This window comes from Novosphingobium taihuense (genome assembly GCF_007830315.1).
Taxonomy (GTDB): domain Bacteria; phylum Pseudomonadota; class Alphaproteobacteria; order Sphingomonadales; family Sphingomonadaceae; genus Novosphingobium; species Novosphingobium taihuense.
The window spans coordinates 790,263-905,250 of record NZ_VLKJ01000001.1 but is presented as its reverse complement, the minus strand read 5'-3'; the positions used below and the strand labels follow the sequence as shown (position 1 = coordinate 905,250).

The 114,988-nt window shown below is 62.6% G+C and carries 102 protein-coding genes and 1 tRNA gene (2 of these 103 only partly in view); 64 read left to right on the top strand and 39 right to left on the bottom strand.

The genetic code is table 11. The annotated features are described in order from the left end of the window. Positions 1–76, top strand: partial view of a Crp/Fnr family transcriptional regulator gene (locus tag IQ25_RS04315; RefSeq protein ID WP_158637663.1) — the end only. The gene continues 593 nt to the left of window position 1, outside the view; the window shows 76 of its 669 coding nt (coding positions 594–669); its start codon lies off the left edge, out of view; it ends in the stop codon at positions 74–76. Between the two features lie 60 nt (positions 77–136). Then, entirely contained in the window at positions 137–859 is a 723-nt protein-coding gene (mtgA, locus tag IQ25_RS04310; RefSeq protein WP_144902649.1) for a monofunctional biosynthetic peptidoglycan transglycosylase, read from the top strand. A 555-nt stretch (positions 860–1,414) separates the two neighbouring features. Here the strand turns inward: mtgA and IQ25_RS04300 are convergent. The 3 genes from IQ25_RS04300 to IQ25_RS04290 all read right to left on the bottom strand — a co-directional run bounded on the left by IQ25_RS04300 (position 1,415) and on the right by IQ25_RS04290 (position 6,004). Next, positions 1,415–3,985, bottom strand: a complete 2,571-nt coding sequence (locus IQ25_RS04300; RefSeq protein ID WP_246415379.1) for a TonB-dependent receptor — start codon at positions 3,983–3,985, stop codon at positions 1,415–1,417. 359 nt (positions 3,986–4,344) lie between these two features. Next, a complete protein-coding gene (locus IQ25_RS04295; protein WP_144902639.1) occupies positions 4,345–5,139 on the bottom strand; it encodes a metallophosphoesterase family protein in 795 nt (264 codons plus the stop codon). A 106-nt stretch (positions 5,140–5,245) separates the two neighbouring features. Continuing rightward, positions 5,246–6,004, bottom strand: a complete 759-nt coding sequence (locus tag IQ25_RS04290) for an SIMPL domain-containing protein (protein WP_144902636.1) — start codon at positions 6,002–6,004, stop codon at positions 5,246–5,248. Between the two features lie 81 nt (positions 6,005–6,085). Between IQ25_RS04290 and IQ25_RS04285 the strand changes: the two genes are divergently transcribed. Beyond that, the gene (locus tag IQ25_RS04285; RefSeq protein ID WP_144902633.1) at positions 6,086–6,523 is read left to right on the top strand and encodes a VOC family protein; all 438 of its coding nucleotides are present in this window, start codon (positions 6,086–6,088) and stop codon (positions 6,521–6,523) included. A gap of 423 nt (positions 6,524–6,946) precedes the next feature. Continuing rightward, on the top strand, positions 6,947–9,709 hold the full coding sequence (locus IQ25_RS04280; RefSeq protein ID WP_144902632.1) for a TonB-dependent receptor: 2,763 nt from the start codon (positions 6,947–6,949) through the stop codon (positions 9,707–9,709). A gap of 224 nt (positions 9,710–9,933) precedes the next feature. Here IQ25_RS04280 and IQ25_RS04275 read toward each other — a convergent pair whose 3' ends face one another. From IQ25_RS04275 to peaA, 8 genes are read right to left on the bottom strand one after another with little or no spacing between them, the layout of a single operon-like run. Further along, positions 9,934–11,961, bottom strand: coding sequence for a tetratricopeptide repeat-containing sulfotransferase family protein (locus tag IQ25_RS04275; protein WP_144902629.1), 2,028 nt, complete (start codon positions 11,959–11,961; stop codon positions 9,934–9,936). 9 nt (positions 11,962–11,970) lie between these two features. Next, positions 11,971–12,654: a subtilisin-like serine protease QhpE gene (gene qhpE, locus IQ25_RS04270; RefSeq protein WP_144902626.1), complete on the bottom strand. Its 684-nt coding sequence runs from the start codon at positions 12,652–12,654 to the stop codon at positions 11,971–11,973. After that, a complete protein-coding gene (locus IQ25_RS04265; RefSeq protein WP_144902624.1) occupies positions 12,647–14,344 on the bottom strand; it encodes an ABC transporter ATP-binding protein in 1,698 nt (565 codons plus the stop codon). The genes qhpE and IQ25_RS04265 overlap by 8 nt, the downstream gene beginning before the upstream one ends. Further along, a complete protein-coding gene (locus tag IQ25_RS04260; RefSeq protein ID WP_144902622.1) occupies positions 14,341–15,378 on the bottom strand; it encodes a hypothetical protein in 1,038 nt (345 codons plus the stop codon). The genes IQ25_RS04265 and IQ25_RS04260 overlap by 4 nt, the downstream gene beginning before the upstream one ends. Further along, a complete protein-coding gene (locus IQ25_RS04255; protein ID WP_144902620.1) occupies positions 15,375–16,463 on the bottom strand; it encodes a YncE family protein in 1,089 nt (362 codons plus the stop codon). The genes IQ25_RS04260 and IQ25_RS04255 overlap by 4 nt, the downstream gene beginning before the upstream one ends. A 59-nt stretch (positions 16,464–16,522) precedes the next feature. Beyond that, positions 16,523–16,849, bottom strand: coding sequence for a quinohemoprotein amine dehydrogenase subunit gamma (qhpC, locus tag IQ25_RS04250; protein ID WP_144902617.1), 327 nt, complete (start codon positions 16,847–16,849; stop codon positions 16,523–16,525). Then, positions 16,846–18,300: a quinohemoprotein amine dehydrogenase maturation protein gene (gene peaB, locus IQ25_RS04245; RefSeq protein ID WP_144902615.1), complete on the bottom strand. Its 1,455-nt coding sequence runs from the start codon at positions 18,298–18,300 to the stop codon at positions 16,846–16,848. Before peaB ends, qhpC begins: the two co-directional genes overlap by 4 nt. Next, a complete protein-coding gene (gene peaA, locus IQ25_RS04240) occupies positions 18,297–20,093 on the bottom strand; it encodes a quinohemoprotein amine dehydrogenase subunit alpha (RefSeq protein ID WP_246415380.1) in 1,797 nt (598 codons plus the stop codon). Before peaA ends, peaB begins: the two co-directional genes overlap by 4 nt. Before the next feature lie 295 nt (positions 20,094–20,388). Here peaA and IQ25_RS04235 point away from each other — a divergent pair. The 17 genes from IQ25_RS04235 to IQ25_RS04155 all read left to right on the top strand — a co-directional run bounded on the left by IQ25_RS04235 (position 20,389) and on the right by IQ25_RS04155 (position 37,605). Next, a tRNA-Gly gene (locus IQ25_RS04235) sits at positions 20,389–20,462 on the top strand. An 808-nt stretch (positions 20,463–21,270) separates the two neighbouring features. Next, positions 21,271–22,671, top strand: coding sequence for a TldD/PmbA family protein (locus IQ25_RS04230; RefSeq protein WP_144902612.1), 1,401 nt, complete (start codon positions 21,271–21,273; stop codon positions 22,669–22,671). Positions 22,672–22,703: 32 nt separating this feature from the next. Then, positions 22,704–24,164: a metalloprotease TldD gene (gene tldD, locus IQ25_RS04225; protein ID WP_144902609.1), complete on the top strand. Its 1,461-nt coding sequence runs from the start codon at positions 22,704–22,706 to the stop codon at positions 24,162–24,164. Continuing rightward, the gene (gene trxB, locus IQ25_RS04220; RefSeq protein WP_246415381.1) at positions 24,161–25,156 is read left to right on the top strand and encodes a thioredoxin-disulfide reductase; all 996 of its coding nucleotides are present in this window, start codon (positions 24,161–24,163) and stop codon (positions 25,154–25,156) included. Before tldD ends, trxB begins: the two co-directional genes overlap by 4 nt. A 27-nt stretch (positions 25,157–25,183) precedes the next feature. Beyond that, on the top strand, positions 25,184–25,519 hold the full coding sequence (trxA, locus tag IQ25_RS04215) for a thioredoxin (protein WP_144902607.1): 336 nt from the start codon (positions 25,184–25,186) through the stop codon (positions 25,517–25,519). Further along, the gene (locus IQ25_RS04210; protein WP_144902604.1) at positions 25,516–26,442 is read left to right on the top strand and encodes a hypothetical protein; all 927 of its coding nucleotides are present in this window, start codon (positions 25,516–25,518) and stop codon (positions 26,440–26,442) included. The genes trxA and IQ25_RS04210 overlap by 4 nt, the downstream gene beginning before the upstream one ends. Next, complete coding sequence (locus IQ25_RS04205) at positions 26,442–27,344, top strand: helix-turn-helix domain-containing protein (protein WP_144902601.1); 903 nt, start codon at positions 26,442–26,444, stop codon at positions 27,342–27,344. The genes IQ25_RS04210 and IQ25_RS04205 overlap by 1 nt, the downstream gene beginning before the upstream one ends. Before the next feature lie 49 nt (positions 27,345–27,393). Beyond that, a complete protein-coding gene (locus IQ25_RS04200; protein WP_144902598.1) occupies positions 27,394–27,996 on the top strand; it encodes a sigma-70 family RNA polymerase sigma factor in 603 nt (200 codons plus the stop codon). Further along, positions 27,965–28,168: a hypothetical protein gene (locus IQ25_RS04195; protein ID WP_144902595.1), complete on the top strand. Its 204-nt coding sequence runs from the start codon at positions 27,965–27,967 to the stop codon at positions 28,166–28,168. Before IQ25_RS04200 ends, IQ25_RS04195 begins: the two co-directional genes overlap by 32 nt. A gap of 209 nt (positions 28,169–28,377) precedes the next feature. Then, a complete protein-coding gene (locus IQ25_RS04190) occupies positions 28,378–29,343 on the top strand; it encodes a hypothetical protein (RefSeq protein ID WP_144902592.1) in 966 nt (321 codons plus the stop codon). A 57-nt stretch (positions 29,344–29,400) separates the two neighbouring features. Further along, positions 29,401–31,185, top strand: coding sequence for an ABC transporter ATP-binding protein/permease (locus tag IQ25_RS04185; RefSeq protein ID WP_144902587.1), 1,785 nt, complete (start codon positions 29,401–29,403; stop codon positions 31,183–31,185). Between the two features lie 151 nt (positions 31,186–31,336). Beyond that, on the top strand, positions 31,337–34,153 hold the full coding sequence (locus IQ25_RS04180; RefSeq protein ID WP_144902584.1) for a TonB-dependent receptor domain-containing protein: 2,817 nt from the start codon (positions 31,337–31,339) through the stop codon (positions 34,151–34,153). 113 nt (positions 34,154–34,266) lie between these two features. Further along, positions 34,267–34,593, top strand: a complete 327-nt coding sequence (locus IQ25_RS04175; RefSeq protein WP_144902582.1) for a thioredoxin family protein — start codon at positions 34,267–34,269, stop codon at positions 34,591–34,593. Positions 34,594–34,603: 10 nt separating this feature from the next. Continuing rightward, positions 34,604–35,551: a hypothetical protein gene (locus IQ25_RS04170; protein ID WP_144902579.1), complete on the top strand. Its 948-nt coding sequence runs from the start codon at positions 34,604–34,606 to the stop codon at positions 35,549–35,551. Positions 35,552–35,638: 87 nt separating this feature from the next. Next, positions 35,639–35,962, top strand: a complete 324-nt coding sequence (locus tag IQ25_RS04165) for a thioredoxin family protein (protein WP_246415382.1) — start codon at positions 35,639–35,641, stop codon at positions 35,960–35,962. Positions 35,963–36,029: 67 nt separating this feature from the next. Then, a complete protein-coding gene (locus IQ25_RS04160; RefSeq protein ID WP_144902576.1) occupies positions 36,030–36,488 on the top strand; it encodes a RidA family protein in 459 nt (152 codons plus the stop codon). 31 nt (positions 36,489–36,519) lie between these two features. After that, positions 36,520–37,605 carry a PLP-dependent cysteine synthase family protein gene (locus IQ25_RS04155; protein ID WP_144902573.1) on the top strand — a complete coding sequence of 362 codons (1,086 nt, stop codon included), beginning with the start codon at positions 36,520–36,522 and terminating at the stop codon, positions 37,603–37,605. A 203-nt stretch (positions 37,606–37,808) separates the two neighbouring features. On the opposite strand, the gene mprF is transcribed toward IQ25_RS04155, so the two are convergent. Genes mprF through IQ25_RS04140 form a run of 3 tightly spaced genes read right to left on the bottom strand, consistent with a single transcriptional unit; the run spans position 37,809 to position 41,478 of the window. Next, entirely contained in the window at positions 37,809–40,376 is a 2,568-nt protein-coding gene (gene mprF, locus IQ25_RS04150; protein WP_158637662.1) for a bifunctional lysylphosphatidylglycerol flippase/synthetase MprF, read from the bottom strand. After that, the gene (locus tag IQ25_RS04145) at positions 40,373–40,771 is read right to left on the bottom strand and encodes a DUF2147 domain-containing protein (RefSeq protein ID WP_258536943.1); all 399 of its coding nucleotides are present in this window, start codon (positions 40,769–40,771) and stop codon (positions 40,373–40,375) included. Before IQ25_RS04145 ends, mprF begins: the two co-directional genes overlap by 4 nt. After that, positions 40,768–41,478, bottom strand: a complete 711-nt coding sequence (locus IQ25_RS04140; protein WP_144902568.1) for an alpha/beta fold hydrolase — start codon at positions 41,476–41,478, stop codon at positions 40,768–40,770. The genes IQ25_RS04145 and IQ25_RS04140 overlap by 4 nt, the downstream gene beginning before the upstream one ends. 111 nt (positions 41,479–41,589) lie before the next feature. Here IQ25_RS04140 and IQ25_RS04135 point away from each other — a divergent pair, with 111 nt between their 5' ends. Both IQ25_RS04135 and IQ25_RS04130 read left to right on the top strand, forming a co-directional pair. Next, a complete protein-coding gene (locus IQ25_RS04135) occupies positions 41,590–42,276 on the top strand; it encodes a response regulator transcription factor (RefSeq protein ID WP_144902565.1) in 687 nt (228 codons plus the stop codon). Continuing rightward, positions 42,277–43,635: a sensor histidine kinase gene (locus IQ25_RS04130; protein WP_258536942.1), complete on the top strand. Its 1,359-nt coding sequence runs from the start codon at positions 42,277–42,279 to the stop codon at positions 43,633–43,635. Here IQ25_RS04130 and IQ25_RS04125 read toward each other — a convergent pair. Beyond that, positions 43,573–46,956 (bottom strand): glycosyltransferase, encoded by a 3,384-nt coding sequence (locus IQ25_RS04125; protein WP_144902562.1) that lies wholly within the window; start codon positions 46,954–46,956, stop codon positions 43,573–43,575. The two genes, IQ25_RS04130 and IQ25_RS04125, sit on opposite strands and share 63 nt — an antisense overlap. Before the next feature lie 421 nt (positions 46,957–47,377). Continuing rightward, the gene (gene bdcA / locus IQ25_RS04120; RefSeq protein WP_144902559.1) at positions 47,378–48,091 is read right to left on the bottom strand and encodes an SDR family oxidoreductase; all 714 of its coding nucleotides are present in this window, start codon (positions 48,089–48,091) and stop codon (positions 47,378–47,380) included. Between the two features lie 144 nt (positions 48,092–48,235). On the opposite strand from bdcA, the gene IQ25_RS04115 reads away from it, so the two are divergent. Together IQ25_RS04115 and IQ25_RS04110 are read left to right on the top strand one after the other, a co-directional pair. Further along, positions 48,236–49,135 carry a LysR family transcriptional regulator gene (locus IQ25_RS04115; protein ID WP_144902556.1) on the top strand — a complete coding sequence of 300 codons (900 nt, stop codon included), beginning with the start codon at positions 48,236–48,238 and terminating at the stop codon, positions 49,133–49,135. Between the two features lie 654 nt (positions 49,136–49,789). Then, the gene (locus IQ25_RS04110) at positions 49,790–52,027 is read left to right on the top strand and encodes a TonB-dependent receptor (protein WP_144902554.1); all 2,238 of its coding nucleotides are present in this window, start codon (positions 49,790–49,792) and stop codon (positions 52,025–52,027) included. 124 nt (positions 52,028–52,151) lie between these two features. Here IQ25_RS04110 and IQ25_RS04105 read toward each other — a convergent pair whose 3' ends face one another. Next, positions 52,152–53,147 (bottom strand): LacI family DNA-binding transcriptional regulator, encoded by a 996-nt coding sequence (locus tag IQ25_RS04105; protein WP_258536947.1) that lies wholly within the window; start codon positions 53,145–53,147, stop codon positions 52,152–52,154. Positions 53,148–53,475: 328 nt separating this feature from the next. Here IQ25_RS04105 and IQ25_RS04100 point away from each other — a divergent pair, with 328 nt between their 5' ends. Then, on the top strand, positions 53,476–55,686 hold the full coding sequence (locus IQ25_RS04100; RefSeq protein ID WP_246415384.1) for a beta-glucosidase family protein: 2,211 nt from the start codon (positions 53,476–53,478) through the stop codon (positions 55,684–55,686). A 4-nt stretch (positions 55,687–55,690) separates the two neighbouring features. Next, on the top strand, positions 55,691–57,214 hold the full coding sequence (locus IQ25_RS04095) for a carboxylesterase/lipase family protein (protein WP_144902548.1): 1,524 nt from the start codon (positions 55,691–55,693) through the stop codon (positions 57,212–57,214). A gap of 54 nt (positions 57,215–57,268) precedes the next feature. Here the strand turns inward: IQ25_RS04095 and IQ25_RS04090 are convergent, their stop codons facing one another. Then, positions 57,269–58,237 (bottom strand): sugar phosphate isomerase/epimerase family protein, encoded by a 969-nt coding sequence (locus IQ25_RS04090; protein WP_144902546.1) that lies wholly within the window; start codon positions 58,235–58,237, stop codon positions 57,269–57,271. Then, positions 58,234–59,454 carry an MFS transporter gene (locus tag IQ25_RS04085; protein WP_220094513.1) on the bottom strand — a complete coding sequence of 407 codons (1,221 nt, stop codon included), beginning with the start codon at positions 59,452–59,454 and terminating at the stop codon, positions 58,234–58,236. The genes IQ25_RS04090 and IQ25_RS04085 overlap by 4 nt, the downstream gene beginning before the upstream one ends. Positions 59,455–59,542: 88 nt before the next feature. On the opposite strand from IQ25_RS04085, the gene IQ25_RS04080 reads away from it, so the two are divergent. Both IQ25_RS04080 and IQ25_RS04075 read left to right on the top strand, forming a co-directional pair. After that, complete coding sequence (locus IQ25_RS04080) at positions 59,543–60,082, top strand: gluconate 2-dehydrogenase subunit 3 family protein (protein WP_144902540.1); 540 nt, start codon at positions 59,543–59,545, stop codon at positions 60,080–60,082. A 15-nt stretch (positions 60,083–60,097) separates the two neighbouring features. Next, on the top strand, positions 60,098–61,789 hold the full coding sequence (locus IQ25_RS04075; protein ID WP_144902537.1) for a GMC oxidoreductase: 1,692 nt from the start codon (positions 60,098–60,100) through the stop codon (positions 61,787–61,789). A gap of 68 nt (positions 61,790–61,857) precedes the next feature. Here the strand turns inward: IQ25_RS04075 and IQ25_RS04070 are convergent, their stop codons facing one another. Then, the gene (locus IQ25_RS04070; protein WP_144902535.1) at positions 61,858–62,568 is read right to left on the bottom strand and encodes an SDR family NAD(P)-dependent oxidoreductase; all 711 of its coding nucleotides are present in this window, start codon (positions 62,566–62,568) and stop codon (positions 61,858–61,860) included. A gap of 162 nt (positions 62,569–62,730) precedes the next feature. On the opposite strand from IQ25_RS04070, the gene IQ25_RS04065 reads away from it, so the two are divergent. From IQ25_RS04065 to IQ25_RS04055, 3 genes are read left to right on the top strand one after another with little or no spacing between them, the layout of a single operon-like run. Continuing rightward, the gene (locus IQ25_RS04065) at positions 62,731–63,942 is read left to right on the top strand and encodes a toxic anion resistance protein (protein ID WP_144902532.1); all 1,212 of its coding nucleotides are present in this window, start codon (positions 62,731–62,733) and stop codon (positions 63,940–63,942) included. Between the two features lie 7 nt (positions 63,943–63,949). After that, on the top strand, positions 63,950–64,705 hold the full coding sequence (locus IQ25_RS04060) for a hypothetical protein (protein ID WP_144902529.1): 756 nt from the start codon (positions 63,950–63,952) through the stop codon (positions 64,703–64,705). 1 nt (position 64,706) lies between these two features. After that, positions 64,707–65,000: a polyhydroxyalkanoic acid system family protein gene (locus IQ25_RS04055; RefSeq protein ID WP_144902527.1), complete on the top strand. Its 294-nt coding sequence runs from the start codon at positions 64,707–64,709 to the stop codon at positions 64,998–65,000. A gap of 6 nt (positions 65,001–65,006) precedes the next feature. Here IQ25_RS04055 and IQ25_RS04050 read toward each other — a convergent pair whose 3' ends face one another. Further along, a complete protein-coding gene (locus IQ25_RS04050) occupies positions 65,007–65,468 on the bottom strand; it encodes a DUF2721 domain-containing protein (RefSeq protein ID WP_181447163.1) in 462 nt (153 codons plus the stop codon). 209 nt (positions 65,469–65,677) lie between these two features. Here IQ25_RS04050 and IQ25_RS04045 point away from each other — a divergent pair, with 209 nt between their 5' ends. The 17 genes from IQ25_RS04045 (at position 65,678) to IQ25_RS03965 (ending at position 83,915) form a co-directional block, all read left to right on the top strand. Further along, the gene (locus IQ25_RS04045) at positions 65,678–66,430 is read left to right on the top strand and encodes a DUF4198 domain-containing protein (RefSeq protein ID WP_144902524.1); all 753 of its coding nucleotides are present in this window, start codon (positions 65,678–65,680) and stop codon (positions 66,428–66,430) included. A 23-nt stretch (positions 66,431–66,453) separates the two neighbouring features. Next, complete coding sequence (locus IQ25_RS04040; protein WP_144902521.1) at positions 66,454–66,837, top strand: hypothetical protein; 384 nt, start codon at positions 66,454–66,456, stop codon at positions 66,835–66,837. 7 nt (positions 66,838–66,844) lie between these two features. After that, positions 66,845–67,567, top strand: coding sequence for a HupE/UreJ family protein (locus tag IQ25_RS04035; protein ID WP_144902519.1), 723 nt, complete (start codon positions 66,845–66,847; stop codon positions 67,565–67,567). Between the two features lie 14 nt (positions 67,568–67,581). Then, on the top strand, positions 67,582–68,193 hold the full coding sequence (locus IQ25_RS04030; RefSeq protein WP_144902516.1) for a hypothetical protein: 612 nt from the start codon (positions 67,582–67,584) through the stop codon (positions 68,191–68,193). A 22-nt stretch (positions 68,194–68,215) separates the two neighbouring features. Beyond that, entirely contained in the window at positions 68,216–69,427 is a 1,212-nt protein-coding gene (locus IQ25_RS04025) for a DUF1624 domain-containing protein (RefSeq protein ID WP_144902513.1), read from the top strand. Between the two features lie 298 nt (positions 69,428–69,725). Then, positions 69,726–71,900 (top strand): TonB-dependent siderophore receptor, encoded by a 2,175-nt coding sequence (locus IQ25_RS04020; RefSeq protein WP_144902511.1) that lies wholly within the window; start codon positions 69,726–69,728, stop codon positions 71,898–71,900. A 63-nt stretch (positions 71,901–71,963) separates the two neighbouring features. Beyond that, on the top strand, positions 71,964–72,974 hold the full coding sequence (locus tag IQ25_RS04015; RefSeq protein ID WP_144903193.1) for a PepSY-associated TM helix domain-containing protein: 1,011 nt from the start codon (positions 71,964–71,966) through the stop codon (positions 72,972–72,974). Further along, positions 72,947–73,900 (top strand): 2-hydroxyacid dehydrogenase, encoded by a 954-nt coding sequence (locus IQ25_RS04010; protein WP_258536940.1) that lies wholly within the window; start codon positions 72,947–72,949, stop codon positions 73,898–73,900. Before IQ25_RS04015 ends, IQ25_RS04010 begins: the two co-directional genes overlap by 28 nt. A 162-nt stretch (positions 73,901–74,062) precedes the next feature. Beyond that, positions 74,063–74,737, top strand: a complete 675-nt coding sequence (locus tag IQ25_RS04005; protein ID WP_144902507.1) for a haloacid dehalogenase type II — start codon at positions 74,063–74,065, stop codon at positions 74,735–74,737. A 2-nt stretch (positions 74,738–74,739) separates the two neighbouring features. Then, the gene (locus tag IQ25_RS04000) at positions 74,740–76,023 is read left to right on the top strand and encodes an NAD(P)/FAD-dependent oxidoreductase (RefSeq protein WP_144902504.1); all 1,284 of its coding nucleotides are present in this window, start codon (positions 74,740–74,742) and stop codon (positions 76,021–76,023) included. After that, positions 76,023–77,552: an ABC transporter substrate-binding protein gene (locus tag IQ25_RS03995; RefSeq protein WP_144902501.1), complete on the top strand. Its 1,530-nt coding sequence runs from the start codon at positions 76,023–76,025 to the stop codon at positions 77,550–77,552. The genes IQ25_RS04000 and IQ25_RS03995 overlap by 1 nt, the downstream gene beginning before the upstream one ends. Next, positions 77,552–78,532 (top strand): ABC transporter permease, encoded by a 981-nt coding sequence (locus IQ25_RS03990; protein ID WP_220094512.1) that lies wholly within the window; start codon positions 77,552–77,554, stop codon positions 78,530–78,532. Before IQ25_RS03995 ends, IQ25_RS03990 begins: the two co-directional genes overlap by 1 nt. Further along, positions 78,529–79,353 carry an ABC transporter permease gene (locus IQ25_RS03985; RefSeq protein ID WP_144902498.1) on the top strand — a complete coding sequence of 275 codons (825 nt, stop codon included), beginning with the start codon at positions 78,529–78,531 and terminating at the stop codon, positions 79,351–79,353. Before IQ25_RS03990 ends, IQ25_RS03985 begins: the two co-directional genes overlap by 4 nt. Further along, positions 79,350–81,098 carry an ABC transporter ATP-binding protein gene (locus IQ25_RS03980; RefSeq protein ID WP_144902495.1) on the top strand — a complete coding sequence of 583 codons (1,749 nt, stop codon included), beginning with the start codon at positions 79,350–79,352 and terminating at the stop codon, positions 81,096–81,098. Before IQ25_RS03985 ends, IQ25_RS03980 begins: the two co-directional genes overlap by 4 nt. Continuing rightward, positions 81,095–81,403, top strand: a complete 309-nt coding sequence (locus IQ25_RS03975; protein ID WP_144902493.1) for a (2Fe-2S)-binding protein — start codon at positions 81,095–81,097, stop codon at positions 81,401–81,403. Before IQ25_RS03980 ends, IQ25_RS03975 begins: the two co-directional genes overlap by 4 nt. After that, entirely contained in the window at positions 81,400–82,773 is a 1,374-nt protein-coding gene (locus tag IQ25_RS03970; protein WP_144902491.1) for an FAD/NAD(P)-dependent oxidoreductase, read from the top strand. Before IQ25_RS03975 ends, IQ25_RS03970 begins: the two co-directional genes overlap by 4 nt. After that, positions 82,770–83,915: an NAD(P)/FAD-dependent oxidoreductase gene (locus IQ25_RS03965; protein ID WP_144902488.1), complete on the top strand. Its 1,146-nt coding sequence runs from the start codon at positions 82,770–82,772 to the stop codon at positions 83,913–83,915. Before IQ25_RS03970 ends, IQ25_RS03965 begins: the two co-directional genes overlap by 4 nt. 3 nt (positions 83,916–83,918) lie before the next feature. Here the strand turns inward: IQ25_RS03965 and IQ25_RS03960 are convergent, their stop codons facing one another. Then, positions 83,919–85,391 (bottom strand): aldehyde dehydrogenase family protein, encoded by a 1,473-nt coding sequence (locus IQ25_RS03960; RefSeq protein WP_144902485.1) that lies wholly within the window; start codon positions 85,389–85,391, stop codon positions 83,919–83,921. Positions 85,392–85,593: 202 nt separating this feature from the next. Between IQ25_RS03960 and IQ25_RS03955 the strand changes: the two genes are divergently transcribed. From IQ25_RS03955 to IQ25_RS03930, 6 genes are all read left to right on the top strand, one after another. Further along, positions 85,594–86,451, top strand: coding sequence for a GNAT family N-acetyltransferase (locus tag IQ25_RS03955; protein ID WP_144902482.1), 858 nt, complete (start codon positions 85,594–85,596; stop codon positions 86,449–86,451). A 2-nt stretch (positions 86,452–86,453) separates the two neighbouring features. Then, positions 86,454–87,908, top strand: coding sequence for an NAD-dependent succinate-semialdehyde dehydrogenase (locus IQ25_RS03950; protein ID WP_144902479.1), 1,455 nt, complete (start codon positions 86,454–86,456; stop codon positions 87,906–87,908). A 15-nt stretch (positions 87,909–87,923) separates the two neighbouring features. Next, positions 87,924–89,003, top strand: coding sequence for a tartrate dehydrogenase (locus IQ25_RS03945; protein ID WP_144902476.1), 1,080 nt, complete (start codon positions 87,924–87,926; stop codon positions 89,001–89,003). A gap of 140 nt (positions 89,004–89,143) precedes the next feature. Beyond that, a complete protein-coding gene (locus IQ25_RS03940) occupies positions 89,144–90,556 on the top strand; it encodes an aspartate aminotransferase family protein (RefSeq protein ID WP_144902473.1) in 1,413 nt (470 codons plus the stop codon). Positions 90,557–90,570: 14 nt separating this feature from the next. Continuing rightward, complete coding sequence (locus tag IQ25_RS03935) at positions 90,571–91,068, top strand: Lrp/AsnC family transcriptional regulator (RefSeq protein ID WP_011446572.1); 498 nt, start codon at positions 90,571–90,573, stop codon at positions 91,066–91,068. A gap of 7 nt (positions 91,069–91,075) precedes the next feature. Further along, positions 91,076–92,224 carry a M20 aminoacylase family protein gene (locus tag IQ25_RS03930; RefSeq protein ID WP_144902471.1) on the top strand — a complete coding sequence of 383 codons (1,149 nt, stop codon included), beginning with the start codon at positions 91,076–91,078 and terminating at the stop codon, positions 92,222–92,224. Positions 92,225–92,234: 10 nt separating this feature from the next. Here the strand turns inward: IQ25_RS03930 and IQ25_RS03925 are convergent, their stop codons facing one another. From IQ25_RS03925 to IQ25_RS03900, 6 genes are all read right to left on the bottom strand, one after another. Next, positions 92,235–92,918, bottom strand: a complete 684-nt coding sequence (locus tag IQ25_RS03925; protein WP_144902469.1) for a copper resistance protein B — start codon at positions 92,916–92,918, stop codon at positions 92,235–92,237. Between the two features lie 114 nt (positions 92,919–93,032). Beyond that, positions 93,033–94,040 (bottom strand): copper resistance protein B, encoded by a 1,008-nt coding sequence (locus IQ25_RS03920; protein ID WP_144902466.1) that lies wholly within the window; start codon positions 94,038–94,040, stop codon positions 93,033–93,035. After that, a complete protein-coding gene (locus tag IQ25_RS03915; protein ID WP_144902463.1) occupies positions 94,037–95,806 on the bottom strand; it encodes a copper resistance system multicopper oxidase in 1,770 nt (589 codons plus the stop codon). The genes IQ25_RS03920 and IQ25_RS03915 overlap by 4 nt, the downstream gene beginning before the upstream one ends. 27 nt (positions 95,807–95,833) lie before the next feature. Beyond that, positions 95,834–96,400 carry an RNA polymerase sigma factor gene (locus IQ25_RS03910; RefSeq protein ID WP_258536939.1) on the bottom strand — a complete coding sequence of 189 codons (567 nt, stop codon included), beginning with the start codon at positions 96,398–96,400 and terminating at the stop codon, positions 95,834–95,836. Between the two features lie 4 nt (positions 96,401–96,404). Next, positions 96,405–96,842, bottom strand: coding sequence for a Spy/CpxP family protein refolding chaperone (locus tag IQ25_RS03905; protein WP_144902460.1), 438 nt, complete (start codon positions 96,840–96,842; stop codon positions 96,405–96,407). After that, positions 96,842–97,099 (bottom strand): hypothetical protein, encoded by a 258-nt coding sequence (locus IQ25_RS03900; RefSeq protein WP_144902457.1) that lies wholly within the window; start codon positions 97,097–97,099, stop codon positions 96,842–96,844. The genes IQ25_RS03905 and IQ25_RS03900 overlap by 1 nt, the downstream gene beginning before the upstream one ends. A 143-nt stretch (positions 97,100–97,242) precedes the next feature. On the opposite strand from IQ25_RS03900, the gene copC reads away from it, so the two are divergent. The 4 genes from copC (at position 97,243) to fghA (ending at position 99,797) form a co-directional block, all read left to right on the top strand. Continuing rightward, entirely contained in the window at positions 97,243–97,620 is a 378-nt protein-coding gene (copC, locus tag IQ25_RS03895; RefSeq protein ID WP_144903181.1) for a copper homeostasis periplasmic binding protein CopC, read from the top strand. A 16-nt stretch (positions 97,621–97,636) separates the two neighbouring features. Next, on the top strand, positions 97,637–98,482 hold the full coding sequence (copD, locus tag IQ25_RS03890; RefSeq protein ID WP_144902453.1) for a copper homeostasis membrane protein CopD: 846 nt from the start codon (positions 97,637–97,639) through the stop codon (positions 98,480–98,482). Positions 98,483–98,580: 98 nt separating this feature from the next. Further along, positions 98,581–98,952 (top strand): VOC family protein, encoded by a 372-nt coding sequence (locus tag IQ25_RS03885; RefSeq protein ID WP_144902449.1) that lies wholly within the window; start codon positions 98,581–98,583, stop codon positions 98,950–98,952. Next, on the top strand, positions 98,952–99,797 hold the full coding sequence (gene fghA, locus IQ25_RS03880) for an S-formylglutathione hydrolase (RefSeq protein ID WP_144902446.1): 846 nt from the start codon (positions 98,952–98,954) through the stop codon (positions 99,795–99,797). The genes IQ25_RS03885 and fghA overlap by 1 nt, the downstream gene beginning before the upstream one ends. 52 nt (positions 99,798–99,849) lie before the next feature. Here the strand turns inward: fghA and nusB are convergent, their stop codons facing one another. Genes nusB through hisG form a run of 3 tightly spaced genes read right to left on the bottom strand, consistent with a single transcriptional unit; the run spans position 99,850 to position 102,253 of the window. Then, on the bottom strand, positions 99,850–100,296 hold the full coding sequence (gene nusB / locus IQ25_RS03875) for a transcription antitermination factor NusB (protein ID WP_144902443.1): 447 nt from the start codon (positions 100,294–100,296) through the stop codon (positions 99,850–99,852). Continuing rightward, positions 100,293–101,582 (bottom strand): histidinol dehydrogenase, encoded by a 1,290-nt coding sequence (gene hisD / locus IQ25_RS03870; protein ID WP_144902440.1) that lies wholly within the window; start codon positions 101,580–101,582, stop codon positions 100,293–100,295. Before hisD ends, nusB begins: the two co-directional genes overlap by 4 nt. Further along, positions 101,582–102,253: an ATP phosphoribosyltransferase gene (gene hisG / locus IQ25_RS03865; RefSeq protein ID WP_144902437.1), complete on the bottom strand. Its 672-nt coding sequence runs from the start codon at positions 102,251–102,253 to the stop codon at positions 101,582–101,584. The genes hisD and hisG overlap by 1 nt, the downstream gene beginning before the upstream one ends. 42 nt (positions 102,254–102,295) lie before the next feature. Between hisG and IQ25_RS03860 the strand changes: the two genes are divergently transcribed. Beyond that, positions 102,296–103,360, top strand: coding sequence for a DUF2332 domain-containing protein (locus IQ25_RS03860; RefSeq protein WP_144902433.1), 1,065 nt, complete (start codon positions 102,296–102,298; stop codon positions 103,358–103,360). On the opposite strand, the gene IQ25_RS03855 is transcribed toward IQ25_RS03860, so the two are convergent. The 7 genes from IQ25_RS03855 to IQ25_RS03825 all read right to left on the bottom strand — a co-directional run bounded on the left by IQ25_RS03855 (position 103,357) and on the right by IQ25_RS03825 (position 110,051). Further along, complete coding sequence (locus IQ25_RS03855) at positions 103,357–104,607, bottom strand: low temperature requirement protein A (RefSeq protein ID WP_144902430.1); 1,251 nt, start codon at positions 104,605–104,607, stop codon at positions 103,357–103,359. The two genes, IQ25_RS03860 and IQ25_RS03855, sit on opposite strands and share 4 nt — an antisense overlap. Further along, on the bottom strand, positions 104,600–105,487 hold the full coding sequence (locus IQ25_RS03850; protein ID WP_144902427.1) for an alpha/beta fold hydrolase: 888 nt from the start codon (positions 105,485–105,487) through the stop codon (positions 104,600–104,602). The genes IQ25_RS03855 and IQ25_RS03850 overlap by 8 nt, the downstream gene beginning before the upstream one ends. Continuing rightward, entirely contained in the window at positions 105,484–106,302 is an 819-nt protein-coding gene (locus IQ25_RS03845; protein WP_144902424.1) for an SDR family NAD(P)-dependent oxidoreductase, read from the bottom strand. Before IQ25_RS03845 ends, IQ25_RS03850 begins: the two co-directional genes overlap by 4 nt. A 157-nt stretch (positions 106,303–106,459) precedes the next feature. After that, entirely contained in the window at positions 106,460–107,998 is a 1,539-nt protein-coding gene (locus IQ25_RS03840) for a methyl-accepting chemotaxis protein (RefSeq protein WP_158637661.1), read from the bottom strand. A 454-nt stretch (positions 107,999–108,452) separates the two neighbouring features. Beyond that, a complete protein-coding gene (locus IQ25_RS03835; RefSeq protein ID WP_144902418.1) occupies positions 108,453–109,343 on the bottom strand; it encodes a pirin family protein in 891 nt (296 codons plus the stop codon). Further along, positions 109,340–109,786 (bottom strand): NUDIX hydrolase, encoded by a 447-nt coding sequence (locus tag IQ25_RS03830; protein ID WP_258536938.1) that lies wholly within the window; start codon positions 109,784–109,786, stop codon positions 109,340–109,342. Before IQ25_RS03830 ends, IQ25_RS03835 begins: the two co-directional genes overlap by 4 nt. After that, complete coding sequence (locus IQ25_RS03825) at positions 109,779–110,051, bottom strand: BolA family protein (protein WP_144902412.1); 273 nt, start codon at positions 110,049–110,051, stop codon at positions 109,779–109,781. Before IQ25_RS03825 ends, IQ25_RS03830 begins: the two co-directional genes overlap by 8 nt. 40 nt (positions 110,052–110,091) lie before the next feature. Between IQ25_RS03825 and IQ25_RS03820 the strand changes: the two genes are divergently transcribed. Next, entirely contained in the window at positions 110,092–110,682 is a 591-nt protein-coding gene (locus tag IQ25_RS03820) for a J domain-containing protein (protein WP_144902410.1), read from the top strand. A 99-nt stretch (positions 110,683–110,781) separates the two neighbouring features. Continuing rightward, the gene (locus IQ25_RS03815) at positions 110,782–111,624 is read left to right on the top strand and encodes an N-acetylmuramoyl-L-alanine amidase (protein WP_158637660.1); all 843 of its coding nucleotides are present in this window, start codon (positions 110,782–110,784) and stop codon (positions 111,622–111,624) included. A gap of 70 nt (positions 111,625–111,694) precedes the next feature. On the opposite strand, the gene IQ25_RS03810 is transcribed toward IQ25_RS03815, so the two are convergent. Continuing rightward, on the bottom strand, positions 111,695–113,299 hold the full coding sequence (locus IQ25_RS03810) for a phosphoenolpyruvate carboxykinase (RefSeq protein ID WP_144902404.1): 1,605 nt from the start codon (positions 113,297–113,299) through the stop codon (positions 111,695–111,697). A 243-nt stretch (positions 113,300–113,542) separates the two neighbouring features. Here IQ25_RS03810 and IQ25_RS03805 point away from each other — a divergent pair, with 243 nt between their 5' ends. Continuing rightward, a complete protein-coding gene (locus IQ25_RS03805; RefSeq protein ID WP_144903178.1) occupies positions 113,543–114,298 on the top strand; it encodes a response regulator transcription factor in 756 nt (251 codons plus the stop codon). A 58-nt stretch (positions 114,299–114,356) separates the two neighbouring features. Then, a protein-coding gene (locus IQ25_RS03800; protein ID WP_144903175.1) for a sensor histidine kinase crosses the window boundary here: on the top strand, positions 114,357–114,988 show its 5' portion. It continues 901 nt past the right edge of the window; only the first 632 of its 1,533 coding nucleotides appear in the window; the start codon lies at positions 114,357–114,359; its stop codon lies off the right edge, out of view.

Below are 114,988 nucleotides of genomic sequence, written 5' to 3'. Positions count from 1 at the left end.
GGAAGGTCGGCGGATCGTGGTGCCGTCGGTCGAGCGTCTGGCCGACAGGCTGCACCGCTATTCGCAGACCGCCTGAGCGTCCTGAACGGTCGAAGGCGTTGCCAGACCGGCCCCGAGTTGGATAGGCTGCGGACCGATGCTCGAGGAACTCAAGAACGCCCGCCGCCCCGCCGCCCGCACCCCCGGCATGCTCGGCCGTATAGGCTGGCTCGTCGCCCGGCTGGTTGCCGCGTTCCTGTTCATCTCGGTCGTGCAGGTGGTGATCTACAAGTTCGTGCCTGTGCCGACAACGCTGACCATGCTGATGGACGAGCATCCGGTGACGAAGGACTGGACCCCGCTGTCGCAGATTGACCGTGACATGGTCGCCGCCGCGATCTCGGGCGAGGATGGCAAGTTCTGCCAGCACAACGGGTTCGATCACGAGGCGATCATGAACGCCTTCCGCCGCAACGCCAAGGGCGGGCGCATCCGCGGCGGCTCGACGATCAGCCAGCAGACCGCCAAGAACGTGTTCCTGTGGCAGGGCGGCGGCTATGTCCGCAAAGGTCTGGAGGCCTGGTACACCGTCCTGATCGAGACGATCTGGGGCAAGCGCCGGATCATGGAAGTCTATCTCAACGTCGCCGAGACCGGCATCGGGACCTATGGCGTGGAAGCCGGCGCACAACGCTACTACGGCAAGAGCGCGCGCAAGCTTTCAGCGGTGGAGGCCGCCCGCATCGCCGCCGTCCTGCCGCTGCCCAAGAAGCGCGAAGTCAACGGCGCAGGCGGCTTCACGCGGCGTCACGGCAACGCCATCGCGCGGCGCGTGGGTGTAGTGAAGAACGAGGCGCTGGATTCCTGCGTTTACGATTGAGGGTGGGTTGAGCGGATGCAGCCAGTCTCGACACCTCACGGGTGTCCGGTCCCGGGGGCTTGGCATGATGAGGCGAACGGCGGAAATGAGTTCGGAAGCTGCCTCTTCCCGTGATAGATCTAAGTTATGCCGTTAGCCCGGAAGATTATCTTACATTCGCCAGTTTCTGATGAGAGGCTTCTCGAGTACTTCGTCGAGGAGTGCCTTCGTGATCGCGTTTCCTTGATTGCTGTCGTTGGCCCAGACAGCGCCCGGCTTGAAGATTTGATTGACTGGATTGTGGTGGGGGACGGGTACGACTCTGACCGCTTCGTTTGCACGACCTCTCATCCCGAGGAGTCCTTTGCCGACGTCGTGAACATGGTGGAATTCTGGGAGATGGACCGAGCCGATCCGTACCAGGAGGTTCGGCTGTAAGTTTCGCGATGGGGTGATATTCTGACAGGCGCTTCAAAAAAGTCAGTCCGCAACAACCACCACGAACCTGCCCAAAACGAAAAAGCGCGGGGTAAGTTGCCTCACCCCGCGCCAATTCATTAAACCTCTAGCGGCTTATCAGAACTCGAAGTGGATCGAGCCGATAACCGTGCGGGGCGAGCCGAATTCGACCTGCGGGTTGTTCGATGCCGCAGCCTGGGTCGACAGGTTGCCGATGTAGAACTTGTCGAACAGGTTGATCACGTTGAGCTGCAGATAAACGCCGCCCTTGTCGTTGACCTTGCCGAGGTTAATGCGGGCATCGAGGTCGACCGTGGTGTAGGACGGGGCGATCACGTCGTTGATGTCGGTCAGGAAGCGGTCGCCCACGTACTTGACCTGCGCACCGACGGAGACCGGCTCAAGATCGAACTGCGCACGGCCACCGACCTGCCACTTCGGCGTTTCGGCCACGAACTTGCCCTTGGTGGGCGAGATGATCGCGCCCGCTGGCGAGACCACGTCGTCCTTCAGCTTCGCGTTGGTGTAGGACGCGAAAGTGTAGAGCGAGAGCATGTCGACCGGACGCACCGCGATGCTGGCGTCGAAGCCGTAGCTGCGGACACGGCCGACGTTGCGGTCGAGGTTGAGCGTGCTGCCATCGTCAAGCAGCACCTGCGACGAGATGATGCGGTTCTTGTAGCCGATGTACCATGCGCTGGCCTGGGCCTGGACGACGCGGCTGGTGTAGCGTGCGCCGAGGTCGAAGCTGTTGGTGCGCTCGGGCTTGACGAGCGTGGTTGGCTGGATCTTCACGCCGTCGAACCCGTAGAGGTTGTCGGTGCGCGGAGCCGAGAAGCCCTGGCTGAAGTTGCCGAACACGCTCATCTGCGGCGCGAACTTGTAGACGAACCCGGCATTGGGCAGGACCGCGCTGTAGGCCACCTTGCGAGCGGCGTAAGGCGCTCCATAGGTCGGATACTTGGCGGTAACGACAGCGGCGCTCTCGGACGTACAATAGGCATCGTTCGAGCTGCCGGGGATAGTCCAGCAGTTGTTGGTCAGGTTACGGCGGAAGAACGGCGCGCGGATACCGGCCTGTATGGTCAGCGTATCGTCGAAGTACTTGCCGATGTATTCGCCCGCCACCTGATGCAGGATCGCGTAGGACAGGCGATCGCGCTTCTGGATCACGTTGCCGGCAGCGTCCTTTACGGCATTGGCGTCGTCGATCCCGCCGAACACGTTCACCGGATTGCCAGAGGCGTCGAGGCGGCCGGCCTCGCCGGTCTGGCGGTGCTTGGCGCGGTCATAGGTATAGGCCAGGCGGATCGTGTTCTCGGGCGACATTTCGTAACGCAGTGACAGCGTTGCGCCGAGGCGGTGCGTGCGGGTGTTCGAGGGGAAGTAGAGGCGGACGACGTCTGCGAGATCGCCGTCACCGTTGAGATCCACGCCTGCGGCTACGCCAGCGCCAAGGCGTGAACCCTGGCGGTTGTAGAGGCCACTCGGCAGGGGCGACACGGCTGCCGCAGCATCGGATTCCGTGAACGCGGCGGTGCCGCCACCATTGGCCAGAACATACTGGTAGCTTGCGTCGAGCGTGGCGATCAGCTTCTCGCTCATGGTGAAGCGCGAGTTGAAGCGGATGTTGCCGGTGTTCGAAGGGTTGATCGAGGTGTTGTAGTAGTTGCTGCACGAGGTCCGGTCGCTCTGTGCGCCGCTGCCGCCTGTCATGCTGGGCAGGGTGCAGCTGGCATCGTTGTTGTAGTTGAAGATCGTGTCCTGCTGCGCGTCGGTCAGTTTGCCGAGATCCAGCGGCGAGGTGGGCAGGATCACGCCGGTCGCGTTGGGGGCTGTCACGGCATTGCCCGCTGCCGGAATCGTCGCGGCGCCAAGCAGGGTGCGCATGTCATTGAGGCCGACGCGGCGATAGAAGTTGTTGCGGTTCTCGTTGTAGTGGCCGGCAAGGCTGAGGAAATCGCCGTTCTCGCCGATCGGCTGGTACACGCGGGCGTTGTACTGCTGCTTGTGGATGCCGCCGGGGCCGCGGAACTGGTCATACTTCGTGTCGCTGGCCGAGAAGAATGCGCGCGTGCCGAACGGGGTGAAAATGCCGGTGTCGATCACGCCGAACACGCGGTTGTAATCGAAGGTTCCGTGCGAATAGTTCACCGCTGCGCCCAGTTCCTGCTTGGGCAGGCGGGTGCGGTAGTTGACCGTGCCGCCAGCGGCGCTTGCGGTCGGGCTGTCGACGTCGGTCGCGCCGAAGTTGATGTTGACCTGCTCGATCAGTTCGGAATCGAGCTGCTGGTTGGTGTAGAGCGAGTAGTTGCCGGAGTCATTGACCTGAACGCCGTCGAACGTCGCCGAGATGCGCGCGCCATCGAAGCCACGGATGCGCAAGTTGCCGCCTGCTGCGCCATAGGGGTCGGTGCTGGTGAAGTTTACGCCGGGCACGATGTTGATCGTGTCGAAGATCGCCTTGCCGGGGTTCTGGCGAGCCACCAGTTCCTGGGTGATCACGGCCTTGGCCTTGGGCGTTTCAGGCGACTTGAAACCGTTGACGGTGGTCTCGCCGCGCGTCCCGGTGACAACGATCGCCTCTTCGACGTCGACCGAGCCGGTGGACTGGGCGTGGGCGGCATTGGCGAGCGTGACGCTACCGAGCGCGATGGTCGAGGCTGCGACCAGGAATTTCATCTGCATTTACTGACCCCGTTTGCGGCGCCTTGCGGGCGCGGATTGTGGCGCGGTTGATCCAGCCCGTTGCTTCGGGCCGTGTGCTTCGGCCGGTGCGGGAATCACCCATGCGCCGTGCCGTCGCGAGCGGCCTTAACCGCCCTCGCCAGCCACCCAAACCGGTGTCAGGTGACACTATAATGACGGTGCTACGACTGCGCGACAGTCGCTATTGCAGGCGCGAAACAGAATTGCCCATTCTGCCCCGGCAGACACGTTCTGTTACAGGAAGGCGCTGTTCAGGGACACTTTTCCATACCCGTGGCAGGTCTGCCACAGTCTGAAAAAATGTTGCACTGCAACCGGATGGCGGCCGATGGCGCGCGTCAGGCTGCCTCGCGTTCCTCGGGTTCGATGATAGCGGTGAGGAACCAGCGGTCATCCCCTTCCATGCCCAGGGCCGTCAGCCGACCAGAGGCAAAGGCACCGGTATCGATGCCGATGCGGTTGGGACAGACGACAGGTTCGTCGGTGATCGTATGGCCGTGGACGACGAGATGGCTGTGGGGTTCGCCATGCTCGAGGAACTCGCGGCGGATCCAGCGCATGTCGGCCACCATCTGCTGGTCGAGCGGCACGCCGGGTCGGATACCGGCATGGACGAAGAGGTAGTCGCCCATCACGATCTGGTTTTCCATCGCGCGCATGAAGGCGACATGGTCTGCCGGGATCAGCGCGTTGGCGCGCCCACAGATCTCGTCAAGTTTGGCGCGGCTGTATTCCTCAAGTGTGAGGCCGTAGCTGAACAGGGTTTCCTTGCCGCCATGGCGGAGGAAATGGCGCAGGGTTTCTTCGTTTTCGAGACTGCCGAGCAGCATTTCCTCGTGGTTGCCCGCCAGCACGCGGACCTTGCGCGTGGCCATAAGGTCCATCGCGCGTTCGACGACGCCGCGGCTGTCGGGGCCGCGATCGACAAGGTCGCCCAGCAGGATCAGCGTGGTCTGCGCAGACCCGCGCGCGGCGTCGTCCTCATCGATCCGTGCGAGCAGCTGCTCGAACAGGTCCAACCGACCGTGGATGTCACCGATGGCATAGGCGCGCTGGCCCGGCGGCAGCGCGGCCTGAGGATGTACCGGCTCTTCGGCGACAGGAGAAAAAAGCGAGCGAAGCTTGTTGAACATGAACCCTCGTTAGCCCGCGATATGGGCGCGGCTTGTGCGTCATGCAACACCTTTGCCCCACGAACGGTTACGCGAGGGCTCCGTTTCCTCCTCCTGCGCAAACGGGTCAGCGCAAGTAGAAGTCGATCGTCGTGACCACACGGACCTTCTTGTAAGGCGTGTCGGAGACGCCCCAGCCACCGCCGTCGCCATCGCGCGCGGTGATCTCGAAGTAGCCCTGGCTGGCGGTCTTGATGCCGTCGACCGATGCGCCGCTGTCATGCGCGAACTGTTCGGCGGCAGCGCGCGCGTCCTTGGTGGCGGCGGCGACCATCTCGGGCTTGATCGCGTTGAGGCGGGTGAAGGTATAGGCCATGCCCGACCCTTCCTCGAGCATCACCCCGCGCCGGACGAGATCGAACTGGCGCTTCACCGCCTTCTGTGCGCGGGCGATGTCGGTGGTGCGCAAGGTCATGCGCTGGCGCACGGTGAAGCTGACCACGCCGTTGTTGGTGAAGCTCTGCACGTTGACGCCGGTCGGCTGCAGGGCGTCTTCCGGAAAGCCGACTTCGCCGAAGAAGGCGCGGATCGACTGGCTGTCGCGGTCCACGCTGGCCTGGGCGCTGGCAAGGTCTGGCGCGGTGGCGGAATAGGCGAGCGTCCAGGTGGCGAGGTCGGCGGTCACTTCGCGCTCGGCAAGGCCGCGCACGGTGACGGCACGGTCGGCGACCTTGGCGCGGCGGAATCCGTCGCCGATGAACCAGCCGCCGACGATCAGTCCGGCAGCGATGATCGACACCGGCAGGAGCGCCGTTCCACCCCGCGACAGGAACCTGCGCGCATGTCCTTGGGTTTCCCGTGCGTCGTCGCTATCTTCACCGCTCATCGTCATCTCCCCGGCTCATATGCCTTGCGATGAATTGTGCAATTCTATCGATGAACCGATTTTGAACGGAAAGCGCTGCCCGTGACGAAATTCCTCCATACCATGATCCGAGTGACCGATCCGGACGCGACGATTGCTTTCTTCGAACTGGTCGGCCTCAAGGAAGTGCGCCGCTTCTCCAGCGAGCAGGGCCGCTTCACCCTGATCTTCCTTGCCGCGCCCGGCGAGGAAGGCGTGGCCGAAGTGGAACTGACGTACAACTGGCCGCCTGAAGACGGCTCGCCGGCGGAAAGTTACTCCGGCGGGCGCAACTTCGGCCACCTCGCCTACCGCGTCGACAACATCTACGAGACCTGCCAGCGCATCATGGACGCAGGCCATATCGTCCATCGCCCTCCGCGCGACGGGCACATGGCCTTCGTCAAGTCGCCCGACGGCATCTCCGTGGAGCTTTTGCAGGACGGCCATCTGCCGCCGCAAGAGCCTTGGGCAAGCATGGCCAATACCGGCACCTGGTAAGCCGGTCTCAATTGCAACTCCTGCCAGCGGCGTTCGGAGCGATCCGGGCGCCGCTTTTTCGTGATGTGTCAACGCGTTTTGCGGCGGAACCCAAAAAGGGTGCAGCACCTGCCCAAAAGGGCGTTGACTCCATGTTGCCCTGCAGCATTATCAATCCCGGACAGGCGTCATGAAATGGCCAAAAGGCCACGCCGGTCGAAGGGGTATTGCTGACAACCTGTGGTCTGCCGCGCTGATGCGGCGGGGCTGGAAACGCTTCTGTTTCCGGCGGAGGGATCGCTTTGCCTGTTCGAATTGGGCCGCCCGTGCAGCGGTCCGAGCCATGCTGCGGTGCGGCAAGGTCTGATGCGCGCCGGAATTGGGGATGGATGCACGGGAGAAGCGCAAGGGCCGCATGGCCAGTCATAACAGGGGGTTGACCAGATGAAGAAGCAGTTCGGACTCAAATCGAAAGCCATCAGGGCTTTGGGCGTATCGACAATTCTCTCGACCATGGTCCTGCCCACGATGGCGCGCGCCGCCGAAGAGCCGCAGGAAGCCATGGCGCCCGCTGCCGAACCGCAGCCAGCCGAAGAGCAGGGTCTGGGCGAAATCGTGGTGACCGCGACGCGTTCGGCGACCTCGATCCAGAAGGTTCCGATCTCGATGCAGGCCTTGAGCGCAGACGTGCTCGGCCAGCGCCAGGTCAAGGGCCTGACCGATTTCGCAGCATTGCTTCCCTCGGTGACCTTCGCGGGCATCGGCCCGGGCCGCAACACACCCTACTTCCGCGGCATCGTGCCTGCGGGCGGCGGACGTGAATCGGTCGGCTACTACATTGACGACATTCCGATCACCGGCACCGGCCTGCCCGATATCATGGCCTATGACCTTGAACGCATCGAGGCACTTTCGGGGCCGCAGGGCACGCTTTATGGGGCTGGCTCGCTGGCAGGCACGATCCGCTTCATCACCAAGAAGCCCACGCTCGACAAGTTCGAGTTCGGTTATGATGCCGAGGTCAACAAGTACGGCAAGGGCGATTTCGGCGGCCAGTACCAGAGCTACATCAACGTGCCGGTGACCGACACGCTGGCGATCCGTGCCATGGGCTTCTATCGCCGCGACGGTGGCTACATCGACAACACGCCCAACAACGGCAGGTTCAACGACGGCAGCCCGTCTGTCCTGACGCTGGGTGATAACAACCCGCTGACCAGCTACACGCTCGACAACTCTACCCTGGCGCAGGACGACTACAACACGATCGAAGGCTATGGCGGCCGCCTGCAGGTCCTCTGGCAGCCGTTCGATGGCTGGGACATCATGCCCTCGATCACCGCGCAGCAGCAGATCGCCAATGGCTACTTCGGCTTCGACCCGCGCGTGGGCGATCTCGAGGTCCACGATTATGACAAGACCAGCCAGAACGACAGGTTCTACCAGGCTGCCTTGAGCATCCATGGCCACATCGGTGATTTCGATCTCGTTTCCGCCACGGGCTACTACCAGCGCCAGATCAAGCTGCTGAACGATTACACTTACTATACCGTCACCTATGACGGTTTCGGTGCCGGCTATGAAAGCTATCTGCAGTTCTTCGACAAGAGCGGCTGTTCAGGCACTGGCGCAGCGCAGAAATGCACCAATTTCCTGAACCCGACGCAGTTCTACAGCGGCCTGCGCAACGAAAAGAAGTTTACGCAGGAACTGCGCCTGACCACGCCGAAGTCCTGGCCGTTCGACATAACGATCGGCGGATTCCTCCACCACCAGACGAACGAGATCAACAACGACTACGGCATTCACGGCCTTGGCAATATCGTCGGCTATACTCAAGGCGGAGGGGGCGACGTTCCGGGTGGATTGCTCGGCGTCCCGGCGCGCTACGCAATTGACTACGATGACGACGGAAATCCCTTCTTCGACACCGAGAATGTCATCAACCCTGCGGGCAATCCGCTTGGCACGATGGTCCTCGGCTCTCCTGCGGTGAAGCGCGATGCATTCTACCTGACGGAGCAAACCAACCATTGGAAGGACTACGCGGTCTTTGCCGAAGGGCACTACAATATCACGCCCGAACTGAAGCTGACGGGCGGTATCCGTTACTTCTGGACACGGTATGACGTAACCGGGTTCGGTGGTGTTGCGGCGTCGGCGCAAGGAGCCCCTTCGATCTACCTTCCGACCTTAGATCCGGCGGACCCTGATTATGGCTGCCCATTGCCGCTGCCAGCCGAACGCCTGCAGTGCCGCAATATCAACCGCCTAGATCCGTTTAGCGTCGGCCGGTATCGCGAGGACGGAGAAACCCACAAGGTCGCGTTGAACTGGCAGTTCCAGCCGGACAAGATGATCTACGCCAACTATTCGACCGGGTTTCGCCCGGGTGGCTTCAACCGCCCCTTGCGCATCAAGGCCACCGCCACCTTGCCCAGCGTTATCGTGGCCGCTCCGTCCTTCAAGTCGGAAGAGCTGACCAACTTCGAAGTCGGCTTCAAGGGCACATGGAACAACATGTTCCGCCTCAACGCCGCAGTCTACCTCGAGAAGTGGAACAATATCCAGTACGGCGTGGTCGTGGCTGGCGCGCAGGGTGCAGGCTACACCGGCAATGCTGGCAAGGCGGAAGTCAAAGGTATCGAATTCGATGCCGACCTGAAGCTCGGGCGTGTCACCATTTCCAGCTCCGGTGCGTTCAATGACGGCAAGCTCAAGGAGGACTTCTGCAACTTCGTGGCAGACCGTGAGGCGGAGACCATTGCCCAGCTTGCCACCTGCGCCGTCGGCGTCCCTGTTGAGAACACCAACGGCCAGACCCCGTCGGTCGCCGCTGCCAAGGGCACACGCCTGCCGCGCCAGCCCAAGTTCAAGGGCACCACGTCGGTGCGCTATGACGGTGACTGGGGCGACAAGGACTTCTACGTCCAGGGCGCCGCGCTCTACCAGACCGGCGCGACGCAGGATCTCAACGTCGACCAGAACGCGCTTTACGGCAACACGCCCGGCTTCGTCAGCTTCGACTTCTCGGCCGGGATCAAGACGGAGAGCTGGACGCTCGACGTGTTCCTCCAGAACGCTTTCGACAAGCGCGGCCAGTTGACCAAGAACACCTTCTGCTCGATCGACTTCTGCTCGGGGTCCTCGCGCACATTCATGATCAAGCCGCAGTTCTTCGGCATCCGCTGGGGCCAGAAGTACTAAGCTTTCAAGACGTTACCCTGCGTAAGGCAACTGCAGCCCCCACGGGAAACCGTGGGGGCTTTTTTGCGTGGCGAGCGGTGGAGGCGGGGACAATCGATGGATCAAGCGTTATGGACCCCGGCCTTCGCCGGGGTGACGGTTCCATGATTGGTGGCGCTAAAAATCATCGTCGCCCCGGCGAAGGCAGGGGCCCATGACGTCGCTGCAAAAGCTAACCGACAGTTTCAGGCCAAAGGCGCGTCCGGATAGCTTTCCAGCACCGGGCCCAGTGCGGCCTTCAGCGGACCAAGCCATGGCTCGTAGGGCTTCCAGGCCTCAAGGCCATCCTTGAAGATCGGCTGGCGGACCTGTTCGGAGCTGGCCGTGCGCACGGCGCGGTCGTTCTTGTAGAATTCGAGGCACGCCGGATCGAAAGGCACGCCGATGTAATCGAGCAGGCGGCGAACCTCCGCCTCCGTGTCGGCCACCATGCGCTCGTAGATCACGCGGTGGACGTGGCCGGGTATTTGCGCGTCCCACGCCGCCATCAGGCCGACGTAATCGCGGTAATACCTGCCAATGTCGGTCAGGTCGTAAGTGAAGGTCTGGCCGCGCGCGAAGTGCTGCTTCCAGCCCGAAAAGCAGCATGACAGCGGGTGCCGCCGTGCATCGACGATCTTCGCGTTGGGCAGGATCAGGCGGATCAGGCCGGTGTGCTGCCAGTTGTTGGGCATCTTGTCGATGAACAGCGGGCGGTCGGTCTGGCGATGGATGCGGGTGCGCTCGATGTATTCCTCGCCCAGTCGCTGGCGATCCGCCGGGGTGAGCGAAGCGGTCATCGTGGCGAAATCGGCAAACTCGCCTTCATCCACGCGTGACTGCAGACGCGCGCCGATCATCATCATCTCGGGCAGTTCCATCGTGCCTTCGATCATGGGGTGGCTCGACAGGATCTGTTCGACCAGCGTGGAACCCGAGCGCGGCAGGCCGACGACGAAGATCGGATCGGGGGCGGGGCAGCCACCTTCGCCCATGGAGGCGATGAACGCGGCGGAGAAAGTCTGCTTCGCTGCTTCGACATCGGCTGCGAATGCATCGGCATCGTGCAGGATCATCGTGCGGCGCAGGGCATTTCCCTTGTCGTAATGCGCGAACGCGCTTTCTGCGTTCTTTGCGTCCTCGAAGGCCTTGCCCAGCGAGAAGTGCAGGTGGAACACGTCCTCCTTGCGCTCGTCCACCGCATCGGACAACGAGGCGAGGGCCTGCTCCATCGTGGCGATGTCGTCTGCGTTCAGCTTCACTGTCTTGAGGTTGGCAAGGCTCCACCAGGCCTCGCCCATGGTGGGCTGGCGGGTGACTGCGGCGCGATAGGCCTCGACGGCCTCGGCTTGCCTGCCCAGCGTCTTGAGGACATGGCCGAGGTTCTGCCAGACCTGGGGCTGGTCAGGGTCTCCTGCCAGAAGTTCGCGGTAGAGCCCTGCGGCGCGCTCCTGATGGCCGAGCCGCACAAGCACCGAGGCGAGGATCAGCTTGTGGCCGGAGGCGGGGATCGGTGAGCCCTGCAGAACCTCGGCATGCTCCAGCGCTTCGGGCAGGCGGTTGGTCTGGAGCAGCAAGCGGATCAGGAAATCACGCGCCAGATCGAAGCCAGGGGCGAGCGCCACGGCCTGTTCGACGCGGGCAATCGCGGGCGTCATTTCGCCCTTGCGCCAGGCGACTTCGCCGTGGAGGCGCAAGGCAGGCGGGTCGTCGCTCTCGCGCGCAAGGCGCTCGGCCAGCATGGCATCGGCGCCATCGAGATCGCCATCGTTCACGGCGACGGCAGCCTTGAGCAGGCCGGTATCGCGCGAGGAGGCGTGGACGCCGGAAAGGTCTGCGCGCCAGGCGTCCTGCGCACGGCCTGCCTTGCGCAACTGGCGCGCGAGCAGGAACCAGCCCCCGGCAACGGCGGGCTGCAACTGCGTGAGCGCCTGCAACGCGGCGATGGCCCGTGGCGCATCATTCTGGTCTGACGCAACTTGTCCCAATTCCCACAGCACGGCAGGAACGCGGCCATTGTTGCGGGCGAGAGCATCGAGCTTGGCCAACGCCTGCTTGCCCTTGCCCATCCGCCTGAGCGCGCGGGCGGCGAGGAATTCGGCAGGAGGGAAGCCCGGGGCCTGCCGGAGCACCGTTTCGGCAGCGGTCAGCGCCTTGTGGGGCGCGCTTGCCAGCAGGGCCTCTCCCTCGGCGAGGGCTTGCTGGGGCGAAGGCGCACGCAGATGCTGGATCATGGGGCGAGCCTAGTCGGCGCCGGCCCTCAGCGGTGTACGCAATTCGGCGCAAGCAGCCATGACCGCATCCCTACCGCTAAGCCCCCGCGCGGCAATCCAGCCGGTCACCTGCGCCACGGCGAAGCTGACGCCGTAAAGGTTTCGGCGGGGTTCGACGCCGGGGATGGGGCGGGGGTAGCCCGAGGCCATGACCATGCGATGGTCAGGTGAAAGGCGTGGCTCACCGCGCGGCAGGTCCCAGTCGAGGCCGACGCCGAGGACCTCGGGCAGCGAGCCGGGCCAGCAGGGTTGGCCCTCGGCTTCGAACGCGGCGACGATCAGCGCGCCTCGTTCCGCTGCTTCCTCGGCCAGCAGGGCGAAGACCTCGGCGTGCTGCGGATTCGTTGTGCCGAGGCTGAGATTGATCAGGTCGCATTCGGCCTCGAGAGCCTCCCGGATACCGGTCGCCAGCGCGCGGGCCGAGGCGCGCAGGCCATCGCGGAAGACGCGGATTGGGAGCACTTCAGCTTGCGGTGCCAGCTCCTGGATCGCTGCGGTGACGGCGGTGCCGTGTCCGAACTTGTCGAGCGTTTCGCGCGGGTCGGTCAGCACGGTGCCATTGGCGAGGACCGAAATGCCTGGCAGCAGGCGCTCTGCCATGATGTGCGGGTGAGTGGGGTGGACGCCGCTGTCTATGACCGCAACCTTAGCCATGGGCGCTGACCTGAGGTTCGATGCGCGTGCGGCCTTTTTCCAACCGGATCACGTGGTCGGCCATGTCGGCCAGTGCGGGCTTGTGGGTGATCACGATCAGCGTGGCGTGGGGCAGGGCGCGCCTGAGGCCGAGGGCGACGACGCGTTCGGTCTCTTCATCCAGAGCTGCGGTGGGCTCGTCGAGGATTAGCACGTCGGGCTGGCGCAGCAGGGCGCGGGCGATGGCGATGCGGTGGCGCTCGCCCGCCGAGAGGGCAAGGCCGCGCTCTCCGGTGCGGGTTCCGAGGCCTTCGGGGAGGCGGGCGATCAGGGCGTCGAGCCCGGCGGCGCTGGCGGCTGATGCGATCTGTTCGGGTGCCGCCTCGGGCCGGGCGAAGGCAATGTTCTGGGCAATGGTGGCGTTGAACAGGAACGGCGCCTGATCGACCAGCAGTACACGTTCGCGCAAGTCTGCGAGCGAAAGGTCGCGCAAGTCCGCGCCGTCGATGGTCACGCGGCCCCCGACCGGATCAAGGAAGCGCACCAGCAGGTCGGCAAGGGTGGACTTGCCCGCACCCGAGGGGCCGATGATGGCGGTGAGCGAGCCTGCCGGGATAAGAAGGCTGGCGTTCTGCAGCACCGGCTCGCGGCCGTGGTGCATGGTCACGCCTTCGAGGCGGATTTCGCGGGCGACAAGCGGCAGGGGCCAGGGCTTTTCGGCCTCGGTCACTTCGGGCGCAGTGTCGAACAGTTCAAAGATGCGGGCCAGCGCCACGCGCGCGGTGGCGAGGCTGGCGGTAAGGCCCATCAGCGCCTGCACCGGGGCGAGCAGGCGGCCGTGGTAGGTGATGAAGGCAACCAGCGCGCCGATGGTCATGGTGCCATCGATGATCTGCTTGCCGCCATAGAGGATCACTGCCGCGCTCGATGCGGTGACGATTGTGCCCGGGAGGGCGCCGGTCAGGAACGAGGTGGTCTGCATCCGCAGCATCATGGCCACGAAGCCGCCGTTGGCGCGGGCGAAGCGTTGTGCCTCGTGTTCCTCCGCCCCGAGTGCGTTGACCGTGCGCATGCCGAGGATCGTGTCGGCCAGCAGGCTGCCGATGTCTGCGCCGCGCTCGCGCATCTGGCGCGTCAGATCGGTCATGCGGCGCTGGAAGTGCAGGAAGCTCATGACCGCGAAGGGCACCAGCACCGTGCCGACAAGGAACAGCTTCCAGTCGAGCCAAAGCATCATGCCGACCGAGCCGGTGAAGAACAGCACGTTGCTCAGCACCGAAAGCAGGGTGTCACCGGCCACGCGCTGTACATCCGAAACGTCGGAGTTGAGGCGCGACATCAGGTCGCCCAGCCGGAAACTGCCGTAGAAGCGCGGTGAGAGGCGTTGGAGGTGGCGCAGCAGGGCAACGCGCATGTCGAACAGCATCTGCGCCGAGAGCGAAACATAGCGGTAGGAGACCAGCGCATTGACGGCAAAGCCGCCAACCGTCGCGCCCATCATCAGCGCGGCGATCTTCACCAGCATGTCCCAGTCGCGCTTCATCAGCGCTTCGTCGATCATCAGCTTGGAGATCCACGGCTGGGCGAGCGTGAGGCCGGTGGCGAGGAGACTGCCCAGCAGCACCAGAACGAGCCGAGGGGCGTAGGGTTTCAGCCAGGGCCAGAGGCGCTTGTAGGTGCTCCAAGGCGCGATCTTCGGCGTTTGGGTCATGCAGCCTGATCCCGGCGGACAAGGTCGAAGCCGTGAAGCGCGAAGCGTGGCTCGGGTAGTTTTGCCAGCAGTGTGGTCGTCCGCTCATACCCTTCGCGCGCGGCGGCGTACTGCTCATGCCACCAGCGTCCTGCACCGCCGTTGGCGTAGAACGGCAGCGAAAGCTGGAGGTGGCGGCGCAGCGAGGCGAGCAGCAGCGAGTGGTAGTGGGTGGCGAGCAGGCCGGGTTCTTCCCCCCGCGCCAGCGCGCCGATCACGGCGGCGGCAAGGATGCCTTCGCGCGCGGCCTGCGCGGTTCCGTCGCCGCAGATCGGGTCGAAGGCAATGGCAGACGTGCCGCAGGCGAGCCAACTGTCTCCGGCGAGTTGGGCCAGCATCCGGGGGCTGGTGTCGAACTGGCCGCCGGTCGGCTCAAGGGTTTCGATCAGCGGGCCGATCAGTGGTGCATCCTGCGCCAGCGTTTGCGGATCTCCGCCGACGGCCAGCAGCCACGCCTGCCCAAATCCATCGGGGATCAGGAAGAGCCAGCCTGCATCGACCGCCTCGATCCAGCAGGTATGGGCGAGGGCGTCGGCCTTGAGGGTGACGCGTGCGGTGGCTGAAAGACGCGTCCCGAAGCGCAACGTTTCGCCCTGTGGGAACGCGGGCATCGCGTGGATTGCAAAATCAGCATTGAAATCATTGGATTGTTGGATGTGCAACCCACCGTCCAAAGTGTTTCCCCGGGGAAACAAATCAAGAACATTGGCCAGATCGTCTTCCGAGACGACCACCGCGCCATGCGGCATTGCCAACGCCTCGGCGCTGCCCCACTTGACCACGCGCTGTTCGATCCGGGGCCTGTCCGCAAAGAGCGACGCATCGCCGAACACGTCACGGAGCAGGGCGAGGGCCGGATCGCTCAACATGATCACCGGCACCGGACGGCGCAGGCCGGGCTCGCGCGAAAAGGCAAACCCGGCCCGGTCCAGCAGGTGCGCGGCCGTAGCCACCGCGACGCCCTGCCCCCTCAGAAGGATGCCGGTCTCGATCACTGGGTGATGATCATCCCCGCGCCGGTGGTGTCATTGCCGAGGTCGATGGTCTTCACATGTTGCAGCGTCTGCGCGTCGTACATCTCGATGTCGTAGCTGGCGCCATAGATGTAGAGCAGCTTGCCATCGCCCGACATGCCGAACTGAAAGCGCGTGCGGCAGGGGAACTCGGCCTTGTTCTTGACCAGGTTGGTGGTGAGGTCGAGGTGCCAGAACTCGCAGCGCTTGTTGCCGACCTTCTCCTGCGTGACCACGGTCCAGCCTTCCTTCATGTCCTTGGACACTTGCAGGCCGGCCATGCCTCCGCCAACGGGTGCAGGGCCGATCGGACGGAAATCGAAGCTCTTGGTGACAAGGTCGAAGCGGCCCACCCCATAGACCTTGTTCCGGATGTACGGATCCTGCGCCGTGAACATCGAAACGTACTGATCGGGATTGCGCAGGGCTTCCACGCCGCCGCCGAAGCTGACGCCCTCGATGCCGGTCGCTTCGGGCTTGGAGAACTCGAGCCGGTCCTTGACCTTGAGCGTTGCCGTATCAACGACCAGCACCTTGTCGCGGATCAGGAACAGCGTGGTGCCGTCCTTCGACAGCATGTAGTTGCCGCGGCCTGCCCCGTTGCGCACGTCCTCGTCCGGCACGTCTGCGGTGCGGACGACGGCCTTCTTGGTCAGGTCGATCACGCCGAACATCTGCGGGCTGACGGTCCAGCGGTCCTGGAGCTTCTCGAACTTCTGGATCATCGTGTAGAAGTAGCGGCCCGTGGGATCGGGCACGCCGCCGCCGAAGCGATAACGCGTGGTCGGCGTGTTCAGGCTGAACGAATTGACCACCTTCTTGGTCGCGGTGTCGATCACCTCGATGCCGCTGGTCGTGATCGTCGAGACGTAGATCTTCTTCTGGTCGTTCGAGATGCGCATCGCGGTGGGCAGGCCCGAGGCCAGCGTGATGCGATCCTTGATCTCGCCGGTCGCCTCGTCGACGATCAGCATCTTGTCGGGGTAGGACCCCATGAAAACGGTCGATGCCTGCGCCGGGGTGGCGCTGGCAAGGAGCGACAGGAGAGCGAGACCGAGTTTCTTCATGGGTCGGGTCTTCCGATGCAGTGGGGTCACAAGAGGACGGCCAGGTCTGGCTTTCGGCCTCAGGGGAAGATGATGTCGAGGCTGCGCCAGTCCTTGGCCGCGGTCGCGCAATTGCTGGCCCAGTCGGGCGAGTAGTTGACGTGATCGGGCACCTGTACCGGCCAGAAGCAGGTGACGTAGCAATCGTAGATGTCGCGCTCGGCCGGCTGGCACAGGCCCGCGGTGCCGCCGCCCGCATCGACTTCCCAGCCCGGCGAAAACGAGATCGAGCAGCCCATCGGCGTGTGCATCGGCTTCTGCTGGAGCGCGATCACGTCTTCTTCGGTCGAGGCGATTGTTTCCTCGATCCGCAGTGCCTTCTTGTTCAGGGGTTTCAGGTGCTTCATGACAAGCCCTTTCGTGCAGCAAAGCGTTCAAGAAATTCGGGATTGCGCTGGGCGACGGTGCCGTAGATCTTGAGGCAAGCCTCGGTCCATTCACGGATCCAGTCGCAGTAATGCAGGTTGGCGTGGCCGGTATCGCCGTAGCGGACGAAGGCCTCGTGATGGCAGCCGCCCGCGCAGAGCGGACGGGCCCAGCAACTGGCGCATTCGTACTTCGCGCCAACGTGCCCGCGCGTCAGGAAGTCGGTGCGCTTCTCCTTGTCGAGCCCGGTTGTCACGTGGCCGAGCACGTGGGTGTCGGCATCGGTGAAGCGGTGGCAGGGTGACAGGTCGCCTGAAGGGCTTACCCCCACGAGGCCGAGGCCCGCACCACACGGGTGCGACTTGTTGGTGCCCTGGATCAGTTCGCTGATGGTTTCCGACACGTTCGAGAATCCGTGCATCTCGCCGCGCAAGGCAAAGCTGAGCCACTCGGCGGCCAGTTCGTGGAATGCCGAGACCACCGTGTCCATGCCATCGGCATCGAGCGTGTAGGCCTGTTCACCTGAATCCGTCACCGGAGCAAAGCCGACTTCGTGGAAACCGAGGTCGTCCTTGAGGTGGCGGAAGATGCGGATCACATCGGTCACGCCTTCGGTCAGCGTGACGCGGGCGGTGATCGCGCGGGTCTTGTGCCCGGCGATGAGCTTGCGCAGGCGCGGCTCCATCACCGCGTAGGAGCCCTTGCCGCTCTTGTAGACACGGCGCTTGTCCTGCAGGTCGGGCGGGCCGTCCATCGAGACGGTGACGCCGATCGCCTGATCGGAGAGGAACTGGATGATCTCGTCGGTCAGCAGCGTGGCGTTGGTCGTCAGGCTGTAGGTCATGCGCTTGCCGACCGCCGCCGCCGCTTCGTTGGCGTAAATCACAACGTCCCGCAGCAGCTTGAAGTTCATCAAGGTCTCGCCGCCGAAGAAGGTTATGTGCGGCACCTCGCGCTCGCCCGAGCTCTTGAGCAGGAAATCGACCGATGTCCTGGCCGTCTCCAGCGTCATGTACTTGGGCTTGCCAGCGGGCGTGGCGATCTTGTCTGCGCCGAATTCGTAGCAGTAGGTGCAGGCCAGGTTGCACTGGTTGGTGACGTTGAGCACCAGTGCCTGGAGCGGGTAGTCCTCGGGCGGAGCAGGCGGGGCAAGCGGGGCCTCGCGGATCTCGTCCGAGACGATGCCGCGCACGGCACGCAACTCGCGGATCAGGTCCTCGGCGTCGGCGCGCGAATAGCCCTTCTCGACCAGCGCGGCGACCATCTCGCCATAGGCCATCTGCCGTTCGCCAAGGATCGCCATGACGCTGGCGGCGCCTTCGTCGAGTGCGAAGATCGCACCTGCCGAGGCGAGGTAGACGAAGCCCGCGCCATCGGCATCGAACAGGTGGATGTCACCGCGGCGGTACTTGGGGGCGAGGATCGTGGTCACTTGGCCACCTCCGGCTGATCCCAGCGCTTGTAGGCGGGCACCGAGACGACCATGAAGGCCTTGCCCTTGAGCGGCTTGCCCAGCGCGTCCTTCTCGGTCTTGGCCGTGGCGACGACCCAGACTTCGCCGTAGTTGTTACGGCCCCATTTACGCGCCGGATTGGGCCCGTCGATGGCCGGGGTGAACAGCGCGGTCGGGCTGAGCTTGCCGACGTAATTGACGTCATCGTCGTAATAGACGGTCGGCATTTCCTCCATCGCCCAGGTCACATCGATGGGTCCGAGCGCAACGTCGTCGGCGGTGTAGGGCTTGCCGTCGAGCCCGGCGTCGAAGCCGACCGCGTCGAATTGCTGGTAACCGGCTGCGTGCTTCTCGCTGCCACCAAGGCGGGCGAGTGCGGTGTCAGGCACGACCTTGAGGTAATCGACCTTCTTGTAGACCGGGAGGATCGAGGCGACGACCGAGTCTCCGACCGCGATGTCATGCGCGCCGACGGTGGCATCGGCTGCGACATCGACCGAGAGCACTGCTTCGGTCGGGCTGACCGAAACCACCTTGCTGACGACGACGCCCTTGCCGAGATCGAGGTCGGCCGGCTTGAGGCCCGCCGGGAAGGCATCGCCGAGCAGCTTGAGCGTGGCACCCTTCGATCCGGCCTTCAGGGCATAGGGCCAGGTGGCGACGACAGTTGGTTCGGCAGAGGCGCGGGTCAGCTTCACATTGAAGCCGAATTCCTTGTAGTCACCCCAGAACCAGCGGCCCTCGGCAGACTTGCGGTCGGGCGAGAACCACATGGCCTCGCGGGTCTCGTGATCCTCGGGGGCCTCGGCGCGCTTGCCTTCCGGGCCGCTCGACGAGGTGCCGCGCCAGGAATAGCCGGTGTAGACCAGCCCCTTGCCCTTGCGGACGAGGGTGGAGCCATCGGCCATCGACTTGAGCGTGATCGCGGTGGTGTAGTCGTCTTCGCCCGCGGCGGGGGTGACGATCATTTCGCCCACATAAAGCCCCTTGCCGGGCAGCATGGCGTTGACCAGCCACTTGCCGCCGAGCTTGGCCGACTGCTGGCGGGCCTGCCACTTCGTCCATTCAGGCGTGGCGAGTGGGGCAGTCTTGTTGATGTATTCGAGCGCGACTTCGACCGGCAGCGGCTTGGGGGCGCCATTCGCTGGCACGGGCTGCGTCGGGTCCTCCACCGGGCGGCGATATTGCGCGTCGGCCTGCGAATACATCGCGACGTGGAGGTTGCGCAGCAGGCTCCATTCCGCCTTGGACCGGCGCCACGACAGCGGCTGCGCAAAGGCGTGGCACGAGGCGCAGGACTGGCGGATCGTCTCGTTCGGGATGTTTGTCTCGTTCACCATGCGGTGTTCGGGCAGGTACATCACCGGCTTTGCCTCTTCCGGCGAAAGGCCGTGGGTGGCGGAAAGCGCGCGGATCACTGCCTTGGCTTCAACCGGCGTGATCGACAGGCCGTTGAGCGAGGACATGCGGTGGATCACCTGCGCCCAGCCTTCGGGCGTGGTGCGCACCCACGAGATGCGCGAGAGGTTCCCCTTCGCATCTGCGGTATGGCAGGTGCCGCACTTTTCGATGACGGTCGCGTCGGTGACCGGAATGCCCGCTTCGGTTTCGACCGGGTTCGAAGGATCGCGAGGTGGCTCCTTGCTTGCCTGCGCCAGAACGATTCCGGCAGGTAGCGCGGTAAGCGCAAGGAACTGGATGAGTCGGCTGCGCATAAGGCTATTGGCCCGGTTGGCGCTGGATCGGCGGGTAACGGTCTCGGCCACGCTCATGGTCGCAATTTCCCCCTGAAAGCTGGGCCGCACCGGCATGAGTCGATGCGGCTTCGAGGGAAGACTGGACAGATGTCAAAAGTTGGTCAACGCCTTTGTTCGCACCTGCGGGAAAAGGGTTTGACGGGTCGCTGGCGGTGCGGAACCCGCCAAAAGCAAGGTGAGGATCAACCCGCGCCGGGCCGCAAGCAATACGCAGATCGCGCAAGCGCCAGCCAAGACCCGGTTGACCCGCCCGCGCCCCTGTGGCAATCGCCCGCCACGCTCAGGGCCGCGCCAAGCCGCGCCTGCATGGGCGGGTGTAGCTCAATGGTAGAGCAGCAGCTTCCCAAGCTGAATACGAGGGTTCGATTCCCTTCACCCGCTCCAATCTTTTCAATGGCTTCGAGTGACGGTTTCCCTTGGAAGGGCGAAATTCTTCCAACAAAATCTCAAAAACGTGCGCAAATTGCTCCAACAAGGTATTTGTTGGAAGCGCACGGTCAAGATACTGATTATGAACTGTTTTCAGGCCTATGACGTCCTTGGCGCTAGGAATGTGCCCGTCGCTTGGCCGACACTTCTGTCCATTCTCAAAAGAAAATGAGACGATGGAGAAGCCCTCCAGCTTTGGTGGAGAAATTGCCCTTCCAACAAACTGTGCAAACTTACCCGATGTTGGAAGGTTCGGCGATGCGCACGGTGATCGGACCGGCTGGCACAGCCACTACCGGCTTTAACTGTTCATGGGCATCTAAAGGCGGGCCGAGCTGGCCCACGAGAGTTGGCATTGGGCCGTCCGTGGTGTGCAGGATCGTTGTCTTGCGGGCAACGTGGAAATCGGTTTGTCATTCACGCTGATTTGATTGCGGCACGTCGCTCGATTCCGCACAATTCTGGCGAAATTCTGCGTTTCATCCTAAGACCGAGATTAAGTCGCCCGCCGGATGAACCATGCGCGCTTCGGCCATGGATCTGATTCTTCCCGTTGCGCCGGGTTTACGCGTCGCTTGGGCATCAGCCTTTTGCCGATCCAGGACGCTGCCATCAACTCCAAGGTGCACCCTCAGACAACAACCTGGGGCGTAACACGCAATCGGCCTGCGATGCCTGATCTATAACTGACAGCATCGATGCGGAGTCTCGGGGCGACAGATGATGGCCGCCCCATCAGCAGCAGAACCAACAAGGAGCTCTCATGAGCGCGCGCAAGCATTTCCAGTCCGTCGAGGCGCTCGATGAGCAGCCGACCACGTACTTGCTGCAGTCAGAAGCCGACCTTGCCGATGCCGCCTCCTACGCCATCGAGAGAAGCGTCGCGTTGGGTGCAGGTGGGGCAGTGGCGCGGGTCAGCGAGGGTGGCGGGATCAGCGTGACCGTCGCACGGGGCGAAGTGGAAAATGCTGTCCGCGACGGCAATCAGAGTCTCCAGATCACGGTGTTCGAAGACGGGCGTACCGGTATGGCGTCGAGCGAGTCGCTCAGTCGCTCTGCAATCGACCGGGTGGTGGAGCAGGCTATCGGCATGGCCCGCCAGCTCGAGCCGGACCCTGATGCATGTCTTGCTGATCGTGACCTTCTGGCGTGGACTACGCCCGAGATTGCCATGTTTGCACCAACCGGGCAGTCTGCCCAGGCATTGACCGACGCGGCTCTGGCGATTGAGCATGCCGCAGTGACGACGTCGACGGCTGACAGTTCCAGAGTGTCGGAAGCAGGAGCGTCGAGCCAGGACATGCGCTTCGCGCTTGCGACCAGTCACGGATTCTGTCGCAGCTGGAGCAGTTCGGCCCAGCACAGGTGGTGCCAGACGATTGCCCAGCGCGGCGACGAGATGAAGCAGGGAAGCTGGTCATCGGTTGACCGGCAACTCGGCGGACTCGAGCCTGAAGAGGCGATCGGTCGGCGCGCCGCACGGAAGGCTCTGGATACGCTTGGGGCGGAAAGCCTCTCCACCCGCCGCGCGCCCGTGCTGGTCGATGCTCCCGTGGCGTCAAGCCTCGTTCGCGCTCTTTGTGCGCAGTTGACCGGTACGGCGCAGTTCCAGCGGATGACCTTTCTGCCCGATGCCCAAGGCCAGGTCATCAGCGCGTCACACCTTACGCTTGTCGAAGATCCCTTCGAGCCCTTCGGACTAGCCAGTGCGCCTTTCGACGAAGAGGGCGTGGCTGGCGAGCGGCGCGATATCGTGCGCGACGGCGTCGTGACCGGGCTGTTTCTGGATACGCGGATGGCGCGCAAGCTGCGTATGCAATCCACAGGCAATGCCGGCGGGATGCGGAACCTTTCGCTCGTCAGCAAGGGCACTCTGCCAGACGATGACATCGGCGCGATGTTGCGCAAGCTGGGCACCGGTCTTTGGCTGACCCGCATCATGGGCGGCGCAACCAATCCGGCAACCGGCGTCTATTCACAGGCGGCAGGCGGTTTCTGGATCGAAAATGGCGAGATCGTGCGACCGGTTCACGGCTTTACCATCGCAGGAAACCTTCAGGAGATGTTCAAATCCATCTCTGCGGTCGGCGCCGACATTCACCGTTCAGGCGGGATCAGGGTCGGCTCGCTGCTGCTCCCGGACATGCAGATCGCCGGCCGTTGATCAGAACCCGTTCTCCGAAAGAGATGCACCCAATGTCTTTCCCTTCAGTCGATCGTCTGGCGCGCGCGCAGGACACCCTTCTTGTCGCCAACGACCTTGATACTGCCAAGCTTCAGGATGGGCTCAGCAGCCTTTGGGCTCGCGGAGGCGATTATGGCGATCTTTATCTTGAGATGACCACGCGGGACACCTGGTCACTTGAAAGAGGGAAGGTGACGCGTGCAGCATTCGCCATTTCCCAAGGTATCGGCGCCCGCATCGTCACAGGCGACAAGACGGCCTTTGCCTATTCCAGCGACATCAGCGGCAAAGCCATCGACGCGGTGACAGCCGCAGCGCGTGCCATGCAGTCTCATGGTCAGGATGCTGCCGAGAGCGGACGCGGTGTCAGGATCGAGGCTATAGGGCAGGATGCGCAGGCCTATGGGATCATGCATGCAGCCGGTGGCATGGACACGATCGAAAAGGTCGCCATCCTGCGAACTCTGGATGACCTGGCTCGCGCGGTCGACCCGCGCATTACCGAGGTCAATGCGCAGCTAGCCGTCGAAGACTCGACAATCCTCGTTGGCGCCACCGATGGCACACTTGCCGGCGATATCCGGCCTCAGATCCGGATCAGCCTATCGGTTGTGGCCGAGAGCAACGCGAAGCGCGCTTCCGGCTCAGCTGGTGGCGGCGGACGCTTCATGCTTGCCGAGTTCGGATCTGACCGCCTGCAGAAGCTTGTCGAGAAAGCCACGTCGGTCGCTCTCACCAATCTCGAGGCCATTCCTTCGCCTGCCGGCGAAATGACGGTTGTGCTGGGCAACGGCTTTCCCGGTGTCCTGTTGCATGAGGCTGTTGGCCACGGTCTGGAAGGCGATTTTCATCGCAGGCAGGAATCCGTGTTCAATGGCATGATCGGCCAGCGGATCGCCGCTCCGGGCGTTACCGTAGTCGACGACGCCACAGTGCCTGGTGCCCGCGGATCGTTGAACATCGATGATGAAGGGGTCGCCGGGCAGCGCACCGTGCTGATCGAAGATGGCTACCTTGTCGGTCTGATGCAGGACAAGATCAGCGCGCGGATCATGAACGACAAGATGACCGGCAACGGCCGCCGCCAATCCTACGCCGACTTGCCAATGACCCGGATGACAAACACCTTTCTGGAAAGCGGTCCTTACGATCCGGCAGAGATCATCGCTTCGGTGAAGAATGGCATCTATGCCGTGGAGTTCAGCGGGGGTACCGTGGACATCACATCGGGCCAGTTCAACTTCTCGGCGGAAAAGGCATTCCTGATCGAGGACGGCAAGGTGACCGCTCCCATCGAAGGGGCGACGCTCATCGGCGTAGGCAACGAAGCTCTCAAGCACATTTCGATGATTGGGAACGATCTGGAGCTGGGCATCGGCTTCTGCGGCAAGAATGGCCAGACGGTTCCCGTGTCCGTGGGGCAACCTACGATCCGCATGGATCATGTCGTGGTCGGCGGTGCGGGGGCATGATGCGTAGACGTGAAACTCCCGCCTCGTCGCGCCACAGCAAGGTTCTGATCATCGGCTCGGGCCCTGCGGGATACACCGCCGCGATCTATGCCTCGCGCAGCGCCCTGAACCCGCTGCTGATCGAAGGTCCGCAGCCAGGTGGGCAGTTGACGATCACAACCGAGGTCGAGAACTGGCCAGGCGACATGACTGTCCAGGGTCCCGATCTGATGGTGCGCATGGGTAATCACGCCCGGCATGTCGGTGCGGAGGTGATTTCCGACTATATCGTTGACGTCGACCTTTCGAAGCGTCCGTTCCAGGCCACGGGTGACATGGGTGACCGCTATACGGCTGATAGCCTGATCATAGCCACCGGGGCCAATGCGCGCTGGCTGGGTCTGGAGAGCGAAGCCCGCTATCGGGGACAAGGTGTTTCGGCCTGCGCCACTTGCGACGGCTATTTCTTCCGCAACAAGCGATGCGCGGTGGTTGGGGGAGGCAACACAGCTGTCGAAGACGCACTTCACCTCGCGAATTTTGCCAGCGAGGTCTATCTGATCCACCGTCGTGACGCGCTACGCGCCGACAAGACCAACCAGGCGCGGCTGTTCGCCAATCCGAAGGTCAAGACGATCTGGAATGCGCAGGTCACCGAGGTGAAGGGGGATGGTGGCAAGGTTACCGGCGTCGAGCTTGCCGATATGCGGACTGGCGAGAGATCGATCCTGGATATCGACGGGCTGTTCATTGCCATTGGTCACGATCCGGCAACAAGCCTGTTCCGGGGACAGCTGGCGATGGACGATGAAGGCTACATAACGGTCACGCCGGGGGCGACGGCGACAAGTGTACCCGGAGTGTTTGCCGCAGGCGACGTGCAGGACAAGCACTTTCGGCAGGCGGTGGTTTCTGCGGGCATGGGCTGCATGGCCGCGCTGGAGGCCGAGCATTTCCTGTCAGGCAGTGCCGCCGTTGCCAATCAAGTCTCGCATGAGAACACCGCCGCGTAAGCCGGACCCCTGTTGAAGGAACATGCAATGTCCAAGCTGAAAGACGTCACGACTGCAGAATTCGAAACGGAAGTGCTGTGTTCTCCAATCCCGGTTCTGGTCGATTTCCACGCAGTCTGGTGCGGTCCCTGCAAGGCGTCTGCACCAGCTCTTGAAGATGCTGCGCGTGAATTCGAGGGCGAGATCGCGTTCGTAAAGGTGGACGTCGACCAGGAGGCAGAGATCGCAGAAGCCTATGATGTGCAGGGTGTGCCGACCTTCATTCTTATCAAGGATGGCCAGCCGGTCGAACGGTTCCAGGGACTGGTTTCGCGTGGCAAGCTTGCTGGCGTTCTCGAGCAGTTTGTCGGAGACGGCAAGTGACCGCCTTTCGTGCCTTTGGTGACGAGCGCAAGCGCGCGTCTCTGATCGCGGATATTGACGCGAAGGGTCCGATTTATGCCGCATGGCTAACGCGTGAGTCCGTCGCAGGGGACATCTCTCTCGTGTCCGACGACTATGGCCTTCACCCGGCATTTGCACGCCTGCTACCCTGTCTTGGCGCATTCGGCGAGGCGGAGGACGCACGGCCCTTTTACGGTTCACTGTTTGACGCCATTCCGACCGGGGCAGATACGGGCGCTCTCGCACGTGAAGCTGTGCTTCTGGCATGGACAGACCCAACCTACGGCCGGTCGAAGATCGTACCGCAGGGCGCGGTGCGCGAGGCTTGCGAAGGCGTGGTCGCTCTTGTCCGGCAGTCGATCGATGCTCCCGTCGACAGAAAGGCTTGGCGTGCTGCACGGACGAGGCTGCTGGCGTCGGCCTCTGGCGATGCAGGCTTGGAAAAGACGGTTGATTTGATGATGTCGCTTGCCTGGGATCTCGATCAGGCACCCGGGGCCGCGCAGGATGTGATGGTCGCGTGGACGGCAGGGATCAATGCCGAAGCCGATGCATCCGACGAGGATGCCTTCAGCCTTGAAGAAGGTGAGCGCTTCGAGATCGAGATGAACAAGATCAACGAAGAGGCTATGGAAGCACTGGCGCAAAGCCGTTCGATGGACAGCATTGGCGTCGAGGAATTTCTCGAGGTGGTTGATCGGATCTGGGTCGCAGACCCCGTGCGCAATGACTTGAGAAGGCGGTCAAGGGCGAGGCGCGAACGGTCGAATGCCAAGATGGCCGTCTGGCGTGCTGCCATCCAGAAAAGGGTTCTTGAAATCGCCGATCGGTCGTTTGCGCAGCGGACCGACATCATGCCAGAGGGCGTGCCGCCCGAAACGCTCGATCTGTCCGGCATCTGATGGCAGTCACTCCCGCCCAACTCGCTTCGATTTTCGCCGCTAATCCGGTTCGAGGATTGCGCGGCGGAGATGGATGGAAAGTTGACAGCACCACGCGCGATATTGCGGGTTTCCATACCCTGAGAACCAATGCCTTTGCGTTCTCGCTGGAGGGCGCAACGTCATTCGACAGTCCCGGGTTCTGTGCGCTGGTGATCGTTGTTGAGGCGGGCGAACTGACCATCAGCCAGGCAGGTCACGTCCGTACGCTGTCAACCGGCGACATTTTCGTGGCCTGTGCATGGCAACCCATGACGCTGGAGGGATCAGACAATCTCGACTTGTTGATCGTCACATTGCCGGCCTGGTGGGCAATGCAGCGGTTTCTGGACGGCTTCCTGATCCTGCCGGACCTGTATGTGGCCAAGGATTATTTTGCCGCTTCGATAATTGAACAACTCGTACGATCAATTCTGGCTCTTCCAAGCAGTGAGGACACCGCCTCATCGCAGGGCCTGACCATGCTGGCCGATCTCATGCGGACGGCGCTGGTGGCGTGCGTGGACACCGGAAAGGCTCTCCCGCGCTGGCAAGGTCGAATGGGTGCGATCCTTGAATTCATCATTCGAAATCTCGATACGCCGGGCCTTTCGGCGCAGGATGCGGCGACCAGCCTGAAGTGCTCGGTCCGGACGATCTACAAAACCTGCGCGGTATACGGCACCAGCTTCAATGCTTTCCTGATCGAGATCAGGCTCGTTACGGCACAGTATCAGCTGGTCCGCACCCACGATCGCATTTCGCACATCGCCTATGGCGTGGGCTTCGCCAGTCTTTCCCATTTCTCCCACCAGTTCCGTGCCCGCTTCGGCGTCTCTGCCAAGGCAATGAGGCAGGAACTGGGTGCGCGAGCGCGGCGATGATGCGGAAGATGCCTGTCACGCCGTGCCATTGTGATCGGCTTGCCGCGTCATGACGCGAATTCAGACCGAAAGAGCCCGTTGGCTGGCGCAAAACATCGTGCCGCTCGAGCCGCGTCTTCGATCATGGTTGGCACGCCATCAGGTTGAAGGGCTGGACGTCGATGATATCGTCCAGGAGGCCTATGCGCGGCTGGCGGCCGTAGAAAGTGTCGAAGCCGTCTACAACCCGTTTTCCTATCTCATTCAGACGGCACATTCGATCATCTGCACCCATCTGAGGCGATCACAGGTGGTTTCCATTCGTGCCGTCGATGACAGCGAATTGACGCGCTTTGAATGCCAGGAGGCATCGCCCGAGCGATGTGCTTCGGATCGAGACGAGCTACGTCGTGTTGGCGAGATCGTTGCAAGTTTCCCGAAACAGGTCGCAACCGTCTTTACGCTGAGGCGTGTCGAAGGACTTTCGCAGCGGGATACCGCGGCGCGCATGAACGTTTCTGAAAGCACCGTGGAAAAACATATGGCAAAAGGCATCCGATTGTTCATGGATGCAATTGCCTGTTCCGGAATATCACCGCGTGGCGCGTCTAGACCACGCAATGAGAGCAACACTGGGTCTGATGGCCGATCGCGAAAGCAATGCGCGGATTGATGATGCAGCGGCCATTTGGGCTGCACGTATCGATGCGCGTGCTTTAACCGCTGATGAGGAGATCAGGCTGGAAAGATGGCTCGCAAAGGATATCCGTCGGCAAGGCGCGCTTGCGCGCGCGCTGGCTGTTGCACTGCACATGGCCGATGGGAGCCCGCAATCCTCGGACTAGCGGTCATTTCGGATGCCCCGCAATCCAACAAGCCAAGCGAGAAAATTGGGGCAGTTACTGCGGAAAAGGCGAGGTCATGCGTCTCTGGTTAGCATGGGTTCGCACATCCTGCTCTAGAGGAGTGGTGCGCATCCGGTTTCCGGGGGAACGATGCTCGAAAGTAGCAAACCAGCCTGTGCCCCCCGATAGCAATCTAGGGGATGTCGTAGATGTCAGTTCGAGCGTTTCTGGGCGATGCGGCATTGAAAGCCGCCACGCTTGATCGAGTTCGGATACGCTGGGAAGCGCGGCAGATCATGCCGCTTATCTATATGAAGTGGTCGCCCGATCGTGGCTTTGCCTCATTGACGGGGACCATCGGCGAAACCGGCGATCCCGAAGCCTTTACGGGGCGGACAGGGATACCTCTTGAACTGGCGCTATTGTGCGAGACGCTGATCAACGCCGGCATTTCCTTCGTCGATGATCCAGAAGCGCCTTTCGGCACGACCCTGTCGGGAGATGACAGGATCTTGGCCTTCGGCATCGAATGGCTGGAGGCGCTCGATGTCGCACACGAGTTGAGCAGCGTCGTGTCGCGTTTCCTGCCGGTGTTTCTGTCCGGAATGATGTCCGACGACATTCCGCTTGTGCAGCATGTTTCACCAGAAGTACGTGCGGCGGCTGACGACATCGTGGCCCTTTGGACGCGTGAGTTGCAGGGAGAGGCGGTTTCCCGTCAGGAGTGGCGAGCCGTCCGCGCCGGCGCTCTCTGCGCGTCGGAGGCATCTAGTGAGCCAGCAGCGTATCCATTTGCAGAACTTGTGGAATCTCTGCCGTGGTCGATTTCTGGCTTTGCGCCGGAGTTTCCAGCGATATGTCACAGCTTCCTGCACGGCTTGCTGCAGGCCCTTGCTGCGGAGCTACTGTCCCCCCAGGATCGTGCGATCTGGGCAAAGGCGGCAAACGGCGCCCGTACACTCGCGCGGGCGCGCGGCGAGCAACGTTTCGCCGGTGCATCCGACGAAGCTATTCTATCCCACTTGCCTGACGTGGAACGCGCAATGTTCGAGAACTCGCAGCCTGCCGTGATGTCGCGCATGAGTGCGGCCAAGAATTCTGCGCGCCGGCTCATGACCAGAATGCTGCGCCAGCAGATGGATCAAATCCTTGGGCTATTGCGATCCGATAGCTGACTGGCTCCGCCCCAGCCTTTCCCATCGTACCCGACACCATTGACCGAGATTCCCGAGATGACCGAAACCGACCTGATCGATCCATCCGCACAGAGCGCTGCTCGGGACGAAAGGCCCCCGGAGGTTCCGCCGGGCACGGTCTGGCTGCATGTGAAGTACGGCGCCGGGATGATCTGGCGATACATCAAGGCCGAACCCGTAATCGGCGTCTTTCTGATCGCCTACCAGTTCGCGCAAAGCACCGTGACTGTGGCGGTGCTGCTCAAGATGCAACTGGGCTTTGCGGCCATTGTCAGTGCGCTGGCCGCCAGGAACGGGACCGAAATCCCGGGGATCGTCACCGAAATTCTGCTCTACAGCGCCGGAATGGCCATCCTGAACATGGTCGGTGTGTGGACACGCCTCGCATTGCGCATCCGGATGCGCAAGGTGTTGACGACCCGCCTGCTCGATAGCTGGATGCAGGACAACCGCTACTTCCATCTCGAACAGCGGGCGCAAATAGATTATCCTGAACAGCGCATCCAGGAAGACATCTTTACCTTCGTGGAGAAGGTGACCCTCATCGGCGTTTCTGTCGTTGCATCTGTCTTTGGCGTGTTCCTGTATACTTCGCAGCTCTGGCGGCTTTCGCCCCCACTGGTATTCCCCTCGGTGGGCATGACCGAGCCGGTTCCCGGCCTGCTTGTCTACGTGGCATTCACGCTTGCGATTGTCATGACGGTGCTGGTCCACTGGGTCGGCCGGTTGCTTACCCGTGCAGAGGTTGTTCGCCAGCGGCTTGAGGCGCAGTTTCGTCTGGAAATGCAGGCGATCCGGGGCAACGGCGAATCCATTGCGTTTGCCCGCGCGGGAGCGCTCGAACGCAAGCGGCTGGCCAACACCTTTGACCTGATCCGGGTCAACTGGCGCGCCTACACGCTGGCGAACATGCGGATCACGATCGTCACCGGCCTGCCGGAGACCTTCATGTTCCTGTTCCCCTACCTGATCTGCATTCCCTTCGTGCTCGATGGGAGAATGCAGGTGGGTGACATCCAGATCGTCATGGGATCATTCACTGCGGTCTACATGGGTATCAGCGCCATCGTTACTCAGTACGCCGAACTTGCGATTCTGCGCTCGGCCGTCGCACGACTTCAGCTGTTTGAGGATCTGCTCTCCGTACCGATGGACAGTGGCATCACCGTCAGGGATTCGGCCGACCGGAGCGTCGAAGTCAACGGTCTCAGGGTCTCCTATCCCAATGGTCAACCCATGGTTGAGCTGGATGAGTTGAAGATCACGCCTGGCTCCCGCCTGCTGGTCCAAGGCGGTTCAGGGGCAGGCAAGAGCACCTTGCTCAGAAGCATCGCCGGTCTCTGGCCTTACGGAAAAGGTGACGTCGAACTGCCCGGCAACGCCAAGGTCGCGTTTCTGCCCCAGCGAAACTACATGCCTGACGGCACCCTTGCGGCCCTCATGTCCTATCCGGACGATCCGGACTCTCGTGGCGATGCCGAATATGTCCAGCTCCTGGAAGCTCTTGGCCTTGCGCGGCTGGCACCGCAGTTGCACAGCTACATGCCGTGGAGCCGCATTCTATCGCCTGGCGAGCAGCAGCGCATTGCTGCGGCGCGGGCAATTCTGGCTCATCCCGATTTTCTCTTCGTGGATGAGGCGACGAGTGCACTCGACGCCGGGTCCGAGGAACAACTCTACAAGGCGCTGGTCGAACGGTTGCCCAATGCCGCGATCATCTCGGTGGCGCATCGTCAGAGCGTTGCCGCCTATCACGATCGGCGACTGCTGATCGAGAACGGCGTGGCCGAGGTTTCGCCACTGCAAGGCCAGCCATCCTGATGGTGGCAGCACACCCCCCTGTCCGTCGAGGGGCGCAACCGAACCGTCGCGACCGGGCCTTTGCATTTTTGTGACGCTGGCAATGGAGGAAACACGGCAGCCGTGCGTCTAGGCGGGTGGGGAATAACCGCCTTGAGGGAAGGCCAGTTCAATGAGCGCAATGAAGATGTTTTCGGGCACAAGGCATTGGCTTGGCGCAAGCGGCCTTGTGCTGGCGATCGTGCTTGCCGGACCGGCGGCATACGCCAGCACGGATTCCGAGGCTACGCCTCAGGAATCGGGAGGCGTGGCTGAAATCCTCGTCACGGGACAGCGCTCGCTCAACAACGACATTCCCCGTGATCGCGACGATATCCAGCCATACGTCGTATTCGACTCCGAACTGCTGAAGCAGAGCGGGGCACAGAATATCGAGGACTTTCTTCAGGCGCGCCTGCCGATGAATGCGACGCAAGTGACGCAGTCGCAAGCGGGCCCGCCAACCTCGGCTGCAGGGCGTCTGGACTTGCGCGGGCTGGGAGCTGACGAGACACTCGTTCTTGTCGATGGTCGGCGCCTTCCCAGCATAGCCGGCGGTGACACGTTCGGGCAGCCGAACATCAACGGCATCTCGATCGCGCAGATCGAGCGAATAGAGGTTCTGCCGTCAACGGCGAGCGGCATTTACGGTGGTGGAGCGACAGGTGGTGTCATCAACATCATCCTGAAGCGCAACTACTCGGGCCTCGATCTTGAAGCCCGCTACAACGATTCCACCGACTTCAAGGCAGGTCAGAGCTTCCTGAGCATCAATGGCGGTCTGACATTCGACGAGGGGCGAATGCGCGTGATGGGCTCGTTCTCAAGGTCTCGCGCCGAGACCCTTGTGGCCAGCGACCGCAATTTCTTCCGCCGCGGAGCCGAACTGCAGTTCCGCAATGACCCTGCCAATCAGAGCGTTCTGCTCGGTGGCCCCAACATCTGCTCGACCCTTGACGGTTTCGACTGTTCGAACGATCCGCTGATTCTGAAAAGCGGTACGGCGCTCGGTTCCTCGGTCACGAGCATACCCGATAACTACTCCGGCAACCTGTCCGATCTAGCCGCGCGTTCGGGCAAACTGGTATATGACCGTTCGAATGTGCCGATCTGGACGGCGCCGGATGTCACAAACTACAATTTCAACGTGCGCAGGGAGTTCGGGAAAAGCGTCGAGGTGTTCGCCGATTTTTCGCGCGATGAATCGAAGAGCACAAATCTCACCCCCATCTCCTTGCCGCTTTATGTGCCCGCAGATGCGCCGTCGAACCCGTTTCAGCAGGATGTGCTTCGGTTCATCGATATTCCCGACGGCTTTGCGCAAACCCAGAACACCCGCAATAAGCGCGTAAACGTCGGCGCAATCATCCGCCTGCCCGGTCAATGGAGTGCCGCGCTCGAGTATGATTGGCTTCAAAGCAAGAGCCGCAGTGTCAGCAACACCGTCCTAGGCCCATCGTTCGATGGTGAAGCCATTCTGCAAGCTGCGGCATTTACCGATTTGCGAGCCCACCCTCTGACGAACCCCCTTTCGCTCTTCGACGTATTTGAATCGGTCGGAGCAAGTGGCGCGACACTGGAGACTGCATCTTTGCGTCTTGGCGGCCCTCTTGTGAAGTTGCCGGGCGGCAACCTGACGGCGACAGCCCTTCTGGAAAAGCGCTGGGAATCGAGCGACGAGACCGTAAACGCATCTTCGTTCTTCGGACTCACCAACTATTTCTGGTCGCCCAAGGCAGTTCGCAATGTCGAATCCGGATACCTCGAACTGCGCGCCCCGATCATCGGGGAGGCGAATGACGTGCCCTTCATTCACGCCCTGGAAATCATGGGCTCGGTGCGCCATGACCGATACGAGACGCGCTATTCGGGATCGTCGATCCCGGTTGACAGTGAGACTGGTCCGTTCCCGGAGCAGGCTGCATCCATCAACAAGCTCTCTGCCACGAACTATACCTTCGGGTTCAAGTACGAACCCATCAAGGACATCACGTTTCGTGCAAGCTGGGGCAATGGCTTCTTGCCGCCGAGGCTTGGCGACATTCGATCAGAGCCGCCTGCGATCTTCAGCAACTTCCTGATCTTTCTTCTTAATCTTCGTGACCCAGCACGCGAAAATGCTCTGATACCGGGCCCGTTGTCTATAACGGGGGGTGGTAATCCGAACCTGAAGCCAGAAAGGTCCAACAGCTTTTCTGCAGGCGTCATCCTGACCCCGAGGTTCGTGCCCGGTCTGCGCCTTTCGGTCGACCTGACCTCGATACGAAAGAGTGACGAGGTCTTGAACCTTCCTGTGACGTTCTACCTGGCCAATGCGGCCGCGTTCCCGGGTCGCATCACCCGCGGGCCGAACCTGCCGGGCGATGCGCCGGGCACGCCCGGTCCGATCACCGCCATCGACACGACTGCCTTGAATCTGTCCAAGTCCAAGTTGCGCGCGGTCGATATCCAGGCCGACTACAACCTCGACAATACCGGTATCGGGAGCCTGCACTTCTACGGCGTTGCCACGCATACGAGCGAGCTGAGCCTGACCACCCTGGCGGGCAAGCCATCGGTCAATCGGGCTGGCTTCTTCGAAGGGCCGTTGAAATGGCGCGGGAATGTCGGCGTCGATTGGAAAAGCGGCAGTTGGAGCGCTGGCTGGAACACGCAGATCTATGGCAGCTACAGGATATGCGAATCCTTCCTGACTGACTTCACCTGCAATCAGAAGGAAACCTGGCAGGGCTCGGGGAAGGTCCGCGGCCAGACTTACAGCGACATTTATGTGAATTACGATTTCAAGACTGGCGGGATTCTCGGTGGTTCGAGCATCCGCGTCGGCATTCAGAACCTGTTTGACCAGAAGCCGCCGACCATCGCATCGGGTGTTGATCAACTGGGCTATTCGTCTTTCGGCGATCCCCGGCTGCAACGGTTCACCCTTTCGCTGCGCAAGCATTTCTGATGCCACCGTGCGCCCGGTTTGCGGCCCGTCAGCGGCGGCGCAACCGGGCGGCATTGCTTCTTTCCGACATGCGGTAGCGAGAGCCCGCATGCGGCTTCCGGACTGACAGACCCATGGCCAGTACCATCATCGCTGTAGACGAGGACAATTTCGAGGCCGAAGTCGTGAACAGCGCCTTGCCGGTCCTGATCGACTTCTGGGCACCGTGGTGCGCGCCTTGCCGTGCCTTGTTGCCGGCACTCGAAGCCTTGGCGCCGATGTATTCGGACGCGTTGAAAATCGTGAAGATCGATATTGACGCAAGCCCGGCCTTGAAGGCGAAGTTCAACGTTCAGTCCATTCCGCAATTGTATCTGGCCAGTGCCGGCGCACCGATCGCGCGGCTTGTTTCGCGCACGCGCACGCAGCTTGCCGCCGAACTCGACGATATCCTGCCCTGAGCGCGCAAGCATGACCCTCCAAGCCTTCAACTCCAGTCAGGCCGTCAAGGTCAGCATGATCGAACCCGTGCGAAAGCTGTGGCTTGCCCGCGCTGTGGTGCCCGATGTCGATCTGGTGTGGAACGGCCACGGCAAGGCGAGTTCGATCAGTGGCTTGCTGGGACGCACCGACGACCGGGAGACGTTCGAACAGCGAACGGGCATTCCTGCTGATCTGGCAAAGCTCTGCGAGTGCCTCCTGACAATGGGCATCACCAAGACCCCCGCGAGCGATGCCGCTGCGATTGCGGGGAACGAGGCGCTGCTGGCATTCGGCACCGAATGGCTCGATGCCATCGCGCCCGGTGCGGAGCTCGGCATGACTGTTCCGCGCTTTGCACGCCATTGCATGGATCTGATACTGCGCCCGGACTTTCCCCTCGCAGTCCACGTCAGTCCCGCTCTGGTCGAAGCTGCCGGGCAGATCCGCGATCTGTGGGATCGCGAGCTTGCCGGCCAAAGCGTCTCGCGTGGCGAATGGCGCGGCGTTCAGCGCGCGGCGATGTCTGCTGCAGCCAGCGATGGCGATGCCTGGGCCTACCGGATTGCGAGTTTCATCGAAGGCATCGCCTGGCCGATCGCTACCGTCTCGCATGAATTCACGGGCCTGTTCGAGCCCATGTTCTTCAACTGCCTGATGTTCGAGGAAACAGCGTTCATGACCGATGAGGAACGGTCGGATCGCGCGCACATGCTGCTCGGGTGGAAAGCGATGGCGACCGCGCCACGCGACGAGATCGGACTTGTCGATCCCGACCCGCTGGAAGCGCATCCCGAGTCCGCCCGCGTTCTCTCGGCCGAGTATCTCGAGCAGATGATGGGCCGCATGGCGGAAATACGAGCGGCAGCGCAAGGCCGGAAGGACACGATCATTCGCGAGACGATGGATACGGTCCTCAGGCTCATTCGCAGCGCCTGACGAGATCACGGTCGGAGCGAGGAGCGCACCGTTCGGCTCCGGTCCCGACATAGCCCCTATCATTCAATCAAGCCCGAGGATCAGAAGATGAGCGCAGATGTCATGGCGGTATCGGATGCCACCTTCGAGGTCGAAATCGAGAAAAGCGACAAGCCGGTCCTGATCGACTTCTGGGCCCCGTGGTGCGGCCCCTGCCTTGCGCTCCTGCCCACGATCGAGGGCCTCGCTTCCGTTTACGAAGGCGACGTGAAGGTGGTGAAGGTCAACGTCGATGAGAACCCCGCGATTGCGGACAGGTTTGGCGTGCAGGGCATTCCTCACCTGGCGCTTCTGGCAAACGGCAGGACAATCGCCCTGCGTGAACGCAGCCGGACCCGCCTGGCCAAGGAAATCGACGAGATACTTGGCTGATCGGTCGCAGCACTCCGCTTGCGATGCGCAGCCGATCCATCCTTCACGAAGAGGCAATGATCCGCCCATGACTATCTCCGCTCGCCTCGAAGACCTTGGCATTGCCCTTCCGTCTCCGGCATCGCCTGTCGCCAGTTACGTGCCTTGCGTCGAAGCGGGTGGCCTGCTCCACGTATCGGGCCAACTGCCATTCCGCGCCGATGGATCGCTGATCTGTGGGCGGTTGGGGGGAGAGCTTGATGTCGAGCAAGGCGTCGCCGCCGCGCGGGCCTGCGCGGTCATGGTGCTTGCGCAGATCAAGGGCGCACTCGGAGACTTCGATCGGGTCGCGCGCATCGTCAGGCTGGGGGTTTTCGTAAACTCGACGGCGGATTTCACCGCTCAACCCGCTGTCGCGAACGGCGCATCGGAACTCATGCAGGATGTGTTCGGGGATACTGGACGTCATGCCCGCAGCGCGGTCGGTGTATCCACGCTTCCGCTTGGGGTGGCCGTCGAAGTCGATGCCATTGTCGCCCTGAAATGATCATGCAGCAGATCGTGAAATGGAACCTGCGATGAAGGCTCAATGCAATCGCACATGGTCAAGCGAAGCCATTCGCCAGATCGAGGCAGACTTCAACCGCTCGGTAGACACGCACCTGATAAGGCTGTCTCTGCCAATGCATCCCGGCGTGACGCTCTACCTGAAAGACGAAAGCAGCCATCCGACCGGCAGCCTCAAGCACCGCCTGGCGCGTTCGCTGTTTCTCTATGCCTTGTGCAACGAATGGATCGGGCCTGACACTTGTGTGATCGAGGCGTCTTCAGGTTCGACTGCGGTCAGCGAAGCCTATTTTGCCAAGATGCTGGGCCTGCGCTTCATCGCCGTGGTGCCTGCATCGACGGCGATGCCCAAGCTTGATGCCATTCGCTTCCAAGGAGGCGAGATCCACATGGTCGATGATCCGCGAACGGTCTATGATGTCGCGCAACGGCTAGCAGACGAGACAGGTGGTCATTACCTCGACCAGTTCACCTATGCCGAACGTGCGACCGACTGGCGAGGCAACAACAACATCGCCGAAAGCATCTTTGCGCAGATGGCGCAGGAGGATCATCCTGTGCCGGCTTGGATCGTCTGCGGCGCCGGAACAGGCGGCACCTCGGCGACAATTGGTCGCTACATCCGCTACCAACGACATGAAACGCGCTTGTGCGTCGCCGATCCGGAGCATTCGGTTTTCCATCGTCACTACGCCGATCCTGCGGTAACGGCCCTGCCAGAGGGGTGTGCCAGTCAGATCGAAGGCATTGGACGGCCGCGTGTCGAACCAAGCTTTATACCGGGCGTGATCGACCGCATGATCGCGGTGAACGATGCGGACTCGATTGCAGCAATGCGTGCTCTGTCTCTTGTGCTTGGACGCAATGTCGGTGGCTCAACTGGGACCAACCTTGTCGCCTGCCTTGCAATCGCAGATGACCTCGTGGCGGCGGGCAAGAGGGGCAGCATCGTGACGCTGCTGTGCGACGGAGGTGACCGTTACGCTTGCACATACCACGATGATGATTGGCTGAGGAAGCATGAGATAAGCTGGGAAAGGCAAGCGAATAGGATCGTGAAGCAATTGCTGGGCCACGTTGACTGTTTTAATTTCTAATAGGCTCTAGTTCTGTTTGTAGAATGATATTTGAGATCAATGATAAACGCCATTAAATTGCAGGGAGGAGAATGGAAAATTACAGAACATTACTACTATACATGAGGAGAAAGCGCGAAAAGTTTTTAGTATTTTCGTAAGGTCATAAGAATGAAATATGCTGATTAATTCATCCGCCCCATTTCCCGAAGCCGTTGCACGTATCAGAGGCCGATGGTAGCGAGGAGGTTGAGCAGGGATACTCTGCCGCCATTCCCTTCGGCGATGGCGATGAAGCGATTTTCCCAGCGCGGGGCGAACTTTTCCTTGAAGCGCCTGAGGCCGCCGAAGTTGTAGCGCAGGCCTTCGGAGGCGAAGGCCATGTTCGCCAGCCGCGCCCAGAGCGGTGCGAGCTTTCCGCCGGACAGCCCCGAAAGCGGAGCCATGCCGAGATTGAACCGCTCGAACTCCTGCTGGCGGGCAACGCGGCAGAGTTCGACGAGCAGGAAGTCCATGGTCCCGGGCGGGGCATCGGGTGCATGGCGCATCAGATCGACCGAGTATTCGCGGCCGTCGCCCGACTTCCAGATATTGGCGAAGGCCATGAGGCTATCGCCGTCTTGCGCGAAGACGAGAGCGAGTTCGGATCGCGCCAGATAATCGAGCGCACAGTGGCCGAGGCTGAAGGACTTTTCCTTCGTTCCCCGCAGCCTGAGCCAGACATCGGACAAGGCATTGACCCTGTCGAACCATTGCGGCACCTCGCTTGGCGGAACGATCTGCAGGCGCAGCCCTTCCCGCTGTGCGCGGGCGTGGGCATTGCGTACGTTCTTGAGCTTCGGACCTGAGAGCGTGAAACCTTGCAGGTCGATGATCGCCTCTTCCCCGTATTTCATCGGCTTGAGCCCGAGATCGACGATCAGCGGCAACATCCGGTCGCTCACCTGGTAGAAGCACAGGCGGGCGTTGCAGCGGTCACTTTGCATCCTGAGGTCCCAGACAAGGTCGCGCCAGCGCTGGAACGGGCCAACGGGATCGCCCATGACGATCCAGCTGTTGCCGCAGGGTCGGAACATGACGAAGGCATCGCCGGAAGGGTTGATCAGGAAGCGCTTGTCGCCAGTGTACGCGAGGGCTGAGTCGCTGCGCGAGGAATGACCTGTGGCATTGCGATAGATCGCATCAGGGAGCGAGGAAAGGCCGCCCAGTCGCCGTGAGCTTCCAAGGAGGCTGCGGATCGCGATGGCGGTTGCAAGAATCCCAGTGCCAAAGGAGGCGCGCAGGAAGCTCGAGGCGTCGCCATGCAGCACGAACTGCCACCACAGCTCCGTATCGTAGGGCAACTGGCGATAAGCGACGATCCCACTGGATGCGGCGAGGCAGACTGCTGCCAGAGCGGCGACCAGCCAGCCACGGCTCTGCGATGTGAACGCCCCTGCCGTCTTGCGGTAAAACGCAGGCGATGCCAGCTGCAAAAGGCCTGCCAGGACCAGCATGACGGATGCTTCCTCGTAGTCGAGGCCCTTGGCCAGCGAAAAGCAGGCTCCCAGCAGAAAAAGCGCGCGCGCGACTTTCAGGCCGCTTTCTAGCCGCGAAGCGAGGGCCGGGGCGACGAGGACCAGCAAGGTTCCGACAAGGCTGGCTGCCAGATGCGAGACATCAATGAAGGGCAGGGGCAGGAACTGGTGAAGGCGATGCATGCGATCGTCGACGCCAGGCAGCGCGCCGGAGAGCAGCAGGACAGATCCGCCACCGAACGTCAGGACAGCAAAGGCGAAAGGACTGATGGCATCTGCAATGGCCTTGGCGGGCCGCAGAAAAGGGGAAATCAGGCGCTGGAGGCCGCGCGCTTCTATTGTCGTGTTCATCAGCAACGAACACGCGAGCGGCAGCAAGTAGTAGATCGCGCGATAGGCGACGAGGGCCGCGAGAGCATAGGGCGCGGCAGGGCTACCTGTTGGCAATGCCGCCAGGAAAACCGCCTCGAACACGCCGAGGCCGCCTGGAACATGGGTCAGCAATCCGGCGATGATGGCCAGTGCGTAGGAAAGGTAGATCTGCGGAAACGCCGATAGCGGCATCCCGGGCACGAGAACGAAGAGGGCTAGCGCAGCGACCGCCAGATCAACTGCCGCCACAGCGACGAGCGCCAGACTTGTCGGAAGGTCGGGGACTGGCAGAAACCGGTTGGTGGCGTTTCTCGCGACAGGGATAATCCGGACAAGTGCCGGTATGGCCACGACCGCGATGACCAGCATTGCGCCCAGCAGATGCGTCTGGCCAGATGGCAAGGCGAATCCTGCTATGGCCACACCCGCCGGGGCGAGGGCAAGGCTGATGCCTGCCACGGCAACCACCCCTGCCCAGAATGCCATGCCCGCAAGGACGATGATGCGCGCGACATCCGACGGCGTGAGGCCTGCCCGGCCGTAAATGCGCATTCTCGCAGACCCTCCGGTCAGCGGGGAAAAGCCGAGATTGTGGCTGAGGGTATAGCTCGTGAAGGCTGCGCGTGCCGCCGTCCTCGGCGCAATTGCAGAGCCGATGCAGCGCAGCGCGATGACGTCGTAAAAGGTCAGCAGCAGATGGCTCACGGCGGTCAGGCCGATGGCGCACAGGATCCGCCATGGCGGCAGGGCCCGAATGGATGCGGCTATCCGGTGCGGGTCGAGATCACCGGCGATCCGCTGGATGGCCAGCAGGACGATTACAGCAATGCAAAGAAAGGCAATTCCAATCAGCAGCTTGCGCGGAATGCGCGGCGCATGTGAGAGGGCGAGCGACATCCTCATGCCCGCTGCCAGACTTGCGACTTGCACAGGAAGCGGCCCATCAGGCATCCCGAAACCCGGACGTGATCCTTATCCAACGCGACGATATGCGATGACAGTTCGCGCCCAATGTCGGGAACGAAGACATTGCCGGACCAGTGGCCCGGGCCATCGGCACGGTAATGGCGCAAGAGCATCATGCCGACGAGGCCGGGGGAGCCGGAATCGCGGGCATCGGCAATTTCTTCGGCGCTCGCGGTGGCGACCATGCCGCAGAGTGTGGCCCCGCAACGGGCGATGCGCACTTCGAGGCTGTGTTCGGGATTGGCCCAGGTGCCCAGCAGGAACGATTCTGGCGCGCTGGTCACGGCTTGGGACAGCGCCACGGCGGTGCAAGCGGCGAGGACGGGATTCACTGGGATCTCCGCATGGGCGGCGGCGGCGATTGGACGGCCCTGTAGACAGCCGCGTAGAGCGTGTCGCGGTCACCCAGCATCATGTGCCCGGAGTTGAGAGGAATGCGCCGTGCCATGCGCATGACGGGCTCGCGGCAAAGACTTTCATCTTCGTCGGTGCCGTAGATGCAGGTCAGGGGCAGTCCAGTCAGCTGCGGGATTGTCCGTTCTGGTGATGAGTCCCCCGGGCCGCGATAGAAGATGCCGGTGGGATTGGCGTGGAAATAGACCGATGTCCCCGGCACCACCATGACGATCGAGGCGACGCGCTTTCGCAGGTCTGCCGGCAGCGACCCTGCAGCAGCACCGATCATGTCCGCGCCGAAGGAATTGCCAACCAAGGCGACCCGGGATGCCCCGCTGCGAGCCAGTGCCTCGCGAATGGAACTGGCCATGGCCTGCTCGGTGAAGGGCCGGTCACGCTGGAAACCGAACAGCACCGGGGAGCTGACCTGGAGAACGGGAATGTCGTGATCGAGCAGGGTCTGGACCATCCCGTGACCGACCCCGAGCGTATAGCCCATGTCGCCGGACCAGTAGATCGCGGCCAAGGGGTAGCGTGCGCGGTGGCTGGCAGGCTCGCGAAACACGAAGGGCGTGGCGTCGAAGTATCCGAAGATCGCGAACGCCAGCGTTACCAGCGCGGCTAAGGCCAGGACATACCTCATGGCAGGCAGCGAGCGGCTTGGGGAGGGTAGATCATGAACCACAGATAGGGCGAGGCCACTTTCCGTCCGGTGGGGAACACATTAACTGCATGTCATCTGCTGGAGATTCACATGGTGGGACGCATACTTGTCGTCGAGGACGATGACCGGCTGGCCGAATACATCGTCAACGGCCTTGCCGAACACGGCTTTACCACGGACCGCGCGAGCGACGGGCGCGACGGGTTGTTCCACGCCACCGACGCCGATTACGACGTCGTCATTCTCGATCGCCTGCTGCCGGGAATGGACGGGCTTGCCATTCTCAAGGCCATGCGTGCGGCGGGCATCGCGACGCCGGTGATCGTGCTATCCGCGCTGGGCGCGACCGACGACCGCGTCGACGGTCTGACCGCCGGTGCCGACGATTATCTGGGCAAGCCGTTTTCCTTTGCCGAACTGCTGGCCCGCGTCCACGCCCTGCAGCGCAGGGGCAAGGGCATGTCCGTGCCGCAGCAGTCCAGCCTGCGCTGCGCCGATCTCGAACTCGACCGGCTTTCGCGGCAGGTGAAGAGGGGCGCGAGGCGCATCGCCCTGCAGGCGCGCGAGTTTCGCCTGCTGGAGTACCTGATGATGCATTCGGGCGAAGTCGTCACGCGCACGATGTTGCTCGAAGCGGTCTGGGACTATCATTTCGACCCCGGCACAAACGTGATCGACGTTCACATCAGCCGCCTGCGCAAGAAGCTGGATGAAGGCGAGGCCATGCCCCTGCTCCACACCGTCCGCGGCGCTGGCTACCGCCTTTCGGCGGACTAGGTGTTGCGAGCGCTATTCTCCTCGACGATTGCCCGGCTTGGGGCGGCGATCTTCCTGTTCCAGCTCGTATCGAGCGGGGCTGCGATCTATCTGCTGCGCGCGCAAGTGCAGGACTTGGTGCATGAGGATCGCACGCGGCAGGTGCTGGATGTGCGCGACGACTTGCTGGCCACCTATTATGAAGGCGGTGCGGACGCGCTGCGAAACTTTGTCAGCCGCCGCGAAGGGAGCGTTGCAGATCCGCTCATCTTCGTAGCGTTGTCTGGCAAGGGGGCACCACTGCTCAGCAACGTCGAGGTCCTGCCCCGGTCGATCTCTGCGAAACGGCCGGAACCGGTGACCGTGACCAGCGCCACCGGCCTTCCGGCGAGCGAGGCACTGGCGATGCGCACGACCTTGCCCGATGGCAGCACGCTGGTCGTGGGCGCATCGACCGCCACCGAGCGCGGCCTTGATCTTGCCTTTGCCGAAGCCATCGGCCTGACAATTGCCTTGACTATCGGACTGGCGCTGGTGTCCGCGATATTGCTCGGCACGCTGATCAGCCGCCGGACGCATGCCATCGCGACGACAGCCGAGGCGCTCGCATCCGGCAATTTCGCCGCACGCGTTGCCGATGGACATGCTGGCGACGGTTTCGACCACCTGCGGCGACAGATGAACCTCATGGCGGAGAGGATTGACGAGCTTGTTCGCCAGATGCAGTCGGTTGCCGGAACGCTGGCGCATGACCTCCAGTCACCCGTCGCAAGACTGCGGGCATCGATCGAAACCGCAATGGCGGCGGACATCGGCAGCGAGGCGGAGATCGCCCTTTCCATGGCGCGAACCGATGCCGAGGCCTTGCAGGACATGCTCTCGGCGGCTCTCGAACTCAGCCGGCTGGAATCCGGCGCAATCATCGACCGGCGCCAGCCCATGGATCTGGGCGAAGTGACGGCGGACCTTGCCGAACTCTACGAACCGCTCGCCGAGCAATCCGGCATTGCGCTGACGTGGGACGTCGTGCCCTTGCGCGCCCAGATTGACCGCGAGCTGATGTCGCGAGCACTTGCCAACCTGATCGACAATGCCATCAAGTATGGCGGGGACAAGATCCATGTCTCTTGTCGAGGTGAAGGCGATATTGCCGTCGTCTCGGTTGCCGACAACGGGCCTGGAATAGCCGAGAGCGACCGGGATCGCGCGATCGATCGGTTTACGCGGCTCGACAATGCGCGAACCCGCCCAGGTGCCGGGCTCGGCCTTGCCATGGTGGCGGCGGTTGCGCGGATTCATGACGGCAGGCTGGAGCTGTCAGGTGCCGCTGCCGAGCACGGTGGTGGGCTGGTTTCCTCCATCCGGATTCCCCTTGGATGAGGCACTGGCGTTGACCCGGCCGGTCCGTTCAAGCTTGCCCCAGCCGACGCCCAGCCCTGCCAGTGCCGAACCGATCGAGCGGATGACCACCGAATACATCAGTTGTCGGTAGACCAACCGCTGCGCCAGCAGCAGCAGCGCCGGGAAGCGCTTTTCCCGAGTGTCCAGCCGGAACGCGATCCAGCCGCAGGCAAGGTCCACGCCGGTGAACGCTGCCCAGTAGAACGCCATGCGCAGGACATCGGTCTGCGTCTGCGCCCAGCCATGTTGCATCACCCGGATCGCGGTTCCGATGATCGAGACGCCAAGCGCAAGGTCGATGGCAGGTGAGATTACCGCGAAGAGGATCTGGAACAGCCACGCCTGCGGGATGCCGATGAAGGCAAGGCCCGACGGGTGTCCCTGGCGAAGAACCTTGCGATGCTTCCAAAGGCATTGCAGCGTGCCGAAGGACCAGCGGTAGCGCTGCTTGGACAAGGCCTTGAAGGTCTCGGGCGCCTCGGTCCAGGCGACTGCGTCCTCGTCATAGGCGATTTTCCAGCCCCTGCGCTGGATCGCGATGGTGAGATCCTGATCCTCGGCAAGGGTGTTTTCGGGATAGCCGCCGACTTCGTCGAGCGCGGCGCGGCGCCACGCGCCGACAGCGCCAGGAACGACCATGATCGCATCGAAGCGGGTCAGAGCGCGCCGCTCGATGTTCTGGGCCGTGACATATTCCACGGCTTGCCAGCGCGTTACCAGATTGACCCGGTTGCCCACCTTGGCATTCCCGGCGACTGCGCCGATCCGCGTGTCGGCGAACCAGCGAACGAGGCGCGAAATCGTCTCCTTCTCGAACTGCGTATCGGCATCGAGGGCAACGATGATCGCGCCTTTAGCGCCGGTCAGTGCGCGATTGAGGGCGGCTGCCTTTCCGCCGTTCTCGAGCGTCAGCAGGGTGACTCGGGGATCGGAACCATATGCTTTGGCGACGAGTGCGCTCGTCCGGTCCTTCGAGCCGTCGTCTGCCACGATGACTTCGATGTTTGGATAGTCGCTGTTCAGGATACGCTCGACCGAGGCTTCGATGACGCGCTCCTCGTTGTATGCGGGGATGATGACGCTGACGAGGGGGTGGTCCGGGGAGCTGTGTAGGGCCCTTGGCGCTTCGCGGCGACGCCGAAGTGCAAGCAGGGTCATGCCGACGGCACGCGCCATGCCAAGCGCGATGGCAAAGAAGAACGTCCAGTCGAGCGCGACGATCAACCAGTCGAGCGCAGTGAACAGGGCGACGTCGGCCCGCACGGAAAGCAGGTCTGCGCCCGAGATTCTGGGCATGACCTGATCGCGGCTCAGCCCGGCGAGCGTCGAGGTCGGGACGATGCGGTATCCGGCCTTCTGCAGCCCGGTAATGATGCCCGGCAGGGCCGCCACCGTCTGCGAACGGTCGCCGCCACCGTCGTGGAGCAGAATGACATTGGCCGATCGATCCGCATCTGCGGCGTAAACCTGCTGCAGGGTCCGGTCGACGATGGCCTGCGCGCCCGGACGTTTCCAGTCACCAGGGTCCACGTGCAGCCCAACCACGGTGTAGCCCTTCTGTTGGGCGATCAGGGCCGGAATCAGCTCGTCAGGCGTGGTCGGCTCGGCGTCGCCGAAATAGGGCGCGCGGAACAAGCGGGTGGATCGGCCGGTAAAGGCCTCGATCAGGCGCTGCGTGGCGTTGAGTTCGAGCCCGATGCCGGTCTTCGCTTCATCCGCCATGTTGGGATGGGTGTAGCTGTGATTGCCGATTTCGTTGCCATCGGCGACGATCCGGGACAGCAGACCGGGATTGGTCACGCCGTTCTCGCCGACAATGAAGAACGTCGCGGGCACGTGATAGCGTTCTAGGATCGATAGGATCTGCGGCGTCCACTTCGGGTCCGGTCCATCATCAAACGTCAGCGATACCATCTTGTCGCGCGCGCCGGTTCTGGACACGACATAGGGCGTCGGCAGCCGGTTGTACTGTTCCTGGCTAATCAGGGTGCTGCCCGGTGCGAAGGAAACGCTCCTGCTCCCGGACTGCGGTTCTGCAGACACGCGCAGGATCTCGCCTTGGCCTTCCACGTCGACGTTCGTCTGCTGCGAGATTGCGGTCAGGTCGGGAGTGCCATGTCCGTTGCGCCAGCTTTTCAGCGATGACCAGAAGCCGGGATCTTCCGAGCCAAGCCGCCACAGCGCGACGCTGTGCAGGCCGAGGCGCGAAAGCATCTGCATCTGGTTCCAGCTGGTCGCGGCGTCGAGCATCCAGATGTCGTGCCGCGCACCGTCATCGAGATAGGAAAAGCCGAGATTGCCGCTGGCGCGATCGAACATGGGCTTCGTCCCGCTGTCGTGCGCAGCGAGCCAGGCTTCCTCAACCGTCAGACTGTCTGCGTGACCGTCATGCCAGTCATAGCCATAGTTTCCCAGAGCGATGACGGCCTTTCCCGCAGGCACGCCGAGCATCGTGGACGCAACGCGGGAGGCAAACCATGAGTCCGAGGCAATCGGGCCGGCCTGCCCACCCTGCCAGTGCTCGTCATAGGCCATCAGAATCAGCTGGTCCGCCGCCCGCGCGAGTTTCGCCGCAGGCCACGACGGATCGTCGACTGGCATGGTTACGGCGACGACGCGGTGGTGCGGGGCAAAGCTGATGCGGGTTTCGTCCACCAGCCTGACGAGATCTTCGAGGCTGTTCTTCGGGAGATCTTCGAAGTCGTAAATCACGCCGCCGTCACCGGTCTTGTCCAGCATCGCCTCAAGCGATGCAACGAGCTGGTGGCGACGCTGCGGGCTCTTGAGCAACAAGCCGGCAGCAGCGCCATTCCATGACCCGTTGAGGGCATTCTGGAGCACTGGCACGACAAGAGGACGATGCAGGCTGCCGGCGATTACCCGCCGCATCGGCGCGTCCTGCGTCTGCACCAGCCCTCCGTCCGGTGCCAACTGCAGCAAGGTCGGCGCGACCCAATCGATCTGGTCGATATGGCGGGCGAGTGAGGGCGTGCTCTGATCGGACCACGAGGTATAGAAGGCGATCGTCAGGGGGTGCCCTGTCGTTGTCGGGGGCTGGCGATGGGCGTGCCAGGGAAGAAGTCGGCTGATGCCGTGCTTGATCTTGCTCACCTGCGCGCGGAACGGCAGCGGAGTGATCCGCTCCAGACCGAATGGAACCGGCGGTCCGGCGGGAACGCTGACGACGGTTGTCGCGAAGATGGCACAGGCGATTACGACCGCGCACAGGACGGACAGCAGCCCGCGCCGCGTCCAGTTGCGGCGGCGACCCGAGGGGTCATAGAAAATCGGACGAACCAAGGATCACCATTTCCGCGACCTTCGTCGCGTTCAACCAGCGGGAAAGACCGGAGCCTCGATGGGCGCAGGCGGGACGTCAGGAACCGCCATGACACACCGATCACCGACTCCTGACTTAGACTGGTGCCGATTTCCCGCGCGTGGGCAGAACATTACGCTTTTGTCAGGTGGTCGCGAGATCGTCGCGAGAAGGCAACGCGCTGCCTGCACAGCCCGGTGGTCCTGCTGCGCTGAAGAGGCGATCGCCACGCGCCTAGGCATCAGGGGGCATTTATAGATTCAGGGCCTCGTCGGGAGGAAAATGAACCTATGCCTTCCTCTACGCTCGGGCTGCTTGCTGCGGTGTGGGAAAGATAGGCATGTCAACAGCTGCGGCCAGTTCGTTAAACTGGCCGCAGCTGTCTGAATTCCGACTCCGGCCTTATGCGCCGAAACCGCCGTCAATGGTGTGCATGGCACCGGTTATGATCGCGCCATTGGGACCGGCAATGAACGCTGCAAACTCGGCGATTTCACTCGGCTTGGCATGACGCTTGATGGCCATGAAGCCGTGCATCATCGAGGCCATCGGGCCCTCGGCCGGGTTCATGTCACTGTCCGTCGGCCCCGGCTGGATGCTGTTCACGGTAATACCCCGATCTCCGAAATCACGGGCGAGGCCGCGCACCATGCCCTGCACGGCGGACTTGGTCATCGCGTAGGCAGCACCACCGGCAAATGGCATACGATCGCCGTTGACCGAGCCGATGATGATGATGCGACCATTCGGGTTCATTCGCCGCGCCGCTTCGACTGCTGCATGATACGGTGCGCGGACGTTGACATCGATCATGTTGTCGATGTCATCAGCGGCAAGCGCCAACGGATCGCCCATGACCAGCGTTCCTGCATTGATGACAATCACGTCAAGTACGCCGCGACTGGCGACGGTCGAGGTGAGGGCATCGCGATCCGCGCTGTTTGCCTTGATTGCCTGCGCGCCAGTTTCCAGCCCGAGTGCCTGAGCTGCGTTCTCCGAACCTGCATATGTAAAGGCGACGGCGGCGCCGCCCTTGCTGAAACGGCGGACTATCGCGGCGCCGATGCCGCGGCTGCCACCAAGGACGAGGACGTTCTTTCCGGTAAAATCATTCATGATCAGTCTCCATTGGTTTGCGTTCCAGCGGGACAGGTCGTGTAAGTGCCTTTGCCGTCTCGCTGTCTGGACCTGAAGATGCCGATAGTGCATCGTTCAAACTAGCCATCCAATTCCGGAATTGGCTGACGGAAAAACCGAACGATGATGAAGCTTGACGGTATCGCCGCCTTCATCGCCACGGTCGAGGAAACCTCGATCAGTGCCGCTTCAAGACGGCTCAACCTTGCCAAGTCGGTTGTCAGTGAGAGGCTTGCCGAACTGGAACGCAGTCTTGGAGTAACCTTGCTTCAGCGCTCTACGCGCAAGCTGACGCTGACCAGCGCTGGGCAGGCCTTCCTGTCGCGCGCGCAGCGCATCATGCGCGAGATCGAAGAAGCTGCTGCCGAGGTTGACGCCAGCAGCGGGAAGCTGGCCGGACCGCTGCGGATATCAGCACCGGTAGGCTTCGGAATCTTGCATCTGAGTCCGGCGATCGCGAACTTCCTCAAAGACAATCCGGCCATCGAAATGTCGCTGGAACTCGACGACGGCTTTGTCGACGCGGCGACCGGCGGCTTCGACGCAGTCCTGCGCCATGGGGCTATCGGCGATAGTCGCCTGATTGCACGCAGGCTGGCAAGGAGCCGCCGATTGCTGGTTGCGTCGCCCGACTATCTCGCAAACAGAGGGACGCCCACGGCTCTGAAAGACCTCGAGGACCACAGCGGCATTCTCTATGCCAACCGTTCGGGGGATTGGCGATTTGCCGTTGGCACGGGCTGGTCCGTTGTCAGGCCGCGAAGTGCGCTGCGGGTCAATAACGGCATCGTCATGCGCGATGCCGCAATGGCGGGTTTGGGACTGGCCCTGTTCCCAAGCTTTTTCGTGTACGACGAAGTCCGGCAGGGTACTCTGACTGTCGTGGACATAGGGTGGCCAGCCGAGGGCGCGGAGCTCTTCCTGACTTATCCCCGCGACCATGGCGCCGCAGCGAAGATAAAGGCCTTCGGTGAGAGCCTTCGGACCAGTTTTGGCGATCCGCCCTATTGGGACATGTTTTGAACCGCTAGCAGCAATGACACTTGTGCGGTTTTCAAGTCGGGTGCGCCTATGTAGGCTCTCGCGCAGTCCATTGTTCGCGCGACCCTCGCATGGGCGAGGCCGCGCAGCGACGGCGCCTGAGCAGAAGCACTCGCCCAGGCCTTTGCAGCCGGGCAGGCCCTGCCGATGCGACTACTGGCAGCCCTTGGCCAATGCTTGTGCGGTCTGAACCGGCTTGCTTGCGTCCGGGGACACAACGGAGCGCGGCGCAGCTTCCGAATTGACTCAAGTGCGGCGAGGGGCCCGACACCGCCCTGATCAAAGTCCTGCCGCGGCCTCACCGACCGGGGGTGTAGCGCGTGCCCTCAACCCCCACCATGGCCGACAGCACGCCGACGTCGGCAAGGTCGGAATACGTGCTTCGTCGAGATCGGCTTCTGCGGGTGATCTCTCTACTAACCCGACCCATGCAAAACGATAGTCGGACTGCATCACAATTGGCTTGCGCTGTCAAAACAGCTATGCCAGACATACAAAATAACATCGCGCGTACAAACGCCGTGACAGGAAGGGGATGCCACAGGCGTGTCGACCGGATCATTGATCTGGCGAGATCCCCCCTTTCATGACAGCGCTGTCTGCGCGCAACGATGCGTTTGAAAGGGAGGAATGACCATGAAAAAACTGCGGTTCGCGTGTCTCGCTTCGGTCTTGGCGCTTGCGGCGACGCCGGTGTTTGCTCAGGACGCAAGCGACACCACTGACAGTGGTGACATTGTTGTAACGGCCAATCGCACGTCGTCGCTTCTGTCGAAAACGCCTATCGCGATGACTGCTGTCGGCGGTGACGATCTCATTCAATCGGGCATTACCAACCCGACCCAGCTCGAAGAATCCGTGCCGAACCTTTCGATCGTTCGCGGCAATGGCCTGCAGATCACGATCCGCGGCGTGACGTCGACCGATGGTACTGAAAAAGGTGACCCTTCGGCCGCCTTCATGCTCAACGGCATCTATCTCGCCCGTCCGCAATCGCAGGAAGTTTCCTTCTTCGACATCGAGCGCGTCGAAGTGCTGCGCGGCCCGCAAGGCACACTCTATGGTCGCAACTCGACCGCTGGTGTTATCAACGTGATCTCGGTGCAGCCCAAGTTCGAAACAGGCGCACGTGTTGACGCAACATACGGCAGCTTCGATGCGATCAACGCAACTGCGGCAATCAATCTGGCGGCAAGCGATTCAATCGCATTCCGCGTGGCTGCCAACATCGACCAGCGCGACAGCTACTTGATCGATGGCAACGCTGCTGACGGTATCGGTATCGGAAAGTTCAAGGACAACAAGACCGTCCGCCTCTCAGCGCTGTTCAAGCCTTCGTCGGACTTCAGCCTGCTCCTTGTCGGCGATTACAGCTGGCAGAAGGGTAGCCCGTCAAATGGCGTGCCGGTCTCGAATTTCTACTCCAATATCGTTAGCGGCGGTCGCCAGACGTATGAGCGTCCGACCTATCTCGATCCTTCGGCCAAGGCCGGTCGTGTCCTGTCAAACCCGCAGGGACAGTACACCTTTCGCGACAACACCGACCGGGGCCTGATGGGCGAGCTCAATTACACGATGGGTAATGTCACGCTGACGTACCTCGGTTCCTATCGCGAGTCCGACCGCAAGGAATTTAGCAACCTTGGCGCGACCCCAGTTACAGCAGATTTCTATGGTAGCTACTGGCAGACCTCGCACGAACTGCGCCTCGCATATGGCGGCGATGGCCCGCTTCAGGTCCAGGTCGGCGGTTACTACTTCAAGGAGAAGTCGGGCATTGCCTTCTTCATCAACAACCTCCTTGCTCCCAACAGCCGATTTGGCTTCCCGCAGAAGCCCACCATTGCCGAAAACAAGTCCTTATTCGGGCAGGCTACGTACGAGATCGCTACCGGCCTCAAGCTGACCGGTGGCGTGCGTTATTCGAGCGATCTCAAGTCACGCGTTGGCGCAACGGTGCTCGACATCTATTCGTCGGTCGTCGATTCGTCGAACATCGGGACGTTCATCGTCCGCAACACGTTCCAGACCAACAATGCCAAGCGCACATTCAGCAAGGTCACCTGGCGCGCAGGGATCGATTACGATAGCCCGCTGGGTCTTGTCTTTGCCTCGGTTTCGACCGGCTACAAGGCAGGCGGCTTCAACGACGGTTGCGAAACCGGCAAGGGTCCGAATTGCGCCCTCTCGGCAAGCGACCTGTATTATGACCCGGAAACGCTGACCGCTTACGAAGCAGGATTTAAGTTCAAGATCAGCCCGGAATTTCGCCTGAACGGAACCGTCTTCCACTACGACTATTCGGGTCTGCAACTCTCTGCCGTTTCGAATGCTTGCGGCGGTCCCTGCCAGGTAACGAGTAATGCCGCAAAGGCCAAGGTCGATGGCGTCGAACTTGATGCGGTAATTCAGCCGATCGACAACTTCTCGGTCCGTCTCGCGCTCAACTACCTCGATGCGAGGTACGATACTTTTGCACCGACCTATGCCGATGCCACATCGTCAACAGGCTTCCGCTCGGTCAATTTTGCAGGCCGTGCATTGAACCGCAGCCCCAAGTGGAGCTGGGTCGCCGGTGCCAACTACACGATACCCGTCGGTGACGGCAAAGTTGTGCTCGACGTCCAAACTGCGGCGCGTGGACAATATGAAGTGACCGATTTGGCGAATTACGTCTATTTCCTGCAGCCCGGCTTTAGCAAGACCGACGCTTCGATCACCTACAATGCACCGAACGATCGTTTCTACGTGGCGGGCTTTGTCGAGAACCTCGAGAACAATCTCGTGGTGACCGGTGCGGGCGTTGGTGCATTCGGGTCAGTCACGTTCTCCGATCCGCGCACCTTTGGTGTCCGGGCTGGCGTGAAGTTCTGATTCCCATCTTGCCGACTGGCATGAGGGTTAGGTCGGCAAAGGACGGGCGGGGCCGCAAGGTTTCGCCCGTTCTCTATGGCAGAACGCAAATCAGCGCTCTGTCAATCAAGCGCGCGAGGGTTCGTCAGCTTGGTGCCTCAGCCACCGAATCTCTCACTACCAGCCTGAACGGCAAGGTGACGAGCTTTTGCCGGTCACGTTCGCGATCAAGGATGAGCTGCGCTGCGAAATAGCCCATTTCTTCGATAGGCTGGTAGATCGTGGTGAGATAAGGCCAAACCGACCTCGCTACCCAGCTGTCGTCGAAGCCGCAGACAGAGACGTCGCGTGGTACCGAAAGTCCGCTTCGCGAACAGGCAACCATCAGCCCCGCTGCTGAGTCGTCATTGGTAGCAAAGATTGCCGTCGGGCGTGGATTGGCCCTGAGCAGTTCCAGGCCGGCCTCGATCCCCCCTTCGAATTCGAAGCGGCCATTGGCCTCGAAAACCGGTTCCGTTGCACCCAGTTCTTCGAGTGCGTGCAAGAACCCCTTGCGTCTGAAGTGCGAGGCACCATGAGATTCTGGCCCGGTGACGAGGCCGAAACGACGATGTCCGAGTGACCAGAAGTGCTTCGCCACGACGCTTGCGGCTGCAAAGTCGTCCATGATCACGCCCGGTGCGCGGGCCGGGTCAATGTCCGGTGCAATACGCACATAATCGACCCCTTCGCGATCAAAGAAATCGAGGACGACTGGATTGTCGGTCAATGGAGGCGTCAGCACGAAGCCATCGCAGCGACTGTTGCGCAGGATCGCGGCGAGGGACGCCTCGAGCCCTGCGTTCGGCTGCGTTGAATCGATCTGGTCGATCCGCAGGTGGTACTGCCCCTCGCTGCAGGCGCGGTAGACGCCGGTCTGCACCTTCATGGTGTAGTTGGGGCTGGGATTGTCGATGAGCAGGCCGATGATGAAGGTGCGGGACCCGGCAAGAGAACGCGCCGCCATGTCAGGAACGTAATCTAACGCCGCGATGGCGGCATCGACTTTGGCCCGAAGCTTCGGGGAGACGTGTGGCTCCCGATTGATCACGCGGGAAACGCTTTTGAGGGAAACTCCGGCCAGGCGCGCCACGTCTTCCATTGTCGCGTGAGCGCCGCTGCGCCGTTTTGATGTGTTGTCCATGGCCCTTATATGAACGTTTCCATAGCAGGTTGCCAACACCCTCTTGCCGCATGACAGCGCAATCTTGACAGCGTTGCCAATTTAACGCAGAAATTCATTGAAAGCGCGGGAAAATCATGACGCACGACAGGGGGATGAGAGGTTGACGACTGAAACGCGCTCCTCGCCATCGTGCGATTTCCAGCATGTCGCAGACGCGTCCCTTCCGTAGGGCAATCGACGTAGACGCTGGCCTTGGCTAACATTCGAAGAACTCGTAACAATCTGATTTCAGGATGGAAATGTGATGAAGGTTCGTAGCAGACTGGCTTGGGGCGTGGCGGGACTGATGGCTCTTCCCTTTGGGACTGCTCAAGCCGAGCAGGCCCCCGCGATCGACCTTGCCAAGAGCGTCGCGCGCGCAGATGCCGTGGCAAAGCAGATGTCCGGGGATGAAAAGACGGTGCTTACCCATGGCATCATGCCGCTTCCCTTCGTGCCCGGCACTGTCCTGCCCGAAGGATCGGTGCCGGGCGCCGGGTTTATTCCAGGCATCCCCCGCCTTGGCATCCCCGCGTTGACAGAAACCGATGCTTCGCTGGGCGTGAGCTGGGTGGGCGGATTGCGCAAGGATGGCGCAACCGCGCTGCCATCGGGTCTGGCGCAAGCCGCCACGTGGAGCCCCGACGTACTCTATCACGGCGGCGCGATGATCGGATCGGAAGCGCGGGCCAAGGGCTTCAACGTGCTCCTTGCAGGCGGCGTGAATCTCATGCGCGATCCCCGCAATGGCCGCACGTTCGAATATCTCGCCGAAGATCCACTTCTGTCGGGAGAACTGGTGGCCGCGGCCATCCGGGGTGTCCAGTCAAACGGCATCATTTCCACGATCAAGCATTTCGCACTCAACGGGCAAGAGACGGGTCGCAAGTATGTCGACGTGAAGATCGCCGAAGGTGCCGCGCGTGAAAGCGATCTGCTTGCTTTCCAGATCGGGATCGAAAAGGGACAGCCCGGATCGGTGATGTGCGCCTATAACCGGGTGCATGGCGAACAGGCCTGCGCCAGCGATTGGCTGTTGAACAAGGTGCTCAAGCAGTCCTGGGGCTACAAGGGCTTCGTCATGTCGGATTGGGGTGCCGTTCCGGGCGTGGAAGCGGCACTGGGCGGGCTGGACCAACAATCGGGTGAGCAACTGGACAAGGCAGTGTTCTTTGGCGACGTGCTGAAGGCCAAGGCAGCTTCCGACCCTGCCTATGCCGCGCGGATCCACGATATGAACCGGCGCGTGCTGACCGCGATCTACGCGGCGGGTCTGGACAGGAACCCGACCAAGCCTGGGGGCAAGATCGACTTTGCCGCCAACGCGCAAGTCGCTGAGGAAACGGCGAAGCAGGGCATCGTCCTGCTGAAGAACAATGGCGTGCTGCCGCTCGCCAAGACGGCCAAGTCAATAGCTGTGATCGGCGGCTATGCCGACAGCGGCGTGGTGGCAGGATCAGGCTCGAGCCTCGTGCACGACGAGAAGGGGCCCGCGGCGACGCGATCGCTTGGTGGTGACAGCCCGTTCTCTGCGCTCATGCAACAGAGCTATCACCGATCGGCACCGCTTGCTGCGATCAAGGCAGCGGCTCCAGCGGCTGCGGTGACTTTCCGCGACGGTCGCTACATTGCCGATGCGGTGGAGAAGGCGAAGCAGGCCGAAGTGGCGATCGTCTTTGCCACGGAATGGCGGACCGAAGGGCTCGACCAGCCTGATCTCTCGCTACCCGACGGGCAGGACGCACTGATTGCTGCGATTGCCGCCGCAAACCCCAACACGATCGTCGTGCTAGAAACCGGGGGCCCGGTGGCCATGCCCTGGCTCGACAAGGTCGCTGGCGTTGTCGAGGCCTGGTACGCAGGGGCACGTGGCGGGCCAGCCATCGCTTCCGTGTTGTTCGGCGATACCAATCCCGGTGGACGCCTGCCGGTGACATTTCCCGCAAGCCTTGGCCAGCTGCCGCGTCCAAAGCTTGATGGCGCAGATTGGGTCGAGCCCAACTTCTCCGGGGATGCAGAACCGGGCAAGGACCAGCTGCATTCGGACTATGACATCGAAGGCTCTGACGTCGGTTATCGCTGGTTCGCCCGCAAGGGGCAGAAGGCGCTGTTCCCGTTCGGGTATGGCCTGAGCTATACGAGCTTCTCTGCGAGTGAACTGAAGGTTTCGGGCCTGAACGCCAGCTTCACCATAACGAATACGGGCAAGATCAAGGGCGACGATGTCGGCCAGCTCTATCTCGTAAACCGGGCTGGCGAAGCCAAGCAGCGGCTTGTCGGGTTCAAGCGCATCACGCTCGAGCCGGGAGCAAAGCAGAAGGTCACGGTAACCATAGATCCCCGTCTTCTCGCGGACTGGAAGGATGGGGGTTGGGTGATGCCGGCCGGCGAATATGGCTTTGCTCTTGGCAAGAATGCGGAGGATCTTGGGGCCGTGGTCAAGGTGAAGATGTCGCGCAAGATCTGGAAGGATTGACCTGATGAAGAAGCTGAAGTGGCTGATCGCAGCAAGCGCTGCAATGCTGCCGACAATCGCGGCAGCCCAGACTGCACAGACCACCGCAGGAACCGTGAAGGGGAGCACGGCGGGCACTGTGTCCAGCTTCCTTGGCATTCCCTATGCTGCGCCGCCGGTCGGTGAGAACCGCTGGCGGGCGCCGCAACCTGTGGCCGCCTGGAATGGGCAGCGTGAAGCGACGGCCTATGCGCCAGACTGTGCCCAGGCACCTTTCCCGCCCGATGCAGCACCGATCCGCACGAAGCCTTCCGAAGACTGCCTGTATCTCAACGTCTGGAAGCCGACTGCGGCGAAGGAAGGGGCATCTCTGCCGGTGATGGTCTGGATTCACGGCGGTGGCTTCGTGAATGGAGGATCATCGCCTGCCATATACTCCGGAGAGAATTTCGCGCGTGACGGCGCGGTCTTCGTAAGCATCAATTATCGCCTTGGCCGCTTTGGCTTCTTCGCTCATCCGGGGCTGGCCACCGAGGGTTTCGGCGGCAACTTCGGCTATCTTGACCAGATCGCGGCGCTGCAGTGGGTGAAGGCCAACATTTCAAAGTTCGGCGGCGATCCCGGCAATGTCACCGTCTTCGGAGAAAGCGCAGGGGGCATGTCGATGCACATGCTGCTGCAATCTCCCATGGCGCGAGGCCTGTTTCACAAGGTCATCATTGAAAGCGGGGGCGGTCGTGAGCGCGCACTGCCCATGCCGACCATTGCTCAGTCCGCGGCTGCAGGCGTTGCCTTCGCGCCTGGCCTTGATGCTGCGGCTCTGCGTGCGCTTCCGGCCGAGCAAGTCACTGGTGATCTTTCGATGATGACGATGGGCAAGCCAGGTTATGCGGGGCCAATGGTCGATGGCCGCACGATCCTTGGCGCCGGCGTCGATGGTGCCGCTGCAGGTATCTACGCGCAGGTTCCGGTCATGGTCGGTGCCAATTCCGCTGACGGCTTCCCCCGATCGACCGACAAGGACGTCATATTCGGGGCATACGGTGAGAACGAAAAGGAAGCCCGAGCTCTACATGATCCCGATGGCAAGGTTGGCGGGCTTGCGGTCGGAGTATCCACCTCGGCAGATGCCATGTTCATCGAACCGGCGCGCGCAGTGGCGAGGGCGCTTGCTCCCCGACAGCCGACCTATCTCTTCCGCTTCGGTTACGCCCGGCCCGAGTTCGCTGCAATGGGTGGCGCGCCGCATGCCAGCGAACTTCCCTATGTCTTCGATACGGTGGATGTTCGCGGGAATGGTGGCGGCATGATCAAGGACCCGCGCCCGCTCACGAACGAGATCAAGGTGGCGACGCTGACGCACCGTTACTGGGTGTCTTTCGCCCGCACCGGGCGTCCGGATGCTGAGGGCGGCGTGCCCGCGTGGCCTGCCGCTACGGCGGATGACAGCAAGGTCCAGCTGATCGATGCGAGCGGTGCTTCGCATGTCGCTGACCCATTCACTGCCAGGCTCGATTTCGCCGAACGGCTTGCGACCGCAAAACACTGATACTTGGAAGTTCGCCCCTCGCGCTTCAGGATGGAAGGCGAGGGGCAAATCCTGTCATGCAACGACCTTGCTCAGGAACCCGTGCGATATCGCGACGGCTGCGAGCCGGTCGCGTTCGAAGGGCGGTTCCTGTTCGACAAAGTAGTGCGTAACGCCTGCGGCTTGTGCCGCGGGGAGTATGCGGGACCATTGCAGACGGCCTGAGCCGACTTCAGTGGGGACCTGCTGCATGATGAAGTTGGTCTTGGTCGCCGCTTTCACGTCCTTGACGTGGACTGCTGCCACGCGTCCTTTCAGCCTTCCCAATTCGGTCACGGGATCGCGCCCAGCCGCCGATACCCAGCCGAGATCCAGTTCGAAATTGACCAACCCCGGATCGACCTCGCGCAGCAGGATGTCCCAGCCCGTCTGTTCTCCGGCAAGTGGTTGGAACTCCATGTTGTGGTTGTGATAGCCTAGCCGGATGCCGAACGGTCGCAGCGCGGCTGCGCGTTCATTCAGGATTTGCGCCGTGCGCTTCCAGTGGTCGGGGCCTGCTGCTAGCAGCGCATCGCCGATGGCCTTCTGCACGTTTCCGCCGGAGGGGACTGAGAAGCCCTCGGGCAAGGGGCACAGGGGCAGAAACGCCTGATATATTCCAAGCGTGTTCAGCGCATCGGCAAGCTCCTGGGGCGCTGTCAGCAGATTGATGGAACCACCGTTGAATGGTCCCGGCATGTTCAGATGGATCGAACTGAACCGGACGCCTGCCTTGTCGCCTGCTGCTCGAAGGTCTTTCGGCATGCGGTTGTAGAAGTTTGGAAGTTCGATCTCGGTAAAGCCGATGCTCGCGACGCTGGCCAGCGTACCTTCCAGATCCTTCACCGGCAGATCGCCAAGCGTATATAGCTGCAGCCCTATTGGCTTGCCGATGCGCTTGAAGAAAGGCTTGCCCCGGCCTGCGCGGGCCGATGAGGGCAGCGCGGCGGAAAGTCCTGCCGCACCAAGTGCGCCAAGGATCGAACGACGGTCAGCAAGCATCATGCAGTCTCCAGTTTGCGGTCGGGGCCAGGGGTTGCTGGCCGGAATGCCAGAAGAAGGATCAGCGCGCCCAGGGTCGCAAGGCCAGCCGGAACCAAAAAGACCTTGGAATAATCGGTCACGCCATTGGCGTCGGTCAGGCTGGAAACGAGGGCCGGAAAGGCGAAGCTTGCGACCACATTGCCCGCCCCCAGTATCAGCAGGTTGAAGAGACCCTGCGCGCTCGACCGCACGTCGGTCGGGAAGGCTTCGTCGACGAAGATGTACACGGTCGCAAAGAAGAAGGCGTAGCAGATGCCGTGCAGCAGCTGCACCGCGATGATCGCGGGAATAGAATCCGCAAGGAAGGCAAAGGCAAGGAACCGGGCAGCGTGACCCATGATCCCGACGATCATCGTCGTGCGCCAGCCAAGCCTGGCCAGAACCCGGCCCAGCACCAGCATTGTGATAATTTCTGCCACCTGCCCAAGGCTGAGCACCAGCATCGACAGGTTGCCGGCAATGCCCACGCGATTGGTAAGGTAGGCGTCCGAAAGCACGAAGTAGCCATTGTGGACGATGGAATCGATGAACGTTACGACAAACAGCACCGCGATGACCGGCGTTCTCAGCAGCCCGATGGCGCGTCGCCACGCGAGCTTGTCGACGCTTTCGCTCGTCTTGGGCGGGGTGGGCGGCAACGTCAGCGAGAACACCGCCATCGCAAAGGAAATCGCGGCTGCCACCAGAAAGATCGATCGCACTTCGCTGGCGTCTGCCTGAGCGCCAAGCAGAAATACAAACGGCCAACTCGCCATGATCCAGCCGACCGTGCCGCCAGAACGCACCGTGCCAAAGTCGCTTGGCTTTTCAAGATTGGCAAAGGCCATCGTGTTCGAGACCGACAGGGTCGGCACATAGACAAGGCTGTAAATCAGGAAACAAGTGAAGAATGTCCCGAATGTCGTGCTGAACGCAACGCCGAGCAGGGCCAGACCGCCAATGGCATGACTGCCGGCGAGAAACCGTTCGGCCGCAAACCGGCGATCAGCAAACTGGTTCGAGAAGAAGATGCCAACGATCGAGGCAATCCCCCAGCATGTGCCGACCAGTCCCTGCTGCCCGGCATCGAACCCCAGCATCCCCATGTAGGGAAAAAGCTTCGGCGCCCATGCACCCCAGACGGCGACTTGCAGCGCCATCATGACGAACAGACGCAGCTTCAATGATAGCGTTGACAATCTGTGATTCCCCATCCCATATCTGTTTTGACAACGTTGCCAAAATTTTTGGACAACACAACACCTGATCGGGGCGGGAGAGATATCGATGCAAGCGTCAGCGTTGAATCGCCGTGAGACCCTTGGCGGCCTGGCTGCACTTCTTGGGGCTTCCACCTTGCCTGCAGATGTGCTGGCCAAGGCTGCAAAAGCAGACGTGCGCCTGCCTGCGCCGATCCAGTCGCTTGCCAGTGCCTATGCTGATACACTGATGCCGCGGACAGATACGCCAGGCGCGGTCGACGCCGGCGTTCCCAGGCTTTTTGCAGCGCTGCTTGCGGATTGGGCATCGCCGCAAACCCGTGCGAGCGTGCTCGAAGCCTTGCAGAAGATCGATGGGGCAGCCGGCACAGGCGGCTTCGCGGCAAAGTCTGCGGCTCAACGCAGGGCCATGCTTGCGCCATACGATCAGGCCAACTTTGCCGACACCGGCTATCGGCGCCTGCGGGAACTCATGCTGGTGCTTTATTACTCGAGCGAGCCGGGCGCGACCGTTGAATTGCGCTACGAACACGCACCGGGCGCTTTCGAACCGTCGGTTCCTATCACCGCACAGACCCGTGCCTGGGCTGGCGCCGGATATATCTGAGAGGGAGGCGGGACAATGTTTGACGCCATTGTGGTCGGATCAGGAATGAGCGGCGGAATCGCTGCCAAGGAACTTTGCGAGCGTGGACTGAAGACGCTGGTGATTGAGCGCGGTCGCAAGCTCGAGCATGGTGCGTCGTACACAGACTCACTGCAGCCTTGGGAAGTGCCAAATGGCGGCGGTATCCCAGAAGAGGAACTCGCCCGCGATTATCCGATCCAGCGGCAGTGTTATGCCGTGTCCACTGCCACGCAGCAATATTGGGTCAAGGACAGCGAGCACCCTTACGAGACGCCGGAGGGCAAGCCGTTCTCATGGATCAGGGGCTACCACCTTGGAGGACGCTCGATCATGTGGGGCCGCCAGACCTATCGCATGTCGGAAATGGATCTTCAGGCCAACGCGCTCGATGGCCACGGCGCGGACTGGCCGATCCGTTATGCCGATCTGGCGCCGTGGTACGATCATGTCGAACGATTCATTGGCGTGTCCGGCTCGCGTGAAGGGCTGGATCAGTTGCCGGACGGTGAATTCCTGCCGGCAATGCCGATGAACGATGCCGAGAAGATGTTCAAGGCGAAGGTCGAGCAGGCCTTCCCTGACCGCAAGGTCATAATTGGCCGCTGCGCCCATCTTACCGAAACACGGCCCCACCACGAAGAACTGGGCCGCAATCCCTGCCAGTACCGTTCGCTTTGCGAACGCGGCTGCTCATATGGCGCCTATCATTCGAGCCTTTCGTCGTCCCTGCCGGCTGCCGAGCGCACCGGTAACCTGACGATCGTGACCGATTCGATCGTCCATTCCGTGATTACCGATCCCAAGACCGGGAAAGCCACCGGTGTGCGGGTCATCGATCAGAACACGCGCGAAGCCCGTACTTACGATGCGCGCATCGTATTCCTTTGCGCGTCGACAATCGGCACCGCGCAGATCCTGCTCAATTCGCGCTCGGACAAGAACCCCCGTGGGCTTGCCAATTCGTCGGACATGGTCGGACGCAACCTGATGGACCACATCTACGGCGTGGGCGTATCAGGCACAGTGCAGGGACCGGATACCTACTACCGCGGCCGGCGCCCCAACGGATTGTACATTCCACGCTTCTACAACCTCCCCGGAAAACAGAGCGAGGTCGACTTCATTCGCGGCTTTGGCTTCCAGGGCGCCATGCAACGTGTGAACTGGCGACAGATGGCCACGTCTCAGCCCGGGATCGGGGAAGAGCTGAAGGCCCGTGTCCGCAAGCCCGGCCCGTGGATGGCATTCTTTGGCGGATTCGGGGAGATGCTGCCCAATCCGGACAATCGGGTCACGCTCCATGCCAGCAAGGTGGACAAGTGGGGAATCCCGCTGGTCAACATCGACTGCACCCACGGAGAGAACGAGAAGAAGATTGTTTCGCGCATTCTTGTCGATGGCAAGGCGATGCTCGAAGCGGTCGGCGCAACAAACATCCAGGTGAGGGAAAAAATCAACCCGCCGGGTCTGGGCATTCACGAAATGGGCACCGCCTGCATGGGCAAGGACCCGCGCAATTCGGTGTTGAACGCCTATAATCAGGCGCATGACGTGCCGAACCTGTTCATTACGGACGGAGCTGCCATGGCGTCAAGCGGATGCCAGAATCCGTCGCTGACCTACATGGCGCTGTCTGCCCGCGCCGCATTCCACGCCAGTGAATTCATGAAGGCCGGAACCATTTGATCGGCTGCAGGCAAGGAACGGCTATTACGCAATGACTTGTCAACGGTGCAATGGCGGTCGATTTCCGCTCAGAACGCAATGTCGCTGCCGTCCCACGCAATGAGATTCCCGGACCGTTCGGGCGTCAGGCCCTCGATGACGTCGAGCAGGTGCCTGGCAGAGCGCTCGGGCGTGAACAGCTTTTCGGGGGGGACGCCGCGCTGGAACGGGCGGGACAGGGGCGTATCGACGGTGCCTGGATGCAAGGTTACGGCGACGGCCTGCGAATGGCTGCGCGACAGTTCTATCGCGAGGGTGCGAAACAGCATGTTAAGCGCGGCTTTGGAGGCCCGGTAGGAGTGCCAGCCGCCGAGGCGGTTGTCCGAGATCGATCCAACCCGCGCGGAAATGGCGGCAAGGACGGCGCGTCTGTCTCTAGGCAATATTGGCAGGACATGGCGGGCAATCGATGCAGGGCCGATGGCGTTGATCGCGAACATATCTGCCATACCCTCTGCTCCAAGCGCGCGCCATGATTTCTCCGGGCCCGTGCCGTCCTGTCTCACCAGACGTCCCGTGGCGATGATGACGAGATCGAGCGTTCCGCCGATGTCTGCGCAGGCGGCTGCGATGGAGGCTTCATCGCGCAGATCAAACTGGTGCGGAACGACTTTGCCGTTAGCGGTCACCGGCGACCGCGCCAGGGCGTGGACTTCGCCGACGTCTTCACGAGCGGCAAGCAGGGTGGTCAAGGCGGCGCCGATCCCGCCGCTCGCGCCAAAAATGGCGCAGCGTTTCATCCGTGTCATCATGCCGTTGATGGACCTGTGGGAACGCTCCGTCGATATGGCCCAAGGCGCTGTGCTGTGTTGCGGGTATAAGACAGCTTGCGCGCGACCGCGCGAGATACCATGTTGCCGAGATACTTGTTGAACGCGTCCATTACCGAAAGTCCGATAACGATGGCTTCGACCCAGACTGAAACCGCCACGATGAGCCCGATTACCCTGACCCCGCCTGATCCGGTGCCGGTGGTCGCACCCGCACAGGCGGCGGGGCTGGTACCGGTTTCGGACGAGAACCGCTCCAAGCTGGAAGCCAAGGTTGACGCTTTCGTCGCCGATCTCGTGTCAGTCGATGCCCAGAGTCCGGAATTCGGCAAGAAGGTCGACCAGCTGACCAACATGGGGCGCAAGGAGATTTCGCAGGCGGCGGGCATGGCGAACCGGTTTCTCGACCGGCCAATCCGCGCGATGGACAAGGATAGCGGCGTCGGTGCCGATCTTGCCGCGTTGCGCCGAACGATCGAGGATCTCGATCCGGGCCGCCAGGGCAACCTGTCGTCGGGCCGCAAGTTCCTGGGCATCATCCCCTTTGGCAACAGCCTGAAGAAGTATTTCGACGGCTACACCTCGGCACAGGGTCACATAAAGTCGATCCTCGAACGCCTTGCCTCGGGCAAGGACGAGCTGCTGATGGACAATGCCGCGATCGACGTGGAGCGCCAGAAGCTGTGGGAAGCGATGGGCAACCTCGAGCAGATGATCCACATTTCCAAGACGCTCGACGCCAAGCTCGAGGAGGCTGCCGCCGATCTCGATCACACGGATCCGGCCAAGGCCAAGGCGATCCGCGAAAGCGCGCTGTTCTATACGCGCCAGCGCACGCAGGACCTCCTTACGCAGATGGCGGTAACGGTACAGGGCTATCTTGCGCTTGATCTGGTCAAGAAGAACAATGTCGAACTGGTCAAGGGCGTGGACCGCGCCAGCACGACGACGGTGGCGGCGCTGCGCACGGCGGTGACCGTGGCCCAGGCGATGACCAACCAGCGGCTGGTGTTGCAGCAGATCACCGCGCTGAACACCACGACCGCAAACATGATCGATTCCACCGGCAAGCTCCTGCGCGAGCAGACCGGCAAGATCCACGAAATGGCGGCATCGAGCACGATCCCGCTGGAAACATTGCAGCGCGCCTTCCAGAACATCTACGACACGATGGACACGATCGACACATTCAAGCTGAAAGCGCTGGACTCGATGAAGCAAACGGTGACCACGCTTTCTGGCGAGGTCGAGAAGTCGAAGGGCTACATCGCACGGGCGGAAGGTGCGGCGCAGGCCAAGCTGGCAGGGCCGGAGACGTCCCCGCTGCTGACGCTGGAGGGCTGAGCGGCCAATGGCCAATTCCCCGGCACACGAAAGCGACCGCATTCTGGAACAGGCGCGCTCATCACTTGTCCGCCAGCAGGCGGGCGGGCGGCGTAGCATCGGCAGGCGCTCGGCAGAATTGAAGCGCCAGCATTTTGGCAAGAAGGCGGCGCGCATGGCAATGTCGGTCGGCGTCTTGATCGTCGGAGCGATGGTTGCCGGAATGATCCTGAACGGCATCGGCGTGACCGGCGTGATGGTGCTGGGTCTCGCCATTGTGGCGGCGCTTTGGTTCTTCGCGACATTTCCAAAGATGAAGGTGCCCGAGCTGTCTGCGCTCAACACCGGTGATGTCCGCACGATGGTCGGGCGGACAGAACTGTGGCTTGAGGCGCAGCGTCCTGCGCTGCCTGCGCCTGCGGTGCAGCTGGTGGACCAGATCGGCGTGCAGCTTGATGGGCTCGGGCTGCAACTTGAGGGTATCGATCCGGCTGAGCCTGCGGTTGCCGAAGTGCGCAAGCTGGTAGGTGAACACTTGCCAGGCATGGTCGAAAGCTATCGCAAGATCCCGCAGAACCTGCGTCGCGAGGAGCGGGGCGGACGCAATGCGGATCAGCAACTGGCCGACGGTCTGGGCAAGATCAGCAAGGAGATCGACGAGATTGCGCGTCAGCTGGCCGTCGGCGATCTTGATGCACTGGCGGTTCGCGGACGGTATCTGGACTATCGCTACGGCGAGGGTCTAGAGGCTGCGCCTCAGCTTGAAGCTCCGAAGGTTCCTTAAGATGCGTATCGCCATTCCCCACTCGCTCGATCGCGACGAAGCGCGCAGGCGTCTGCGCGAGAAGGCGGCGCAGGCTGCTGCCAAGGCCGAGGGCATGGCAACGGTGACGACCAGCTTCAGCGACGACGACCACATGGTGATGACCGTCAGCGCGATGGGCTACACGCTCGATTGCGGGGTTGAACTGGCCGAGAAGGAACTGGTGGTCGAGGTCGATATCCCCGCCAGCCTCGGCTTTGCCAAGCGCATGATCGAGGGCATGATCCGCGAGAAGAGCGAGAAGCTGCTGACCTGATGCCGGTCAGATGTCGCGTTCAAGCTCCAGCAGTTCCTGCGGCAGGCGCAAGGAGTTTGCAGCTATGCGTGTTTCCATGAGCAGGTAGACGAGCGCGGTCATCAACAGGGCGATGGCCGCCGAGAAGGTGAGGCCGGTGAACGCGCCGGTTTCCAGAACGGTCATTTCGCCGATGAACAGCGAGCCGACCGTGATGCCGATGGCAAGGCCCGAGATCACCAGCAGCAGCAGCGCTCGTCCGATCAGGTGGATGCGCCGGTCGACGTAGCGGATCTCGATCACCACGACATCGTGCTCGCGCCCGGTGGTGGTCGCGTGCTGGGCCTGCAGGGTGCGCGAGCGATCGACGATCCGGCCGAGGCGCGTCGTGAGGATGTTCATGATGTTGCCGATGGCGACGAGCACGAAAACAGGGGCCAGCGCAAGCTGGATGGTCTGGGCGATCACGCCGGTGTGGGCGGCAGTCATGGCGTTTCTCGCTGAGGCACGGCGCCGTTTGACACGAGGTGGCGGTGCGCGGCAAGCAGGATACGTCTGCGCCCGGATTATGCTTCTCGGTGGTGCTTGTGCGACAGAATCTTGCTGAGGTGCCAACATCTTCGATAGGATACGCCGCTAGGGTGGCATAAGCTGGTCATGCCGGAACGCTCCGGCCAGTCAGTCCGGAGTTCGCCCCGATGCGCAGGATTTCCCGTTACATTTCAGCAGGCCTTGCGGTAGCAACGCTAGCTGCCGCGATTACCTCGACGTCCGCACAGGCGCACGCAATCTGGTTTGCGCAACGGGCGCGGCAACTGGCGCTGGTCTATGGCGTGGGTGCCGACGATCTCGATGCGGTCAAGCGTTTGCCACTGGTCAAGGCGGTCAAGGGCTTCGATGCGGACGGAATGCCTGTGAATACATCACTGCGCGCGGCAGGTGCCATTCCCGTTGTTGACAGCGACGAGCCGGTGGCCATCGTGGCTGCGGAAATGGACTATGGCATCTGGTCGAAGGACCCCTCGGGCGAATGGCACAACAAGGGCCGCGATGAGGTGCTTGGTGCCACGGTGAGCGAGCACAACTTCAAGTATGCCGTGCACCTGACGCAGCAGCCGACCAAGCCGGTGCCGCTGATCGCAGGCCACAAGCTCCAGCTTGTCCCCGCAGCGACAGCCATTCCGCAGAAGATGGGTGAGCCGATCAAGGTGCGCGCATTCTATGACGGCAAGCCTATCGCGGGTGTCGATATCCAGAATGACTATGTCAACGACCCGGATCAGGTTCCGCTGAAGACCGATGCCGAAGGTTACGCGACGATTCCGGTCCGCAACCAAGGTTTGAACGTGCTCATGGCGATCTATGTTGGCCCGAGCGACAATCCCGCGAAGTACGAGCGCATGGAATATCGCGCTTCGCTTTCCTTCGTTCTGCCCCACCTGCCGGAATGATCGGCTCGTCACGGAGAATTGCAATGAACGCAAAATCGATCTTCGCCGCAATCACCGGTCTCTCGCTCGTCGCCATGCCAGTCTGCGCAAGCGCGCACGGCTCGATGAAGCCCAGCCACGGTGGCATCGTTACCATGTCGGGCGAGACCATGGTCGAATTGGTCCGCGGCAGCAAAGGTGTCGACGTCTATGTAAGCGAGGAAGATGAGCCGATCGCAGCATCGGGCCTCAATGCAAAGCTCACCGTCACCGCTGCGGGGGAAAAGAAGGATGCACCACTTGTGGCACAGTCGGGCAACAAGCTGTCCGCTGCCGGTCTCAAGGTTCCAACGGGTGCCAAGGTCGTGGTGGCCTTGATCGACAAGCGTGATGGAGCCAAGACCTTCGCCACGTTCTTGGTAAAGTGAGGCGCTGATGTCGCGTCTGGCCTTTTCTCTCCCGGCAAATACGCTGCGGTGGATCGGCTGGGTTGCGGCACTGCTGGTCATCACTGCCATCCGGTCGGCGGCTCACGCACACGGCGTCGGCGAGGATGACCGGGCCTTTATCGAGGGCGCATCGGGCACTGCGATCGGCCCTTACATGTATCTCGGCGCCAAGCACATGGTGACGGGGTATGACCACCTCCTGTTTCTGGTCGGCGTGATCTTCTTCCTTTACCGGATGAAGGATGTGGGGGCCTACGTCACGCTCTTTGCGATTGGCCACAGCACTACGCTCTTGCTTGGCGTCCTGTTCGATATTCGCGCCAATCCCTATCTGGTCGATGCGATCATTGGACTGTCCGTTGTCTACAAGGCGCTCGACAATCTAGACGGGTTCCGCACGCTCTTGGGTTGGACACCTAATCCAAAGGCGGCGGTTCTTGTGTTTGGCTTTTTCCATGGCTTTGGCCTTGCGACCAAGCTGCAGGACCTGACACTGTCACGCGATGGCATGGTGCCCAATCTGGTGAGCTTCAATTTCGGAGTGGAACTCGGACAGTTCATTGCGCTGGGTGCAGTCCTGATCCTGATGAACCTGTGGCGGACGACAGATAGCTTCCGTCGTGGTGCAGTTGCCGCCAATTCAGCGCTGATGTGTGCAGGCTTCGTGCTCGTCGGCTACCAGCTGACGGGATATCTCGTATTGGCCTGACGAAGGGACATCTGATGACTCACGTGACTGCCGTGTTGCCAGCTGATCGGATCGTTGTATCTCGCCGCGCCCTCGGCAAGGCGACCGGTGCTGCTGCGATTGCGGCATCCGTCATCCTCGTGCTGTTCGTGCTTCCTGCTGAATATGGTATCGATCCGACCGGTGTGGGGCGCTTGACCGGGATCGCCGCCATGGCTTCCGGGCCGGAGGTGGCCGGAAAGCCCGTGCCGGCCGATGCTCCTGCTGCAAACCTTGCCGTTCCTTCGAAGGCTACGATCCTTCGCGAAGGTGATCTGCGAAGCGACGAGATGATGCTGAAGCTTGCGCCGCACAGCGGGCAGGAAGTGAAAGCGCATATGAAGGCAGGTGACGGGTTCGTGTTCGAATGGTCGAGCGTAGGTGGCCCGGTCAAGGCCGACATGCACGGCGAGAAGGTGAATGCTGCCGAAGGCGAATTCACCAGCTATTGGGAAGAGAAGCAGATGAGCGGCGGTAAGGGGGAGTTTACCGCTCCTTTTGCCGGGACGCATGGCTGGTACTTCCGCAACAAGGGCGACACGCCCGTGACGGTCAAGGTGAGGACAACGGGGTTCTACAAGGACCTGTTCCTGCCTGCAGTCGAATGACGAGACGAAGAGGGGAGCCGAAATGACCACGATCACCGCCGAGAGCCAGTCTTTCGCACCAGCGGTTGCCGAACCGGCCAACACGGCTGTAGCCCGAACCCGATTGCTGGCTATCGATGCCCTGCGCGGCTTGGTCATGCTGTTCATGCTTGTCGACCATGTTCGCGAGACGTTCTTCCTGCACCTGCAGGTGACCGATCCGGTCGATGCCAACACCACCGATCCGGGGCTGTTCTTCACACGCCTGCTCTCGACCTTCTGTGCACCGACCTTCGTTGCACTGACCGGGCTTTCGGCCTGGCTCTATGGCCAGTCGCACACCAAGAAGGAGGTTAGCGAGTTTCTGCTCAAGCGCGGGCTGTTCCTGATCTTCCTAGAGCTCACGGTGATCTGCCTTGCCTGGCCGACGCAGACATTCGAGTTTCCGCCTGCCCGCTTCTGGCTGCAGGTAATCTGGGCGATCGGCATCTCTATGGTGGCGCTTTCGGCATTGATCTATCTGCCGCGCAAGGGCCAGTTTGCCGTAGGCTTGGCGATCGTGTGCCTGCACAACCTCCTCGATGGCATTGTGCTGACCCCGCAGGACAGCGGCTACGCGATCTGGGCGGTGCTGCACCAGCGCACCGTGATCGACCTCGGGATGGGGCTGACGGCCAAGACGACCTATCCGGTCCTGCCGTGGATCGGCGTGATCCTGCTGGGCTATGCCTGCGGGCCGTGGTTCGGGAAGGGCAGCGACCCGGCTTTGCGGTTGAAGCGGCTCGTAAGGCTCGGCGTCGGGATGATCCTCGCCTTCGTGGCGATCCGCTATGCCAATGTCTATGGCGACAAGCCGTGGTTTGTTGCAGACAGTCAGATTCGCACGCTGATGAGCTTTCTTGCGCTGACCAAGTATCCGCCCTCACTGCTGTTCCTGCTGCCGACGGTGGGAACGGGCGTGCTGCTGCTCGCGCTGTTCGAGAAGTATCAGGACAGCGCGGTCCTGCCGCATCTGGCCTATCTCGGCGGCGCACCGATGTTCTTCTACATTCTCCACCTCTACACGCTGAAGGCGATCTACCACATTGCGTTGGCGCTCTACGGACCAGTCAAGGGCACAGTGTTTGGCGTGGACAACCTCTCGACCGTATGGATCTGGGTCTTCGCGCTGATCGTGCCGCTTTATCTGCCGACGCGCTGGTTTGCGGGGGTCAAGCAGCGCCGCAAGGACATCTGGTGGCTCAAGTATCTGTAACGGCACGGGAACGCCGCAAGATATGCAGGCCGGGGCGAAAGCTCCGGCCTTTTTCGTGGCGGGATGTGTCAAAACCGGGACGGCACAAAACGCCCCTGTCACGCCGTTTTCACAATTATAATCCGCTGAAACCACTTCCTTCGACGCAACATTCGCATGAGGACGCATAGCCTCGGGACATAACAGAACAAGACGCAGGACGGCTCAGACGATGATTTCTCTTGAGCTCCATGATACAATGTTACATGGACCAAGGGGGATCTGTGAATGCACATCACAGATGAGGGGTGAAGTTGCGATGAAGACTATGTCCGCAGTAAAGGGCGCGCTGATTGCCGGCGTGGCCATGGGAACGATGCCGATGGCGGCTTTGGCGCAATCCGCCGCCGCTGTTGAAGAGGAAGCGGCTCCAGCCGAGGAAATGGTGGTCGTCGGCCAGCGACAGCAGTATCGTGGTGACGTGCCGCTTGCGGCAGTGCCGCAGACGGTGCAGGTGATCGACGCCAAGACTCTGCAAGATCTCAACATCACCCGCCTTGACGCCGCACTCGACCTTGCCAGTGGTATCGCCCGGCAGAACAATTTCGGCGGATTGTGGGATGCCTTTGCGGTTCGCGGTTTTGCAGGCGATGAGAACTTCCCCTCGGGCTTTCTCGTCAACGGCTTTAACGGTGGCCGTGGCTATGGTGGCCCACGCGATGCTTCGAACATCGAGAAGATAGAAGTCCTCAAGGGGCCAAACGGCGCTGTCTTCGGGCGTGGCGAGCCGGGCGGTACCGTAAATATCATCACCAAGAAGGCCAAGCTCGACGGGAACTTCGGCTCGTTCGCGCTTTCGGGCGGCAGCTGGAACAATTATCGCGTCGAAGGGGACTACAATCTCCAGATCAGCGACACGCTAGCAGTGCGCGTGAATGGCGCGGTGCAGGACGGCGACAGCTATCGTGACACGGTGCATTCGACCAAGTACGTCGCTTCGCCGTCGATCCTGTTCAAGCCGAGCAGCAGCACAAGTCTGTCGTACGAGATGGAATTCGTGGACAACAAAGTGCCGTTCGATCGTGGTGTGCTGGCGGTGAACGGCAAGCTAGGTGTCATTCCGAACTCGCGATTTCTGGGTGAGCCGGGCGATGGCCCGATCCGGGTGAAGGTGCTCGGCCATCAAGTGCAATTGCAGCAAAAGCTAAGCAGCGATTGGTACTTCCTCGCCGGGTTTGGATACCGCGATACCAGCTTTGAAGGATTCTCGACCGAAGCGGAGCTTGCTCTTGGTCGTCAGATCCTCGACAATGACGGCACCAATCTTGCTCGCCAGCGCCGGTATCGTGATTACAGCACGACAAATACTACCGTCCGTGGAGAGATCTCTGGCAAGGTCTATACTGGCCCGATCACGCATCACGTGCTGTTTGGTGCTGACTGGGATCGCTTCCACATCGATTCTCTCCAGAAGCGCTATCGTCCGCCTGCTTATACTGCAGGGGCTGCGATCACGGCGGCGAATAACGCGGTCAACATCTTCAATCCGGTTTATGGACAGTTGCCGGTGCCAACCGCAACGATCACCAACACCGATGAAGTCCAGAAGTCCTACGGCATCTATTTCCAAGACCAGATGGATTTCACGGACACGATCAAGGTCCGTCTTGGCGGGCGTTGGGACCACTTCAACCAAGTGGTGCTCAACCGGTCGGCGGCACTTTCGGTAACCAATCCGATCAACAGCACCAAGGAGCGTTTCAGCCCGACTGCCGGGGTGCTGTTCAAAGTCACGGATTCGCTCTCGCTCTACGGCGGATATGGCAAGGGCTTCCGGCCGAATAGCGGCACCGATTTCTCGAGCAATCCTTTTGCTCCCGAAACCAGCCGTTCATTCGAAGTGGGTGCGCGCTTTGCTACGCCGGGCGATGCCATCAGTGCATCGGTTGCAGCCTACACCATGAAGAAAAACAACATCCTCACATCGGACCCCGATCCAAACCATAGTGGTTTTTCGATTGCCGGGGGTGAAGCTCGCTCACGCGGGATTGAGGCAGACTTCACAGCCAATCTGCCGGGCGATCTCATGGTCCTCGCCACCTATGCCTATACCGATGCGGTGTGGACGACACAGGCGGGCGACAAGGACTTCAATCTGCTGATCAATCCGGGCGACCCGCTGATCAATATCCCCAAGCATGCCGCCAACCTGATTGTGAACAAGGGCTTCCTGATTGGTGGACAGCGCTTCACGTTTGGCGGCGGGATCAACTATGTTGGTAAGCGTCTGGGTGAAACGGGTGCCCCGTTCTATCTCCCGGGTTATGTGCTGACTCGACTGATGGCCAGCTATGAGCCAGCCGATAACGTCAAGATCACTGCCGATGTCACGAACCTTTTCGACAAGCAGTACTACTCGGCGTCGTATTCCAAGTTCTGGATTGCGCCAGGCGCGCCACGCGCTTTCACCGTCAGGGCTTCGTTCTCGTTCTGATGTGAAGACAGGCTGGGTTGCCGGGGTCACCGCTCCGGCAACCCGACCGATCAAGGAGGCATGATGCAACGCAGCGGCTTCCTTGCCTGGCATCGCCGATTGGCGCTGCTGTTTGCGCCTCTGCTCCTGCTGCAGGCATTGACCGGAGCGGCCCTGCTGTTTCGCGAGCCTCTGGCAGGCTGGCTTGGGCCCAATGCGTCCGAGCTTCCTGTGCGGCCCGTTTCTGATCTGGCCAGGGCAGCGGGCTCCACAGGAGCACGGCTCGACCGGCTGTTCCTTCCACTCGGGCCCGGTTATCCCGCCACGGCGCAGATGACCGGCCCGGATGGACATGACGTCTATGCCGCGATCGATCCCGGTTCCGCTACACTTCTGCGGCAGGGAACCATCCTTGCTTTTCCTCTCGAAGCGGCACTGCAGTGGCATTATCGGCTCATGGCCGGAACTGCTGGGCTCACCGTGGTCGCGCTCAACGCTATCGCGTTGCTGCTCATCTGCGGTACCGGGTTACGCTTCTGGTGGCCAAGCAAAGGGCGCATCGTCAAGGCGTTGGCCATAAATCCTCGCATGCCACCACGGGTGCGGTTGCGGCACTGGCATCGCAGCGGCGGGGTGGCCACTGCCATCGTGGTGCTGTTCAGCGCAATGACCGGGCTGTTGCTTGTGGTTCCTGATCTTCTGCCTGCGGGCAAGTCCGCTCAATCTGCACCCGTTGTCACAACCGGAGCGCAGATCGATGCCGCCATCGACGTAGCGCAACGGGCATTTCCGCACGCGCGTATTCGCGACGTACGCTTTCCCAAGGCCGACCGGCTAGACATCAACTTTCTGGCCCCAGAGGATGGGCCGCGCTCGGTTCACGTCGTCTCCGTCCGATTGTCGCAGCCTGAACTGCTCAAGGCTTTGCCTGCCGAGGGCAATCCGGTGCTGTGGATGAAGGTGCTGCCCTTGCACGCGGGCGACAGTTTCGGGCTGGTTGGGCGCCTGTTGCTGCTGGCAGAGGCGCTGATCCTTGCGGCGCTGGCAATCACTGGGCCGCTGATGTGGTGGCAGAAGAGGATCCGCTCGAAGTGACCCTGCTCTATCACGGACTGGAAGAGCGCGGACGCGTTTGGTGCGATATCGCCACGCGGCGCGTTCCGGAGATCCCGTTCCTGCGGTGGGGGCATGATGACGTCGACCCGCTAGCTGTGCGCTACATCGCAGCGTGGAACGCGCCTCCTGAGTTCATCGCGCAGTTTCCCAATCTCGAGATCCTGTTCAGCGTCGGTGCCGGGATCGACCAGTTGCCGCTGGCTGCGCTGCCGCCCCAGGTGCGGGTGGTGCGCATGGTAGAGCAGGGGATCATCACCGGCATGGCCGAATATGTCGCAATGGCCTGCCTTGCGTTGCATCGCGATCTGCCATTCTTCATTTCCGAGCAGCGTGCGGGCCGGTGGTCGTACCGGCATACGCGGCTCGCTTCGGAAAGTCGTGTCGGGATCATGGGCCTGGGCGAGTTGGGACGGGCGTCGCTGGAGATGCTGCGGCCGCTCGGCTTTCCGCTATCCGGCTGGAGCAGATCGGCGCGCACGATCGAGGGTGTCACGTGCTTTGCTGGTGAGGCAGGGTTTGACGCATTTCTTGCGCAGACGGACATCCTCATCTGCCTGCTGCCGCTGACAGAGGGCACCCGCGGAATTCTATGCCGCGAGACCTTCGCAAAAATGCCAGTGGGCAGCGCGGTAGTAAATGCTGGGCGGGGTGGGCATCTGGTGGCCAACGACCTTATCGCGGCGCTGGATTCAGGGCAGTTGCGCGCGGCGATGCTCGACGTCACCAGCCCCGAGCCGCTGCCTGAAACCCACGCATTCTATCGCCATCCCGCGATTTTCCTGACGCCTCACGTGGCGGCGGAAACGCGACATGAGACTGCCGGAAACGTGCTGGCAGACAATCTTGAGCGATTGCTGGCGGGCGAGGCGATGCTTGGCGAAGTTGACCGGACGCGCGGCTATTGAGGCACGGCATGTCCTGCCGTGAACCCTTCGCAAAAAGTGCTGGGACGGGTCTCGAACGGCTGCGAACGGATGCAAGTTCCGACCCGCCAATGGTGCTATAACTGGCAGATACAGCAGCCTCCGGGATTGATCCGAGGCATCAGACAGGGACCGAACAAGGCCATGGGCACCGCCGTCTTCACCCCCAAGTTCATCAGCTTTGACTGCTATGGCACGCTGACTCGCTTCCGCATGACCGAGATGGCATCGCGCCAGTATGCGGATCGGCTCCCGGCGGAATCGTTGCCGAAATTCTGCAAGGACTGGGGTGCCTATCGTCTCGACGAAGTCCTCGGCGCGTGGAAGCCGTACCGCGACGTGATCGCCAATTCTATGGAGCGCGCGTCGAAGAAGTGGGGCGTGGAATTCCGCGAAGAAGACGCCAATGCGGTCTATGAAGCGGTGCCGACGTGGGGGCCGCACGAAGATGTACCGGGCGGTCTCTCAAAGATCTGCGACAAGATACCGCTGGTGATTCTGTCGAATGCGATGAACAGCCAGATCATGTCCAACGTCGGCATGCTCGGCGCTACGTTCCACAAGGTCTGCACCGCAGAGAGCGCGCAGGCCTACAAGCCGCGCATGCAGGCGTTTGAATACATGTTCGACCAGATCGGCATGGGCCCGGAAGTGGGCATGCATGTCTCCTCGAGCTTCCGTTATGACCAGAACACCGCGACCGATCTTGGATTTGGCTGTCGCGTGTTTGTGGGGCGCGGGCATGAGCCTTCGAACGGCAACTATCGCGACGTCGAGATCCCGCACATCGGCGCACTGCCGGCAGTGGTAGGCCTCTGATCGTGCAGCCTCAGTCGCTCTCGTACTGGCAACTGAGCACACCGCCCTTTGCGGGCGGTGTGCAAGGCCGTGCCGAGGGCGACTGCGACGTTGCAGTGATCGGGGGCGGTTTTACCGGCCTTTCCGCTGCGCTTGAACTAGCGCGGGGCGGAGCCAGCGTCATGCTGTTCGAAGCAGGGCGCATTGCCGGAGCGGCATCCGGACGCAATGGCGGGCAGTGCAATGCTGGGACTGCGCACGATTTCGGCGCGCTCGCCTCGGCACATGGCATCGACCTGGCGCGCAAGTGGTATCTTGCGCATGTCGACGCGGTGGAAGCGGTTGGCCGTATAGCGTCGCGCGAGGGGATCGACTGCGACTACACCCGTTGCGGCCGTGCGAAGCTGGCAGCCAAGCCGGAGCATTTCGTTAAGTTGGAAGCGGCACATGCCCTGCTGCTCAAGGAAGTCGATCCGAACGTCCTGCTCGTCGGTCCCGATGAGCTCTCGGCCGAGATCAATGCCCAAGGGTTTTATGGTGCGCTGGTGCAAACGACGAGCGCGCAATTGCACCCTGGCAAGCTGGGCATAGGCCTCGGCGAAGCGGCTGTGCGGGCAGGCGTGCGCATCTGGGAAAATGCCCCGGTCGAGGCGATGGAGCGCAGTGGCAGAGGTTGGAGGCTGACAACGCCGCGCGGTGGCGTGCGGGCGAAGCAGGTCCTCGTGGCGACAGGCGGCAACAGCCCGTATCCCCCGTTCGGCTGGTTCCGCCGCCGCATCGTGACAGTGGGCAGCTTCGTGATCGCGACCGAACCATTGCCCGACAATCTTGTCGGCCATCTGTTCCCGACGCGCCGCAATTATGTGACGAGCCGGATTATCGGCAATTACTTCCGCCTGACTGCTGATAACCGTCTCATCTTTGGCGGACGCGCGCGCTTCGCTCTGTCGAATCCCGCTTCCGACGCCAAATCCGGTCGCGTACTTGAAGCCAAGCTGCGCGAGATGTTCCCCGAGCTTTCCGGAATCGGAATCGCCGCATGCTGGGGCGGTGCCATTGACCTAACCGCGGACCGCCTGCCGCGTGCGGGCGAGCATGACGGGCTGTTTTACGCCATGGGCTACAGCGGCCATGGTGTGCAGATGGCCACAGCCATGGGCGAGCGCATGGCGCGGGTGATGGGCGGCGATGCTGCGGCCAATCCCTTTGCCGAACTTTCGTGGCCCGCCATCCCCGGACATCTTGGCAAGCCGTGGTTCCTGCCGATGGTGGGGGCATGGTATCGCCTGCAGGACTGGCTGCACTGATGATCTTCACACGCCGCTCCCTTATCGGTTCGGGCCTCGCTGCCGCGGGCGCGCTGACTTTGCCCGGGATCGGCGATCCCGCGCGCGCACGTCCCCGGCAAGGGGGTTCGATCCGCGTGGCGATGCAGTCGTCCTCCACTGCCGATACGCTCGACCCCGCGAAGGGTGCGATGGCGACGGACTATGTGCGACACTTCTGCCTCTACAGCGGTCTTACTCGCATGGAGGCGGACTTGCGCCCGCGTCCGTTCCTTGCACAGAGCATCGCGTCCGCTGACCGGATCACCTGGAACATAGCGCTGCGGCGAGGAGTGCGCTTTTCAGACGGGCGTGAGCTGACCAGCGCTGACGTGGTCCATTCTTTGCGGCGCCACCTGGATCCCAAGCTTGGGTCGAAAGTTGCCTCGATTGCCAAGCAGTTTGCCGAGGTACGGGCAGATGGTCGCCATGGCTTGGTTATCCGGCTGACCGGAGCCAACGCCGATCTTCCGGCGATCCTGTCGCAATCCCACTTCCTGATCGTCCCGGCGGATGAGGAGAAGCCCACGGGCAATGGCAGCGGTCCGTTCCGGCTCGCCGACTTCCGTCCCGGCGTGCGTACCGTGGTGACGCGCAATCCGGAATACTGGCGCGATGGCGAGCCATACCTCGACCGGATCGAGATCATCGCCATTCCCGATGAAATCGGCCGCGTGAACGCATTGCTGGCCGGCGACGTACAGCTGATCATTGCGGTGCAGCCGCTGTCGACGCGACGGATTGAGCGGTCGTCGCAGCATGGCATCCTGACAACGCCTTCGCCGCTCTATACCGACCTGATCATGCGGCAGGATCAGTTGCCCACCGGCAATGCGGATTTCGTGGCGGCGGTAAAGCACCTGATCGACCGTCCGCTAATCAAGCGTGCACTGTTCCGTGGGTATGCGACGATCGGCAACGATCAGCCGATTCCGCCGTTCCATCCCTATTACAATCCGGCTGTACCGCAGACCGTACTCGATCTCGACCGGGCGAAGTGGCACGTGGCGCGTTCGGGTCTCAAGGGCGTGCGCCTGCCGATCTACTGTTCGCCAGCGGCGGCAGGTTCGGTCGACATGGCTTCGGTTTTGCAGGAGTACGGTGCGCAGGCGGGCCTCGAGTTTGCGGTCAACCGCATGCCCGCAGACGGCTACTGGTCGACGCATTGGATGAAGCATCCGATGAGCTTCGGAAACACCAACCCGCGCCCGACGGCCGACCTCGTGTTCAGCCAGTTCTTCCGTTCGGACGCCGAGTGGAACGAGAGCGGCTGGAAGAACCCGCGCTTCGACATGCTGCTTACCGAAGCGCGCGCCGAAGCGGATGAGGCGCGCCGCAAGGAGCTTTATGGCGAGATGCAGCAACTGGTGCACGATCATTGCGGTGTTGCGATTCCGGTATTCATCAACATGCTCGACGGACATGACCGACGGTTGAAAGGCATGACCGCAATTCCGCTGGGTGGGCTGATGGGCTACCGCTTTGCCGAATATGCCTGGTGGGACGCCTGATGTCCGGCTCCGCACCCCATTCGGCGATGTTCGGCGTGCTGCCGCTGATCGGCAAGCGCTTCGCCTCTGCACTGATCACGCTGCTGTTGGTTTCGGCGGTTGTCTTCACGATCTCGGGCTTGCTCCCGGGCGATGCCGCGCAGGAGACGTTGGGACAAAGCGCGACGCCAGAGCAGGTCGCCGCGCTGCGCCACGAAATGGGTCTCGATCGCCCCGCTCTGACGCGGTACTTCGCGTGGCTGGGCGGCATCGTGCAAGGTGATCCGGGCCAATCGCTTGTGGCGAACCTGCCGGTGCGCGAAGTCATTGCCGAGCGCCTGCCCAACTCCCTGATGCTGGCTGCGTTCACCGCGCTGGTTTCGGTTCCGCTTGCGCTTGCGATCGGCATAGCTTCGGCAATCAGCAGGGGAGGACGGCTTGATCGTACGTTGAACGTGCTGACTCTTACGGCCGTGGCGGTTCCGGAATTCCTCGTCGCGACGCTTGGCGTGTTGATCTTCTCGGTCAAGCTGCTGTGGTTGCCCTCGATCGCGTTGGTGAGCGAAGATGCGAGCTTGTGGGACACGGTGCGGTCCTGCGCCCTGCCAGTGCTTTCACTTTCGGTCGTTGTGATCGCGCAGATGGCGAGGATGACCCGGGCGGCGGTGGCCGATCAACTTGACCGGCCCTATGTCGAGATGGCGCGGTTGAAGGGCGTGCCGTTCCGCCGTGTGGTTTTGTTCCACGTCATGCCCAATGCGGTGGGTCCCATCGTCAATGCGGTTGCACTGTCGCTGTCGTACCTCTTGGGTGGCGCGATCATCGTCGAGACCATTTTCAATTTCCCCGGCCTTGCCAGCCTCATGGTCAATGCCGTGACCAGCCGGGACATGCCGCTGCTACAGGCCTGTGCGATGATCTTCTGTGCGATCTACTTGATGCTTGTTCTGGTCGCGGATGTTGTGGCGATCCTTGCCAATCCGAGGCTTCGTGCGCAATGAACCATGTTTTCTCCTTCGCACGAAGCTTGCCACTTTCGGGCCGGATCGGGCTGGGCCTCGTGCTGTTCTGGTTGGCGGTGGCACTGGTCGGGCCACTGCTGGCACCGCATCCAGTGGGCGCGTTCGTGGATCAGGACGTGTTCTCGCCGGTCACGGCGTCATTCCCGCTCGGCAGCGATTACTTGGGTCGCGACGTGTTGAGCCGCCTTATGTGGGGCGCGCGCTATACCGTGTTCCTGGGGGCAGGCGCTGCAATGCTTGCCTGCCTGATCGGCACATCGCTGGCGCTGACCGCTGCGGTGCGGGGGGGATGGGTGGACGAGGTGCTTTCGCGCGCGATGGACACCCTGATCTCGATCCCGTCGAAAATCTTCGCACTGGTCATGGTCGCTGCGTTCGGCTCCTCGCTGGGACTGTTGTTGACGATCACCGCGATCACCTATGTTCCGGGTAACTTCCGCATTGCGCGCGCGCTGGCGGTGAATGTCGTCTCGCTCGATTTCGTTACCGTGGCGCAGGCGCGGGGCGAGCGAGGCCTGCACATTGCCCTGCGCGAGGTGCTCCCGAACATGATCCACCCGCTGCTGGCGGACTTTGGCCTGCGCTTTGTATTCATCGTACTGCTGCTATCGGGCCTTTCGTTCCTCGGCCTTGGCGTGCAGCCGCCCCATGCTGACCTCGGCTCGCTCGTGCGTGAGAACATGTCGGGCCTTGTCGATGGCGCACCTGCGATCGTGGTTCCAGCTATCGCGATTGCCACGCTGACGGTGGGTGCAAACCTGCTGATCGATTCGCTCAAGCCCGTGGAGAAGCAGGGATGAGCGCGCATGTTTCGGTGCGGAACCTGCGTATCGTCGCAGGGAGCAAGGCGATCGTCGATGGAGTCTCGTTCGAGATCGCGCGCGGCAAGGTGCTGGCGCTGATCGGGGAATCGGGATCGGGCAAGACAACGATCGCGCTCGCCCTCATGGGCCATTCGCGGTTCGGCGCGACGATCAGCGGTGAAGTCCTGCTAGGCGAAACGCGGGTGGATCAGCTGGATGAAGCGGGCCTGCAGGCACTGCGCGGCCGACGCGTTGCCTATGTGGCGCAAAGTGCGGCTTCCGCCTTCAATCCCTCGCGCACGATCATGTCGCAGGTGACCGAGCCCCTGCTGGTGCACCGGCTTGCAAGCAAGGCTGATGCCGAGGTGCGCGCAGTTGACCTGTTTCGCGCGCTGGCGCTGCCGTTTCCTGAGTCCATCGGTGCACGCTATCCGCACCAGCTTTCAGGCGGGCAGCTGCAGCGGCTGATGGCGGCGATGGCACTCATCACCCGCCCTGAACTGGTCATTCTCGATGAGCCGACAACCGCGCTCGACGTGACCACGCAGGTCGAGGTTCTGAAGGCATTCAAGGCCGCGATCGCTTCGGTCGGTGCGACCGCTATCTACGTCAGCCACGACCTGGCCGTGGTGGCGCAGATGGCGGATCAGATCCTCGTGCTCAACCAGGGGCGCACGAAGGAGCAGGGCGCAGCCGAGCAGATCCTGCATGCGCCGACAGACGACTATACCCGCACGCTGATGGCGGCGGCGAGTCCCACTGAGCGCTCTGCGCCTGCCGTGGTGGCCGGAGATGCGCTGCTCAAGGTCGAAGGCGTCCATGCCGCCTATGGCAGGCTGCCGGTGCTGCACGACATATCGCTCCAGCTTGCCCGCGGTGCCACGCTGGGAGTGATCGGCGAGAGCGGGTCGGGCAAGTCGACACTGGCCCGCGTGATCGCGGGACTCCTGCCGCGCAGCGCAGGATCGGTCAGGCTAGGCGGTGAGGAACTGCCCAAGGGCATTGACGGGCGAAGCCGCGAGCAGTTCCGCAGGGTACAGCTTGTGTTCCAGAATGCGGATACGGCGCTCAATCCGGTGCACACGGTGGGGCAGACGCTGGCGCGCCCACTGGCGTTCTACCACGGGCTCAAAGGCGCGGAGGCGAAGGCCGAGGTGGCGCGACTGCTTGACATGATCCGCCTGCCTGCTGATCTTGCCACGCGAAACGTGCGCCAGCTTTCGGGCGGTCAGAAGCAGCGCGTGAACCTTGCCCGCGCTCTGGCGGCGCGGCCTGACGTGCTGCTTTGCGATGAAGTGACCTCCGCCCTCGACACAGTTGTCGGCGCTGCGATCCTCGAGCTGATCGATGAATTGCGACGCGAACTTGGCATCGCCACGGTGTTCATCAGCCATGACATTTCCACAGTGCGTGCGTTCTGCGATCAGGTGCTGGTGCTTTATGGTGGCACTGCGGTGGAACAGGCCGATGCAGCAGCCTTCGCACGCGGCGTGCATCACCCTTACACTGACCTGCTGATGCACTCCGTGCCTGAGATGCGCGCTGGCTGGCTCGAACAGGCGGTAACGCGCAAGGCAGTTCTGCCTAGCGAGGTCGGCGACGACCTGTGCCGATTCCTGCCCCGCTGTCCTGTTGCGATCGACGGACGTTGCAATGCCGAAGCAGCACCCTTGCGGGCAGGCGATGGCTTTGCGCTGCTGTGCCACCACGAACTCCAGACATTGAGGGAACTGACCGCATGACCGGCCGCTTCCGCCGCCTTGACGTGACCGACCGTGCGCCTGTGCGGTTGACTGTCGACGGTAGCGAAATCACTGCGCTCGAAGGCGATACACTGATGGTCGCAATGCTCAGCAGCGGCCTCGCCCTGCGTAGTGCCGAGTTCGGGCCGGAGCGCCGTGCAGGCTTCTGCTTGATGGGTGCGTGCCAGGATTGCTGGGTCCGCGATACACAGGGCAATGCCTTGCGTGCCTGCTCCACTGTTGTGGAGAACGGCCAGAGCATCTCGACGCAACCAATGACTGCAGACTGGTCGGTGGCGCCATGAGCGAGAAGGTGGTGATCGTCGGCGCGGGGCCAGCAGGCGTGCGCGCGGCAGAGGCGCTGGTGCGGGCGGGCCTGCGCCCGATTGTGATCGACGAGGGTACGCGCTCGGGCGGGCAAATATATCGCCGCCAGCCCGAAGGCTTCAAGCGCCCATACGAAACGCTCTATGGCAGCGAGGCCCGCAGAGCCCGAAGTGTGCACGAGACGTTCGATGCCCTGCGCCCGGACATCGACTACCGCCCTGAAACGCTGGTGTGGAACGTCGCCGAAGGCCACGTCTGGGCAGCGCGGGCCGGCGAGACCGAGGCGATCGCCTATGATCGCCTGATTGTGTGCTCGGGCGCTACCGACCGGCTGGCTCCAGTGCCCGGCTGGCAACTGGCGGGCTGCTATTCGCTCGGTGGATCGCAGGTGGCGCTGAAGGCGCAGGCCTGCAGCATCGGCGGTGAGGTGGTGTTCATGGGCACAGGACCGCTGCTCTACTACGTCGCTTCGCAATACGTTAAGGCGGGAGCGAATGTCGCCGCTGTGCTCGATACCTCGCCCTTTGCTGGCCGGGTAAAAGCGCTGCCCAAGCTGACCGAGCAGCCCGACCTGCTGTGGCAGGGCATGAAGCTGACGTTCGGCCTCAAGCGTGCGGGCGTGACTGTGCTTTCGGGTGTGACTCCGGTGGAGATCAGTGGCGATTCCGAAATTGGCGTGTCGGGCGTCACCGTCCGCACTGCTTCGGGCACGCTCAGCCGGTTCGCGTGCGACGCTGTCGCCATGGGCTGGCACTTGCGGCCCGAAACCCAGATTGCCGATCTCGCGCGGGCCAGCTTCTCCTTTGATCTGCGCACCCGCCAGTGGCTTCCCGAGATCGACGGTGATGGACGAGCACTTGTGCCCGGCCTCTATCTTGCAGGCGATGGCGCGAAGATCCTCGGCGCGCGGTCGGCCGAAGTGACCGGTGAACTTGCGGCGATTGCTGCGCTGGCTGACATGGGCCACGCCATCGACAAGGATCGTCGTCGCCACTTGCGGGCGATGCGCGCACGCTATGTGCGATTTGCCGAGGGTCTCGCCGAAGCCTTCCCATGGCCGCACCAGTTCGTTGCGGACACGGCGGACAGCACCGTGGTCTGCCGCTGCGAAGGCGTGACGGCAGGAACCTTGCGCGCCAGTGTCAGCGAGGCATTTGCCACCGAAACCAATCGCGCCAAATCGTTCAGCCGCGTCGGTATGGGGCGGTGCCAAGGGCGCTATTGCGGCAACGCTTCGGCAGAGATTGTCTCGGCCTTGCGCGGCGAGCCGGTGGAGTGTTCTGGCAGACTGCGCGGTCAGGCGCCGGTCAAGCCCATCCCCGTTGCCACTGCGAGGACCGACGCATGATCGCGCCTGAAGCCACTGCAGACGTCGCGATCATCGGCGGCGGGTTGATGGGCTGCTCGGCCGCATTCTTCCTCGCGCAGCGCGGGTTGTCGGTGCTTCTGCTCGAGACCGACAAGGTCGGACGTCAGGCGAGCGGCACGAACTTCGGCAATGTGCGCCGTCAGGGCCGCCCGATCTTCCAATTGCCGCTGGCCAACCGCGCCAGCCGCATCTGGCGGCAGGCGAGCGAACTGCTTGGGTCCGACGTGGAATACCTGCAGAACGGCCACATCCGCGTCTGCTTCCGCGATCGGCCCGAGAACGTCGGAAAGATGGAGGAGTACGCCGCTCAGGCACGAGAGGAGGGGCTCGATCTCGAGCTGCTTTCGGGCAACATGCTGCGCGAGAAGTTCCCATGGCTCGGCCCCGATGTCCTCGCCGGTTCGCATTCCGCGTTGGATGGCCACGCCAACCCGCGTCTTGCCGCGCCCGCCTTCGCCCGGGCGGCAATGAAGCTGGGCGCGCAAGTGGTGGAAGACACCAAGATCGTCCACGCGGCCAAGGTCGGCGAAGATTTCGTGCTTGAGGCCGAGGATGGGCGTCGCTTTCGCGCGCCGACCCTGCTCGTTACCGCGGGCGCATGGGCAGGCAAGATTGTCAGTCAGTTCGGTGAGCCGGTAAAGCTCACCCCCCGCGCGCCGACGATGAGCGTGACCGAACCGGTACCTTACTCAATCCTTCCCGCCGTTGGCGTGATGACGCCTGACGAGGTCGAGACGGTGTATTTCCGCCAGGTCGCTCGCGGCAACATCGTGCTGGGTGGCTCATTGCGCGCGCCGTCCTATCCCGATGAGTACCGCGCCTATGTGATGCCCGAGAACACCATGACCCAGTTCCAGCACTTGCGCCGCCTCGCGCCAGCGCTGGCCAGGCTGCAGGTCATCCGCGTCTGGAGCGGGATCGAGGGCTACACTGACGATGCCCTGCCGGTCATGGGGGCGAGCGATACCGTGTCGGGCCTGTTCTACGCCTTTGGCTTTTCAGGCTCTGGCTTTCAGATCGGACCCGGCGTGGGCGAGACGATGGCTGAAATCATCGCCACGGGTACGACGGACATTCCTATCGAGCAGTACGCGATCAGGCGGTTCCGCGAAGGCGGCTGATCGTCAGATCTGGATCAGCGCCGTCTTCACCTTGCAGGACGCCAGATAGGCCTCGCGGCCAAGGTCCTTGCCGACGCCTGATTGTCGGAAGCCGCCGGTCGGCAGGATGAAATCGTCCGAGCGGCCATAGCGGTTCACCCACACGGTTCCGGCATCAAGCGTGCGGATCGCCCGCATCGCGCGTGACAGATCGTTTGTGTGGACGCCGGCGGCGAGGCCATAGCGTGTGCCGTTGGCGAGCGCGAAGGCTTCCTCCTCATCGGCGAAGGACTGCACGGTCAGGACCGGGCCAAAGATCTCGCCCTGCACGGCTTCGCTATCGGCGGCGGCATTGGCCAGCAGGGTGGGCTGGTAATAGCTGCCCGCTTGCGGTGAAGTGGCGCGCGCACCGCCGGTCACGGCTTCTGCCCCGTTGGCGCGGGCGCGCTGGACGATTCCGTCGATCTGCGCGAGCTGGCCTTCGGAGATGATGGGGCCCATCGTTGTGCCTTCGTCCCAGGTAGAGCCGATGCGGTGGCTTTCGAATGCTGTTGTCAGGCGCTCGACCACTTCATCACGCACCTTGTCCTGCACCAGCAAGCGCGATCCGGCGACGCAGACTTGCCCTGAATTGAGCGTGATCGCGCGTGCTACAAGCGCCGATGCTTTTGGGATGTCTGCGTCGGCAAAGACCAACTGCGGGCTCTTGCCGCCCAACTCCAGCGTGGAGGGCTTCGGCCCGGTCTGCGCGCAGGCGGCCATGATCGCTCGGCCGGTTCGGGTGGAGCCGGTGAAGCTGACCTTGCCCACCGCTTCGTGCCGGACAAGCGCATCGCCGATGTCCGCGCCGCCGCCCTGCACCACGTTGAACACGCCTGCTGGAATGCCGGCTGCGACCGCCAGTTCGGCCAGACGCACGACCGAGAAGGGCGTAAGCTCCGAGGGCTTGAGCACCACCGCGTTGCCTGCTGCGAGCGCGGGCCCGAGCTTCCAGGCGGCCATGACCAGCGGCAGGTTCCAAGGCGCAATGGCTCCAACCACGCCATAAGGTTGGGTCAGGGTGAAGCCGAGCTTGTCGGGCGTGGTCGCGCCGATTTCGCCGCCGTGCTTGTCGGCGAATTCAGCGAAGAAGCGGATACATTCTGCGGTGTACGGCAAGTCCCAGGCGAGAATTTCAGGCAGCGTGCGGCTCGACCCAGCAGCCTCCAACGGAGCGAGCGTAGCGGCATCGGCCTCGATCAGATCGGCCCAGCGGCGCAGCAGGCGCATGCGGCCGCGCGGCTCCATCGTGCCCCAGCCGCTGGCCTTCTGCGCGAGGGCAGCATTTTCCACGGTGTCGGCCAGTTGCTGCGTGTCCGCCGCGCGCAGTTCGCCCAACAGCCCGCCGTCGGAAGGACGGGTGACCATGAAGCTGTGTCCGCTACCCACAACTGCCTTTCCGCCTATGAAGTTGGCAGCAAGGGCGGGGCGAATGGTATCAGGATCGAACAGGGGCATCGCAGCTTTCCGGACATGGCGGGGACGCAGCAGTCTATGCCGCCGCTTTCGCAATCGGCGCGGCAAAGGGGCGTGAGAACGCGCGATAATGTTCCGAATAAGATGGAAAACCGGCACCTCATGTTGATCGGCGCTGGTTAGACCGAAAGCATTACAGTGGTGCTGATCGCACCCTTTCTCAATCTTGTTCCGGGAGCATCCGATGGCAGTTCAGGACGCGACGCAGATCGTCATGCGCGCAATGACCGGCGACGACATCCACGCTGCTGCCGAATTGTGTTTCGAGCAGCAATGGCCGCATCGCGAAGGGGATCTGGCGTTGTTCCTGTCGATCGGCGAGGGCGTTGTGGCCGAAGTCGACGGCAAGGTGGTCGGCACGATCATGGGCTGGAAGTTCGGCGAGGCATTCGCGACTCTCGGCATGGTTATCGTGACGAATGCGATGCAGGGCCGGGGGCTCGGTCGCAAGCTGATGGACGCCATGCTGGAACGTCTCAAGGGGCGCACGGTCATTCTCAACGCTACGGCAGAAGGGCTGCCGCTCTATCGCAAGCTCGGCTTCGAAGAATTAGGGGTTGTGTGTCAGCATCAGGCGGTCGCCCCTGCCCAGCCGCTCGTCGAGCTACGGCGCGGTGAGCGCGTGCGGCCAATGGGGGCCGCCGATGGCGAGGCGCTTGACGCGCTCTACGTCAAGGCGAGTGGCATGGAGCGCAAGGCGGTGCTCGATGCCTTCCAGGCCGAGGGCAGCACGGTTGTGCTCTGCCGAGAGCATGAGCAGACCGGATTTGCTGTGCTGCGAAGGTTCGGGCGGGGCTGGGCCATCGCCCCGGTGATCGCGCCCGATCAGGCAGGGGCCAAGGCGTTGATCGCGCACTGGCTGGGCACGCAGTCCGGCAGCTTCTGTCGTCTCGACATTCCTGAAAGCAGCGGGCTCGGACCATGGCTTGAGGAGCTTGGCCTGCCCGAAGTGGGGCGCGTCACTACGATGGCTCTCGGGCCCGCACCGGCGGTCGATGACGCCATCACAACTTTTGCAATTGCAGCACAGGCGCTTGGTTGAACATGTTGAACCTGAATGATCCCACCCTGCTGCGGCAGGCCGCGTTGGTTGATGGGCAGTGGATTTCTGCCGGCCTCCCCGCGCTTGATGTCACCAATCCCGCAACCGGCGAGGTCATTGGCACCGTGCCCGATTGCGGCGCGGCAGAGGCAGAGGCGGCCATCGCCGCGGCTCAGGCTTCGTGGTCGGGCTGGCGCCGCCGGACTGCAGGCGAGCGCGCCGCGCTGCTCGAAGCCTGGCATGCTCTGGTGCTTGCCAATGTCGATGATCTAGCCCGGATCATGACTGCCGAGCAGGGCAAGACTCTCGCCGAAGCTCAAGGCGAGATTCGCTACGCGGCGACGTTCATCAAGTGGTTTGCCGAAGAAGGCCGCCGCGTTGGCGGGCGCAACGTTCCCTCGCCCGAGCGCGACCGTCGGATCATCGTGCTGACCGAGCCGGTCGGTGTTTCAGCCGCGATCACGCCCTGGAACTTCCCCGCTGCGATGATCACCCGCAAATGCGCGCCCGCGCTTGCTGCCGGGTGTTCGGTGGTGATCAAGCCGTCGGAAATGACGCCATTCACCGCGCTCGCCCTTATCGAACTGGCGATCCGCGCAGGCTTCCCCAAAGGGACGATCAACCTTCTGACTGGCATGCCGCAGGCGATTGGTGCGACGATCACAGCTAGCCCGGTGGTGCGCAAGCTTTCATTCACCGGCTCGACCCGCGTCGGTTCGCTGCTGATGCGGCAGAGCGCAGACACGATCAAGCGGCTGAGCCTCGAACTGGGTGGCAATGCGCCGCTGATCGTGTTCGACGATGCCGATCTCGATCTGGCGGTTAAGGCTACCATGGCGAGCAAGTTCCGCAATGCCGGGCAGACCTGCGTCTGTGCCAACCGCATTCTGGTGCACGCGCCGATCTACGATGAATTCGCCGCGCGTCTCGGGGCTGCAGTCGAAGCGCTCAATGTCGGCAACGGGATAGACGCCGACGCAACCACCGGCCCGCTGATCAACCGCGCGGCAGTCGACAAGGTCTCGGCTCATCTTGAGGATGCGCTGGCCAAGGGTGGCAAGGTGCTGTTTTCCGGCAAAGGCGCGCAAGGTGGCAACTTTGCCCGACCGGTCGTTATCGGCGAGGCCAGCACCGACATGCGCCTTGCTTCGGAAGAAACCTTTGGCCCTGTTGCTCCGCTGTTCCGCTTCGAGACCGAGGACGAGGCCATCGCGCTGGCCAACGATACCGAGTACGGCCTTGCCAGCTACTTCTACACGTCGGGCCTCGATCGCGCCTTCCGTGTGGCCGAGGCGCTGGAGGCGGGGATGATTGCTCTCAACACCGGCTCGATCGCAATGGAAATGGCTCCGTTCGGTGGCGTGAAGCAATCCGGCCTCGGACGCGAAGGCGGCACGCTGGGCATCGAGGAATATCTGGAAACCAAGGCCTTCCACATCGGCGGCCTGAAGATCTGAACCGGGGGCGGAACAATGACGAGCAATAGGCGCAAGCACACAATCGCGGTCATCCCGGGTGACGGCATCGGCAAGGAAGTGATGCCCGAAGGCATGCGCGTGCTCGAAAAGGCCGCCTCGCTGTTCGGTTTCGAGATCGAGCAAAAGTGGCATGATTTCGCCTGCTGCGACTACTACACCCGCCACGGCAAGATGATGCCCGACAACTGGAAAGAGGAGATCGGTCGGCCAGATGCGATCTTCTTCGGTGCGGTCGGCTGGCCTGATACCGTGCCCGATCACGTCTCGCTCTGGGGGTCGCTGCTGCAGTTCCGCCGCGAATACGACCAGTATGTCAACCTGCGCCCCGTGCGCCTCATGCCTGGCGTTCCCTGCCCGCTGGCGGGTCGCGAGCCGGGTGACATCGATTTCTGGGTCGTGCGCGAGAATACCGAAGGCGAATATTCCTCGGTCGGCGGGATTATGTTCCCCGGTACGGAGCGCGAGGTCGTCATCCAGGAAACGGTGATGACGCGCATCGGCGTGGACCGCGTGCTGCGCTATGCCTTCGATCTGGCACAAAAACGCCCCGCCAAGCACCTGACCAGCGCCACCAAGTCCAACGGCATTGCTATCACCATGCCGTACTGGGACCAGCGCGTCGAAGTGATCGGCGAAGAATACCCCGATGTACGTCACGACAAATACCACATCGACATCCTGACCGCGCAGTTCGTGCTGAATCCTGACCGGTTCGACGTGGTTGTCGGCTCCAACTTGTTCGGCGACATTCTCTCCGATTTGGGCCCCGCCTGCACCGGCACCATCGGGGTTGCGCCATCCGGCAATATCAATCCCGAAGGCATCCATCCTTCGCTGTTCGAACCGGTGCACGGCTCCGCGCCGGACATTGCCGGGCAGGGCATTGCCAATCCGGTCGGCCAGATCTGGTCAGCCGCGATGATGTTGGAACACCTCGGCGAAGCAGAAGCTGCCGCGGCGATCATGCGCGCGGTAGAAGAGGTTCTTGCCACGCCCTCGGCCCGCACACGCGACCTTAAGGGTGCGGCCGGTACCGAAGCATGCGGCAAGGCCATCGCCGAAGCCTTGGGCTGACAGCGCGGAGGTGCAGCATAAAATGCTGCGTTCTACCACGCGAAAGCCCGCGGAGCGCCCCTTAGCCCACGCTTTCGGCCAAACCCGCTCTTGCTAGCGGCATAGGCTCGTTCCATTGTTCCCCAATGGACGAGCCTGTGATGAACGCCTCCGCTTCTGCCCTCTCGAACCGCTCCCTAGTAGATATTGACCGCGATCACCTGATCCACTCGGTCACGTCGTTCCGGGGTCATGAGCTGCACGGCGCGATCGTGCTGGAATCCGGCAAGGGCATGTGGCTTACAGACGCCGAAGGTAACCGGCTGCTTGATGCCTTCGCGGGTCTGTGGTGCGTCAATGTCGGGTATGGGCAGGACTCGATCGTGGAGGCTGCTGCCGAGCAGATGCGCAAGCTGCCCTATGCCACCGGCTATTTCCACTTCGCCAGCGAACCGGTGATCCGGCTCGCCGGAGAGCTCACCGCCGCCGCGCCTGAAGGCCTCGATCACGTGTTCTTCACGCAGGGCGGGTCTGACGCCGTCGACAGCGCGATCCGCTACATCGTCCACTATTGGAATGCGGCGGGGAAGCCTTCGAAGAAGCACTTCATCGCGCTGGAGTGGGGCTATCACGGATCAAGCAGCCTTGGCGCAGGGCTCACTGCGCTCGGCAACTTCCACCGCAACTTTGACCTGCCGCGCCCCTGGCAGCATCACATCGCCTCGCCCTATCAGTATCGCCACCCGCAAGGTGACGATGACGCGGCGGTGATCGCCTCTACAGTTGCCGCGCTTGAAGCCAAGGTGGCCGAACTCGGGGCAGACAACGTGGCGGCGTTCTGCTGCGAACCGATCCAGGGATCGGGCGGCGTAATCGTTCCCCCTCGCGGTTGGCTCAAGGCCCTGCGCGAGGCCTGCACTCGGCTCGGCATCCTGATGCTGGTGGACGAGGTCATCACCGGCTTCGGCCGTACTGGACCGCTCTTCGCCTGCCTTGACGAGGGCGTCTCGCCCGATTTCATGACTACGGCCAAGGGCCTGACCGCCGGGTACATCCCCATGGGCGCGATGTTCATGGCCGACCATGTCTACCAGACCATCGCCGACGCTGCACCCGCTGCCCTGCCGATCGGCCACGGCCAGACCTATTCCGGTCACCCGGTTGCCGCCGCGGTAGGCCTCGAAGTCCTGCGCCTTTACCGCGAAGGCGGGCTGCTCGAGAACGGCGTGAAGGTCGGCGCGCGCTTTGCCGAACACATGGAGCGTATCCGCAGCCACCCGCTGGTCGGCGACGTGCGCTATCGTGGGATGCTTGGCGCGATCGAACTCACGCCGAACAAGGCGATGAAGGCAACCTTTGATGCCTCGCTCGATATCGGCGGCAGGCTTTCGAAGCTGACTTACGGCAACGGGGTGATCGTGCGCTGCTTTGCAAATGCCGTTCTGGGCTTCGCGCCAGCCTTGTGCTGCACGCTGGAGGAAATGGACACGATCTTCGAGCGCGTCGAGCGCTCGCTTGATCAACTGCTCGACCAGCCTGAGATCCGCGCGGTCGTCGCGCTGCAACACGCCTGAGGGGGATCACCGCAATGCTGCCCGGACCCAAGCTCGACAGGATTGACCTTAAGATCCTCGCCAAGCTCCAGCAGGAGGGGCGGATCACCAACGTGGAACTGGCCGATGCGGTCGGCCTTTCGCCGAGCCCCTGCCTTACGCGCGTCAAACGGCTTGAAAAGGCCGGGTACATCACCGGCTACGGCGCGCATGTAAACCTCAACAAGCTCGGCGAATTCCTCACCGTCTTCACCGAGGTCACTCTCAGCGAACACCGGCGCGGTGACTTCAGCCGATTTGAAAGCCGCATCGTCAAGATCGACGAGATCGTCGAATGCCACCTCGTTTCGGGCGGATACGACTATCTCTTGAAGTTCGTGGCGCGCGGCGTCTCGCACTACCAGTCGATCATCGAAGGCATGCTGGAGAGCGATTATGGCATCGAGAAGTACTTCTCCTACGTCGTGATCAAATCGCCGTTCATCAAGCATCACTTCCCGATCCAGAACCTGTTCGGCCAAACCCATGGCTGATGCTCTAATGACTGATCTGTCTGAGATTCTGCCCGACCTCGTCGCCCTGCGCCGCGATATCCATGCCAACCCTGAACTGGGCTTTCGCGAACATCGCACTGCCGCACGCATTGCCGATGAGCTTCGTGGGCTGGGTATTGAGGTTCACGAACAGATTGGCACCACCGGGCTTGTCGGCGTGCTCAAGGGCAAGCGCCCCGGTACCCGCTCCCTTGGCCTGCGCGCCGACATGGACGCGCTGCCGATTCATGAGCAGACCAACCTGCCCTGGGCCAGCACCACGCCCGGCACCTTCCATGGCTGCGGCCACGATGGCCACGTGGCGATGCTGCTGGGCGCTGCACGGGTGCTTGCCGCCGATCCCGACTTTGCCGGCACGCTCAACTTCGTCTTTCAGCCTGCCGAGGAAGGGCAGGGCGGGGCTCGCGTGATGATCGAGGAAGGTCTGTTCGACCGCTTCCCTTGCGACCGCGTCTATGCCTTGCACAACTGGCCGGGCCTGCCTGCCGGAACCATCAGCACGCGTCCTGGCGCTATCATGGGGGCTGCAGACAAGTTTCGCATCACGCTCACCGGCAAGGGCGGCCACGCAGCGATCCCGCAGGACAGCCCCGACGCGATCCTCGCCGCGGCAAGCCTGGTTCAGCAGCTCAACACCATCGTCAGCCGCGCCGTGCCGCCTTATGCATCGGCGGTCCTTTCGATCACCGAGATCCATGGCGGCCATGCGCACAATGTTATCCCGGCCGAAGTGCTGGTCGGCGGCACCGTCCGGACGTTTGATCCGGCAGTTCAGGACCGGATCGAGTCGCGGATGCGGGGGATGCTCAAGGGCATCGAAGCTTCCTTCGAAGTGCAATGTGCGCTCGATTATGACCGCTACTACCCTGCGACGATCAACGATCCGGTTGCCGCTGCCGATGCGCTGGAAGTTGCGGCTACAGTTGCGAGGGCCGAACTGGCGCCAGAGCCTGCGCCTACGTCAGAAGACTTTTCCTTCATGCTCCAGCAGCGGCCGGGTGCCTATATCTGGCTGGGGCAGGGCACGTCCGATCACGCTGCGCCGCTGCATAATCCGCACTACGATTTCAACGACAACGTGCTGGAGACCGGCATCCGCCTGCACGTCGCGCTGGCGAAGCACTGGCTGGTCTAGGGTCAGGACCCTAGAATCGCAGCGCCATGCCCACAATCCCGCGCGTGACCCGCCCGCGCGAGCCCTCGGCTCGGGCCATGTCGAGCGTACGGCCGACCAGGCGCTCGTGAATCGCGCCACCATAGACCTCGAGCAGCGGTGTCAGGGTTTTGCGGACGCGCAGAGCGACCTGAATATCGGTCACGCCATGACCGCTGCTTTCCTGTTCGATGTCCTGAGCGGCCCAGTTCACGTTGAGGCGCGGTTCGGCGGTGAGGGTTGCCGACAGCGGAAGGGTAAAGTTCAACTGCCCGCTGCCGATAAGATCGCCGCGCTCCGACATATAGAAGAAGTGCTCGATTTCGAGCCAGTCTACGGGCGTCACCACGAAAGCGAACGAGCCATGCGTCAGGTCTTCGCCCCCGCGCACATCCTGCCGGATGCCGGCAAGTAGCGTGAGTTTGTCGCTGACATTGCGGACGTAGAGAGCTTCAAGCTGGACGTTGTCGATCAAAGGGCCAACGTCGCTGCCGCCCGATGCGCGCACCTCGAACCGGTCGCTGTCGGAACCTACCGAGAGCGCGCTGTCAAAGGTGAAGTGCTCGTCGCCATCGCCCACGTGGAGCTCAAGCAGGTCCACCTCGGCCTCAACCGGATCGGCGAGTGCAGGCGTGGCGAACAGGATCGAGGCCAGAAGGGGCAATGCGTATCGCATGCTGCCACATGACCCGAAAGCGCGCGGAACTGTAGCCCGAAAGAATGCTTTTCGACGGGAGAGGATTGCGAATGCTTCGCCTGGATTGCCTCTCGATGCCGCGTCAACGGCATCTCAGAACCACATCCTCACCCCAACGACGGCGCTGACCTGCGAAGGGTTCTCGCCATCCAGTCGCGCTAGCCGCGCCGTTTCGCCCAGCTTGCGCTCCCAGTGGACGCCAACATAGGGCGCAAATTCGCGGGCAAATTCATAGCGCATCCGTGCACCCAGTTCGACCTTCTCGAACCCCGCACCGATGCCGAGCTCGGGCACGTCCTGTGCCGATGCGTCGATTTCAACGGAAGGCTGCAGGATCAGGCGTTGGGTCAGGCGCATGTCGTGCTCTGCCTCAACCCGGAAATGCACATCGCCCTTGTTCGAGACGAAGGCGTGTGCGCCAAGCTCGAACCAGTATGGGGCAAGCCCCTCGATGCCGATTACACCATAAGTTCGGTCGGGGCCTGCGGCGAAATCCTGCCGGACGCCGAGTTCGAAGTTCCACCATGGATCGAGTGCGTGCCGCCATGCTGCGCGCACCTCGCCGGTTTCCAGCGGTTCGCCGAATGCGCCGTCGCCTTCGGTCTCAACCGCGAGCCGGTCGATGTCGCCGCCGATCCAGCCCATCGCCTGCCAGGCAAATCCGTCCTTGCCGCTGCGCGGGCGATACTCAAGGCGATCGAGGATAAGCGCGTTGCCGTAAAAGCGCCCTTCCTTGGCGAGGTCGGCCCTGGCCTGCGCCATGCGCTGCCTGTCCCAGTAGGCATCGGCGGGATGGTCGGTAGGGACGGGCGGCGGCGGGGCATTGCCCACTTCGCTGTCGCTGACCGTCGGCATCACGTGGCCTGCGTGTGCGGAATGGTCCATCGGCGCGGCCTGGTCCGCAGTCGCAGCCTCCGACTGCTGGTGCATGGAGTGATCCATGCCTTCCATCGGCTGCCCTTCCATCGCACCCATGTCATGGCTGGAGTGGTCCATGCCCTCCATCTGGGTCATGTCGTGGCCGGCATGAGGGTCCGGCACTTCCTGCGCGAAGGAGGGGGTGGAGATCAGCGCGGCACCGGCCAGCAGAAGGCGCTTCATGCTGCGTCTCCCGCGCTGCGCACCGTAACGACACGCATCATCCCGGCGTGCATGTGCAGCAGCATGTGGCAGTGGAATGCCCAGTCTCCTTCCGCATCGGCGGTCAGGTCGAAGCTCGCCTTGCCGCCGGGCAGGACGTTGACAGTATGCTTTCGCGGCCGGTTGCCCGGCTCGCCCGTGACCAGTTCGAAGAAGTGGCCGTGGAGGTGGATCGGGTGTGGCATCATCGTGTGGTTGATGAGGTTCACCCGCACCCGCTCGCCCTTGCGGAACGGGATGGGCTTGGCGCCATCGGAAATCGTCTCGCCATCGATGGACCACATGTAGCGTTCCATGTTGGCAGTCAGGTTCACGTCGATCTGGCGAGAGGGTGTGCGCGGGTCTGGATTGGCACTGCGCGAGCGCAAGTCGGCATAAGTCAGGACGCGGTGATCCACGTCCTCCAGACCCGTTGGCTTGTCGGCCAGACGGTCGGCCGGCATGGGCGAGATCGTGGCAACGCCTGGTCCTGGCTTTACCCCCGGCGCAAGGCTGAGGTCGCGCATCTTCATCGAATGGCCTGCCATGCTCTCGTTGGCAGGCTTGGACAGGTCGATTTCGCCACCGTCGCCCATGTCCATCCCGCTCATGTCCATACCCATGTCGCGCATGGTCAGGACGGGGCGAGCGCGGCGGGCGGGGATGGCCCCGGCCATGCCGATCTGCGGGGCAAGAGTGGCCCGCACCAGACCGGATCTGTCGATGGCCTCGGCGATGATTCCGAACGGCGCAGCCTCGGTCGGCTGCACGATCACGTCATAAGTCTCGGCAATCGCGATCTGGAACTCGTCGGTCTCGACCGGCTGGACATTGCATCCGTCCGCCGCGACCACGGTCATCGGCAGGCCAGGGATGCGAAAGTTGAAGTTGGTCATCGACGAGGCGTTGATGATCCGCAGCTTCACCCGCTCACCCGGGCGGAACAGCGCGGTCCAGTTGGCGCCCGTATCGTGTCCGTTGATCACATACGAATACGTCGCGCCGGTCACGTCCGAGATGTCGGTCGCGTCCATGCGCATCTTCGCCCATTCGAGCCGCTCCTTCAGGCTCTGGTCCTTGCCTTTCAGAAGACCACCCACGGTCTGGCGCTGCCAGTTGAAGTAGCCACCCATGGCCTTCAGCTTGCGCAATTGTTCGTGCGGATTCATCGGGCTCCAGTCCGCCAGCATCAGCACATATTCGCGATCGAACGGGGCAGAGGCATCAGGCTCGGCCGGGTCGATCACGATGGGGCCATAGAGGCCGACAGCCTCCTGCATCCCCGAATGCGAATGGTACCAGAAGGTGCCGGAATGGAGGATCGGGAACTCGTAGGTGAACGTCTCGCCCGGATCGATGCCGGGGAACGAAAGGCCGGGCACGCCGTCCATCTGGAACGGCACGAGCAGCCCGTGCCAGTGGATCGAGGACTGTTCGCCCAGGGTGTTGGCAACCGCGATGCGTACCTTCTGTCCCTCGCGCAGCCGGATCAGCGGTGCCGGGATCGAGCCATTGACGGCGACCGCAGGAGCTGACCGATCCCCCACCGCGAACTTCGCCGCGCCGATCGAAAGCGCGATGCTATCGCCCGAAAGCGTACCGCCGCTGTTACGCCCGGCCATGGCGCCCGAGGCCATCTTGTGCCCGCCATGCCCGGATTGCGCCCAGGCGGGGACCAGCGGCGTTGCGGCAAGGGCACCGGCTCCCAGGAGCAGGTTGCGGCGATTGAGGTGAAGCGTGTTGGTCATTACCCTGCAGTTACGCAGGAAAAGCCGCTACCCCTCAAGCATTTCCGACAATTTCTGCCGCGCCCGGTAAATCCGCGTCTCCACTGCCTTTTCGGTCAGGCCCAGCACATCGGCGGCCTCGGCCATGCTCATGCCTTCAAGGCGGCAGAGGATCAGCGGGTCTTTCAGATTTGCCGGAAGCGCGGCAACCGCCGCCGAAACCCGCGCGAGTTCGCGCCGCGAGATCGCCTCGGCCTCCGGGTCGAGCCCCTGATCGGCCACGTCGAATGCGTCTTCCAGTGGGCGCGCCATGCGGAACAGCCGCCGCACTGTGCGCCGCCGGGCCCAGTCACGGCATTTGTTCACCGCGATCCGCATGATCCAGGCGCGGAACGGACGGGCCGCGTCGAACTTTGCGAGTGATGCGAAAGCGGCGATGAAGGCTTCCTGCGTCACGTCGAGCGCTTCGCCTTCATCCCCGGTATGATGGCGGGCCAGCCTGAACACGGCCTCGCGATGCCGGGCCATCAACGCGGCATAGGCAGCCTGACGGCCGGCCAGCGCACTCGCGACCAGTTGCGGGTCGCTTTCGCCGTGCGCGCCATCCCCCGTCACCGGTTCAGCGGTGGTCGGGGGCGGTGAGGGCGCGGGCGATCTCGCGGTCGAAGATGGCCTGCTGGGCAGGGGTGAGCACGCCGCGCATGGCAAAGACGTGTGCCAGCGTGGCCTTCTGCAGCTCACCCATCGCCATGTGCGAGGCATCGACCGCGCCGGTCACCTTTGGCCCGATCTGGTGCTCGCTCTCGATAGCCCGGGCAAGGTCTGCGTTCGAGGCGCGCAAGCGCTCGTCTAGCGCGCGGCGCTTGCCGGCAAAATCGGCTTCCAGCCGGTCGATCTGCTGTTTCTGCTGCGCCGACAGATCGAGCCGGTCGTGCATCAGCTGGTGCAGTTCGCTGCCGTGATGCATCGGCATGAAGCCGCGGGCGAAGTGGCTGGCGGCAAGCGCGACGGCTGCGGACACCACCGCCACCAGCACATAGCGCAAGGCCCCGCCCATCAATCTGCCAGCAAGTGCGAGGGCGCGCCCGAGGGCACCCCGAATAGCGGCTCGGCCTGTGCCGGGGCAGAGGGGGTGACCGACCCCGCGATGCCCACGACAGCCGCAATGCCCACCGCCATGATCATGCCGCGCCGCGCAGTAGCGCTCTCGCGTCGCTCGGCAAGGCCACGCATCACACCATCGTCGATGGCGCCTAGCGAAGCGGGCGTTGCCTTGGCGGCCAAGGCGCCAAGAAGTTCGTCGATATCGGCCATCACTGGCTATGTTCCTTTTTCCACGCGATTCCCATTACGCAAGGTTCGAGCGAATCCCTCAAGACAAATTTTGCGCTATGGGCTGAGGGATGACCGCAGGCCTTGCGTATCACCTTGCAGATCCCAACCCGAAAGGACTTGCCATGCGCCGTCTCGCGCTTCTTGCCGCTCCCGCCTTTGCCATGCTCGCGCTGCCCGGTGCCGCCCTTGCGCACCCCAAGCTGCTCTCGGCCAATCCTGCGGCAAACACGGCTGTGGCCAAACCGACCAAGCTGACCCTGACCTTCTCCGAAGAGCTCGTCGGCCCGCTTTCGGGTATCGAACTGGTGATGACCGGGATGCCCGGCATGGCCAACCACGCGCCGATGCCGATCAAGGGCTTCAAGACCGCCGCTGCAGGCAAGGTTCTCACCGTGACTCTCCCGCGCGCACTGCCTGCCGGCAGCTACAACCTCAAGTGGCACGCAGTTGCAGCGGACCAGCATCGCATCGAGGGCCAGTACGCCTTCACCGTTCGCTGATCGGGCCTGAGGGGGCGTGGAGACGACCGGCCTGATCGCTTCGCGGGCGGTGGCGTATCTTGCGCTGCTGCTCGTCGCGGGCGTCCCGCTTTATGGCCTCGCTGCGGGCCGGTTGCTGTCCATTCGTTCCCGTATCGCTCTGATTTTGCTGGCATTTCTCGCAGCACTTGCTTCGGCTTGGTGGGCGCTGGAAAGCGTCGCTGCCATGGCGGGTATCACGCTTGGTGAACTCGATCAGGCAACGGCCGAAGTCGTGCTCGCGCAGACACCGCTGGGCAAGGTCATGGAATGGCGACTGACGGCGCTCGTGGGCGTCGTAGCGGCCTCGGCCCTGACGCTGCGTCTCTTGCGCTTGCCGCTGCTTGCCCTGAGCGGCGCGGTCGCGCTGTGTTCAATGGCTTGGACCGGTCATGCCGGGGCCAGCGGAATGCTCATCCACCGCGTGGCAGATGTCTTCCACCTGCTCGCCGCTGCCACCTGGCTGGCGGCGCTGGCAATTTTTGTCGTCTCGGCATTCTCGCGCAAGGGTCCCGACATCGTTGCGCTGACGCGGTTTGCCCGCATGGGCAGCATGCTAGTTGCAGTGCTGGTGCTGAGCGGCCTACTCAACACGCTCGCCATTGCCGGGTGGCCAATGATGTTCGAGGCGCGATGGTTCGGCGTGCTGGCGGTAAAGCTCGCATTCTTCGCGCTCATGCTCGGTCTGGCAGCAGGCAACCGCTGGCGGATCGTGCCAGCGCTCGAGCGGAATGATCCGGGTGCAACCGCCCGCCTGCGCATTTCGCTCGCGCTCGAATTTGCCGTGGGGTTGGGCGTAATCGGCGCGGTTGCACTGCTCGGTTTGCTCGATCCTGCCACCTGAGGTGAAACGGCAATAAAGATTTCCCGGATAGGCGCTTGACCGCCCCCTGCATTCGCTTAGCTCTCATGCCGCTGCAACCTGACTACGGGAGAGAGCTTATGTTCAGTCATGTGATGGTAGGTGCCGACGATATCGACGCCGCCAAGAAGTTCTACGACGCCACGTTCGCCGCCTTCGGTGGCCCGGAAGCCATCACCGACCCCAAGGGCCGCCTGATCTACATGCATAATGGCAGCATGTTCATCGTGACCAAGCCGATAAACGGCGAGGCTGCCTGTGGTGCGAATGGTGGAACGATCGGTTTCCGCATGAACCCGGAACAGGCCAACGCGTGGCACGCGGCGGGCGTTGCCAATGGCGGTACGGCTTGCGAAGATCCGCCGGGACCGCGTGAAGGCTCGCCCTACTACCTCGCCTACCTGCGCGACCCCGCTGGCAACAAGCTCTGCGCGCTGGACATCATCGCCTGATGACACTCGAAACGGTCTCTACCTCGAAGGCGCATGGCGGAACGCTGGGCGTCTACAAGCATGAGTCCACTTCGACGGGGACGGGAATGACCTTTTCGGTCTTCCTGCCCCCGCAGGCAGTGGAAGGCGCCAAGCTGCCGGTGCTGATCTATCTGTCCGGGCTGACCTGCACCCACGCCAACGTCACCGACAAGGGCGAATACCGCCGGGCCTGTGCCGAGCACGGCATCGTCTTCGTTGCGCCCGATACTTCGCCACGGGGCGAGGGCGTGCCCGACGATGCGGATGGCGCTTATGACTTCGGCCTTGGCGCAGGGTTCTACGTCAACGCCACGCAGGAGCCGTTCGCGGAGCAATACCGCATGTGGGACTACATCGCCGACGAACTGCCCGCATTGCTGGGCGCAAACTTCCCGGTCGATCTGGATCGAATGGGCATCACCGGCCATTCCATGGGCGGCCACGGTGCGCTGACGCTGGGGCTGACGTACCCTGAGAGGTTCAAGTCATTGTCCGCCTTCGCGCCGATCGTAGCGCCCGGGCAGGTGCCTTGGGGACACAAGGCACTTGGGGGGTACCTTGGCGATGATCGCGGTGCATGGCGCAAGCATGATGCCGTGGCGCTGATCGAGGACGGCAAGCGGCCCGCGGGTGCGGTGCTGGTCGATCAGGGCGATGCCGATGGCTTCCTCGCCGAACAACTCCGACCGGAACTGCTGGACGCGGCCTGCAATGCTGCGGGCGTGGACCTGACGCTTCGCCTGCAGCCGGGCTACGACCACAGCTACAATTTCATCTCGACCTTCATGGAAGACCACATCCGCTGGCATGCGGAACGGCTATAGTCCGAAAGCTTCGTCATTCCCGCCTGCACGGGAATGACGGAGTTTGGCTTTCTTACCTCACGTCCTTCGCCACGGCATCGAGCACACCGTTGACGAACTTCGCCTCGCGCTCCTCGAAGAACGCGTGTGCGACATCGACGTACTCGGTGATCACCGTCGCCACGGCAACGTCCTTGCGAGCCAGCAGTTCGTATGACCCGGCGCGCAGGATCTGCAGCATCGTCTTGTCGAGGCGGGCGAGGGACCAACCCTTGGCAAGCTTGGCCGAGAGCATCAGATCGATCTCGTTGCGGCGGGCATCGACGCCTTTCACCACATCGTCGAAGAAGGCGACATCAGCCTTGAGGTATTCGACCTCCTCGATTTCCGCGCCCAGCCGGTGCTGGTGGAATTCGTCGAGAAGGACCGTAAGCGGCGTCTGCTCCATGTCGATCTGGTAGAGCGCCTGCACGGCGGCGAGCCGCGAGGCGGCGCGGGCTTTGCCCGAAATCTGCGTCATAGCCCGAGCCTCACTTCGATCGACCGGGCGTGGGCGGCCAGCCCTTCAGCCTCGGCAAGGGCAATGGCGGCAGGGCCGACGGCGGCAAGCGCGGCGTCAGTCGCCTCGATAAAGCTGGTGCGTTTCATGAAATCCAGAACGGAAAGGCCCGAGGAAAAGCGCGCGCGGCGCCCGGTGGGCAGGACGTGGTTGGGCCCGGCGACATAATCGCCAACGGCTTCGGGGGTCATGCGGCCGAGGAACACCGACCCTGCATGGCGGATCTTGTCGAAGAGGCTCTGCGGATCGTCGGTCGCGATCTCGACGTGTTCAGCGGCAAGCGCATTGGCGAGGGCAGGTGCTTCATCAAGCGAATCCACCACGATGATCACGCCGTAATCGTCCCAGCTGGCCTTGGCGACCTTGGCGGTAGGCAACATGGCAATCTCGACGCCGACCATGTCCGCCACCTGATCGGCGAAGGCGGCATCGTCGGTGATGAGGATCGACTGGGCGACCGGATCGTGTTCGGCCTGGCTGAGCAGGTCGGCGGCGATCCATTGCGGGTCGTTCTTTGCATCGGCGATTACTAGGATTTCGGATGGCCCGGCCACCATGTCGATGCCGACCACGCCGAAAAGCTGGCGCTTGGCTTCGGCCACCCAGGCATTTCCGGGGCCGGTGATCACATCGACCGGCTTGATCCGTGCCGTGCCATAGGCCAGCGCTGCCACGGCCTGCGCGCCGCCGACACGCCAGACTTCGTCGGCACCGGCAAGGTGCGCGGCGGCGAGAACCAGCGGATTGGCCTCGCCCTTGGGCGTCGGGGTGACGACGACGAGACGTGCGACGCCTGCCACCTTGGCCGGGATGGCATTCATCAGCAGCGACGACGGATAGGCCGCGCGGCCGCCCGGAACGTAGAGCCCAGCGCCATCGACAGCACTCCAGCGCGCACCAAGGCGCATGCCACTCTCGTCAGTATAGTCCCGGTTTTCAGGCAGTTGTGCCCGGTGGTAATCACGAATGCGCTGTGCGGCGAGTTCGAGCGCGGCGCGCAGATCGGGCTTCAACGCATCGAACGCTTCGCGGCAGGCTTCGGGGGGAATGCGCCAGTCGTCATCTGCCGGAGCGTGGCCATCGAATTTCGCGGTGTATTCGGCAAGGGCCTCATCGCCGCGCAGGCGCACGTCCTCGATGATCGTCTGCACGTCGCGCGCGACGTTCTCGTCGCTCTCGCGGCGGTCCTTCACAAGGCGGGCGAAGGCCTTTGCGAAGCCCGGATCGCTGGATTTCAGGCGCAACATCAGGCGGCCTTCCTTGCAGCGACCATCTCGCGGAAGGCGTCGACCAGCGCGCCGAGGCGGGCGCTGTCAGTCTTCAAGGCGGCGCGATTGACGATAAGGCGGGCCGAGACGGGGAGAATCTGGCTGGTTTCAACGAGACCATTCTCCTTGAGCGTCCTACCGGACGAAACGAGGTCGACGATGCGGCTGGCAAGCCCAAGCGAGGGTGCCAACTCCATGGCACCATTGAGTTTTACGACCTCTGCCTGCACGCCAAGCTTCTCGAAGTGGCGACGCGTCAGGTTGGGGTACTTGGTGGCAACTCTGGCATGACTCTCGCGGGCAGAGGCACAACTCTCCACCAACTCTACCGGTTCGGCGACGGACAGGCGGCAGTGTCCGATGTCCAGATCGACCGGTGCATAGAGGTCCGCGTAATCGAACTCGTCGATCACGTCAGAACCGACGATGCCTGCATGTGCCGCCCCATGCGCCACGAAGGTCGCCACGTCGAAAGCGCGGACGCGAATGATCTTCACATCGGCGCGGTTCGTGGCGAAAGAGAGGGCGCGCGAGGCCTTGTTAAAGAAATCGGCCTCGGGCACGATCCCGGCCTTCTCGAGCAGAGGCAGGGCCTCCTCGAGGATGCGGCCCTTGGGCAGGGCGAAAACGAGCGGTGCGGCGGTGGACATAACCCGCCGCCCTTATGGCAGCGCGGCGCAAAGGGCAACTGAATGAACCCGATCATGGAGATCGAAGAGGTCGCAAAGGCCATAGAATGGCAGGCGGACCATGCCACGAACAATGGTGCACCCTGTACCGGCCGGGTGGTGCGGGCGCAATTGCACCTGTTGGACGGCGCAACGGAGGTGGGCGCGCGAATCGCTGCCTGGCCGGGAAGGCCGCTGGAGGACGCTCTGCCGCTGCGACTGGCGGGCGGGCATCACCATCTCGTGCTGACAGGGAAGGACATGCGGCTGGCCCCGGTCTATCGAGGCGAGGTGACCGATCAGGCTGAAGTGGATGCGCTGGTGGTGGCAGTGACGCGTGACCATGACGTGGAACTGCTCCCATGGCTCGATGGGCCGCCGCAGACCAACGAGGCGGGGCGGTCAGCTTCGATCATGGCGGCGCTGCTGTGGCTTTCGGGCAAGGTTGGCCCGCGTTTCGAACTGAACGAGCTTGGCGCGAGCGCGGGCGTCAACACGATGATGGAGCGGTTTTTCTTCGATCTTGGCGGGACCGTGGCGGGGCCGGAAAGCTCGCCCATGCGGATCGTGCCGGAGTGGCGCGGGTCCCCGCCGCCCCAGGCGCAAGTGGAGATCACCTCCATCCGCGGGTGTGACCGTGCGCCGATGAACCTTGCAGATCCGGAACAGGCGCTGCGGCTGAAGTCCTACGTCTGGGCCGAGGTGACCGAGCGGATCGGGCGGATCGATGCGGCGATTGCACTGGCTGCGCAGCGTGCTCCGGATCTGTTGCAGATGGATGCCGGGGATTTCGTCTCCGCGGTTCTTGCCGCGCCGCAGGAGGAAGACACCACCCGAGTGTTCTTCCACTCCATCGTCTGGCAATACCTACCGTCCGAAACCCGCGCCCGGATTGAAGCAGCAATGGGCGAGGCGGGCGCGAGGGCTGATGCCGCGCGACGGCTGGCCTGGGTCATGCTGGAGACAAACCGGCAGACTTTCAGGCATGAACTGACCGTGCGCTACTGGCCGGGAGGCGAAGAACCCACCGTTCTTGGCACGGCCCACGCCCATGGCGCATGGGTGGAGTTGTTCGGAATGAACTCCTAGCCCCCATCAAACGCGGTGCGGAAGCGTTCGCGCCAGCCGCCGTGGAACGAGACCCATTCCCACATGGCGATCAGCGCCAGAGCCGCTACGGTCAGCGCGACGAAGGCCAGCGCGCTGGGCGGTCGGACGCATGCCACGAGCGAGGTCACGGCGATCACGCCAAGTCCCGCCATGTGGCTTACGGGGAAGTTGCCGCGATCGCTGCTGTAGCTCTTGAAGAAGCCGACCCCGAGGACATAGACGAGCAGGCCGATGCTCTGGAACAGGACGAGGCGCAACGACGTGGGCCCTGCCGGATTGGCCAGCAAGATCGCGTCCGCCACTGCGGTGATCACGATTCCGGCCACGATCGGCATGTGCAGGTAAGTGAAGGCGTTACGCGCTATGCGCCCTGGTTCGGCGTGGTGCTCGATATGCTCGGCCCCGCGCGCCGCACCGCGATCGAAATAGATCCACCACATCAGCACCGAGCCGATGAAGGCGAGGAGAAAGGCGATGGCGCGCAAGGGTTCGTGGCTCAGCTGGGCAAAGCTTGACCCTGTGACGATGATGCCCTCGCCAAGGGCGATGATCACGAACAGGGCGCACCGTTCGGCCATGTGCCCGCCCGAGATGCGCCATTCCGAAGGGTCCGACCGGCCGAGGAATGGAACGCGATAGCCTTGTGAGGGCCCCAGATACTCGATTGCCAAGGCAATGGCCCAGAGAGTGATGCGCCTTTCCGACATTTCGGCCAGCGCGCCTGCGAGCCAGAATCCCGCCGAGGCGACAAACCATGCAAGGATGCGCAGCATGTTGATTCCTGCCGCGCGTTCATCGCGCCCCATGGCCCAGACCATGAAGAGCGTGCGCAGGACCTGCAAGCCGCTGTAGCTGAGGGCAAAGACCAGACCCATGTCCTCCGCCCCGGTTTCGAAGGCCTTGGGCATGGCTACGGCCATGACCATGCTCGCGAACATCACCATCAGCAGCAGGAGGCGGACCGGCACGCGATCCGGGTTGGCCCAGTTGGCGACCCACGATGTGTAGACCCATGCCCACCACACCGCGAGAAATAGCAGCGTGCCTTCGAGCAGCCCAGCCCAGCCGGGATGCATCAGCAGAAAATGCGAGGCCTGCGTGATCGCGAAGGCGTAAACCAGATCGAAGAACAGTTCGAGGTAGCTGACCGGGGCATGGCCGCCCCCATGGTTGCGCAACAGCGAAGTTGCAGGGGCGGCAGAAATTTCAGGTTTTCGATCAGCCAAGAAACCGGTCCAGCACAGCGTTCACCGTATCAGGTGCTTCCCACGGCACGAAATGCCCGCAATCCTGCACCGGTTCCACGGTAAGATTGGTGACAAGCTTGTCCATGCCGTCAAGGTTGCACGGAGGCAGGGCCATGTCGTCCATCGCCCAGATCACCAGTGTGGGGATCTGCAAGGGCGGGACCGCGGCATCCTGATAGTCTTCGGGCAGCTCGAAAGGCACGTCCATCGGCGGGACCGCCATTTGGCTGGCGCGATACCAGTTGAGCATGGCGATGGCGGCATCGGGGTTCGACCAGTCCTTGAACAGGGCGGCGCGCTCTTCCTCTTCCATGGTGGGCGCGCGCTCCCACTTGAGCGCCTGGGCAAGCAATGCGCCAAGGCCGTGTTCGCGCACCATCGCGTCGTTGGCAGTATCACGGAAGGCACGCATGTACTGGCTAGCCTCGCGCTGCTGGCGGTCGGTCCAGAGCAGGCGCGGGAAAATGACAGGGTGCGGGGCATTGGCAATGACTGCGCGAGTGACGCGCGTGCCCTGGCCGAGGAGAGCCACCCCCCAGGCAATCGCGCCGCCCCAGTCATGGCCGAGGATGGTGAACTGCTGCACGCCCAGCGCATCGGCGAGCTGGAAGATGTCGCCGATCAGCTTGTCGGGCGTGTAGTTCTCCACGCCTTCCGGCTTCGACGAGCCGCGATAGCCGCGCTGGTCGGGCGCGATGCAGCGGAAGCGCGAGGAGAGGTGCGCGATCTGGTGGCGCCAGGTGCGGTGGCTTTCGGGGAAGCCATGGAGGAAGATCAGGACGGGCGCGTCCTTCGGGCCGACATCCAGCACATCGAGTTCAATCCCGCTGGCGAGTGTCACGCGTTTCAGGTCGGTCATTCGGAAGCTCCCTCGTCCATCTTCTGGGCATAGCCTGCGGCGACGACTTCGGCCATGCGATCGTGCAGGGCATCGGGCGTGCGGCGCAGTTCTCCGATCTCCCGTTCCATGCCTTCGCCCATGATGATCTCGCGTTCGCCCGCCGCGATGGCGTCGAGCATCCGGGCCGCAGCCACGTTCGGATCGAGTCCGTTCTCGATGGCCTTGTCGCTGGTCCCGCGGCGCGATCCGTCGGCGGTAATGGCGTTGCGCGAAACATCGGTCCGGATCGAGCCGGGCGCGATCACATGGACCTTGATGCCAAGGCCCGCGACTTCCGCGCGCAAGGCATCGGAATAGCCGAACAGCCCGAATTTGGCGGCACTGTAACCCGTGCGCATGGGAGAGCCGACCTTGCCGGCAATGCTCGAGACCATGACGATCCGCCCGGATTTGCGCGCTGCCATGCGCGGCAGGAGCGCCTGCGTAAGCGCTATGGGGGCGAGCAGATCGACCGCGATGATGCGTTCGTAGACCGGGAACGCGGTGTCTACGGCGAGCGAGCGCTGCGAGATGCCGGCGTTGTTGACCAGCATGTCGACATGGCCCTTCCAGCCCCACGCCTGATCGGCGGCACGGGCGGCGGCGGCATAGTCGGTTGCTTCAAAGGGCAGGACGAGGGCGTTGCCGCATTGCGCGGCGACTTCGCGAAGTGCAGCTTCGTTGCGTCCGGAAAGGATCAGCTGCGCCCCTTGCGCAGCCAGCGCCCGCGCCAGTGCCGCGCCGATGCCCGACGATGCACCTGTGGTCCACACGACTTGCCCAGCAAATGCCATTCGCACGCTCTCCCTCGGCCGGATCTTAATCGACCCATTAAAGGTATCGTGTCAGGGTTTTGCAGGGGAGGAAAGGGGGTGAATCGCCAAACCTCCTGACGATCGCGGGACTAGTGTTGTCGAGCCACGCCAGCGCAGGGATGATTCCCTGCGGTGATCAGGCGACGCGCAGCATCGCGACAGGTCGGTCTAAGGACGCATCGGAGCGGCTCGTGCGGAACCTGCTGACCAGCTCGCGCAGTTCTTCAGCCGCTCTTGCCAATTGATGGGCGGCCGCGTTGCTTTCCTCGACCATCGCCGCATTCTGCTGCGTAAGCGTGTCGAGGTTTCCGAACGAGCCGCTGACACGGGTCAGTTCGCCTGACTGCCGAACAGCCGAATCCGCAATATCCGAGATGGCTTCGCTGACCTGCGAAACGCGGCTGACGATATCGCCCAGCACCGTTCCGGTTTTGCCGACGAGGCTTACCCCCGCGGCGACCTGTACGCTGGATGTCTGGATCAGGGTGCGGATACTGCTTGCTGCCTCGGCAGAGCGCTGTGCGAGCGCGCGGACTTCGTTGGCAACAACCGCAAAGCCTTTTCCGGCATCGCCAGCGCGAGCAGCCTCGACTCCTGCGTTAAGTGCAAGCAGGTTTGTCTGGAAGGCGATCCCGTCGATCAATGAGATGATTTGGCCGATCTCGTTGGAAGAGCGTTCGATTTCGTTCATCGCCGAGACTGCGCTCGACACGACTGCGCCACCTGTTTCGGCAAACTCTTGTGCCTGACTAATGGCTTCGCGGGTATGTCCAGCTTCCCGGGCCGTCTGGTCGATCTCTTTTACAAGCTCGCAGGTTACCAAGTTGTTCTGTTCCAGAGCGCTCGCCTGCAGTTCGGTCCGGCGAGCCAGATCGTCAGACGCACTGCGGATTTCTGAAGAACCCTGGGCAATGTGAATGGTCGTGGAAGATACGGCACCGACAAGACGATCGAGATCGGCGGTCGCTGCGTTGAAGCTGCTCTTCAGCTTGAGGTAGGCTGGTGGGAAGTCGGCGTTGATCATGGTGCTGAGATCGCCGGCAGCCAGTTCCTCCAGCCGCTGCTCGATCGCCGAGATTACCAGCTCCTGCTCTTCGGCAATCCGCTGCCGCTCTCCGGCTGCCGCTTCTTCCATGGCAAGTTTGGTTGCTTCGGCTTCGGCCTGAGTAATGACAAGGGTCTGCAACTGGACGCTGAGGAACACCAGCGCTGCGGTTTCAGCAATGACCACGACCGCGTGGAGGACCACGCGAAGTAGGTCGCCGCCAGTGCCGTAAACCAGCTCGGGCGCGACGAGGTTGCCGAGAAGATGATGGACAGCTGTCAGGGCTGCGCCGGTTACGATTGGGCGCCAGTCAGCAAGAACGACGATGATCGCAAGGCAGGCGAAGAAGACCATGTGCAGGTCGATCATCCAGGCCGATCCAGCCCACTGATAGAGCAGGATCATCGGGAACGTCATCACTCCGGCCGCCACGGCGCAGCGCGCGGTGGCATCGCTACTGCCGGACATCGCCACGTAGACCGTGAGCAGTGCCGCGAGCGAGGCTGCGATCGGTGGAAGAAGCCCCGAATCCGCCCAGATCGCGCCGATGAAGATGATCAGCGTGCCGACAATCGAGGTGAAAGCGAGAGCCCGTAAACCGTTGGCGCGAAGCACCTGCAACTGTTCCATGCCGTTCAATTTCCTGATGATGCAGTGCAAAGGCTGAGCGGGACTGCGATCGCAATCGTGCCGTGGCGCAGTGCCGAAAGGAATGCTCCGTCTGGAGCTCGGTCGAGGATGAGTCCGCCGATCGGCGTCCTCCCGACAATCCGAACGCCGCGTGCGGTCGCCCAGCCGACGAAAGCTGCGGAGTTCGGTTGTGAAACGGAGAAAATGGCGAGCGCTGAACCGGTCCTCGGAGCCAGCGACGTGGCAACCAGAGACATGCATGCGAGAGCCAGCAGGCACATGCTGCTTGATTGTGCGGCGCGCGCCTGCCCCTTACTTTCCGTCATAAATCTAGGATAACAAGGGGTTGTTTTCCGGCGCTTAGGAACAACTCCGGATTAATGCGTGCTGCTTTGCTAACGCTTGACGATTGTCCGCGCGGTCGAATCGGATCAAGTGCGTGCGGATTGCGCCGTTACGGATAGCTGACCGTCGTCGCCACCTTCGGCAGTGGGATGAACTCTGCCTCGTCGCCGGGCACTTTCGGAAAGCGGCCTTCCTGCCAGTCTGCCTTGGCCTGGTTGATCCGGTCGCGGCTGGAGCTGACGAAGTTCCACCATACGTGACGCTTGGTGGCGAAGGCTTCTCCGCCCATCAGCATGACGCGGCCGCCGGTTTCGGATTGCAGCTTCAGCACCGCGCCGGGGGCGAGGACGACGAGGTCGTAGAGGGCGAGGGGGTGGCCGTCGATGCTGGCCTCGCCGCCGACGAGCATGACGGCGCGTTCATCGGCCTCGGCGTCGATCGGCAAGGCACCGCCCGGTGCGAGGAGAATCTCGGCATAGATCGTGGCGGCGTGCTGGGTGGTCGGCGCCGTCTTGCCCCAGAGCGTGCCCATGATGACCGTGGCGCTGGCGCAGACGTCCTCCACAACCGGAAGCTTCGTAACCTGTTCGAAGGCGGGGGCGATCTCCTCCTTGCCGTCGGGCAGGGCGAGCCAGGTCTGCATGCCGTATAGGTGGGGGCCGCCCGGGCGCTCGGTCTCGGGCGAGCGTTCGGAATGGACGATACCGGTGCCGGCAGTCATCAGGTTGACCTGTCCGGGGCGGATCGTGGCGAAGGAGCCAAGACTGTCGCGGTGGTCGATCGCGCCTTCGAACAGCCAGGTGACGGTGGCAAGGTTGATGTGCGGGTGGGGGCGCACGTCCATTGCGGTGCCGTCCGGCAGGTGGGCCGGGCCGAACTGGTCGACGAAGATGAACGGGCCGACCATTGTGCGCTGGCGTGAGGGGATGGCGCGGCGGACCTCGAACGCGCCAAGGTCATGGGCGACGGGGGTGATGGTCTGAATGATCGGATCGGTCATGCTTCAGCCTCGAGATCGAGCAGTTCGAGCAGGTTCGCCGGGAACACCGGTTCGTGCCAGTTTGCCAGTTCTGCGCGGGTAAACCAGCGAAATTCCTTGATAAGTTCGCGCTCTATTTCGGTGTGGCCAGATGTGTCCGGGGTGAAGCTTGTGGTGCGGATGCGGAAGAAGCGCTCGTCCGAGGTGATCGGTTCGCCTTCGAGAGTCAGGTAATCGTCTGCCCGGCAGGCCACTTCGGGGCCGCAGGTTTCGACCACCAGCCCGGTTTCCTCGAAGAGCTCGCGAACGGCAGCGTTGGCAAAGTCCTCCCCCGGATCGCATTCGCCGCCGACGCCGCACCAGAACGGTCGGCGGTCTGCCGGGGCGAAGCGGATCAGGAGGAGGCGGTCGTGCTCGTCGAGCAGGAGGATGCGGGCGGCGCGCCTGATGCGCCGGTTACTCACCGGGCGCGCGTGCCTTGATGGCGAGGGCATGGACGCGCTGGCCGGGGAGGTCGCCCAGCGCCCTGTTGACCAAGCGCTGGCGATTGAGGCGCGACTGGCCGGTGAAGGCGGGGCTTTCGATCTCGACGGTGAAGTGCGATTCGCCAGTGCCGTCGTCGCCCATGTGGCCCGAGTGGCTGGCGCTGTCGTTGATGACGGCGAGGCGGGTGGGGGCAAGGGCTTCGGTCAGAAGCCGTTCGATTTCCTGTGCGATTGGTCCGGTCATGGCTTTTCTTCTAGCGTCTTCATCGCCATGTGGACAGCACATGCGAAATGACAAGTTCCACGGTCGCGTCCAGGGTACGGGGCGTATCTGCAATGCCCCCGGCTGCGACGAGCCGGGTGAATTCCGTGCGCCCGGCGTTCGTTCGTCCGGGTTCGATGGGCCGGGGGATTATCGCTGGTTCTGCCTCGAACACGTTCGACAGTTCAATTCGGGCTATGATTTCTTTGCCGGGATGACGCCAGAGGAAATCCTGAAGGCGCAATCACCGCTGTCGGGCTGGGAGCGCGAGACACGGGCGTTCCGGGCCGATGCGGGGATCGACCAGGCGCCGCGTTGGGCGGACTTCGACGATCCTCTCGAAGCCATCGCCAGACGGGCGAGTGCGCGGCGAGCCGATCACCAGAAAGCTGCCGAGGCGGCGCGGCGCGGGATAAGCCCTGACGAGCGCAAGGCCTATGATGCATTGCATCTGGCCTATGATGCCGACCGGCGGCAGTTGCGGCGGAGCTACTCCGAACTGGTGCGCAAGTACCATCCCGACCGCAACGGCGGTGATCGCACGCACGAGGGGCGGCTGCAGGAAGTGGTCGAAGCCTACAACCTGCTCAAGGACAGCGCGCTCTTCGCCTGATCCGCATCGCGCATTGCGCCGGTCTGGTGACGTCTCACACAGATTCCTCCGTGGATTCACGTAAGATGCTCCAGCGAGTTGGCGATGGAGGCGTGGGGCATGGTTTACGCGATCAAGAACGGGATTCTGACCGACAGCAACAATCCGGTAAGACAGATCCGCTCGAAGAATACCGGCGGCGCGTTTCCGACGCCCCCCAAGATCGTGGTGATCCATTTCACCGCTGGCGGATCGGCGGCGTCATCGGCCAACTGGTTTGCATCGAAGGACAATACCAATTCGTCCGCTCATGTGGTGATCGACCGGGATGGCACGATCATCCAGTGCGTGAACTTCGGCGAGGTGGCGTGGCATGCAGGCAAGTCCACATGGCGGGACATCGTCGGGCTCAACAGGCACTCCATCGGCATCGAAATCGCCAACTGGGGTGCGCTGCGCGGCGGGGCCAATGGCTGGAGCAATGCCGCGGGGCAGAGGATCGACAATGTGGTCATGGCCGTGCACCGCAACGGCAACCCGGATGGATCGCGCACGCCGATCGGCTGGGAGGCCTATCCCGAGGCGCAGTTCGAAGCGACCGTGGCGCTGGTGAGGGCCCTGCGTGCGGTCTATCCGATTGCCGAGATCGTCGGGCATGATGACATTGCGCCGGTGCGCAAGTCCGATCCCGGACCAGCATTCGACATGGTGCGCTTCCGCCAGCGCGTGCTTGGCGGCCGGGACGACGACGGGCCGAACACGGGCGTGATCCGTTCGCCGGGCGGGCTCAATCTGCGCAGTGGCCCGGGCACGAACAACGCCGTGGTGCAGTTGCTGGCCGATGGCACCAAGGTCTTGCCAATCGGTGCGAACGGCTCATGGCTTGAGGTGACAGTGCTCGATGCTGCGGGCAAGCCGAGCAAGACCGGATGGGTCCACGGCCACTACGTCGATCTTGATTGATCGGCAGGCCTGAAACGAAACGGGGCTCCCGAAGGAGCCCCGCAGCGTTTCAGCAATGGTCAGGCGGCAATCAGGCCGCGACCGGAGCCGCATCGCGGACCGACTGGTCCACATGCTCGGCAAACTGCTGGAAGTTGTCGACGAACTTGCGCACGAGTTCCTGCGCGGTCTTGTCGTATTCCTCGCCATCGGCCCAGGCACCGCGCGGATCGAGCAGCTTGGTGTCGACGCCCGGTACTTCCACCGGCACTTCGAATCCGAAGTTCGCATCCTTCTTGAAGGTGGCGCTGTTGAGGCTGCCATCGAGCGCGGCGTTGAGCAGGGCGCGGGTGGCCTTGATCGGCATGCGCTTGATGCCTTCCTGCGTGGCCTTGCCGCCCGACCAGCCGGTGTTGACCAGCCAGCACTTCACGCCGCCCTTGGCAATGCGTTCCTTCAGCAGGTTGCCGTAGACCGACGGGTGGCGCGGCATGAACGGCGCGCCGAAGCAGGTGCTGAACGTGGCTTCCGGTTCGGTAACGCCAATTTCAGTACCGGCAACTCGGGCGGTGTAACCAGAGAGGAAGTGGTACATTGCCTGGTCGGGCGTGAGACGCGCGATCGGAGGCAGGACGCCATAGGCATCGGCGGTGAGGAAAATCAGGTTGGCCGGGACCGGCCCGAGGTTCTTCTCCGAGCAGTTCGGGATGAAGTCGATCGGGTAGGAACCACGGCTGTTCTCGGCAAGGCTGTTGTCGTCGAGGTCGATCGTGCGGGTGACCGGATCGATCACAACGTTTTCGAGCACGGTGCCGAAACGCTTGGTCGTGGCGAAGATTTCCGGCTCGGCTTCGGCCGAGAGACGGATCATCTTGGCGTAGCAACCGCCTTCGAAGTTGAACACGGCAGTGTCGGACCAGCCATGCTCGTCGTCACCGATAAGGGTGCGCGAAGCATCGGCCGACAGCGTGGTCTTGCCAGTGCCCGAAAGGCCGAAGAACACGGCGGTCTTGCCATCGGGGCCGACGTTGGCCGAGCAGTGCATCGGCATGACGCCCTTGACCGGCAGCAGGTAGTTGAGGATGCCGAAGACCGACTTCTTCATTTCGCCAGCATAGGCCGTGCCACCGATAAGGATCAGCTTCTCGGTGAAGTTGACCGCGACGACAGTCTCGCTGCGGCTGCCATGGCGTTCCGGATCGGCGCGGAAGCTCGGCAGGTCGATGATGGTGTATTCGGGCGCGAACGCGGCAAGTTCGTCCGTGGTCGGACGGACCAGCAGGGTGCGGATGAACAGGTTGTGCCAGGCAAACTCGTTGATCACGCGAACGTTGACGCGATGCTCGGGCTGCGAGCCACCGAACAGGTCGGCGACGTAGAGGCGGTCCTTGGCGCCAAGTGCCGCTATGAAGTCTGCCTTGAGGTTGGCGAAGTGCTCAGGCGTCATCGCGACGTTGGTCTTGCCCCACCACACGGTGTTCTCGGTCTCGGCATCGCGGACGATGAACTTGTCCTTGGCCGAGCGGCCGGTGTGCTTGCCGGTTTCGACCACGAGCGGACCGTCGACGCAGAGCAGGCCTTCGCCATTGCGGACCGCATGTTCGACCAGTGGCGCAGTGCCGAGGTTGGCGAACAGTTCCGCCGGCTCGGGGAAGCCCTGGCTGGCGAGGGACACGTTCAGGCTGTTATCGGACACTTCGGGCCTCCCGTTGGCGGCGCTCCGGACAGGAATTTGTCCCTTCGCGCACGGATTGCGAATACGAATGCGCTGATTCTCGATCTGCGCATAGTCACCCCGCTTTGCTGCGTCAAATGACAGCCTGCAACGAAGTTTTTTTGCGCACTCAGTTGCAACTTGTGCAACTGGAAAATGCTGCGTCGCAGCGCGATTTGTGGTGGAAGTTGCAAGGGTTGGGCAGGATCGGTATCGCTCGAAACCATGGTCAGCCCGCAATCGCCACGTACCGAAGCCATCGATGCTCCGCGCACGATCGCGCTGGTCGACGACGATCGCAACATCCTGACAACTGTTTCGATTGCGCTGCAAACCGAAGGCTTCGCCACGCGTCTCTACAATGATGGTGACACGGCGCTGAAGGCTTTGCTCGACAACCCGCCCGATCTAGCGGTTTGCGATATCAAGATGCCGCGCATGGACGGGCTCGAACTGCTGAGGCGCCTGCGCGAGAAGAGCGATCTGCCCGTCATCTTCCTGACCAGCAAGGACGACGAGGCCGACGAGGCACTCGGCCTGTCGATGGGCGCGGACGACTACATCGCCAAGCCATTCAGCCAGCGCCTGCTGGTAGCGCGCATCAAGGCCATACTGCGCCGCAGCGATATCGTACGGCGCGAGGCGGAAGAGCAGGAGCCGGACGGTGAACCTTTGCCCGAGCCGATCCGTCGCGGTCGCCTCGTCATAGACCCCGCACGCCACGCCGTGACCTGGGATGGGGAGGCGGTATCCCTGACGGTGACCGAGTTCATGATTCTCGAAGCGCTGGCGATACGGCCCGGCGTGGTCAAGACTCGCAACCAGCTGATGGATGCGGCCTATCACGACGATGTCTTCGTCGACGATCGCACCATTGACAGCCACATCAAGCGCCTGCGTCGCAAGTTCCGCGCGGTCGACCCCCGCTTTGGTGCGATCGAGACGCTCTACGGTGCAGGCTACAGCTTTGCCGACGAGTGACCCCGCAACCCCGGTAGCGCGGCGCGCTGGTGGTTCAGGGCGTCGGCGGCTGAGGCAGTTGTGGCGCATCCGGGGCGTGTCGCTGACCACACGCATTCTCTTTGTGAACGTGATTGCGCTGGCATTGCTGGCGGGCGGTTTCTTCTATCTCGACAGCTATCGCACCCAGCTGATCGAGGAGCGTTTCAAGCTGGCACGCGCAGAAGCGGAGATCGCGGCCGATGCGCTAGACGGCGCGAGTGCCAAGCAGCGGCGTGACCTTATCGCCCGGATTGGTACAGACCAGGTCCTGCGCCTGCGGCTCTACGATGACGAAAGCCGCTTGCTGGCGGACAGCTTTGCCCTGGCACAGCCCTCGTTCGCGCTGATCGATCCCGAGAGCGAGCCCTGGTACCAGAAAGCTGCCCGGTTGCTCGACCGCGGCGTTGATTTCATCGTCAACGCGCCGACAGTGGAGCGCTACCGGGATACGTCCGAATTGCCCGCGGGCAGCTGGCCGGAGATCAAGGCTGCGCGAACGTCTGGCCGCACCGAAGTGTTCCTGCGATATGCACCCGACCGCACGCCGGTGATCACCGCAGCCACGCCGGTGGGTGACAAAGGCGAAGTCCTGCTAACCTTGCGCAATGCGCTCGACGTGACGCAATCGGTGCGCGACGCGCGCCAGACGCTCGTGATCATCATCGGCAT

What these genes read in the sequence shown, in the direction of transcription:
- IQ25_RS03905 (WP_144902460.1), bottom strand. Translation starts at nt 96,842, where the DNA reads ATGGGCGGGGCCTTGCGCTATGTGCTGGTGGCGGTGGTGTCCGCAGCC.
- IQ25_RS03960 (WP_144902485.1), bottom strand. Translation starts at nt 85,391, where the DNA reads ATGCCCCTGTTCGATCCTGATACCATTCGCCCCGCCCTTGCTGCCAAC.
- IQ25_RS04030 (WP_144902516.1), top strand. Translation starts at nt 67,582, where the DNA reads ATGACTCACGTGACTGCCGTGTTGCCAGCTGATCGGATCGTTGTATCT.
- IQ25_RS03825 (WP_144902412.1), bottom strand. Translation starts at nt 110,051, where the DNA reads ATGACCGGACCAATCGCACAGGAAATCGAACGGCTTCTGACCGAAGCC.
- IQ25_RS03885 (WP_144902449.1), top strand. Translation starts at nt 98,581, where the DNA reads ATGTTCAGTCATGTGATGGTAGGTGCCGACGATATCGACGCCGCCAAG.
- IQ25_RS04080 (WP_144902540.1), top strand. Translation starts at nt 59,543, where the DNA reads ATGCAAGCGTCAGCGTTGAATCGCCGTGAGACCCTTGGCGGCCTGGCT.
- IQ25_RS03995 (WP_144902501.1), top strand. Translation starts at nt 76,023, where the DNA reads ATGATCTTCACACGCCGCTCCCTTATCGGTTCGGGCCTCGCTGCCGCG.
- IQ25_RS04060 (WP_144902529.1), top strand. Translation starts at nt 63,950, where the DNA reads ATGGCCAATTCCCCGGCACACGAAAGCGACCGCATTCTGGAACAGGCG.
- IQ25_RS03820 (WP_144902410.1), top strand. Translation starts at nt 110,092, where the DNA reads ATGCGAAATGACAAGTTCCACGGTCGCGTCCAGGGTACGGGGCGTATC.
- IQ25_RS03980 (WP_144902495.1), top strand. Translation starts at nt 79,350, where the DNA reads ATGAGCGCGCATGTTTCGGTGCGGAACCTGCGTATCGTCGCAGGGAGC.
- IQ25_RS04035 (WP_144902519.1), top strand. Translation starts at nt 66,845, where the DNA reads ATGTCGCGTCTGGCCTTTTCTCTCCCGGCAAATACGCTGCGGTGGATC.
- IQ25_RS04180 (WP_144902584.1), top strand. Translation starts at nt 31,337, where the DNA reads ATGAGCGCAATGAAGATGTTTTCGGGCACAAGGCATTGGCTTGGCGCA.
- copC (WP_144903181.1), top strand. Translation starts at nt 97,243, where the DNA reads ATGCGCCGTCTCGCGCTTCTTGCCGCTCCCGCCTTTGCCATGCTCGCG.
- IQ25_RS04135 (WP_144902565.1), top strand. Translation starts at nt 41,590, where the DNA reads ATGGTGGGACGCATACTTGTCGTCGAGGACGATGACCGGCTGGCCGAA.
- IQ25_RS04055 (WP_144902527.1), top strand. Translation starts at nt 64,707, where the DNA reads ATGCGTATCGCCATTCCCCACTCGCTCGATCGCGACGAAGCGCGCAGG.
- IQ25_RS04265 (WP_144902624.1), bottom strand. Translation starts at nt 14,344, where the DNA reads ATGACCCAAACGCCGAAGATCGCGCCTTGGAGCACCTACAAGCGCCTC.
- IQ25_RS04155 (WP_144902573.1), top strand. Translation starts at nt 36,520, where the DNA reads ATGAAGGCTCAATGCAATCGCACATGGTCAAGCGAAGCCATTCGCCAG.
- IQ25_RS04275 (WP_144902629.1), bottom strand. Translation starts at nt 11,961, where the DNA reads ATGATCCAGCATCTGCGTGCGCCTTCGCCCCAGCAAGCCCTCGCCGAG.
- IQ25_RS04185 (WP_144902587.1), top strand. Translation starts at nt 29,401, where the DNA reads ATGACCGAAACCGACCTGATCGATCCATCCGCACAGAGCGCTGCTCGG.
- IQ25_RS04100 (WP_246415384.1), top strand. Translation starts at nt 53,476, where the DNA reads ATGAAGGTTCGTAGCAGACTGGCTTGGGGCGTGGCGGGACTGATGGCT.
- IQ25_RS04065 (WP_144902532.1), top strand. Translation starts at nt 62,731, where the DNA reads ATGGCTTCGACCCAGACTGAAACCGCCACGATGAGCCCGATTACCCTG.
- peaA (WP_246415380.1), bottom strand. Translation starts at nt 20,093, where the DNA reads ATGAGCGTGGCCGAGACCGTTACCCGCCGATCCAGCGCCAACCGGGCC.
- IQ25_RS04175 (WP_144902582.1), top strand. Translation starts at nt 34,267, where the DNA reads ATGGCCAGTACCATCATCGCTGTAGACGAGGACAATTTCGAGGCCGAA.
- IQ25_RS04255 (WP_144902620.1), bottom strand. Translation starts at nt 16,463, where the DNA reads ATGAAGAAACTCGGTCTCGCTCTCCTGTCGCTCCTTGCCAGCGCCACC.
- IQ25_RS04045 (WP_144902524.1), top strand. Translation starts at nt 65,678, where the DNA reads ATGCGCAGGATTTCCCGTTACATTTCAGCAGGCCTTGCGGTAGCAACG.
- IQ25_RS03950 (WP_144902479.1), top strand. Translation starts at nt 86,454, where the DNA reads ATGTTGAACCTGAATGATCCCACCCTGCTGCGGCAGGCCGCGTTGGTT.
- IQ25_RS04205 (WP_144902601.1), top strand. Translation starts at nt 26,442, where the DNA reads ATGGCAGTCACTCCCGCCCAACTCGCTTCGATTTTCGCCGCTAATCCG.
- IQ25_RS03920 (WP_144902466.1), bottom strand. Translation starts at nt 94,040, where the DNA reads ATGAAGCGCCTTCTGCTGGCCGGTGCCGCGCTGATCTCCACCCCCTCC.
- IQ25_RS04165 (WP_246415382.1), top strand. Translation starts at nt 35,639, where the DNA reads ATGAGCGCAGATGTCATGGCGGTATCGGATGCCACCTTCGAGGTCGAA.
- IQ25_RS03985 (WP_144902498.1), top strand. Translation starts at nt 78,529, where the DNA reads ATGAACCATGTTTTCTCCTTCGCACGAAGCTTGCCACTTTCGGGCCGG.
- IQ25_RS04280 (WP_144902632.1), top strand. Translation starts at nt 6,947, where the DNA reads ATGAAGAAGCAGTTCGGACTCAAATCGAAAGCCATCAGGGCTTTGGGC.
- IQ25_RS03850 (WP_144902427.1), bottom strand. Translation starts at nt 105,487, where the DNA reads ATGACCGACCTGAAACGCGTGACACTCGCCAGCGGGATTGAACTCGAT.
- IQ25_RS03860 (WP_144902433.1), top strand. Translation starts at nt 102,296, where the DNA reads ATGAACCCGATCATGGAGATCGAAGAGGTCGCAAAGGCCATAGAATGG.
- IQ25_RS04005 (WP_144902507.1), top strand. Translation starts at nt 74,063, where the DNA reads ATGGGCACCGCCGTCTTCACCCCCAAGTTCATCAGCTTTGACTGCTAT.
- qhpC (WP_144902617.1), bottom strand. Translation starts at nt 16,849, where the DNA reads ATGAAGCACCTGAAACCCCTGAACAAGAAGGCACTGCGGATCGAGGAA.
- IQ25_RS04050 (WP_181447163.1), bottom strand. Translation starts at nt 65,468, where the DNA reads ATGACTGCCGCCCACACCGGCGTGATCGCCCAGACCATCCAGCTTGCG.
- IQ25_RS04090 (WP_144902546.1), bottom strand. Translation starts at nt 58,237, where the DNA reads ATGATGCTTGCTGACCGTCGTTCGATCCTTGGCGCACTTGGTGCGGCA.
- IQ25_RS03975 (WP_144902493.1), top strand. Translation starts at nt 81,095, where the DNA reads ATGACCGGCCGCTTCCGCCGCCTTGACGTGACCGACCGTGCGCCTGTG.
- IQ25_RS03955 (WP_144902482.1), top strand. Translation starts at nt 85,594, where the DNA reads ATGGCAGTTCAGGACGCGACGCAGATCGTCATGCGCGCAATGACCGGC.
- IQ25_RS03990 (WP_220094512.1), top strand. Translation starts at nt 77,552, where the DNA reads ATGTCCGGCTCCGCACCCCATTCGGCGATGTTCGGCGTGCTGCCGCTG.
- IQ25_RS04020 (WP_144902511.1), top strand. Translation starts at nt 69,726, where the DNA reads ATGAAGACTATGTCCGCAGTAAAGGGCGCGCTGATTGCCGGCGTGGCC.
- trxA (WP_144902607.1), top strand. Translation starts at nt 25,184, where the DNA reads ATGTCCAAGCTGAAAGACGTCACGACTGCAGAATTCGAAACGGAAGTG.
- IQ25_RS04160 (WP_144902576.1), top strand. Translation starts at nt 36,030, where the DNA reads ATGACTATCTCCGCTCGCCTCGAAGACCTTGGCATTGCCCTTCCGTCT.
- tldD (WP_144902609.1), top strand. Translation starts at nt 22,704, where the DNA reads ATGTCTTTCCCTTCAGTCGATCGTCTGGCGCGCGCGCAGGACACCCTT.
- fghA (WP_144902446.1), top strand. Translation starts at nt 98,952, where the DNA reads ATGACACTCGAAACGGTCTCTACCTCGAAGGCGCATGGCGGAACGCTG.
- IQ25_RS04195 (WP_144902595.1), top strand. Translation starts at nt 27,965, where the DNA reads ATGGCCGATCGCGAAAGCAATGCGCGGATTGATGATGCAGCGGCCATT.
- IQ25_RS04095 (WP_144902548.1), top strand. Translation starts at nt 55,691, where the DNA reads ATGAAGAAGCTGAAGTGGCTGATCGCAGCAAGCGCTGCAATGCTGCCG.
- IQ25_RS03940 (WP_144902473.1), top strand. Translation starts at nt 89,144, where the DNA reads ATGAACGCCTCCGCTTCTGCCCTCTCGAACCGCTCCCTAGTAGATATT.
- hisG (WP_144902437.1), bottom strand. Translation starts at nt 102,253, where the DNA reads ATGTCCACCGCCGCACCGCTCGTTTTCGCCCTGCCCAAGGGCCGCATC.
- IQ25_RS04070 (WP_144902535.1), bottom strand. Translation starts at nt 62,568, where the DNA reads ATGAAACGCTGCGCCATTTTTGGCGCGAGCGGCGGGATCGGCGCCGCC.
- IQ25_RS04075 (WP_144902537.1), top strand. Translation starts at nt 60,098, where the DNA reads ATGTTTGACGCCATTGTGGTCGGATCAGGAATGAGCGGCGGAATCGCT.
- IQ25_RS04105 (WP_258536947.1), bottom strand. Translation starts at nt 53,147, where the DNA reads ATGGAAGACGTGGCGCGCCTGGCCGGAGTTTCCCTCAAAAGCGTTTCC.
- IQ25_RS04170 (WP_144902579.1), top strand. Translation starts at nt 34,604, where the DNA reads ATGACCCTCCAAGCCTTCAACTCCAGTCAGGCCGTCAAGGTCAGCATG.
- IQ25_RS04230 (WP_144902612.1), top strand. Translation starts at nt 21,271, where the DNA reads ATGAGCGCGCGCAAGCATTTCCAGTCCGTCGAGGCGCTCGATGAGCAG.
- IQ25_RS03915 (WP_144902463.1), bottom strand. Translation starts at nt 95,806, where the DNA reads ATGACCAACACGCTTCACCTCAATCGCCGCAACCTGCTCCTGGGAGCC.
- IQ25_RS04200 (WP_144902598.1), top strand. Translation starts at nt 27,394, where the DNA reads ATGACGCGAATTCAGACCGAAAGAGCCCGTTGGCTGGCGCAAAACATC.
- qhpE (WP_144902626.1), bottom strand. Translation starts at nt 12,654, where the DNA reads ATGGCTAAGGTTGCGGTCATAGACAGCGGCGTCCACCCCACTCACCCG.
- IQ25_RS03930 (WP_144902471.1), top strand. Translation starts at nt 91,076, where the DNA reads ATGACTGATCTGTCTGAGATTCTGCCCGACCTCGTCGCCCTGCGCCGC.
- trxB (WP_246415381.1), top strand. Translation starts at nt 24,161, where the DNA reads ATGATGCGTAGACGTGAAACTCCCGCCTCGTCGCGCCACAGCAAGGTT.
- IQ25_RS04110 (WP_144902554.1), top strand. Translation starts at nt 49,790, where the DNA reads ATGAAAAAACTGCGGTTCGCGTGTCTCGCTTCGGTCTTGGCGCTTGCG.
- IQ25_RS04015 (WP_144903193.1), top strand. Translation starts at nt 71,964, where the DNA reads ATGCAACGCAGCGGCTTCCTTGCCTGGCATCGCCGATTGGCGCTGCTG.
- IQ25_RS04290 (WP_144902636.1), bottom strand. Translation starts at nt 6,004, where the DNA reads ATGAGCGGTGAAGATAGCGACGACGCACGGGAAACCCAAGGACATGCG.
- IQ25_RS03925 (WP_144902469.1), bottom strand. Translation starts at nt 92,918, where the DNA reads ATGCGATACGCATTGCCCCTTCTGGCCTCGATCCTGTTCGCCACGCCT.
- hisD (WP_144902440.1), bottom strand. Translation starts at nt 101,582, where the DNA reads ATGTTGCGCCTGAAATCCAGCGATCCGGGCTTCGCAAAGGCCTTCGCC.
- IQ25_RS04115 (WP_144902556.1), top strand. Translation starts at nt 48,236, where the DNA reads ATGATGAAGCTTGACGGTATCGCCGCCTTCATCGCCACGGTCGAGGAA.
- IQ25_RS04140 (WP_144902568.1), bottom strand. Translation starts at nt 41,478, where the DNA reads ATGAGGTATGTCCTGGCCTTAGCCGCGCTGGTAACGCTGGCGTTCGCG.
- IQ25_RS04295 (WP_144902639.1), bottom strand. Translation starts at nt 5,139, where the DNA reads ATGTTCAACAAGCTTCGCTCGCTTTTTTCTCCTGTCGCCGAAGAGCCG.
- mtgA (WP_144902649.1), top strand. Translation starts at nt 137, where the DNA reads ATGCTCGAGGAACTCAAGAACGCCCGCCGCCCCGCCGCCCGCACCCCC.
- nusB (WP_144902443.1), bottom strand. Translation starts at nt 100,296, where the DNA reads ATGACGCAGATTTCGGGCAAAGCCCGCGCCGCCTCGCGGCTCGCCGCC.
- IQ25_RS03835 (WP_144902418.1), bottom strand. Translation starts at nt 109,343, where the DNA reads ATGACCGATCCGATCATTCAGACCATCACCCCCGTCGCCCATGACCTT.
- IQ25_RS03805 (WP_144903178.1), top strand. Translation starts at nt 113,543, where the DNA reads ATGGTCAGCCCGCAATCGCCACGTACCGAAGCCATCGATGCTCCGCGC.
- IQ25_RS03935 (WP_011446572.1), top strand. Translation starts at nt 90,571, where the DNA reads ATGCTGCCCGGACCCAAGCTCGACAGGATTGACCTTAAGATCCTCGCC.
- bdcA (WP_144902559.1), bottom strand. Translation starts at nt 48,091, where the DNA reads ATGAATGATTTTACCGGAAAGAACGTCCTCGTCCTTGGTGGCAGCCGC.
- IQ25_RS03945 (WP_144902476.1), top strand. Translation starts at nt 87,924, where the DNA reads ATGACGAGCAATAGGCGCAAGCACACAATCGCGGTCATCCCGGGTGAC.
- IQ25_RS03900 (WP_144902457.1), bottom strand. Translation starts at nt 97,099, where the DNA reads ATGGCCGATATCGACGAACTTCTTGGCGCCTTGGCCGCCAAGGCAACG.
- IQ25_RS04040 (WP_144902521.1), top strand. Translation starts at nt 66,454, where the DNA reads ATGAACGCAAAATCGATCTTCGCCGCAATCACCGGTCTCTCGCTCGTC.
- IQ25_RS03970 (WP_144902491.1), top strand. Translation starts at nt 81,400, where the DNA reads ATGAGCGAGAAGGTGGTGATCGTCGGCGCGGGGCCAGCAGGCGTGCGC.
- IQ25_RS03815 (WP_158637660.1), top strand. Translation starts at nt 110,782, where the DNA reads ATGGTTTACGCGATCAAGAACGGGATTCTGACCGACAGCAACAATCCG.
- IQ25_RS03965 (WP_144902488.1), top strand. Translation starts at nt 82,770, where the DNA reads ATGATCGCGCCTGAAGCCACTGCAGACGTCGCGATCATCGGCGGCGGG.
- mprF (WP_158637662.1), bottom strand. Translation starts at nt 40,376, where the DNA reads ATGAGGATGTCGCTCGCCCTCTCACATGCGCCGCGCATTCCGCGCAAG.
- IQ25_RS04190 (WP_144902592.1), top strand. Translation starts at nt 28,378, where the DNA reads ATGTCAGTTCGAGCGTTTCTGGGCGATGCGGCATTGAAAGCCGCCACG.
- IQ25_RS03840 (WP_158637661.1), bottom strand. Translation starts at nt 107,998, where the DNA reads ATGGAACAGTTGCAGGTGCTTCGCGCCAACGGTTTACGGGCTCTCGCT.
- IQ25_RS04300 (WP_246415379.1), bottom strand. Translation starts at nt 3,985, where the DNA reads ATGCAGATGAAATTCCTGGTCGCAGCCTCGACCATCGCGCTCGGTAGC.
- IQ25_RS03845 (WP_144902424.1), bottom strand. Translation starts at nt 106,302, where the DNA reads ATGGCATTTGCTGGGCAAGTCGTGTGGACCACAGGTGCATCGTCGGGC.
- IQ25_RS04025 (WP_144902513.1), top strand. Translation starts at nt 68,216, where the DNA reads ATGACCACGATCACCGCCGAGAGCCAGTCTTTCGCACCAGCGGTTGCC.